This is a genomic window from Phyllobacterium sp. 628 (assembly GCF_014189505.1).
Classification (GTDB): domain Bacteria; phylum Pseudomonadota; class Alphaproteobacteria; order Rhizobiales; family Rhizobiaceae; genus Phyllobacterium.
The window spans coordinates 230,686-346,028 of record NZ_CP050302.1; the positions used below are offsets into that span (position 1 = coordinate 230,686).

108 protein-coding genes and 10 pseudogenes (2 of these 118 only partly in view) are annotated in these 115,343 nt (G+C 54.3%); 44 read left to right on the forward strand and 74 right to left on the reverse strand.

Going from position 1 to position 115,343, the window contains the following annotated elements:
* Nucleotides 1-121 carry the 3' portion of a hypothetical protein gene (locus HB779_RS21665; RefSeq protein ID WP_188346044.1) on the forward strand. It extends 125 nt beyond the left edge of the window, so the window shows 121 of its 246 coding nt (coding positions 126-246); its start codon lies off the left edge, out of view; it ends in the stop codon at nucleotides 119-121.
* Between the two features lie 722 nt (nucleotides 122-843).
* Here the strand turns inward: HB779_RS21665 and HB779_RS21670 are convergent.
* The 8 genes and pseudogenes from HB779_RS21670 to HB779_RS21705 form a co-directional block, all read right to left on the reverse strand.
* Nucleotides 844-1,410: a recombinase family protein gene (locus tag HB779_RS21670; RefSeq protein ID WP_188346045.1), complete on the reverse strand. Its 567-nt coding sequence runs from the start codon at nucleotides 1,408-1,410 to the stop codon at nucleotides 844-846.
* Between the two features lie 260 nt (nucleotides 1,411-1,670).
* Entirely contained in the window at nucleotides 1,671-2,153 is a 483-nt protein-coding gene (locus HB779_RS21675; RefSeq protein ID WP_188346046.1) for an SMI1/KNR4 family protein, read from the reverse strand.
* Between the two features lie 94 nt (nucleotides 2,154-2,247).
* Nucleotides 2,248-2,427, reverse strand: a pseudogene (locus tag HB779_RS21680) (Tn3 family transposase); the annotation flags it as partial.
* Nucleotides 2,424-2,741: a PRC-barrel domain-containing protein gene (locus HB779_RS21685; RefSeq protein ID WP_244642751.1), complete on the reverse strand. Its 318-nt coding sequence runs from the start codon at nucleotides 2,739-2,741 to the stop codon at nucleotides 2,424-2,426. The pseudogene HB779_RS21680 and the gene HB779_RS21685, both read right to left, overlap by 4 nt.
* Nucleotides 2,742-2,847: 106 nt before the next feature.
* Nucleotides 2,848-3,126 carry a DUF982 domain-containing protein gene (locus tag HB779_RS25815; protein WP_188346049.1) on the reverse strand — a complete coding sequence of 93 codons (279 nt, stop codon included), beginning with the start codon at nucleotides 3,124-3,126 and terminating at the stop codon, nucleotides 2,848-2,850.
* 189 nt (nucleotides 3,127-3,315) lie between these two features.
* Nucleotides 3,316-4,356, reverse strand: coding sequence for a sensor histidine kinase (locus tag HB779_RS21695; protein ID WP_188346050.1), 1,041 nt, complete (start codon nucleotides 4,354-4,356; stop codon nucleotides 3,316-3,318).
* On the reverse strand, nucleotides 4,356-5,798 hold the full coding sequence (locus HB779_RS21700) for an ATPase domain-containing protein (RefSeq protein WP_188346051.1): 1,443 nt from the start codon (nucleotides 5,796-5,798) through the stop codon (nucleotides 4,356-4,358). Before HB779_RS21700 ends, HB779_RS21695 begins: the two co-directional genes overlap by 1 nt.
* Nucleotides 5,799-5,959: 161 nt before the next feature.
* Nucleotides 5,960-6,328 (reverse strand): response regulator, encoded by a 369-nt coding sequence (locus HB779_RS21705; protein ID WP_188346052.1) that lies wholly within the window; start codon nucleotides 6,326-6,328, stop codon nucleotides 5,960-5,962.
* 380 nt (nucleotides 6,329-6,708) lie between these two features.
* On the opposite strand from HB779_RS21705, the gene HB779_RS25340 reads away from it, so the two are divergent.
* Nucleotides 6,709-6,951, forward strand: a complete 243-nt coding sequence (locus tag HB779_RS25340) for a hypothetical protein (RefSeq protein WP_210302636.1) — start codon at nucleotides 6,709-6,711, stop codon at nucleotides 6,949-6,951.
* A gap of 317 nt (nucleotides 6,952-7,268) precedes the next feature.
* On the opposite strand, the gene HB779_RS21710 is transcribed toward HB779_RS25340, so the two are convergent.
* The 10 genes and pseudogenes from HB779_RS21710 to HB779_RS21755 form a co-directional block, all read right to left on the reverse strand.
* On the reverse strand, nucleotides 7,269-7,874 hold the full coding sequence (locus HB779_RS21710; protein ID WP_188346053.1) for a general stress protein: 606 nt from the start codon (nucleotides 7,872-7,874) through the stop codon (nucleotides 7,269-7,271).
* Nucleotides 7,875-7,908: 34 nt separating this feature from the next.
* Nucleotides 7,909-8,229, reverse strand: coding sequence for a PepSY domain-containing protein (locus tag HB779_RS21715; protein WP_188346054.1), 321 nt, complete (start codon nucleotides 8,227-8,229; stop codon nucleotides 7,909-7,911).
* Nucleotides 8,230-8,339: 110 nt separating this feature from the next.
* On the reverse strand, nucleotides 8,340-8,591 hold the full coding sequence (locus HB779_RS21720) for a hypothetical protein (protein ID WP_188346055.1): 252 nt from the start codon (nucleotides 8,589-8,591) through the stop codon (nucleotides 8,340-8,342).
* An 842-nt stretch (nucleotides 8,592-9,433) separates the two neighbouring features.
* Nucleotides 9,434-9,685, reverse strand: a complete 252-nt coding sequence (locus tag HB779_RS21725; RefSeq protein WP_188346056.1) for a hypothetical protein — start codon at nucleotides 9,683-9,685, stop codon at nucleotides 9,434-9,436.
* A 283-nt stretch (nucleotides 9,686-9,968) separates the two neighbouring features.
* Entirely contained in the window at nucleotides 9,969-10,373 is a 405-nt protein-coding gene (locus tag HB779_RS21730; protein ID WP_188346057.1) for a host attachment protein, read from the reverse strand.
* Nucleotides 10,374-10,729: 356 nt separating this feature from the next.
* Nucleotides 10,730-10,954 (reverse strand): hypothetical protein, encoded by a 225-nt coding sequence (locus HB779_RS21735; protein ID WP_188346058.1) that lies wholly within the window; start codon nucleotides 10,952-10,954, stop codon nucleotides 10,730-10,732.
* Between the two features lie 834 nt (nucleotides 10,955-11,788).
* Nucleotides 11,789-12,427, reverse strand: coding sequence for a carbonate dehydratase (can, locus tag HB779_RS21745; RefSeq protein ID WP_188346059.1), 639 nt, complete (start codon nucleotides 12,425-12,427; stop codon nucleotides 11,789-11,791).
* 120 nt (nucleotides 12,428-12,547) lie between these two features.
* A complete protein-coding gene (locus HB779_RS25820) occupies nucleotides 12,548-13,165 on the reverse strand; it encodes an alpha/beta hydrolase family protein (RefSeq protein ID WP_371823959.1) in 618 nt (205 codons plus the stop codon).
* 63 nt (nucleotides 13,166-13,228) lie between these two features.
* A pseudogene (locus tag HB779_RS25825) lies at nucleotides 13,229-13,621 on the reverse strand (hypothetical protein); the annotation flags it as partial.
* A 101-nt stretch (nucleotides 13,622-13,722) separates the two neighbouring features.
* Nucleotides 13,723-14,073, reverse strand: a complete 351-nt coding sequence (locus HB779_RS21755) for a VOC family protein (RefSeq protein WP_244642754.1) — start codon at nucleotides 14,071-14,073, stop codon at nucleotides 13,723-13,725.
* 371 nt (nucleotides 14,074-14,444) lie between these two features.
* On the opposite strand from HB779_RS21755, the gene HB779_RS21760 reads away from it, so the two are divergent.
* The 3 genes from HB779_RS21760 (at nucleotide 14,445) to HB779_RS21770 (ending at nucleotide 16,675) form a co-directional block, all read left to right on the forward strand.
* Nucleotides 14,445-14,921 carry a DUF1801 domain-containing protein gene (locus HB779_RS21760; RefSeq protein ID WP_188346062.1) on the forward strand — a complete coding sequence of 159 codons (477 nt, stop codon included), beginning with the start codon at nucleotides 14,445-14,447 and terminating at the stop codon, nucleotides 14,919-14,921.
* Nucleotides 14,922-15,034: 113 nt separating this feature from the next.
* The gene (locus HB779_RS21765) at nucleotides 15,035-15,466 is read left to right on the forward strand and encodes a nuclear transport factor 2 family protein (RefSeq protein ID WP_188346063.1); all 432 of its coding nucleotides are present in this window, start codon (nucleotides 15,035-15,037) and stop codon (nucleotides 15,464-15,466) included.
* 243 nt (nucleotides 15,467-15,709) lie between these two features.
* Complete coding sequence (locus tag HB779_RS21770) at nucleotides 15,710-16,675, forward strand: LysR family transcriptional regulator (protein WP_256440660.1); 966 nt, start codon at nucleotides 15,710-15,712, stop codon at nucleotides 16,673-16,675.
* Here HB779_RS21770 and HB779_RS21775 read toward each other — a convergent pair.
* A complete protein-coding gene (locus HB779_RS21775) occupies nucleotides 16,626-17,354 on the reverse strand; it encodes an SDR family oxidoreductase (RefSeq protein ID WP_188346065.1) in 729 nt (242 codons plus the stop codon). The two genes, HB779_RS21770 and HB779_RS21775, sit on opposite strands and share 50 nt — an antisense overlap.
* 223 nt (nucleotides 17,355-17,577) lie before the next feature.
* Between HB779_RS21775 and HB779_RS21780 the strand changes: the two genes are divergently transcribed.
* The 5 genes and pseudogenes from HB779_RS21780 (at nucleotide 17,578) to HB779_RS21795 (ending at nucleotide 22,317) form a co-directional block, all read left to right on the forward strand.
* On the forward strand, nucleotides 17,578-19,437 hold the full coding sequence (locus tag HB779_RS21780; RefSeq protein ID WP_188346066.1) for a DUF4158 domain-containing protein: 1,860 nt from the start codon (nucleotides 17,578-17,580) through the stop codon (nucleotides 19,435-19,437).
* A 49-nt stretch (nucleotides 19,438-19,486) separates the two neighbouring features.
* Nucleotides 19,487-20,253, forward strand: a protein-coding gene (locus HB779_RS21785) for an IS5 family transposase (protein WP_371823908.1) whose coding sequence is annotated in 2 segments (ribosomal slippage) — nucleotides 19,487-19,808 and nucleotides 19,808-20,253 — 768 coding nt in all. Because the reading frame shifts where the segments join, the coding sequence is not laid out codon by codon here.
* Nucleotides 20,247-21,383: pseudogene (locus HB779_RS21790) on the forward strand (transposase); the annotation flags it as partial. The gene HB779_RS21785 and the pseudogene HB779_RS21790, both read left to right, overlap by 7 nt.
* 118 nt (nucleotides 21,384-21,501) lie before the next feature.
* Nucleotides 21,502-21,711, forward strand: a pseudogene (locus tag HB779_RS25505) (hypothetical protein); the annotation flags it as partial.
* Nucleotides 21,712-21,717: 6 nt separating this feature from the next.
* Nucleotides 21,718-22,317 carry a DedA family protein gene (locus tag HB779_RS21795; protein ID WP_188346067.1) on the forward strand — a complete coding sequence of 200 codons (600 nt, stop codon included), beginning with the start codon at nucleotides 21,718-21,720 and terminating at the stop codon, nucleotides 22,315-22,317.
* A 44-nt stretch (nucleotides 22,318-22,361) separates the two neighbouring features.
* On the opposite strand, the gene HB779_RS21800 is transcribed toward HB779_RS21795, so the two are convergent.
* The 3 genes from HB779_RS21800 to HB779_RS21810 all read right to left on the reverse strand — a co-directional run bounded on the left by HB779_RS21800 (nucleotide 22,362) and on the right by HB779_RS21810 (nucleotide 23,923).
* Nucleotides 22,362-22,682 carry a hypothetical protein gene (locus HB779_RS21800; RefSeq protein WP_188346068.1) on the reverse strand — a complete coding sequence of 107 codons (321 nt, stop codon included), beginning with the start codon at nucleotides 22,680-22,682 and terminating at the stop codon, nucleotides 22,362-22,364.
* Between the two features lie 153 nt (nucleotides 22,683-22,835).
* A complete protein-coding gene (locus HB779_RS21805) occupies nucleotides 22,836-23,627 on the reverse strand; it encodes a hypothetical protein (protein WP_188346069.1) in 792 nt (263 codons plus the stop codon).
* Between the two features lie 35 nt (nucleotides 23,628-23,662).
* Nucleotides 23,663-23,923 (reverse strand): hypothetical protein, encoded by a 261-nt coding sequence (locus HB779_RS21810; RefSeq protein ID WP_188346070.1) that lies wholly within the window; start codon nucleotides 23,921-23,923, stop codon nucleotides 23,663-23,665.
* 555 nt (nucleotides 23,924-24,478) lie between these two features.
* Between HB779_RS21810 and HB779_RS21815 the strand changes: the two genes are divergently transcribed.
* The 4 genes from HB779_RS21815 to HB779_RS21830 all read left to right on the forward strand — a co-directional run bounded on the left by HB779_RS21815 (nucleotide 24,479) and on the right by HB779_RS21830 (nucleotide 27,622).
* Nucleotides 24,479-25,156 (forward strand): winged helix-turn-helix domain-containing protein, encoded by a 678-nt coding sequence (locus tag HB779_RS21815; protein WP_188346071.1) that lies wholly within the window; start codon nucleotides 24,479-24,481, stop codon nucleotides 25,154-25,156.
* Nucleotides 25,143-26,546 (forward strand): HAMP domain-containing sensor histidine kinase, encoded by a 1,404-nt coding sequence (locus tag HB779_RS21820; protein WP_188346072.1) that lies wholly within the window; start codon nucleotides 25,143-25,145, stop codon nucleotides 26,544-26,546. Before HB779_RS21815 ends, HB779_RS21820 begins: the two co-directional genes overlap by 14 nt.
* 38 nt (nucleotides 26,547-26,584) lie before the next feature.
* The gene (locus HB779_RS21825; RefSeq protein WP_188346073.1) at nucleotides 26,585-27,184 is read left to right on the forward strand and encodes a tyrosine-protein phosphatase; all 600 of its coding nucleotides are present in this window, start codon (nucleotides 26,585-26,587) and stop codon (nucleotides 27,182-27,184) included.
* A 150-nt stretch (nucleotides 27,185-27,334) separates the two neighbouring features.
* A complete protein-coding gene (locus HB779_RS21830) occupies nucleotides 27,335-27,622 on the forward strand; it encodes a putative quinol monooxygenase (RefSeq protein ID WP_188346074.1) in 288 nt (95 codons plus the stop codon).
* 59 nt (nucleotides 27,623-27,681) lie between these two features.
* On the opposite strand, the gene HB779_RS25830 is transcribed toward HB779_RS21830, so the two are convergent.
* From HB779_RS25830 to HB779_RS21870, 9 genes and pseudogenes are all read right to left on the reverse strand, one after another.
* A complete protein-coding gene (locus HB779_RS25830) occupies nucleotides 27,682-27,918 on the reverse strand; it encodes a hypothetical protein (protein ID WP_371823944.1) in 237 nt (78 codons plus the stop codon).
* Entirely contained in the window at nucleotides 27,875-28,759 is an 885-nt protein-coding gene (locus tag HB779_RS21835; protein WP_371823945.1) for an alcohol dehydrogenase catalytic domain-containing protein, read from the reverse strand. The genes HB779_RS25830 and HB779_RS21835 overlap by 44 nt, the downstream gene beginning before the upstream one ends.
* 88 nt (nucleotides 28,760-28,847) lie before the next feature.
* Entirely contained in the window at nucleotides 28,848-29,429 is a 582-nt protein-coding gene (locus HB779_RS21840; protein WP_188346075.1) for a dienelactone hydrolase family protein, read from the reverse strand.
* A 384-nt stretch (nucleotides 29,430-29,813) separates the two neighbouring features.
* Nucleotides 29,814-30,261: pseudogene (locus HB779_RS21845) on the reverse strand (DUF411 domain-containing protein).
* Nucleotides 30,261-31,430, reverse strand: a pseudogene (locus HB779_RS21850) (efflux RND transporter permease subunit); the annotation flags it as partial. The pseudogenes HB779_RS21845 and HB779_RS21850, both read right to left, overlap by 1 nt.
* Nucleotides 31,431-31,813: 383 nt before the next feature.
* The gene (locus tag HB779_RS21855; protein WP_188346076.1) at nucleotides 31,814-32,437 is read right to left on the reverse strand and encodes an isoprenylcysteine carboxylmethyltransferase family protein; all 624 of its coding nucleotides are present in this window, start codon (nucleotides 32,435-32,437) and stop codon (nucleotides 31,814-31,816) included.
* Nucleotides 32,438-32,497: 60 nt separating this feature from the next.
* A complete protein-coding gene (locus HB779_RS21860; RefSeq protein ID WP_244642759.1) occupies nucleotides 32,498-33,307 on the reverse strand; it encodes a DUF3313 domain-containing protein in 810 nt (269 codons plus the stop codon).
* A 304-nt stretch (nucleotides 33,308-33,611) separates the two neighbouring features.
* Nucleotides 33,612-34,916: a HAMP domain-containing sensor histidine kinase gene (locus HB779_RS21865; protein ID WP_188346078.1), complete on the reverse strand. Its 1,305-nt coding sequence runs from the start codon at nucleotides 34,914-34,916 to the stop codon at nucleotides 33,612-33,614.
* Between the two features lie 26 nt (nucleotides 34,917-34,942).
* A complete protein-coding gene (locus HB779_RS21870) occupies nucleotides 34,943-35,719 on the reverse strand; it encodes a response regulator (protein WP_188346079.1) in 777 nt (258 codons plus the stop codon).
* Between the two features lie 396 nt (nucleotides 35,720-36,115).
* On the opposite strand from HB779_RS21870, the gene HB779_RS21875 reads away from it, so the two are divergent.
* Genes HB779_RS21875 through HB779_RS25835 form a run of 3 tightly spaced genes read left to right on the forward strand, consistent with a single transcriptional unit; the run spans nucleotide 36,116 to nucleotide 37,530 of the window.
* A complete protein-coding gene (locus HB779_RS21875; protein ID WP_188346080.1) occupies nucleotides 36,116-36,355 on the forward strand; it encodes a WGR domain-containing protein in 240 nt (79 codons plus the stop codon).
* Entirely contained in the window at nucleotides 36,352-37,065 is a 714-nt protein-coding gene (locus tag HB779_RS21880) for an IS6 family transposase (protein ID WP_188346081.1), read from the forward strand. The genes HB779_RS21875 and HB779_RS21880 overlap by 4 nt, the downstream gene beginning before the upstream one ends.
* Nucleotides 37,066-37,113: 48 nt before the next feature.
* Nucleotides 37,114-37,530, forward strand: coding sequence for a HAMP domain-containing sensor histidine kinase (locus tag HB779_RS25835; protein ID WP_188346082.1), 417 nt, complete (start codon nucleotides 37,114-37,116; stop codon nucleotides 37,528-37,530).
* Here HB779_RS25835 and HB779_RS21890 read toward each other — a convergent pair.
* The 5 genes from HB779_RS21890 to HB779_RS21910 form a co-directional block, all read right to left on the reverse strand.
* Nucleotides 37,464-38,177 (reverse strand): IS6 family transposase, encoded by a 714-nt coding sequence (locus tag HB779_RS21890; RefSeq protein ID WP_188346081.1) that lies wholly within the window; start codon nucleotides 38,175-38,177, stop codon nucleotides 37,464-37,466. The genes HB779_RS25835 and HB779_RS21890 overlap by 67 nt on opposite strands.
* Nucleotides 38,178-38,696: 519 nt before the next feature.
* A complete protein-coding gene (locus HB779_RS21895) occupies nucleotides 38,697-40,241 on the reverse strand; it encodes a DHA2 family efflux MFS transporter permease subunit (protein ID WP_188346083.1) in 1,545 nt (514 codons plus the stop codon).
* Nucleotides 40,238-40,729 carry an isoprenylcysteine carboxyl methyltransferase family protein gene (locus HB779_RS21900; RefSeq protein ID WP_188346084.1) on the reverse strand — a complete coding sequence of 164 codons (492 nt, stop codon included), beginning with the start codon at nucleotides 40,727-40,729 and terminating at the stop codon, nucleotides 40,238-40,240. The genes HB779_RS21895 and HB779_RS21900 overlap by 4 nt, the downstream gene beginning before the upstream one ends.
* On the reverse strand, nucleotides 40,726-41,778 hold the full coding sequence (locus HB779_RS21905) for a type III polyketide synthase (protein ID WP_188346085.1): 1,053 nt from the start codon (nucleotides 41,776-41,778) through the stop codon (nucleotides 40,726-40,728). Before HB779_RS21905 ends, HB779_RS21900 begins: the two co-directional genes overlap by 4 nt.
* A 340-nt stretch (nucleotides 41,779-42,118) precedes the next feature.
* On the reverse strand, nucleotides 42,119-42,580 hold the full coding sequence (locus HB779_RS21910; RefSeq protein ID WP_188346086.1) for a GNAT family N-acetyltransferase: 462 nt from the start codon (nucleotides 42,578-42,580) through the stop codon (nucleotides 42,119-42,121).
* Here HB779_RS21910 and HB779_RS21915 point away from each other — a divergent pair.
* On the forward strand, nucleotides 42,579-42,872 hold the full coding sequence (locus tag HB779_RS21915) for a hypothetical protein (protein ID WP_188346087.1): 294 nt from the start codon (nucleotides 42,579-42,581) through the stop codon (nucleotides 42,870-42,872). The two genes, HB779_RS21910 and HB779_RS21915, sit on opposite strands and share 2 nt — an antisense overlap.
* A gap of 114 nt (nucleotides 42,873-42,986) precedes the next feature.
* Here HB779_RS21915 and HB779_RS25840 read toward each other — a convergent pair whose 3' ends face one another.
* From HB779_RS25840 to HB779_RS21925, 3 genes are all read right to left on the reverse strand, one after another.
* Complete coding sequence (locus tag HB779_RS25840) at nucleotides 42,987-43,418, reverse strand: EamA family transporter (RefSeq protein ID WP_371823946.1); 432 nt, start codon at nucleotides 43,416-43,418, stop codon at nucleotides 42,987-42,989.
* Nucleotides 43,373-43,873: a DMT family transporter gene (locus HB779_RS25845; protein WP_371823947.1), complete on the reverse strand. Its 501-nt coding sequence runs from the start codon at nucleotides 43,871-43,873 to the stop codon at nucleotides 43,373-43,375. The genes HB779_RS25840 and HB779_RS25845 overlap by 46 nt, the downstream gene beginning before the upstream one ends.
* Nucleotides 43,874-43,945: 72 nt before the next feature.
* Complete coding sequence (locus HB779_RS21925; protein ID WP_188346088.1) at nucleotides 43,946-44,650, reverse strand: SDR family oxidoreductase; 705 nt, start codon at nucleotides 44,648-44,650, stop codon at nucleotides 43,946-43,948.
* A 117-nt stretch (nucleotides 44,651-44,767) separates the two neighbouring features.
* Here HB779_RS21925 and HB779_RS21930 point away from each other — a divergent pair, with 117 nt between their 5' ends.
* Nucleotides 44,768-45,649 carry a LysR substrate-binding domain-containing protein gene (locus tag HB779_RS21930; protein WP_188346089.1) on the forward strand — a complete coding sequence of 294 codons (882 nt, stop codon included), beginning with the start codon at nucleotides 44,768-44,770 and terminating at the stop codon, nucleotides 45,647-45,649.
* Between the two features lie 521 nt (nucleotides 45,650-46,170).
* Here the strand turns inward: HB779_RS21930 and HB779_RS21935 are convergent.
* From HB779_RS21935 to HB779_RS21945, 3 genes are all read right to left on the reverse strand, one after another.
* A complete protein-coding gene (locus HB779_RS21935; RefSeq protein WP_188346090.1) occupies nucleotides 46,171-46,890 on the reverse strand; it encodes a ribosomal protein L7/L12 in 720 nt (239 codons plus the stop codon).
* 143 nt (nucleotides 46,891-47,033) lie between these two features.
* The gene (locus tag HB779_RS21940; protein WP_188346091.1) at nucleotides 47,034-47,567 is read right to left on the reverse strand and encodes a tetratricopeptide repeat protein; all 534 of its coding nucleotides are present in this window, start codon (nucleotides 47,565-47,567) and stop codon (nucleotides 47,034-47,036) included.
* The gene (locus HB779_RS21945; RefSeq protein WP_188346092.1) at nucleotides 47,542-48,132 is read right to left on the reverse strand and encodes a hypothetical protein; all 591 of its coding nucleotides are present in this window, start codon (nucleotides 48,130-48,132) and stop codon (nucleotides 47,542-47,544) included. Before HB779_RS21945 ends, HB779_RS21940 begins: the two co-directional genes overlap by 26 nt.
* 329 nt (nucleotides 48,133-48,461) lie before the next feature.
* Here HB779_RS21945 and HB779_RS21950 point away from each other — a divergent pair, with 329 nt between their 5' ends.
* From HB779_RS21950 to HB779_RS22000, 13 genes and pseudogenes are all read left to right on the forward strand, one after another.
* Nucleotides 48,462-49,184, forward strand: coding sequence for a DUF1176 domain-containing protein (locus HB779_RS21950; RefSeq protein ID WP_188346093.1), 723 nt, complete (start codon nucleotides 48,462-48,464; stop codon nucleotides 49,182-49,184).
* A gap of 85 nt (nucleotides 49,185-49,269) precedes the next feature.
* Nucleotides 49,270-49,467, forward strand: a pseudogene (locus tag HB779_RS25850) (IS3 family transposase); the annotation flags it as partial.
* A 195-nt stretch (nucleotides 49,468-49,662) separates the two neighbouring features.
* Nucleotides 49,663-50,712, forward strand: a complete 1,050-nt coding sequence (locus tag HB779_RS21955; protein WP_188346094.1) for a cupin domain-containing protein — start codon at nucleotides 49,663-49,665, stop codon at nucleotides 50,710-50,712.
* Nucleotides 50,713-51,069: 357 nt separating this feature from the next.
* Nucleotides 51,070-52,347, forward strand: a complete 1,278-nt coding sequence (locus HB779_RS21960) for a DUF1963 domain-containing protein (protein ID WP_188346095.1) — start codon at nucleotides 51,070-51,072, stop codon at nucleotides 52,345-52,347.
* Between the two features lie 275 nt (nucleotides 52,348-52,622).
* Nucleotides 52,623-52,886 carry a hypothetical protein gene (locus HB779_RS21965; RefSeq protein WP_244642762.1) on the forward strand — a complete coding sequence of 88 codons (264 nt, stop codon included), beginning with the start codon at nucleotides 52,623-52,625 and terminating at the stop codon, nucleotides 52,884-52,886.
* 41 nt (nucleotides 52,887-52,927) lie between these two features.
* Entirely contained in the window at nucleotides 52,928-53,542 is a 615-nt protein-coding gene (locus HB779_RS21970; RefSeq protein WP_244642766.1) for a nucleotidyl transferase AbiEii/AbiGii toxin family protein, read from the forward strand.
* A gap of 133 nt (nucleotides 53,543-53,675) precedes the next feature.
* Complete coding sequence (locus tag HB779_RS21975) at nucleotides 53,676-54,944, forward strand: DNA repair exonuclease (protein ID WP_188346096.1); 1,269 nt, start codon at nucleotides 53,676-53,678, stop codon at nucleotides 54,942-54,944.
* Complete coding sequence (locus HB779_RS21980; RefSeq protein ID WP_188346097.1) at nucleotides 54,944-58,432, forward strand: AAA family ATPase; 3,489 nt, start codon at nucleotides 54,944-54,946, stop codon at nucleotides 58,430-58,432. The genes HB779_RS21975 and HB779_RS21980 overlap by 1 nt, the downstream gene beginning before the upstream one ends.
* Before the next feature lie 99 nt (nucleotides 58,433-58,531).
* A complete protein-coding gene (locus tag HB779_RS21985; RefSeq protein WP_244642768.1) occupies nucleotides 58,532-59,041 on the forward strand; it encodes an SH3 domain-containing protein in 510 nt (169 codons plus the stop codon).
* Between the two features lie 3 nt (nucleotides 59,042-59,044).
* Nucleotides 59,045-59,224, forward strand: a pseudogene (locus HB779_RS25510) (SH3 domain-containing protein); the annotation flags it as partial.
* Nucleotides 59,225-59,316: 92 nt separating this feature from the next.
* Nucleotides 59,317-60,816 carry an AAA family ATPase gene (locus HB779_RS21990; protein WP_188346098.1) on the forward strand — a complete coding sequence of 500 codons (1,500 nt, stop codon included), beginning with the start codon at nucleotides 59,317-59,319 and terminating at the stop codon, nucleotides 60,814-60,816.
* Nucleotides 60,817-60,828: 12 nt separating this feature from the next.
* Nucleotides 60,829-61,989: pseudogene (locus HB779_RS21995) on the forward strand (IS3 family transposase).
* 20 nt (nucleotides 61,990-62,009) lie between these two features.
* Nucleotides 62,010-64,409, forward strand: a complete 2,400-nt coding sequence (locus HB779_RS22000; protein WP_188346099.1) for a hypothetical protein — start codon at nucleotides 62,010-62,012, stop codon at nucleotides 64,407-64,409.
* 915 nt (nucleotides 64,410-65,324) lie between these two features.
* Here HB779_RS22000 and repC read toward each other — a convergent pair.
* From repC to HB779_RS22080, 16 genes are all read right to left on the reverse strand, one after another.
* Nucleotides 65,325-66,857 (reverse strand): plasmid replication protein RepC, encoded by a 1,533-nt coding sequence (gene repC / locus HB779_RS22005; protein WP_188346100.1) that lies wholly within the window; start codon nucleotides 66,855-66,857, stop codon nucleotides 65,325-65,327.
* 153 nt (nucleotides 66,858-67,010) lie between these two features.
* On the reverse strand, nucleotides 67,011-67,976 hold the full coding sequence (gene repB, locus HB779_RS22010) for a plasmid partitioning protein RepB (protein WP_188346101.1): 966 nt from the start codon (nucleotides 67,974-67,976) through the stop codon (nucleotides 67,011-67,013).
* A gap of 82 nt (nucleotides 67,977-68,058) precedes the next feature.
* Entirely contained in the window at nucleotides 68,059-69,258 is a 1,200-nt protein-coding gene (gene repA, locus HB779_RS22015; protein ID WP_188346102.1) for a plasmid partitioning protein RepA, read from the reverse strand.
* A 374-nt stretch (nucleotides 69,259-69,632) separates the two neighbouring features.
* Nucleotides 69,633-70,511, reverse strand: coding sequence for a GGDEF domain-containing protein (locus HB779_RS22020; protein WP_188346103.1), 879 nt, complete (start codon nucleotides 70,509-70,511; stop codon nucleotides 69,633-69,635).
* Between the two features lie 41 nt (nucleotides 70,512-70,552).
* Nucleotides 70,553-71,368, reverse strand: coding sequence for a hypothetical protein (locus HB779_RS22025; protein ID WP_188346104.1), 816 nt, complete (start codon nucleotides 71,366-71,368; stop codon nucleotides 70,553-70,555).
* Nucleotides 71,369-71,987: 619 nt separating this feature from the next.
* Nucleotides 71,988-72,107, reverse strand: coding sequence for a cytochrome bd-I oxidase subunit CydX (gene cydX, locus HB779_RS22030; protein WP_188346105.1), 120 nt, complete (start codon nucleotides 72,105-72,107; stop codon nucleotides 71,988-71,990).
* 20 nt (nucleotides 72,108-72,127) lie between these two features.
* A complete protein-coding gene (gene cydB / locus HB779_RS22035; RefSeq protein WP_188346106.1) occupies nucleotides 72,128-73,282 on the reverse strand; it encodes a cytochrome d ubiquinol oxidase subunit II in 1,155 nt (384 codons plus the stop codon).
* Nucleotides 73,283-73,288: 6 nt separating this feature from the next.
* Nucleotides 73,289-74,866: a cytochrome ubiquinol oxidase subunit I gene (locus tag HB779_RS22040; protein WP_188346107.1), complete on the reverse strand. Its 1,578-nt coding sequence runs from the start codon at nucleotides 74,864-74,866 to the stop codon at nucleotides 73,289-73,291.
* Between the two features lie 81 nt (nucleotides 74,867-74,947).
* Nucleotides 74,948-76,639 (reverse strand): amino acid ABC transporter ATP-binding/permease protein, encoded by a 1,692-nt coding sequence (locus HB779_RS22045; RefSeq protein WP_371823948.1) that lies wholly within the window; start codon nucleotides 76,637-76,639, stop codon nucleotides 74,948-74,950.
* Nucleotides 76,636-78,399, reverse strand: a complete 1,764-nt coding sequence (cydD, locus tag HB779_RS22050) for a thiol reductant ABC exporter subunit CydD (protein WP_188346109.1) — start codon at nucleotides 78,397-78,399, stop codon at nucleotides 76,636-76,638. Before cydD ends, HB779_RS22045 begins: the two co-directional genes overlap by 4 nt.
* A gap of 5 nt (nucleotides 78,400-78,404) precedes the next feature.
* On the reverse strand, nucleotides 78,405-78,977 hold the full coding sequence (locus HB779_RS22055) for a GbsR/MarR family transcriptional regulator (protein WP_188346110.1): 573 nt from the start codon (nucleotides 78,975-78,977) through the stop codon (nucleotides 78,405-78,407).
* 205 nt (nucleotides 78,978-79,182) lie between these two features.
* Nucleotides 79,183-80,010, reverse strand: coding sequence for an iron uptake system protein EfeO (gene efeO / locus HB779_RS22060; protein ID WP_188346111.1), 828 nt, complete (start codon nucleotides 80,008-80,010; stop codon nucleotides 79,183-79,185).
* A gap of 11 nt (nucleotides 80,011-80,021) precedes the next feature.
* Nucleotides 80,022-81,338, reverse strand: a complete 1,317-nt coding sequence (gene efeB, locus HB779_RS22065) for an iron uptake transporter deferrochelatase/peroxidase subunit (RefSeq protein ID WP_188346112.1) — start codon at nucleotides 81,336-81,338, stop codon at nucleotides 80,022-80,024.
* A gap of 13 nt (nucleotides 81,339-81,351) precedes the next feature.
* Nucleotides 81,352-82,542, reverse strand: a complete 1,191-nt coding sequence (gene efeO / locus HB779_RS22070) for an iron uptake system protein EfeO (RefSeq protein WP_188346113.1) — start codon at nucleotides 82,540-82,542, stop codon at nucleotides 81,352-81,354.
* 11 nt (nucleotides 82,543-82,553) lie between these two features.
* Nucleotides 82,554-83,396, reverse strand: coding sequence for an iron uptake transporter permease EfeU (efeU, locus tag HB779_RS22075; RefSeq protein WP_188346114.1), 843 nt, complete (start codon nucleotides 83,394-83,396; stop codon nucleotides 82,554-82,556).
* A 455-nt stretch (nucleotides 83,397-83,851) separates the two neighbouring features.
* A complete protein-coding gene (locus HB779_RS22080) occupies nucleotides 83,852-87,460 on the reverse strand; it encodes a hydantoinase B/oxoprolinase family protein (protein WP_188346115.1) in 3,609 nt (1,202 codons plus the stop codon).
* A 125-nt stretch (nucleotides 87,461-87,585) separates the two neighbouring features.
* Between HB779_RS22080 and HB779_RS22085 the strand changes: the two genes are divergently transcribed.
* Genes HB779_RS22085 through HB779_RS22110 form a run of 6 tightly spaced genes read left to right on the forward strand, consistent with a single transcriptional unit; the run spans nucleotide 87,586 to nucleotide 95,171 of the window.
* Nucleotides 87,586-88,173: a winged helix DNA-binding protein gene (locus HB779_RS22085; protein ID WP_188346116.1), complete on the forward strand. Its 588-nt coding sequence runs from the start codon at nucleotides 87,586-87,588 to the stop codon at nucleotides 88,171-88,173.
* An 11-nt stretch (nucleotides 88,174-88,184) separates the two neighbouring features.
* Nucleotides 88,185-90,017, forward strand: a complete 1,833-nt coding sequence (locus HB779_RS22090) for an ABC transporter ATP-binding protein (protein WP_188346117.1) — start codon at nucleotides 88,185-88,187, stop codon at nucleotides 90,015-90,017.
* A 35-nt stretch (nucleotides 90,018-90,052) separates the two neighbouring features.
* Nucleotides 90,053-91,588 (forward strand): ABC transporter substrate-binding protein, encoded by a 1,536-nt coding sequence (locus HB779_RS22095; RefSeq protein WP_188346118.1) that lies wholly within the window; start codon nucleotides 90,053-90,055, stop codon nucleotides 91,586-91,588.
* A gap of 58 nt (nucleotides 91,589-91,646) precedes the next feature.
* Nucleotides 91,647-92,570 carry an ABC transporter permease gene (locus HB779_RS22100; RefSeq protein WP_188346119.1) on the forward strand — a complete coding sequence of 308 codons (924 nt, stop codon included), beginning with the start codon at nucleotides 91,647-91,649 and terminating at the stop codon, nucleotides 92,568-92,570.
* Nucleotides 92,571-92,574: 4 nt separating this feature from the next.
* Nucleotides 92,575-93,429, forward strand: coding sequence for an ABC transporter permease (locus HB779_RS22105; protein ID WP_188346120.1), 855 nt, complete (start codon nucleotides 92,575-92,577; stop codon nucleotides 93,427-93,429).
* An 11-nt stretch (nucleotides 93,430-93,440) separates the two neighbouring features.
* The gene (locus HB779_RS22110) at nucleotides 93,441-95,171 is read left to right on the forward strand and encodes a M14 family metallopeptidase (protein ID WP_188346121.1); all 1,731 of its coding nucleotides are present in this window, start codon (nucleotides 93,441-93,443) and stop codon (nucleotides 95,169-95,171) included.
* 12 nt (nucleotides 95,172-95,183) lie between these two features.
* Here HB779_RS22110 and HB779_RS22115 read toward each other — a convergent pair whose 3' ends face one another.
* The 12 genes from HB779_RS22115 to pcaD form a co-directional block, all read right to left on the reverse strand.
* Nucleotides 95,184-96,089 (reverse strand): DMT family transporter, encoded by a 906-nt coding sequence (locus HB779_RS22115; protein ID WP_188346122.1) that lies wholly within the window; start codon nucleotides 96,087-96,089, stop codon nucleotides 95,184-95,186.
* A gap of 191 nt (nucleotides 96,090-96,280) precedes the next feature.
* On the reverse strand, nucleotides 96,281-97,081 hold the full coding sequence (locus HB779_RS22120) for an alpha/beta fold hydrolase (protein ID WP_188346123.1): 801 nt from the start codon (nucleotides 97,079-97,081) through the stop codon (nucleotides 96,281-96,283).
* 113 nt (nucleotides 97,082-97,194) lie between these two features.
* A complete protein-coding gene (locus tag HB779_RS22125) occupies nucleotides 97,195-97,914 on the reverse strand; it encodes an ABC transporter ATP-binding protein (RefSeq protein WP_188346124.1) in 720 nt (239 codons plus the stop codon).
* Nucleotides 97,895-98,659, reverse strand: a complete 765-nt coding sequence (locus HB779_RS22130; protein ID WP_188346125.1) for an ABC transporter ATP-binding protein — start codon at nucleotides 98,657-98,659, stop codon at nucleotides 97,895-97,897. Before HB779_RS22130 ends, HB779_RS22125 begins: the two co-directional genes overlap by 20 nt.
* Nucleotides 98,656-99,657 (reverse strand): branched-chain amino acid ABC transporter permease, encoded by a 1,002-nt coding sequence (locus tag HB779_RS22135; RefSeq protein WP_188346126.1) that lies wholly within the window; start codon nucleotides 99,655-99,657, stop codon nucleotides 98,656-98,658. The genes HB779_RS22130 and HB779_RS22135 overlap by 4 nt, the downstream gene beginning before the upstream one ends.
* A 1-nt stretch (nucleotide 99,658) precedes the next feature.
* Nucleotides 99,659-100,522: a branched-chain amino acid ABC transporter permease gene (locus tag HB779_RS22140; RefSeq protein WP_188346127.1), complete on the reverse strand. Its 864-nt coding sequence runs from the start codon at nucleotides 100,520-100,522 to the stop codon at nucleotides 99,659-99,661.
* 226 nt (nucleotides 100,523-100,748) lie between these two features.
* Nucleotides 100,749-101,921, reverse strand: coding sequence for an ABC transporter substrate-binding protein (locus tag HB779_RS22145; protein WP_188346128.1), 1,173 nt, complete (start codon nucleotides 101,919-101,921; stop codon nucleotides 100,749-100,751).
* A 139-nt stretch (nucleotides 101,922-102,060) separates the two neighbouring features.
* Complete coding sequence (locus HB779_RS22150; protein WP_188346129.1) at nucleotides 102,061-103,134, reverse strand: 3-carboxy-cis,cis-muconate cycloisomerase; 1,074 nt, start codon at nucleotides 103,132-103,134, stop codon at nucleotides 102,061-102,063.
* A 3-nt stretch (nucleotides 103,135-103,137) separates the two neighbouring features.
* Nucleotides 103,138-103,752, reverse strand: a complete 615-nt coding sequence (pcaG, locus tag HB779_RS22155) for a protocatechuate 3,4-dioxygenase subunit alpha (RefSeq protein ID WP_188346130.1) — start codon at nucleotides 103,750-103,752, stop codon at nucleotides 103,138-103,140.
* Nucleotides 103,752-104,492, reverse strand: a complete 741-nt coding sequence (pcaH, locus tag HB779_RS22160; protein WP_188346131.1) for a protocatechuate 3,4-dioxygenase subunit beta — start codon at nucleotides 104,490-104,492, stop codon at nucleotides 103,752-103,754. The genes pcaG and pcaH overlap by 1 nt, the downstream gene beginning before the upstream one ends.
* Nucleotides 104,493-104,504: 12 nt before the next feature.
* A complete protein-coding gene (gene pcaC / locus HB779_RS22165) occupies nucleotides 104,505-104,909 on the reverse strand; it encodes a 4-carboxymuconolactone decarboxylase (RefSeq protein ID WP_188346132.1) in 405 nt (134 codons plus the stop codon).
* Nucleotides 104,906-105,712: a 3-oxoadipate enol-lactonase gene (gene pcaD / locus HB779_RS22170; RefSeq protein WP_188346133.1), complete on the reverse strand. Its 807-nt coding sequence runs from the start codon at nucleotides 105,710-105,712 to the stop codon at nucleotides 104,906-104,908. Before pcaD ends, pcaC begins: the two co-directional genes overlap by 4 nt.
* 100 nt (nucleotides 105,713-105,812) lie before the next feature.
* Between pcaD and pcaQ the strand changes: the two genes are divergently transcribed.
* A complete protein-coding gene (gene pcaQ / locus HB779_RS22175) occupies nucleotides 105,813-106,733 on the forward strand; it encodes a pca operon transcription factor PcaQ (protein ID WP_188346134.1) in 921 nt (306 codons plus the stop codon).
* A 76-nt stretch (nucleotides 106,734-106,809) separates the two neighbouring features.
* A pseudogene (locus HB779_RS25515) lies at nucleotides 106,810-106,998 on the forward strand (glutathione S-transferase N-terminal domain-containing protein); the annotation flags it as partial.
* A gap of 420 nt (nucleotides 106,999-107,418) precedes the next feature.
* Here the strand turns inward: HB779_RS25515 and pobA are convergent.
* Nucleotides 107,419-108,591 carry a 4-hydroxybenzoate 3-monooxygenase gene (gene pobA, locus HB779_RS22185; protein WP_188346136.1) on the reverse strand — a complete coding sequence of 391 codons (1,173 nt, stop codon included), beginning with the start codon at nucleotides 108,589-108,591 and terminating at the stop codon, nucleotides 107,419-107,421.
* A 112-nt stretch (nucleotides 108,592-108,703) separates the two neighbouring features.
* On the opposite strand from pobA, the gene HB779_RS22190 reads away from it, so the two are divergent.
* Nucleotides 108,704-109,597 carry a helix-turn-helix domain-containing protein gene (locus HB779_RS22190; protein WP_188346137.1) on the forward strand — a complete coding sequence of 298 codons (894 nt, stop codon included), beginning with the start codon at nucleotides 108,704-108,706 and terminating at the stop codon, nucleotides 109,595-109,597.
* Here the strand turns inward: HB779_RS22190 and HB779_RS22195 are convergent.
* Nucleotides 109,594-110,349: an IclR family transcriptional regulator gene (locus HB779_RS22195; protein ID WP_188346138.1), complete on the reverse strand. Its 756-nt coding sequence runs from the start codon at nucleotides 110,347-110,349 to the stop codon at nucleotides 109,594-109,596. The two genes, HB779_RS22190 and HB779_RS22195, sit on opposite strands and share 4 nt — an antisense overlap.
* A 189-nt stretch (nucleotides 110,350-110,538) precedes the next feature.
* Here HB779_RS22195 and HB779_RS22200 point away from each other — a divergent pair, with 189 nt between their 5' ends.
* Genes HB779_RS22200 through pcaF form a run of 3 tightly spaced genes read left to right on the forward strand, consistent with a single transcriptional unit; the run spans nucleotide 110,539 to nucleotide 113,389 of the window.
* Nucleotides 110,539-111,399 (forward strand): CoA transferase subunit A, encoded by an 861-nt coding sequence (locus tag HB779_RS22200; RefSeq protein ID WP_188346139.1) that lies wholly within the window; start codon nucleotides 110,539-110,541, stop codon nucleotides 111,397-111,399.
* An 11-nt stretch (nucleotides 111,400-111,410) separates the two neighbouring features.
* Nucleotides 111,411-112,184 (forward strand): CoA-transferase subunit beta, encoded by a 774-nt coding sequence (locus tag HB779_RS22205; RefSeq protein WP_188346140.1) that lies wholly within the window; start codon nucleotides 111,411-111,413, stop codon nucleotides 112,182-112,184.
* A complete protein-coding gene (gene pcaF, locus HB779_RS22210) occupies nucleotides 112,184-113,389 on the forward strand; it encodes a 3-oxoadipyl-CoA thiolase (protein WP_188346141.1) in 1,206 nt (401 codons plus the stop codon). The genes HB779_RS22205 and pcaF overlap by 1 nt, the downstream gene beginning before the upstream one ends.
* On the opposite strand, the gene HB779_RS22215 is transcribed toward pcaF, so the two are convergent.
* Both HB779_RS22215 and HB779_RS22220 read right to left on the reverse strand, forming a co-directional pair.
* On the reverse strand, nucleotides 113,390-115,060 hold the full coding sequence (locus tag HB779_RS22215) for an ABC transporter ATP-binding protein (RefSeq protein WP_188346410.1): 1,671 nt from the start codon (nucleotides 115,058-115,060) through the stop codon (nucleotides 113,390-113,392).
* Between the two features lie 2 nt (nucleotides 115,061-115,062).
* Nucleotides 115,063-115,343, reverse strand: the 3' portion of a protein-coding gene (locus HB779_RS22220) for an acetamidase/formamidase family protein (protein ID WP_188346142.1). It continues 664 nt past the right edge of the window; the window shows 281 of its 945 coding nt (coding positions 665-945); its start codon lies off the right edge, out of view — the gene reads right to left on this strand; the stop codon is at nucleotides 115,063-115,065.

Genomic DNA, 115,343 nt, shown 5'->3' on the forward strand with positions numbered 1-115,343 from the left:
CGAGATACTGATGGCGCTAGCCGAAATCGTCGACAGTACGGTGATCGCGCACAATGCTAAAGCAAGAGCGGAGTTCGATGCGCAGTTGGCGAAACTGCCAAAGAAGATAAACCCGAAATGAATTTCGGATAATGGCGGCAGATTAATGTTGAGCACGCGCATGATGCTCGACCGTCGTGACGATCGGGATGAACGGGTCAGTCCCATCGCCCAGATAGCGTGGCATCAAGGAGATCAGCAACGCGGCTGATGACACCGCTGCGCCATGCTCAGGACTGAAATTACCTGTTAACGGAATTGGAGAAATGATCCGACCGCTGCAGCAATGTTTCAAGACGCTGTTGCAATCTCGTAGCCTCGAACGTCATCCGCACCATCCGAAGTGTATAGGACATCGTGCTTTTGAATGGCACCCATGCTTCCAAATCGTCCAGCAGATCATCGGACATCATGTCTTCCAAGGGTCCTGCCCCCAATTGACCAAGGGCCAACTCGTGGTCAGGTAGCCGTGCTTGGGCAATAATGGCAAGGACCCGCTTCAGCACGAAGTCGCGTGGATCATTAAGAAGGTCGGTTGACGAATGCCATTGTGTGGATCCATCAGATAGGCCTCAACATAATCTTGAGCCGTCAGGGGACACTCACCGATCGCAAGCATATCCGGCACCCAGGAGTGGTCGGAGGCTATCGAGGCAGGGGCAAATGCGCTGTCCATATTACGGTCAAACCTTTTTGATGTAGACGTGTGACACAGGAATTTATGAGGAAATTGGGACCCGTAAGGACCAGTCGGCCCGAAGCTGCGATTTTGGCCAACTCAAAGAACGGATAGCGAACGTGTAATCACGTAGAAGCTGATTCCGAAGCTTGATCTTCCAAGGCGCGGTAAACAGTCATCCTGGAAATGTTCAGGTCACGAGCAACGGCGGCTTTCGTTGCGCCAGCCGCGATTCGCCTGCGGATTTCCGCGTCATCGACATTCTTTTTCCTACCCGTGTAGATGCCGTCAGCTTTTGCCGCGTCGATGCCCGCTCGTTGCCTGTCTTTGATGAACTTGAGTTCCATGTCAGCGACCATGCCGAGGATGGTGATGACCATTCGACCCATGCTTCCGGCTGTCGTGACTTCGGGCTCAAGAATGCGGAGTGACGCGCCCTTTTCGTCAAGCTCATGAACGAGATTGAGAACGTCGCGTGTGGAACGGCCGAGCCGATCAAGTCGCAGGACCACCAGCTCGTCGCCCGCATGCAGAAACTGCATAATGGTTTCCAGCTCGGATCGCCCCTTCCGGGACGCTCCAGATCCGGTTTCTGATCGGATGATTTCGCAACCTGCGGCCTTCAGACGCTCGTTCTGAATATCGAGGTCCTGATCTGTAGTGCTGACGTGAGCATATCCGATGCGGGCCATGGCGATTCTGTAACATTAGGGTAGTTCCGATTGTGTAACGTCACTTTGATCGAAAATCCACCCTTTTGTTACATTCCAGGCCCGTCACATTAAATGTCACTTTAGGGCTTACCCAGAGGCTACATTAGGCGAAACGCTGTCGCAAAAGTCCCCCGCTTTAGGCGGACTTTTGCGACCGACATTTGCGAGGCGAACTTCAGCGTGATTTCAGTCCGCGATATTTGCGACGAAAAATCAGGATTTCCGCGACAAATCGAAGCTCATCTCTCGATCCGGAGATCGTTGAGAAATTGCGAAAAGCTCGGAGAATAGAAGAGTACAAGGCCATATTCTTCGGCCTCCTCCAACGTGTCGGGCTCACCTTCATAAGCGACCAGTTCGTGATCGAGCAGAAAAATCTGTCCGAAGCGATCCGTCCGCATGCAGACCATGATTGCATTGCCACCGGCATCCGAGCCGATTATCAGAAATCCGTCCGGGAGTGGGTAGGAAGTCGGCTTGGTGAATTCCTCGTCAATCTTGGAAAGATCATTCATGTACCGGAGCCTTAACTGTCGCTGCTCCGAATCGAGGTAGGTAATCGATGGCTGGAAGATCAAGCCTCCGCCGGAGCACTTCAAGTATTCACGCAGTTCCTTAGGAAGAGGCGAGCCGATCTTTGCTTCAAAAGAAACTAGTGCATCTTCTGAAGTCAGGTTTCCGCCTTCATTTTGGATGGTGTTTACAAATTCATCCAGCGTCATTCACTCAATCCTGTTCAAGTCCGTGTCGCAATATTCCCCACAAAAGTTAGAATTTTGCGCCCGAGTTTTGCAACGCCCATTTTCGCACCGCTGCTCAGGCAGCGATTTTGCCGAAATCTATCCGGCTGTCCAGGTCGAGATCGAACCGACCGTAGGGATTAACGTGAGCGTAGATCAGCGGCGTGAGGCCGCGATAATCTTCCGGTGCCATACGGCTGTGCCAGGCTGGTTCGGAGAGCACGGTTTGCAGCATGCGCGTGTTCACATAAGCTACTCTTCCGTTGCCGACATTGTGGCGGTCCAATTCTTGTCGTTCTCAGAATAAGAGACTTTCACCGCTGCGGGAGCCACGATGACATATTTTTCACCAAGGCCAAGGACGCCACCTGCGGATACGATGTAACCCGCCAACTTGCCTTCCGAAAGGATCAGATCCTTAATTTCGCCAATCGATTTGTTCTGACCGTCGACAATGTTCAATCCAATGAGGTTGTAGGAAAGAACGTCAGTCGGCTGCGCCGTGATAAAGGTTTCCGTGGTGGTTGCCGTGGCTGTTTGGGCGCCAGCGTTGCAAATGGGATTCCGCACTCTGACGCATAACGAATTGGATTTGGCAGTCATAGAGATTTAGCTGCCTTTGCAAAGAAAATCCAGCTTTTTTCTCACGGTTGTTCATTGGGTTTATGCGCGGAAATCATATGTTCGATCGCAGTGTCGACCAACTGCGGACCCGTTCATACACCAGGATATGGACTTCTTCGGCTGCTTCGACAAAGACGGCACGGGCCTTAAGAACAGAAGTCTTCCCCGCTATCGCGCTTCGGCAGGCGGCACAGGCCACACCGTGCTTTTCGCTACAATGCTTGAACCAATGCTCTGCCAGCAATGCAAGTGCGTGCTCTATGTTTCGCACAACTTCAATGCGACCGGTACGCGGCGATTTTACAGTGACATATTCAAACGGCTTTCCCATACATAGAAACTGTTTATAGGAAAAAGTTGTTCCATAAGACGCTGCGAAAGTTGCACTACTGCGAAGGTGAACTGCGTCAAGGAAAGGATAATGTGGGCATGGCGGCTAATGTCACCAATTGTGGACGCTTGTTTTGGCGATGCGCGAAGGTGTGCCTCCCTACAACGTGCGCAGGATGCGAGATAACCTTTAATTTTTCGGTACGACATTCGAAAGTGGCCCACTGACAACACAGCGCAATCCCTTCGGATCAAACGTTACAACAGGTCTTTCTCCAAAAACAGCTGCCAGCGCCGAGCGGATATAACGGGTACCATAACCTGTTCTGCTCGGCTCCTTCACCGGAGGCCCCCCCATCTCGATCCACTCCAATTTCAATATCGGCTGTTTAGAGGTAGAGACTTCCCAAATCACACTTATGCGTCCGGTAACCGTCGACAGCGCCCCGTACTTGATTGCGTTCGTGACAAGTTCGTGCAGGCAGAGAGCAAGTGTTGTCCCCGCCTCCCGAGTGAGTGTGAGCTCTGGACCTTCGATACGAAACCGCTTCGTTGTGTCTGCGCTATAAGGTTTCAGGGTAAGGTCCACGATCCCTCTTAAGGCGACGGTGTCGCCACCTTGTTCGAAAACAGCGGAGTGAACGTTGGCCAAAGCTCCAAGTCGTCCTTCGAAATCTGTGGTGAGAGCATCAATTGTATCTGCACCGCGACGGGTCATGCGAAATATCGATGTTACACTCGCCAGAATGTTTTTAACGCGGTGGTTCAGTTCGAAACGAAGCTCTTTCTCGCGTTCGAAGGAGTCTCTGACTTCACGTTGACGCAGACGGGCAAGAAGCGCCGATTGAATACCGCTTACGAGTTCGAGGGAAACAACGGGTCTTTGGAAAAACATTTGTCTCGCTTGCGGCCAACGCTTCTCAAGTTCGGCGCGAATGCGCGCTTGTGGTGCTCTTCGATCGAGGAGCAGAAAAATTGGCAGGTCAGACCAGTTGGGCTGCCCCGACAAATGATTTGCTACGGCATCGATGGTCTCGTTTGTGAGCGACTCGTGCGTTGCAAGGATTACACCAGGTGATTGCGACAGCATTTCCCCCAGATCATCCGTCTTGGCACAAACCCTGACGTTCATCCCGTGCTCAACCAGAAGAAGCTCAATAAAGGCTGCATCTTTCCTGTAGGGTGCCAGGACAAGCACCCAATCCAGTTCGCCATGATTGTGGCCGTCCATTACGCCTCAGGCAAGGGATTGTATGGAACCACGGTAATGCCGGAACTCTCGATCAGAAGCTCCCTGACATCAAGGTCATGCGGGCCATGGCGCTTCTTTACCACCGTTATGCTGCGCCGGAGCTTTCCTTCATGTTCGGAAATTCTGAGAAGAAGCACCGTGTCGCCCAGAAAGCTGACATCAACGTCAATCCCGACGTTTTGACCCAGCAATCCATGTTGCGCCACGATCAACATCGTCAGGACACCCGAACGCGCAAGATATTTGAGCAAGGACTGAATATCCCGCACGGCCTTTTCACGATGAGGAAGCGAATTCAAATATCCGGTGAAGCTGTCGATCACCACCACACGGGATTTTTCACGCGTAACCACGTCCTGAACAATTTTGCCAAATTCGCCAGGCGAGATCTCATTTGGATTGAAATCCAGTATGATCAGTTGGCCGTCCTTGTGAAACTGGCGCAAGTCCATGCCCAGCCCTTCGGAGCGGCGGAAAAACGTCTCGAGACGTTCCTCAAACAGAAAGAGTGCGACGCTCTCGCCGCGTTTCAACGCAGCGGTCGCATAAAGGGAGGACATCGTTGATTTGCCCGTGCCCGACTGGCCAATCACAAGCGTGGTGGTCCCAGATTCCTGTCCGCCCCCAAACATTTCGTCAAGAGCTGTGACACCCGACTTGATCAGCTGTGGCTTGACCGTTTCGGATGCCGCGCCTGGAATAATTCTCGGATAAACAATAACGCCCTGCCCCTCACGAATAGCCATATCATGATAACCATCGGCTATGGGAACGCCGCGCATTTTACTGACCTCAATCCGGCGACGCACCCCGCCATATTCCTCGAGAGATTTATCAAAGCGGATCACGCCATGGGCGATACCTTCAACCTCTTCGCCGCTGCGCTCGGCCGAACCGTTCGTCTGGGTGTCCAGAAGCAGAGCGACAACGCCGTGTGTCGCAAGAAATGTTTTGAAAGCCAACAATTCCCGGCGAAACCGCGGCGAATCGCCCGTGATCAACCGGATTTCCAAAAGTGAATCGTAAACAAGCCTGTTGGGCTTGTATTCCTCGATAGCTTTTTCGACGGCTTTTCGGGTTTCATCCAACCGAAGCTCAGTGGTTTGAAAGATTGACTGGTCTGATCCACCATTCATGGCCTCAGAGGCGGATAATTCTTCCACTCTGATACCATCCAGTTTCCATCCGTGTGACACTGCAATGGATTTGAGCTCTGCCTTTGTTTGAGATAGGCTGACGTAAAGACAGCGTTCTCCGTTTTCAATGCCGGCGAGCAGGAACTGCAGCGCAGCTGTAGTTTTACCCGACCCCGGCGCTCCTTGAAGAATATAGAAATTGGACGAGGGCAAGCCGCCGCGAAGGATTTCGTCTAATCCGCTAATTCCGGTTTTGACAACCGACGGCTTTTTGCGTGTGACCATGTCTATCGATCCACTCCTGGAAATCTAGCAAGTCGGACAGGCAGGACCGCTGAAACTGCACATGCTTCCGCTTTATATTTCCGGACTGCCCTCGTCAACATTACCATTACTCGACAATCGCCCAAAAGTGGGCGGTTGAAGGGCGAGCGTCCACCAATATGCTAATCCAATACCAACTCTCGCACGGTCTTGATGATGTGCACAGGCTGGTATGGTTTCCTGAAAAAACGACCTTGAACTGGAAGGCTGGCATCGGTCATGTGCCGGTGGCCGGAGGTGATGATAATCTTTATGGGGGGCCACCTGTCGCGAACAGCGGCTGCGAGTTTGAGACCGTCCATGCTTCCAGGCATATCGATATCAGTGAAAAGCACCTGAATGTCGGGGCTTTGATGGAGGATTGTTATTGCTTCGTCAGCATTTCCCGCTTCGAGAACCCTGAAACCGGCAGCTTCCAACGCAGAGGAGATATCCATACGAATAATCACTTCGTCTTCGACAACCAGAACTGTGATCAATTCTTCCGTCATAAGAAAACCCTTTCATGCGTAGCCATTCAAAAAGGAAGCCACTCTGCATTATCGGCAACTTAACGTAACGCGACTGCTTTCAAATCGATCCCAAGACATTAAAATCTTTAGCGAAAGGGTTCCGCGGACATGAAAAAACTCTCCGCTCTAATGGTGCGTCTCGAACTGGACAGTGCGCCAAACCGTGGAAAAGCCAGCGAAAGGTGCCGACGCTAAAAGCACGGTATAGCAATGCCGCCGTTCGAAAGGAACGAAACCCCAAGGTCGTGGTTATTGAGATAGAACAATCAAGCGAGAATGATTGGAACCTGAAATCGTGTACCAGAGGAAGGGACGCGGGCTCGCAGTTCCGATCTTTGTAGAATGGCAAGAAGATGTGGATGGCCAACCAACTGAGCCAACTAGAAGTGTTTTTCAAATGGGCATTTGGAAAGGGCAGTGTCCGTGGGTCATGCGCTTACTCGATTGGATACAACGCGGGCCTCATGCATGATCCCAAACTCATGGATGCGTCAGAAACCAACCCCTACCGGCCTCATAGCGATGACTGGTCAGACTGGCGCGCCGGTTATGAAGACGGTTGCGATGCAATTTACAATAGTGAGGCCTCGCGTTTGCTTTGATGCAGGACCACAAGGAAATGTTGGTGGCAAAAGGTATGTCAACGAATTAAGACCTTGAAACAGCGCTGGAAAAAGCAGGAGACGGCAGCACGGGCTATAATCGGTTTACTGAAGATCTATCTCGGGCTCATCGCGATGCGATGTGTTTTTCCATCAGGGTTCTGCAGATTGCCAACGATATCGCAGAACACAAGTCTTTGACTTTTTCTAAGCTGGCAAAACTTGTTGGCGAAAGCAAACCGCCTTATAATGACCCGCTCTGATCGACAAAAAGTGCCACCCGAGCATTTGTTCTCGGGTGGTTGATCAGAATTCCACTAAGGCATCAATTGGCTTGACCGGCGCAGGCGATCACGTTCCTTTGCAACATCCTCATCGGAATATTCCGGGGAATCCGCGTCGAAGCCCTCCCAACCTTCTTCCCGATAGGTTGCACGTCTGCTGGCCAGATCGACGGCGGTGGTGTCGTCATTCAATATCGCCCGAGCCGTTCCAGCCTCGTTGTCATCTACCTTGACGGAGACCAGGGTACTGCCTCGGCGAACACCTTCCGCATAAACGTGAGCGTCATCCTCATCGACGCCCTCTTTGGTCAAAGAACCAATGATCCCGCCCGTTGCGCCTCCGGCCACCGCGCCTGCAACCGCTCCAGTTGCTGTGGCAGCAAGCCAACCTGCCGCAACCACAGGGCCTACACCGGGAATTGCCAGCATTCCCAAGCCTGCAAGCAGTCCGCCTGCGCCGCCGACGACAGCGCCGATGCCGGCACCAGCTGCAGCGGCTTCGCCTGCGTTACTGTCACGGTCGTCGCCTTCGCGACCTACAATGCTGATTTTGTCGGATGAAATGCCGGCGCGCTCAAGTTCACTGACCACATCGCGGGCATCTGAGTGATTGTCGTAAAGTCCTGTTATGGTTTGCATCTGTATCTCCCTGATTTGTTGGTCTGTCGAGCGCTTATTTTGCGGCTTCGGTAATATTGCCCTGATAGTCCAACTTCACATTGACGGTCTTGCCGTCTTTGATTGCTGTTGCGCTCCAGATCCCATCATCACCTTTCGTCATTGCGGTGATGTCGGAATAACCTTTGGCTTCAATGCGTTTTTCAGCCTGCCCCTCTGTGAAGCTGTTCGCTCCCGCAACGGGCGCTGCAGGGTTCTTTGTATCCGGGGTTGCAACTGCTGGAGTTTGGGGATCGGCCGCAGGCTTTGTTGCTTCCTGGGCATAAGCTGAGGAAAGCAGTGAAAGCGCTCCGAGCGCCAGTGCGATACGTTTCATATTGACCTCCTGATTTCCTGATCCTTTGATGATCAGCTGAGGAAGTAACCGCTGGAGCGGCTCATAGTTCCGTGCATGCTCGCGCAAACATCGCCTGTCATCGAACAGGTCTACAAACCGGGCGGATTTGGAGCAGAACTCAGCAAATCAACAAAGAAAATTGTCCCGATCAACTGTTCGGTGTCGTTATAGACACGGACCACCCACCGGGTAGGATCGTTACCCTCAAGCACCTCATCGATAATCGTCTCCAGTGCGGCCCGGCGAGCTTCCGCCAGTGCTTCTTCATGATCGCGAAGTTCGATATCAGTGACTTCTTCGCGTTCGGTTTCTTCGTGAAAGACAAACCGAAACTTCGGCATGACCACTCCAATTCAAATCGGTAGGGATGAAGTTAGACGTATGTGAAAACGACCAGAGTTCAGACGACGCATACGTTTGACAATCAGGAACTAAACTCCGGTGCGAAGGTTCCGTTAAAAAGTGTTGTCCCTCATTACCGATGCGAACGCGGCAAATGAAATAAGACGCTGATTCAATCGCTCTGAATACCGGGGCTATGTTGACTGCCTCAACGGCCAGGATTGGCAAAATCCAGGATAATTCGCCGGAAATGACGCCACATACCATGGCAAGGCCGTTGGATTGGAAAGTTACCGGGCCATGCTACGACCGGTCGGAGCTAGGGCCAACAATTCAAACGACATCCTTGCATGACCTTATTTGTTTATGAGCCACTATTTCACCGAATTGCTCGAGTACCCGCCCCGGTTCCAGAACCGCGGCGGATTTGTCAAACGTCCCCGCCGCACACTCGTTTCCAACCAGGCCGAAACAGCCAGCGGAATCTTTCTGTCTGCAGTGAGCCAAGACTGTATCAGAGCAACCTCGCATTCAAGATTTTTGGCAATTTCCACACAGTCTATTCCCAGTTTTTCAAGGCAATCGGCAAGCCTGGATGGTGTCATGTTTGTGGCGCCCGGTTGGATCCCGAATAACTAGCGTTGTGGACTGATCGAGATGTAATAAGCTTCATATGGAAGTTGATATGTCAGCATGAAATGGCCGAGAGAGTTAATCCAAAGCAGGAAGTAACCGCTTCCTTTATCGCGCAGTTTTCATGGCCATCTATTTCAGACACTCACGTTAAAAACGATCCGGCGAGGGAGAAAATCTCGCTGCGGGCTGCCAGTGGCTCAAATGATTACGGCAGCACGTTGTTGCCAAAACGTTTCTGGTCATCGTATTCAAGTTTGGCTTGAAGTGTTTTCGCCTTTCGAGCTTCAATGCGGTTCATTGCCAGTTCGAGAAGAGCGGTCGCTACCTCGGTAGATTGCCATCCCGCAGCCTCGGCATCACTTGCCAAAAGGTCAAACCGATGTTGCATGTTTGTTTGGCAGTCCAGCCCTCTTTGCGGATGTCCCAACGATCGCTGCGGACCAATGATATCACTCATGCTTGTCTCCTCTATGTACCCTCGGTGTACAGCCACTAATGCCCTGTCTCAGTTCACCCAGCGGTGCAGGCGCAACTCGGATTTTATGTATTGTGTTGCACACGCCTCGAAGAATGTCTGTTGGATACGCGATATCATGCGTCTTTGGATCGTCACGCGCGTCAGGTTCAGACTTGCCCTGCTGAATTCCTTATCAAGCCGTCCCAAAAATATGGACGAGTTCCTTTTGGTGATAAAAGCTGGAACGAACCGCCAAGGCTTTTGCCCTGGCGGTTCGGCACAGTCAGGCAGAAGCAATGGATTTCTCGATGTCCTGAATGGAATGTCCGGTCAAGTCTTTTGAAATCTCACCGACCAAAATCGCTTCGAGTTCCTTGTGATAGTGTTTGCGCAATTCTCCAAGAGCTTTCGGGGCTGCTATCACCACCAAGCCCGTAATACTTCCATTCAGCACGCGCTGATTGAGCAGGCCTGCAATCCCGGCAGCGAAATTATCTTCATCAGCCTGTCCTTGGTCGGGATTTGCTGAACTGCTTTTGCGACCGCCACTGGCGTTGTTGCTGTCAGTATCAACATCAGCATCTGGAAGAGCCTTGAGCTTCGGATTGTTGTCATCACTGACATTATGAAAAAGATTGAACTTCTCGCCATCAGCAACGGCAATCGTTGCGCCTTTTGGAATCTGCATACTTGAATTTCTCCACGTCATGTCGGGCCCAATACGTCTTGAAGGCCGAAGACAGGCAACGGCATAATTGCCGGCCCGAGTAAATACAACGCGGCAAGGGCTTTTTGGATGCACTGATTTGAATGTCACCATCGGTGATGTCTGGAGGAGGATCACGGCGTTCCGATTTGGCGGAGCTTGATCAGGCCAGGCGTTTCCTGAGTTAGCACACGTCCTTCCTTACACGCACGTTATTAGCAAACGGGGTCAATGCTTTTCGAGAGTAAACCCCACGGCCGTATGGCTCGCCGCTTGGCGCCAAGCACAACGGGGAACTGGAATGGCATACGTTCGCTTGAATGAAGCTCAAACAGTTCCTATTTTGTCGGACGACATGACTTGCCCTGCATGAACGTCCATTTAAAACTCTCCTCCCGATCCGACTGGCGAATTGTGCTACGTGCACAGATTAAGGCTTCGTCGCTGCTTAAGCGGCATCCCAGGCAGCACGCCATGCGCAGCGGCTGGTGCAGACCATTTTCTTTTTGTTCGATAAAGGAATACGCGACTATCAGCTTATTGCTGCAATCGCCGCGCATCATGAACTTGTTCTGGCAAAACAATGATCCGAGCACTCACCTCATGATTTCACCCACGACGAAAAACATCTGTCGCACTGTAGTTAATCGTAAGACACCGTTTATGCCATTTCAATGGCTTGGCGTTGCAGTTAACTTGAGAATGGGCGGCAACCACGTTGCATCTTGCCTATCCCACAAAACTGAGCGCCATCAGATTTTTGTTTGATAGAAAAACTTTGAATATCATTCGTTTACTTGCGGCAATCGTCGAAGTTTGACATCTCAAAATTGCTGCTAAGTTGAGATTCTTTCCTTTCTGATCTTATCATTTAATACAACATTCGTAGCTTCGCGGCGCATTCTTACCTTTAAGTGCAACGCGATAGCCGGGCTGGCAAGGGGCGGAATGCTCTTGGGAGCCCCAGTGGTGGAGGCAGAGCAGGACCGTTCCGTCTTTGTCGATGATTTGCCCGAAGTAGTCATGGGCAGGTTTCGTGGCAGGCAGCCCAAAGAGCGACCGATACCACTCAAAGCTACGGGCAACGTCCGCGACACCAATGATTGTCCATAGCGTTTCATGGCTATTCCTTCGGCCCAACAATTCAATCAAGGCGCAGCTGCTCAGCGACATCGCCTTGATAGAACTGTTAGATTAAGCTGCCAACAAACGCCGAATCTATCACTGATCCAGCCGAAGCACGATCTGCATCTATAATTGTTCAACGGCAGGTAAACCTCACCATTATCGCTGGTGTAAAAGAGAAGTGTCGCATATATGTCAGCCCGTTAAGCATCACCAATCACTGATAGGTCATCGGATTGGCTTCGACAGGCACGCCATGACATCGAAGTCCATCATGCGCGATTTGCATTCGACGTCTTCATCGGACGTACATTCGCAACGGTGCAATTCAGATCATGCAGCAAACCGTCATTCATCCCATATATCCATCCATGGATCGAGACGTTCTGTGCCCGGTTCCATGCCGCCTGGAGAATAGGAGTGCGCGCCAGGCGCTGGACTTGGTCAACTACACAATATTCGCAGAGACGATCCAAATCCTCGTCCGTTGCTGTATTGCACGCAAATGATGAAAATCGCATTGTTGCTACGTCACGGATAGGTTGCAACCAATGATTAACCAATTCGAGGGATGTACCTTCAACGGCCGCACGAACTCCGCCGCAACCGTAATGTCCACATACAATGATATGTTTAACGGCCAACTGACTGACAGCATATTCAATCACGGATAACAGGTTCAAATCAGCTGGATGGACAAGATTTGCAACGTTTCTATGAACAAAAACCTCCCCAGGTTCAAGACCCGCGATGACATTTGCGGGCACGCGGCTGTCTGAACAGCCTATCCACAAATAATCCGGCTTTTGTAGCGCCGAGAGTTTCTGGAAATAATCAGGATCAAACCTGCGCTTTTCGAGAGACCATTCTCGATTTCTTTCGAAGAGAGTTTTAATCGAAGCAGTCGCCATCACGCTCCTCCAACCGTTGATGTTTAATGTGCTGGCAATTCGCATGTCAATTAGATGCCGCACATTTTAGCAACGGGGTTGCCCGCGCGACGAATAATTTGGTTGCACTCGGAGCGCCAGTTAATCCTGGAGTTTGCCCTGCAAAAAATCCACGGACCGTTCAGCGACGTAGTCGTGGATCTTACTTCGCTCCAATCCCTGGCGATCGACGAAAAGTTCGGGCGCTGCCTTTCGTCCGACTGCCGTTCCTTCCGGAAGAAAGGTGTAATGGCCGACGCCACCCCTCAAAATCTCATATGTACAGGCAGGTATGTTCTCGTATAGCCATCCACAGCAATCGCTCGGCGGTGCTACGGTATCTTCGTCGCCGCCGAAAATTCGAGTAGGTTTCCTGATGGCTCGAAGACTGTCTTGTGAGAAACCCAGCACCGATCGACCCGGAGCAATTGCGATCGCCTGTTGAACCCTGCTGTCAGAAAAATCGGCACGTCTTCGCTCCCAGGCAACGTGGAATACCGGATTTTGATTGAGCTTCGGCAGCTCGTCAGCAAGATTTGGAAACTCACGTGGCCCTCTGATCGGACTCTTCACCGGATTGTCTGGTTCAAACTGAGAAAAGGCGACACGCGCTCCCGCAAGCAAAAGGACCGTGTATGCGCCGGCCGAGAAGCCCGCGACGGAGGCCGTTTCATCGATCTCGACCCCAAGCTCGCTTCGCCAAGAGCGGTCGTCGAGCATGGCGGTAAGGTCACCAGCTCTCTCCCACAAGCACAGAAAACCCTCAGTACGGTAAGGCTCCGAACCAGTGTGGCCATGATGGTTCACCGCCAAGGCGACAAAGCCTCGTTGGGCCAATCGAAAACCAAGCCACCCCAATGCTGCTGCCGTAGCGCCCGTTCCATGCGACAAAAGCACGAGAGGCAAGGACTGATCGGAACGAACTGCAGTTGCGTTAGCTACTACAGGTTGTTTCCTAAACCACGACCTTTCAGCGGGAATTGCAGCACTTGAACCCTCATCTGTCGGATACCACGCTGTCCAAACAAGGGGCCGATGGCCCGTTCCATCCCAATTCGATCGCGACATATCAAAGCTGATGCCTGTTTTGAACCCAACCTTCATGGAAACCTCTGCGAAGCGGACAATGCCCGGATGAAGTCGGAAGCTTAACCGGCGACCGTGACGGTCCACCATAGCCAGAGCCGATCAGCAAGTGCCTTGATTGCTTAAAGTGTCATTTCGTAGCTTCGGGCCGGTAGGGCCAACTTAGGAGTTTCGCGACAAACAGCTCTTACCTAGACTTGCCAAATCCCGATGCGATTGCCATCCGGGTCGGTGAAAACCGCCATGCGACCGTAGCCCGGCAGTTCCCAGGGCTGCACGACGCACCGACCGCCATTCTTCTCGACCCCTGCAAGCGTGGTTTCGATGTCGTCCACCGGGAAATAGACCACCACGCCAGACGGATGGGAGCTGCCTTCGCTGGCTTGGCCGATTCCTCCGGGGATTTTCTCGTAGGTCTGCGTGAGGCCGTAGTTCAGCGGCTCCAATACATTGAAGTCCCAACCGAATACGCCTTTGTAGAACGCCCGCGACAAAGCAGCGTCCTTGGCATTTATGTCGAACCACATTGCGGGCTTGGCCATCATCTTCTCCTTGGCGCGTGATCGGGCATGTGTGGATAAGACGAACGATAATTAAGCAATCCGACTTATGCCCGAAAATTTTCCGACGAAGGTCGATGTTCGGACTCGACGTAAAGTTTGAATCGGTTCTGCGTCTGACTTGTGATCCGTCGCAGAATAGAGATTTCCCCGACGGATTGCACGCGGTAGATTCCGGGCATATCACCCATGAGGAAGCCCCACCCTTGCTTATCGGATATGCCTGTGTACCGGCCGCCGGATATCGGCTCACCGATAACGCCGACCCTATGTCTGGATGCGCAAAGTTGATCAAATGGGATTGGTTTCAACATGGCATAGTGAGTGCTCTTTAGAAAAGGCCGGAGGCTAGGATGTTCAAAGTGATCGCCTCAAACGTTGAACAATATTTTGGTTTTGACCCTCGGCGAGAGAATGATCTCCGTTCCGTCGATACACTTATCGTCGGTGCCGCGCCCAACTGGAAACGGTGGTTTGTAGCGGGAACACCCCAAGGCGAACCAGGGATGAGGATGTCAATGATCGGTTACGGCCACTTTCACTACAGCGTCAAATCATCCCGGACCCCCGTGAATTGGCCCGTTCTTGGAATGGCGTTACAGAAGAACAACATCAGCCTTTATCTCTCGGCCAGAGACGATGCCGGCCCTGTTGCGGAGCAATACGCCGAGAAACTGGGCAGAGTATCAGTTAGCAAAACAGGAGCAATTCGGTTCAGGTGCGTTGCGGATTTAGACGTGAGAGAGTTTACGAATATGCTCCACAGAGTTGAGCGGGATATGGAAAACGGAATTCTCGAACTTCGTTATGGCCGGGTTGCAGGGAACTGACGACCGTTCTTTCCATGTCCACAAAGTCTGTGGTCAATTATTTCCTCCACATTGTAGCAAATAGATTTTCCCGTTCGTCCTGCGTTGGTAAAAGCTATCAAGAGGAGAATGAAATGTCTGCCGAACAGGAAAAATTTGTCATTCAAGCCGTAATTGAAGATTGGGCAAAAGCGGTCGGTGATAAGGACGCCAAGCGTGTCCTGTCGCACCTAACCGATGATCTGGTAGAGTTCAGTCTTGCTCCACCTTTGCAATTTCAAGGTAAAAATGCCGATGATTTACGAAGCTGGTTTGATACCTGGGTCGGTCCCATCGGTAATGAGTCCCGCGATGCCAAAATCACTTGCAGTGAGAATGTCGCATTCGCACGTAGTCTCGTCAGAATGACGGGCACGAAAACCGGTGGTGAAAAAGTGGATCTGTGGTTCCGTCAAACTCTCGGTTTGATCAGGGTTAACAGCACCTGGAAAATTTGTCACACACACGCGTCGGTGCCTTTCTACATGGATGGCAGCTTCAAGGCCGCGATTGATCTGAAGCCCTGATACGCTGATTTCAAACGTGGAGGTTCTGTCGCAAATTTTGCAAAGGGCGGACAAATGGCTATTGCTGGACACACTTATGCAGCGGGTGCGGCGAATTGCTGAAATACGGATTGGCCACTGGTCAAAACTGCCGCTTACGGATCATGTGAGGGAATTCCAGTGGCTTGGCCGACCGGTGTGTGAAAAGATACTGTACAGGCAGCGCGGCGACACCATCTCCGGGTACAGTTGCCACAGTGGCACATGGGCCCATGGCTTGGAGGACGAAGGGTGCACCCCAGGTTACTAAAAACATTCCTTGCTGTCGCCAAAAGTCAGAACGTGACCCGGGTGGCCGAACAGGTCCACCTCGCCCAATCGACCGTCAGCGACCAGATTCAGGTTCTGGAAGCCGAACTGGGAGCGGAACTGTTTATTCGAACACGGCAAGGCCTGCTCCTGACGCAGGCGGGTGAGGCACTGAAATCCTACGCCGAAGACATTCTGGCACTCGTGGATGAGGCACATGCTGCTGTAGAAACAGCAGCCGCACACGTCGGCAAGAGCCTGATAATCGGGGCGTTGGAGACGATCGGGGCTGCGCGGCTGCCGCAATGGCTGGGCAACTTTCAGAACCGGCAGCCGGATGTCAATGTGCATCTGAAAATCGCCGGTAGCAACGAATTGATACAAGGGCTGGAGAATGGTGCACTTCATGCGGTGTTTTGCTTCGAAAAGGGGCCCATTGACGGGCGGCTGGCCCATCGCGTCATCTCATCCGAACCGCTCGTGCTCATCATGCCGTCCAAAGAAGCCAGCCAGGCGTTGACTGTAGACCTTGAATCTATTGCCACGCTTCGCTTCATAGCAACTGAACGTGGATGCATCTATCGGCACATGATGGATAATGCATTTGCCAAGGCTGGCATCAGGCCGCCGACGATTGCCGCCGAAGTTGGAAGCATCGCTGCAATCGGTCGTCTTGTCGCCGCCGGCGTCGGTAGCGCCCTTGTTCCCCGTCTCGCAGTGGAAGACATGCTCGATCGCGGAAACATTGCCGAACTCCCCTGGCCCGGCACGAGCAATACGGCATCGCTTGTCCTGATCTGGCGCCGCCGTCGCGTTCTGTCGCCACCATTGAGGAGATTTCTGGTGGCAGCGGAGGAACTGGCGACGCCATTCAGATCAGGCGATGGCCTCCCTCTACATGCAGAACAGTCCCTGTTGTGAACGTGCTGCCCATAAGAAAGGTGATTGCCTCGGCGATATCGCTGGCTTGCCCTATCCTGCCGACCGGCAAGCGCCTTGCCATCGCCTCGAGGGTCTCGTCTTTCTTGTCGCCGGCGACAAAGGTCCAGATTGGCGTGTCAACCCACCCCGGCGAGACGGCATTGACCCTTAACGGGGCGAGTTCCACTGCTAGGGCGCGAACCAACCCTTCCAGCGCGGCGTTGATCGTCGCGACGACCGATCCACGCGGCAATGGACGATAGGCGGCGATACCAGATGTCAGCGTAATGGAACCGGAAGGCTCGAGGTTTAACGCTCCATGCTTTGCAAGCAGGAGCGGGCCGAAAATCTTGCTTTCCACCGCGCGCTGGGCCGCCTTAAGATCGAGCGCGGGCAACAGTTCATAAGAACCCTGTATATCGGCTGCGGTACAAACGATATGGTTCAACGGGCCGACCTGCCCGAACAGCCCGGCGACCTGGTCCTCCTTGGTGATATCCGCCGCGATCATTTCCAATCGGGAATGGGAATGAAGGCTCTCTCGTGCGCGGTTCAGTTTTTCTTCGTTGCGCCCGACGATGATGACCTCAGCGCCATTGTCGAGACAGCGCTTTGCCACCGCCAGCCCCATTCCCGAATTGCCGCCGACGATGAGAACCCGTGAATTTGTGTCCGCCATGTTGCTTTCCTTGTTTCATCCAGTGTTGAACCCGGAGGCAGATTTCTCAGACCTGAGACGCATTCGCAAACGGAAGAAAGCGATAGACCCATCGGAAACTCCGATGATGCTATGGCAGGAGCGACGCGCACAATTCTTGCTTGGCCTAACCGGCCCGAACGTGCGATTTTGGCCATTTGAAAGAACAGATACAGTACACTGTGTGCATTGACATGTTTCGGTCGTGTTGATTGAGGTTCCACGCCTATTTTGTTGGAGTGGATTTATGAGTTTGAATATTTCTATTGCGGACTTGGCCAGGGATTGGAGCCTCTCTTTTTCTGATCTGGATTTTGTAAATGCCAGGTCGATTGCAACGCGACTGGGATTGTCAGTTCAGTTAAAATTCTTTGCATCCCGTGGTTATTTCATCGAGAAGATAAGTGACGTGCCAGACGATGCTGTGAATTATCTCGCCGAGCAGCTTGGCGGTGCGAGAAGTGCATTGTCGGCGGATGATTTTTCGAGCCGTTCCGGTCGCCGACACATCTCGGAAATTCTGAAATACCTCGGATTTCGTCGCATGACACGTGATGACCGGGACGTGCTGTCGTCCTTCATAGCTTCCGAGCTGTGCCCGAAAGGCCTGCAAATCGGGTCGATGATTGAGCAAGCGTTCTTGTGGTGCCGAGATCGAAAGATATTTGAACCCTCACGTCAGGAATTGAACCGCCTTGCGCGCACGGAGCGCCAAAGATTCCTCGACACGTTTCTCGGCAGTGTCGTTGCTAGGCTTGCACCTGAAACAATTGCGATGATGAAAAGTTCGCTGGAAGACGCTGATGGCCCGCGTGGCTACAACACGATGAATGCCAGCGCCGGTCAGGTGTCCTTGGATAATTTTCTCGCGGTGACGGAACGGCTTGCCTTCATCCAATCGCTGAAACTGCCACGAAGTATGCTCCTTGTGCCAGGCAAGGGTTGGATTGATCAGATCGTGCGCCGGGTTGGCGGCGAAAGAGCTTCTGAAATGCGCCGCCATGCGCCCGCACGTCAACTTGGGCTCTACGCCGTGTTCCTGATGGCACGGGAGGCGCAGATCACCGATACGATCATCGACCTTCTGGTGGAGACAGTTCATAAGATTACGACGCGCTCGAAGCGCAAAGTTGTTGCCGGCATTGCTCGCGACATTGAGAAGGTCTACGGCAAGGAACGGCTTCTCGTTGATATCGCTACTGCCGCAATCGATGAGCCATCAGGCCGCGTATGTGATGTGATTTTTCCGGTAGCTGGCCAGGCAAAGCTTGCAGCCGTTATAAAGGAATACCGGGCCAAAGGAGCACTCGACCGGCGGATCTACGAAGTGATGCGCGGATCCTACGCCAGTCATTATCGCCGGATGTTACCGAAACTGCTGTCGGTGCTGGAGTTCCGCTCGAACAATACGGCATGGCGGCCGGTTCTGAATGCATTGGAGTGGATCAAGCGCACGCTCGATGACGGCAGTCGTTTTGTACCACCTTTCGGTGTTCCTGTTGACGACGTCATTCCGGCAAAATGGCGCAGCTCAGTCATCGATGAGAAGGGGCGGATCAACCGTATCAGTTACGAATTGTGTGTCCTCAGCCAATTGCGCGATTGCATCCGCGCCAAGGAAATCTGGGTTGTCGGCGCCGACCGTTATCGCAACCCAGACGATGATCTACCGCGAGATTTCGACGATAAACGTGCTTCGTATTACTCGGCGCTCAACCTGACACAGGATGCCCGTACATTCACGGCAATCATCAAGGCCGAAATGGAGCGGGAACTGCGTTTGCTTAATGCCGAGATGCCGCACAACAGGCATGTACGGATCATCGATCAAGGTGAAAATCGCATATCAATTACGCCGTTTCAGCCCGTGCCGGAGCCACATGGTCTTGTATCGGTAAAAGCAGAGATTGGCCGGCGCTGGCCAATGACGGAGTTACTGGATGTATTGAAAGAGACCGCGCTCGACACAGGCTTTCTGTCCGCCTTTGAAACATCTGCATCGCGCGTTGCACTTCAACAGGATAAACTAGGACGTGTTGACAAAGAGGGTTTTCAAATCACGTAGGTTTTGATTCAAGGTAGCTTTCACGGAGGTTATCTTGATCCGAGGTTTGATGAGCGATGAGGAATGGGCCTGCCTGGAACCATTTGTGATTGAACGAGGCGCTCGCAGTGGGCGACGACCAAGAGATCACCGGCTTGTTCTGGATGGGGTATTTTGGATCGCACGGACAGGTGTCGCTTGGCGCGACTTGCATGAACACTTTGGCAAATGGTCATCAGTTTACCGCCAGTTCCGGCGCTGGACACTGTCGGGCTTGTGGGATGTGCTGCTTGAGGCCTTTAACGAAAGTGGTGACGGTAATCCCAGCCTGCAAATGATCGACAGCACAATCATCCGGGCACATCATTGTTCAGCCGGCGCTAAAGGGGGACTCCGCGTCAGGGTCTTGGCCGCTCAAAAGGTGGCTTTACGACCAAAATCCATCTCCGTATCAATGCGATGGGCCTGCCCATAGCCTTCACACTGACTAGCGGAGAAGTCTCGGACTTCAAGGGATACATGCCCGTTATGGACGCCGACGGACCCGCGCCAAAGGTGCTACTGGCTGACAAGGGTTACGATGCCGATTTTATTCGTCAGGACATGGAAAAGCGCGGTGGTATCGCCTTGGTGCCGACCAAACGCAACAGGCTCGTCCAGCTTCCCATCGATACCGCTATCTATGCCCTGCGCAACATGGTCGAACGTTGCTTCAACAAGTTGAAAAACGCTCGAAGGCTTGCAACCCGATACGACAAAACCGCCGACAGTTATCTCGGCTTCGTCCACATCGTCTCAATCCGCCTGTGGATGCGCCACTTTGTCAACGCCTCCTAGATCAGCGATTGATCCTGTGTCTTTACGGACATGGCACCAATGCCGGACTCAAGCGCATAGCGACCGGATGCAAGGATGTCAGCTATGATGAGCTGCAGCATGTGGACAGGCGCTTTATTCATGCGGCAGCGTTGAAAGATGCATGTGCTCGCGTTGCCAATGCAACGCTTGCTATCCGCAACACAGCTATCTGGGGCGATACCGGCACGGCCTGCGCATCGGATTCCAAGAAATTCGGGGCATGGGACAGGAATATGATGACGGAGTGGCATGCCCGATACGGCGGGCGCGGCGTGATGATCTACTGGCATATTGAAAAGGGAGCAACGTGCATTTATTCGCAACTGAAACGCTGCTCATCATCCGAAGTTGCTTCGATGATAACTGGCGTGCTGCGCCATTGCACCGACATGGATATCCAGCGTCAATATGTTGACAGTCACGGTCAGAGCGCGGTTGGCTTTGCTTTCAGCTACCTTCTTGGGTTTGATCTTGCGCCACGCTTAAAGGCCATAGCCCGACAGAAACTGGCATTGCCGTCGTTGGAATTGCGCAAGGAGTTATCTAACCTCTCGCCTATCCTTTCCGGCGTGATTGCCTGGGACGACATTGAGCAGCAATATGACGAGATGGTGAAATACGCGGCGGCAATGCAGAGCAGAACTGCAGATCCGGAAGCCATCTTAAGCCGTTTCGCCCGGGCAGAAGTGATGCACCCGACCTACAAAGGACTGAGCGAACTTGGCCGGGCTATCAAAACGATCTTCCTGTGCCGGTACCTGCGCCATGAAGCATTTCGCCGTGAAATCAACGAAGGATTGAACGTGGTGGAGAACTGGAACAGTGCCAATGGGTTTGTTTTCTTTGGCAAAGGCAGTGAATTTTCGACCAACAATGTTGAAGATCAGGAAATATCGGTACTGGCGCTGCATTTGTTGCAGGCATCTCTCGTCTACGTAAACACGCGAATGCTTCAATCGGTTCTGATCGAGCCAAAATGGTCCGAGCGGCTCACCCAGGACGATTATCGCGGCCTGACACCGCTAATCTATTCTCATGTCAATCCGTATGGAAAATTTGAGCTTGATCTGAACAACCGGATCGAGATCGAGCAAAAAGCCGCGGCATGACTATGCTCGATATAGAGTGAAAATTGTAAACCTGGTGGCGATGTACGATCCAATAACGGGTGGGTTCGCCGTCTGTTCTTTCAAATGGCCAAAATCGCACGCTCGGGCCGGTTAGGCCGTGAAGGGTATTCTCCGTGGCGCATTCAAATATCTGCGGCCCGGTGGATCATTTTACCAGATCACTTATGGCCCACGTTGTCCGGTTTCCCCTGATATCCTTGATCATCTGCATCTGGAGACCCGATTTGTCGGCCGCACCATGCGGAATGTTCCGCCGGCATCCGTTTATCGGATCAACCGTGCCTCCAATCTTTCAGCGACAGAGTGAATTCACATGGATACCTTTAACTGGTTTTCCCCTTTGCTCGGTTACGGCTTCTGCGGTGTCATATGTCTCGCCGTACTGGAAAAATTTGTTCCACTTTTTCCTTCCTATCTGCTTTTGATGCTGCTTGGCATGACCATCCTCGATATTCAGGGGCTTGGTTTCACGATCCTTGCCACGACGACAGGGTCGGTTATCGGCGCGATGTGCTGGTATTGCATCGGTAAATCTTTGGGTGCAGACCGTGTCGCCGGTGCAGTAGACCGATATGGGAGATATCTATTCGTCAGTCCCCAGTTCTATTCCCGTCTGACGGGTGCCTACCGGCGTAATCATTTCTGGGTGACACTCACCGGGCAAATGATACCCGCGGTCCGTATCTATCTTGCGCTTCCGGCGGGTATTCTCCGGCTTGATTTTCTGACTTTCAGTCTCGCTACTTTTGCCGGCAGTCTGCTTTGGAATGCTCCGTTCCTTTGCCTTGGATATACTATCCGTGCTTCGCACTATGATCCGGTCGAAGTGGGTTTATGGGCCGCTTTATGTCTCGTGGGCGCGGAAGGGTTGATCGCAGCCTCTCTTACAATCTACAAGCGGGCCAATACGTGATGTTTTGGTGGAGGCAGGTGGCAGATGTACTTCGCTACAGCTGTCTACGAACTTGTGGATTCCACCAACCTGGGTTGTCCATAGACGCGTCTCAGCACCATAGCGGAAAGTAGTCCCATATCGACAACGCCCAAAACAATGAGGACCTGTATCTGAATCCCGGCAAAATATTCCGAAATCCAGAAAATATAGCCAAGAAACATAATCGCCATGAAAACTGTACGTTCGACGGACAAGCCCAGGTGGTGGATCCCGAGAACAGCCGCTATCCCGACAAGAGTGGCTGATACGCCGATCACCAATGGCAATAGCTCGCTTCCTATCTGTTGAATTTCAACCTGCATGAGAAAAAATAGCTCCGCCATGATTATGATTCCCCGGTCCGTAAACTGCCTGTGTTGCAGTGGAATTACGCACTGACATCCGCAACATTATTTGTCCGTCGTCCCGGCGGGACGAAGCAAAGATTTCGTGCCACCAGCCAATTCAAAACGCTGCGGCGCGAACGTACCGCCGGATCAGCTCGAGCTACGTCTCAACACTGAGTAATTCTTATCCCGGGACATGACTGTCATGTAGACGACGATTGCTACGATACAGCTGAGGAAAATCAGGCTCGTGATGACTGTCCCAAATCCCAGTCCGCCATATTCAAGCGGCTGTGCAAGAAAGTCGCCGAGTGACGCCCCCAGGGGACGTGTGAAGATATAAGCGAGCCAAAATGCCCACACGCCATCGAGATTGAGGAAATAATAACACGCAGCCACAGCCGCGATGATGCCGCCAAAGATAAGACCCGTCGTTATAAAACCAAAACCGAATGTTTCCGCGACGAGATCGCCAGCTGATGTACCCAAGGCGAACGTAAACAGGATTGCCAACCAATAGAACGTCTCGCGCCTCGCCGTGAAAATCGAATGAATTGAAAGCGTCTTTTCACTCGCATACCAAAGAGCAAAAATGGCAATCAACAGGTCGCTGAAAATCGTCGTTGTGATCTGGAGTGACACGTGGAAATTATCAACGAGATTATCCGTAATGAGCGTGCCGACGACACTGATAAGCACTACAGCTGTCCAATAGGCCCAGGGTACGTATTTCTTCTGACGAAACTGGGTAATAAGTGCGACCACAAGAATGGCGCCCATAATTAAAGAGGTAACAGACAAGCCGAGACCAAGGTTGACTGCCAGGTAATCGGCAGCTGTCTCGCCCATCGTCACGGCCAGTAATTTTATTATCCAGAAATCAATCTTGACCTCAGGTACCCTGTTTGAGGGCCCGGGGACACCTTGTATGGACACGCTCATCGCCTTGGATCCTTATATGAATGGATGGGATGGAATTATTTGCCCATGATCTTCAAGGCCTGCTGAAAGAATTCGTCAGCCCGCTTGTCGTCGTCAGCGTTACAACGTTCAACGCCCTTGGCTTCAAGCTGAGCAACCGTCGCCTTGTCAGCATCCGAAAGTGTCGCGGATGATTTGGCGGCACGGACGTCTTTCAGCATGTCTTCACAAGGCACAGGACTTGCGGCGAACCCTTGCGATGCCGCCAGGCCCGACGACAGAACGAGGAACGAAATAAAGATGACGGATTTCTTCATTGGATTGAGCTCCTGATTTCATTAGCCAAGAAAGATGGGCTGACATAGAGACGGCTGACAAAAATGTTCTGTTCATCCGCAGGCCCGTTTTTATGTACTGCTCAATACGGGAGCCTTGCCAAAACAATACAGTTTCGTAAGGATCGCCTCGCACCGTGTCCCGACGAGGGGAGAAGGTGTCTCGCGTCAACCTGGCATCGTCAAAAACGAGAGCGCCAGAGCAGCAAGCAATACTGCGCTGATAAACAATGCCGGGTATTTTTCCAGATATCTGTTCAATTGCATTCTCCTTCATTGATCAGGTTTCACGAGGGAGAGATTGAACTCGAGATCTTACGGGTAATTGCCCGGCTGTTTACGGTTTTGTAAAAATGAGTGACCCGCTCGCTTTCTTACGAAATGGTAAGCTAGCGGCAAGGTCTCCGTTAAGCTGTTTCTATAATGAAATTCGAGTTTGATGATACTATGGGGCGTCCTCGTGGGAGGTACTTTGCGTACATCACCCTACTTTGGCTGGATATCATGAGAGCTCAGACTGGCTTCGATCGGATAAACATGCGGATACTGATCATAGAAGATGACCAACAAACGTCTGAATATATCGCGAAAGGTTTTTCCGAAGCGGGCCACAATGCCGAAGTCATTACCGAAGGCAGAAATGCGCTTTCGCACGCTGCCGGAGAGGAATACGACGTTCTCATTGTCGACAGGATGCTTCCCGGCCTCGATGGCTTGTCAATCGTCAAGGCATTGCGGGCTGCCGGCATCAAAACGCCAGTCCTGTTTTTGACTTCAGTCGGAGGGCTTGATGACCGCGTCGAAGGTCTTGAAGCAGGCGGTGACGATTATCTCGTCAAGCCGTTTGCCTTTTCTGAGCTGGCAGCACGGGTGAATGCTTTGCACCGGCGTCCGCCTTTTCAAAGCGAAACCAATGTTATATCAGTCGCCGATCTGGAGGTTGACCTGATCCGCCGAACTGTGCGGCGCAGCGGCAAGATAATTGATCTGCAACCGCGCGAATTCCGGTTGCTGGAAGTTTTGGTTCGTAATGAAGGCCGTGTCCTGACACGGACCATGTTACTTGAGCGTGTATGGGATTTTCATTTTGACCCAAAGACAAGCGTTGTCGAAACGCACATCAGCCGTCTGCGAACCAAGATAGACAAGCCTTTCCCGATCCAGCTGCTGCATACTGTCCGAAACACCGGCTATAGCCTGCATGCGCCACATTGATCTTTTCAAAAGCACCCCCTTCCGGCTGGCGATCATTTTTGCCATGCTTTTTATCGTTTCATTTCTTGTCGCCGGGATAGTCACATATCAACTGCTGAAGCGGGAATTGGCGGATCGCCTCGATCAATCCATTCAGGATACCTATTCGGTTCTGACTGCATCCTATGGTGATGGAGATGTCACGGATCTTTCGGACAACGTTAAGAGTCACGTGCTCTCCACCTTGGAAGACAACCGCGTTTTTCTGCTGCAATCGAAGTCCGGAGAGCGATTGTCGGGAAACATTGTCAAGGCAGACGTTCCGCCCGGCTGGTCGACTGCTGATGGTGCAAAACTTGGAATAGCCAGTAATTTTCGCTATCGCGTCTATTCCAGTTACGTCGATCAACAACCTTTGATCGTCGGAATCAGTTTCGAGGAAAACGATGAATATCTCAGGATCGTCTTTGTAAGTTTTGCCTGGTCAACCCTCATGGTTCTCGCGCTGGCTACGGCCGGAGGCATAATCCTCGCCTCGCGGGTGCAGAAACGGCTGGAGACTGTGGCATCAACCATGCGTGACGTCGGCTCGGGCAAGCTGGACATTCGTATTCCACTCGTCGGCAATGGCGATGATATCGACAGACTGTCAGGACAGGTCAACGACGCATTGGACCGCCTCGCTTCGCTCGTGGAAGGAATGCGCCAGGTCAGTGCAGACATCGCTCACGATCTCAAGACGCCATTGAACAGACTGTCTTTGACAATCAGCCAAGCCATCGACAAAGCGGATAATGGTGCCAATGTCAGCGCCGAGCTGCTGCGAGCGCAAGAAGAAAGCGGCCATATCAATGCAACCTTTGATGCTCTTCTCAGGATAGCCCAGATCGAAGCAGGATCGAGACGATCCCGCTTTTCCCGAGTTAACCTCAGTGAGTGCCTTGAGACGATCATGGATGTGTACTCCGATGTGGCCGAAGACCGTAAACAGGAACTCTTCCTGAGCCAGTCTGCGCATGACCCCATGCAGTTAGTTGGTGACCGGGAACTGCTCATTCAGCTTTTTGTCAATCTCGTCGAGAACTCGATAAGGCACTCCCCGGAAGGGTCGATAATCCGCATCAACGCAACCAGCACAGAAAAGACCGTTATGATTGAAATCGCGGACAATGGCCCCGGCATTCCGGCTGAAGAGCGCGGAAAAGTATTTCAGCGGCTTTATCGTCTTGATAAAAGCCGCACGACACCAGGCACAGGATTGGGCTTGAGCCTGGTCAAGGCAATCGCTGATCTTCACCGTGCAAAAATTACACTTGATGACAATCATCCCGGACTTCGGGTCCTGCTTGAGTTTCCGACAGCACCGCCTCATGAAGCAGGCGATCAGTCCGCTGCTTTCCTACAAACTTGACCAAGCCCTTCCAACCTTATGCTGGAAACAAACAGACCATGAACAACACGATCAAAACTAACCAACCCCGCATATGGCGGATCGTCACTCTAAGGGCTTTGGCTTCAATGCTGGCACTCGTGCTTGTCATCGGTGGATATTACGGAGTGATGCGGCTTCAAGGTAACTTTCATACAACCATAAGCGGTGAGCTCTACAGATCAGCCCAACCAACTCCTGCTCAAATCGCATTCTACCAAAAATCATACGGGATCAGGACGATCATAAATTTGCGGGGTGAGAATACTGGTAGAGATTGGTATGACAAAGAAGTCGGGGCAGCAAAAGCGCTTGGTGTCACTCACATCAATTTCCGCATGTCGTCCCGCCAAATATTGTCGCAGAATGACGCGGCTACACTGCTAGCCCTTATGAGGGACGCTGAGAAACCAATCCTGATTCATTGTGAGGGAGGCGCTGACCGTACCGGTTTGGCGGCGGCCCTGTACGTCGCTGCGCTAGCTCATGGCAATGAAGATCTCGCAGAATCCCAGATGTCATTCAGGTTTGGCCATTTCTCCGTTTCAATAAATCCAGCCTTCGCCATGGATGCAACGTTCGAAGAGCTTGAACCATGGCTTGGCTTTCCAAATTCGTAAAATGACGTCAGGGAGTTTGACACCCTCATGGCATCCGATTTGGCCAGTCCGATCACGGGTTCCATCGTAAAGGCAACATGTGGAGAGATTGCGGACTAGATATTTCTCTCTCAGGCTGAAACAAAACCTGCAGTCTATGGAGAAGAAAACATGCTGATAATTGCTGGACATTTCAAAGTTCCGCCTACAAGACGGCAGGCTTTCGTCGATGCGCACGCCGATTTGGTAGAACGGGCCCGCGCCTATCCAGGTTGCCTAGACCTGTCGATCAGTGAAGATCCTTTCGATCAGTCACGCGTCAACATGGTGGAATTGTGGGAATCCGAAGCCGTTCTGAATGCCTGGAGGAAAATCTCGAATCCACCCAAAACGGGTATAGAGCTCCAAGATGAGCACGTGCAAAAACATCTCATCAGTCACTCAGGGCCTCCGTTTTGAGATGACTGGAGCGGAATAGGAGACTAGGTCTCGTGTCTGAATGCCATATGCTGTAGCAACTACCAGTGACGAATTACCACACATTCGAGATTGCTGGCTTTCGCTGCCGCTTCCATGGCTTCCGGCACCGCATCAAACGGGAAGATTTTGGGTGTGATGGGATTGAGATCAAGCTGGCCGGTACGCAGCAGATTGAGCAATTTGAGATGAGCGTCGACCTCGTACATGAAGTTACCAATGATCTCGAGGCCATTAAGCATGACCTGCATGTAGTTGATGGGAACAGGTGTGGTCATACTGCCCATGAGCACAATGCGACCCTTTCGTCTTAGACCTCCCGAGCGCGGCCAGTGTTGCATTGGGGTCACTCGCCTGACCCACCATGTCAAAAGCCATGTCGGCACCGCCGTTGGATGCTATCCGCAAAACTTCTGCATCCTCCTCTACATCACCAGTGAGTTGAATGGTCGATAGTGCGGGCCGGCCTGCTGCATATGCCAACGCTGCCAGTGATTTGGCGTTGCGGCCGGCCGCAACCACTTTGCCAGCGCCCATCGCCAAGGCGACGAGGACCGCGGCGGTTCCATAGGAGCCAGTGGCTCCGGTGATGACAATAGTTTCGCCAGCCGCCAGACGGCCGCGGGAAAGACCACCAAATGGAATGACACATCGACTGAAAACGGCCAGCATTTCCGCCGTGACATGATCCAATCCATCAACCGGCGTTACCGCGGTAACGGGAAACAGAGCATATTCAGCCATTGTACCATTTGGCCAGTCCGCCTGTACCACGTCACTTTTGCCGCCGAAACTGGTGATGCCGATGAGGGTCTGTGCCTTGTCAGCGACGTTTTCCGCTGCCACCAAATGCGAAGAGAGGATGACCCTTTGTCCGGGTTTCAAATGCCAGACGTCGCGACCGACAGCCTCAATTACTCCAACCCCATTGCCACCCGGTGTAAAAGCACCGGGTGGCAAACGATAGGAGGGAAGCTTTCCCTCCACATAGTCCTTCAGATAGGACATGAGCGAAGAAGCTTCGACACGTACAAGTACGCTGCCCGGACGCACCTCCGGCATTGCTATGTGATTCAATTTGAGATCGTTACTGAAGCCTTCAATCTGCCAAGCTTTCATTCTCATCTCTCCTGAATGTTCTCAGAGCAGGTGATATCGCTATGTCCGCGGGGACTGAGCATTTATCAAGCCAAGACGCCGGCCTGGATCAGACGCGATCCAGGAACTCAAGCACTCGGGTGGTGAGTAGTGCGGTCGCATCTGCGTCGTACGACGGGAGCGAGCTATCGGCGAAGTAATGCTGATCGCCGGGGTACAGGAAAAGCTCCGCATCCTCGACCTTCTCCACGATCTCGCGTGCGGCGTCAATGTCCCCCTCGCCGACGAAGATTGGGTCATTGTCCATACCGTGGATCTGGACCGCGACGCCGTCCGGCCAGGGCCCAAAGGCCCATTCGCCACTGATCGGCAGGCAAGAGTAGAAGAGCAGGGCTCCGCGGGCTCCGGGCCGTGTCTGTGCAAGTTTCTGCGCAGGCAGCACACCGAACGAGAACCCGGCGTAGACGAGCTCGGGCGACATTTCGTCAGCGAGGCGGACGCCGCGCTCTCGCATTTCGTCCACTCCGATTTCACCAATGTACGCAAGACCCTCGTCGATACTCTGAAACGTGCGTCCGTTAAAAAGGTCCGGGGTGTGCACAATGTAACCGTGAGCCCGCAAATCGTCGGCAAATGCGCGCACACCCTGGGTCAGCCCCTGAGCGTGATGGAAGAGCAATACCTCAGTCATACAGGCCTCCGGGGTGAATGATGGGGCGAACGTTCAGATAATGCTCATAAAGATAACGTTTTCTCGTCGGCGTAGGAACTCGCACTCTCCCAAATAACTCATTGCGGCGACGACAACAACTGTTCCAAAATGGGGTTCTAAGCCCGAAACCGCGGAATTTTTAAACCTGTGTAATATCAGCACATTAGTGGCCACACGAACATCGCCAATAACCTAAGCTCTCAGCCGAAAAATATAATATCCCTGCACAACAAGCTAGAAATGTCTCAATGTCGCTTGGACGCAACCAACTGCGCGCGGCAAATTGTTACAAAAGCTCGGTCCATTTACCCAAATAGATCATATACCGGATGACTTGAGACGGATTGCCGCGTCATTACCACGCTAACATATTGTTTCCGCTTGCATATAAATATTCCGCGGTTTCGGGCTTAACCCCGCGTGTTGTCCCCGATCCGGCCCTTTGGCGACTGCAAAAACATCATAGCTTGCTGTTGGATCACTACCCATCCCGAGTGATCCTGCGGGCATGCCTGGAACCGCCAGCCCGGCGATGTCAGGCTTTTCCGCGAGAAGTTTCCTTAACGCTTCCAACGGCACGTGACCCTGCCGGAACACCAAAGCGTTTCTTGATGCCCGGCAGGTCGTCTGTGTTCACACGTTCGACCGCAAAACCCTCAACCTCCATGGACTTGGACCAAAGGTTGCAGCATCCACAGTTTGGGTCCTTGTAAACGGTCATCGATAACTGTGCTGCAGCTTTGGACCTGCCAGCCGTCAGGGCAACAAAAGTTGCCCCAATGCCTGCGCATATGAATTCACGTCGCTTCATCAATGTGTACCTCCAGCTTGCGGGTTCATTGTCGCTGATATCGGCAATGTGCCTGTGTCATTGGTTTCAATCGCGCCTGACGCTCGCAAATTCCATCCTTTAACGATGCCATAGACGGCAGGAATGAAAATGAGCGTCAGCAACGTCGACGAAATCATGCCGCCGATCATCGGCACGGCAATGCGCTGCATGACTTCCGATCCGGTTCCTGTGCTCCACAGGATGGGCAGAAGCCCCGCCATGATGGCGACGACCGTCATCATTTTTGGCCGGACACGTTCAACCGCACCCATCATGATAGCCTCGTTGAGATCGGCGCGCGTGAACTCCCCGCCACTGGCCGCCCGTCTTGCCCGGACTTCATTCAAAGCCTGATCGAGGTAGATCAACATGATCACACCCGTCTCTGCGGCCACGCCTGCCAGCGCGATGAACCCTACCGCGACGGCAACGGAGGTGTTGAAGCCGAGCCACCACATCAGCCATATACCGCCGACCAGGGCAAACGGCAGAGACAGCATGACGATCAAGGTCTCGGTCAGCGCCTTGAAGTTGAGGTAGAGCAGCAGGAAGATGATCGCCAGTGTCAATGGAACCACGATCTTCAGCTTGGCTTTGGCCCGTTCGAGGTACTCAAACTGACCGCTACAGGCGACGGAATATCCCGCCGGCAATTTGACTTGATCCGCCACAGCCTGCTTGGCCTCATGAACGTAGCCGCCAAGATCGCGTCCGGTAATGTCGACAAAGATGTAGACCACCAACTGGCCGTTTTCCGTGCGGATGGACGTTGCACCACGGGTCAATTCGACCTTGGCAACTTCACCGAGTGGAACGGTTCCTCCGCCTGGCAAGGCAATCTGTACATCGCGGGCGATGGCTTGCGGATCACTACGCTGCGAGCGGGGATAACGAATGGTCACAACGTAGCGCTCCCGACCTTCTACCGTCTGAGTGATTTGCTCGGCACCAAGGGCCATAGAGATGACATCCTGCACATTCTGGATCGAAAGGCCGTAGCGTCCGAGCGCCATCCTGTCCGGCACTATATCAAGAAAATATCCGCCGATGACCCGCTCGGCATAGGCGCTTGATGTTCCAGGCACCGTTTTGAGCACCTGCTCGATCTGTCTGGCGACACCTTCCATTTGAGCAAGGTCCGTGCCGTATGGGAGCCTGCGGTGGAGAGAACTAGAGCGCACGAAAAAGTTAATAACGGCGGAATGCCGATACCCCACTCAAATTAGGCAGAAGCAGCCTTCTAATGTAATAAGTGATAATAAGTTGACGGATTACATAGTGGCCCTCGAACATTAAACGGGCCTGCATAATTTCGATGGTAATCTCATCCTATAAACGGCCGGTCTAGCACATCTTCTCAGCTTTGAGACGCTACTGTACATCTTGCCCGTTTAATGTTCGGCGGCCATTGTTGGAGCCCTTATGGCCGGCACGTGGGGACAAATCGTTCATCACGACCCTTTGCTAGATAACCAATAATGAAGGGAGAGCCGCCGTCTATTCATCTTTGAACGACGCGTTCCGGCATGCATCAAAAAACAGGATAGATATCCGGCATCAGCTTCTGGCTTCGCAGATATTCTGTCAGTTCGACCAAGGGTATAACGCTGAGGAAAAAGATGCCGTCCTTGAAGGTTGCACCGAGTGCCTTCGGATGAAACAGGGTACTCTCGCTTTCAACGTAAATGTTGAAATTGGGCAAGAAAAATGGAACGCGACGCGCATATTCATCATACTTTAACCCGAACTTGGATCGAAGAAACTCTGCCTCTCGCCGGGCGGTAAAATAGAGAATTGCGTAGGCCAGTGCCCCCAAAACAAAGGCAAGCATCAGGCTGCCAAACAACAGTCCAATGGCAACCGCTCCCAATACCGAAAAGAGATAAAGCGGATTGCGGGTTACCGAATACGCGCCTGAGGTGACAAGAACAACGTTTTTGTTTCCACCCGCATAAAGTATCGACCACAGACGTCCAAACACGCACACCAGGAGCAGCAGCAGACCAAAAAGTTTCAAACACTCTCGTACAACAGACCCTTCAATCCAAATTGGGTAGGTGCCAACGAATAGGGGAATGAGAGCGACACAGATCAACTGCACAACCCGCAATCGAAGGCGTTGATTAAAGGGTTTGATACTGCGATGCAAAGACACGCGCGAATTCCTTCGTCTTAGATTGTTGGTCAATGACATCGCTAAAAATGCCTGATACGGTTACTGCGATACGACCTGATCGTTCTGCATTTTGCCCGATTTGTCGGTCCAAGAGGGTGGCGCGCCGAGCTTGGAACCAACGGCACCCATGAGGCCCGGAGCTCGACCGAAAGTCTCGCAAGCGGCGTATTTCGGCTTGCCGCCGAGCATCGAATTCATTTTTTGTCCGGAAGGCAATGCAATTTGCATGCCTGATGGTTCTTTGCCTGTGGCAATCATCCGGGAGAAGTAGTTGCCAAAATTGGATGCCAGACTATAGGCGTCGCCCACATCCGAAACCCGGGCATTATTGGTGATCGAGTTCGCTCCTTTGGACCAAACTACGGCCGCACGTTGCGCTCCGTTAAAATCAGTTGCCTCCGCTTCCACTGCAAGCCCGCCGAGCCCGACCGGAAGACGGGGAATGCCGACAGGTAGGACGGCACTGCTACCGAGTGAAACAGCGGTCGATACGCCTGCAATTGCCTTGTTTGTCGGGACGATATCTGTGACCACCGTACGCACGGTCAAATCTGCTGGCTGGTTTAATCCCACCACTTGGTACTTGTCGCTCAGCGCAACACAGACGGCCCGATCCAAGGCATTTGCGACCAAAGCGCGGTCTTCAGCACGGTTGACACGCGACGATACGCCGAACGCAAATGTCGTGGGCACGATCTTGACTGTTCGCGTGCCGGCAAGGCTTGGACCGTCCACGAAAGTGCGGGATTTGGTGAACTTCCCTTTTGCAGCGCCAAGGCGGTCATAGGATGTGAGTGTTCCGGCCTCCTTCAATGGAACGGACGTACAACCGCCAATAGCCAAGGCCATAGGCAAAGCCAGGAAAGCAAGCTTATGCCTCTGACGACCAACCGAGATAAAAGATGCTCCCTTAACACACACCCCCCACCTATCGATGGACAGTTCTGGCAACCTTGGTGTTGCGAATTGAAGGAACAATGACATTTTAGTGAAACTCCTGGCCGAGGTTGCATGCTAACGGGCGCAATTGTGCCCTGATCGTGCGTTGTTTATTCACGAAACCGCGTTTTCTTGTGTTTTTAAATGTTAAGTTAGTTTTCGCGAATGAAGCGAAAAAGTGGCAGAGCACTTGATCTTGAGAACTGTTTCATGATTATGCCGCTCCACTTTGGCTATCCGGAACATCATCGAGCGCACGGATCGTAAGTCTCGCAATAAGACCGTGTGGCTTGCGGTCAAGAAGACTGAGGCCTCCGCGGTGATGCTTTGCAACACCGTTCGCTATGGGCAGGCCAAGCCCAAAGCCGCCCCTTGTCATTGCGGGACGAGCTGAATCGGCCTTAAAGAAAGTTTCCAGTGCCCTCTTCTTCAAGTCGTCCGATAGTCCCGGCCCATCGTCACAAACATCAATGAGCACTTCGTTTGCCGTATCTCCTTGGTACAGGATAACATCAACGTGCTTGCCGTAACGTGACGCATTGTCAAGAAGATTGGTTATTGCACGGGAAAGAAGACGAGGTTTGCACGTAAGCGGCAATCGGGGCGGACCGCTGAATGATACTGAAAGCCCTGTATCGGAAAAGTCCGTTACCAGTGTCTGAAGCAGACTTGTAAGGTCGGCCTTGCTCGTAACATCAGCGGTTGGACTCATATTCGTCAAGTATACCATCGCATCGCCAATCATATTGGAGAGCATGTCGATATCACGCAACATCCTGCGTTGAAGTTCGGGGTCTGTGCAGCACTCCGCCTTCATTCGCAAACGCGTAAGCGGCGTCCTGAGATCGTGGCCAAGCGCTCGCAGCATGTTGGCGCGGGTGTTTACCATGCCGCGTATTCTTACCCTCATGGCATTGAGTGAGTCACTCAGGCTTTGAATCTCATCAACGTTTCCGGAGGAAAAGGCTTCCATATCGGTGTCCTGAAGACTGACACGCTGCGCCATCTCGGTAAACCGAGTGAGTGGACGCGTTATCCTGTGACTGATGTAGAGGGACAGAGCAAGCACAGGAAATGCCAAGGCCAGAAACTGTAAGAGATCAAGCAGAAAGTCGTGGCTCAAAGGAGGAATGTTTTGAGGAACCCTGGGGCTGAAAGTCAGCACACGGTTCTCGTTTACCTGAAGCGCCAAAATCCTGGTGTCGTCCGTCAACTCGGTCAATGCACTGACAAGATTTGTGCGGACGGATATCACGCGTTCTGTTGTGCTGGCCACGGAATTGAGGTTGGCCAGCTTTACGGAAAGTCCGGCTTGAGATGCCGCAGCAAGTATGATCGCCTGATCCGAGTCGGTCGAGGCACTCCTAATCTGGTCCACAACCATGAGCAGCCGGCCTGCAGTGAAGTTAGCCCATTCCCTCTGAGTGTGCCTGACGTCGATGAATGACTGCATGAAGGCAAGAAAAGCTGCAAGAACGATAATAGGCAGGGATGAAAGCAGAAAAATCTGCTTCGTCATCGATGACGAAATGAAGGCTCTCACCACTATAGTTTCTCGACTTCCGGAGTGAATAGATAGCCACCAAGACGAACAGTCTTGATGAAAGTTGGCTCTCGTCCTGGTTCGATTTTTTGGCGGACGCGGCTGATGTGCACGTCAATGCTACGGTGTACCGGACCCGCCGTGCCCGCATGGGTAAGCGCAAGTATCTCCTTGCGTGTAAGAACTTTGCCGGGGTTGTTGCAAAAGACAATCAGTACATCCAACTCAGCAGTGGTCATGGAAACTTCAACACCCTCCGGATCGCGTAATTGCCGCTTGGCGAGATCGAGCCGCCAGCCAGCGAATGCCAGCGTCACTGTTTGGTCTGTAGCCTGAGTGCCGTAAGACGACCGACGCAACAGTCCCTTTACGCGGGCAAGCAGTTCTCTCGAACTGAAAGGCTTGGTTACATAGTCGTCGGCACCCAATTCAATCCCAAGGATGCGATCAATCTCCTCACCAAGAGCCGTCAGCATCAAAATGGGAATTGTCATTGACGCACGTAGCCGTCTGCAGATGCTGAAGCCGTCTTCGCCGGGGAGCATTGCGTCCAGAATAATGAGATCAAAGCGTGTTTTGCCCAGCCGTTGATCCAGTTCCCGGCCCGAGATGACGGACGTGGCAGCAAAACCTGCACCCGTTAGCAAGGCGACAAGCATCTTGGCAATCTCCGGATCGTCCTCAACTACGAGAACGTGCGCTAAGGAGACATTAGTCGATACCTGTTCTGACAAAAGTTTCTTCCAATTTTCATTGGCGTGTACGAGCGTATTAATCATAGCACATTCTCGGCCCCGCTCATTCGCCCCGTCTAATCGCGTCTGATGATTTGGACCTCTTATCTCTGACAGTAGAATAATTTGCGTTTTTTAATGTTAAGAAATGTTTCCAGACTTGGTTCGCCCATTAAAGGCCTAGAACAGCTCTATGGATTGTTTGCTACTCGAACTGGCGCATCCGCCTGACTGAAAGGCACTTCTGATCGTCACTAAAGGGAACTTATGAGGATGACACCAAAACATGCAGCAATAACTCGTTTGTACAAATAGGGAAGTGAACAGAAAACGATCCCTCTGAATTGCCGACCGTCGCCTTACTAAGGTGTTCTTTCATCAAAGATATGAATCGCTCGAACCATATCGATTCAAATTAGTCATTGGACGACTGGCTCGGAAATGACGATCCTTTGGATCGTGTCGGACAGGTCTACATCATTCCATGTCACGCGTTGTGATCCTGATCGCAACATGGCGCGGTTTTATAGTCTGACGATACAGGAAACACTGTTTGGCGAGGTGTCGCTTATACGAAGTTGGGGGCGGATTGGGACTAAAGGACAACAGAAAGTCGATACATTTCCCGGGCATCGTAACCTTAACTTGGCGGTAAATTTGTACGGCGACAATGCGGGATGACCAACGTTGCCACGTCGCTTTATCATCGCCACCGTTTTCCAGCCGAGATTATTGCCGAGGCGGTCTGGTTGTATTTCCGCTTTCCATTGAGCTTTCGCATGGTGGAGGACATGCTGGCTTACAAAGGGATCATCGTCTCCCACAAGACGGTGCGCGAATGGGCAGAAAAGTTCGGTCGGCAATATGCCACTTTGATCCGCCGTCGCACCCCGCGTCTTGGTGATAAGTGGCACCTCGATGAAGCCGTCATCACGATTAAAGGCGAGCGGCATTATTTATGGCGTGCCGTGGATCAGAATGGCTTCGTGCTTGAGGTTCTTGTCCAGAAGCGCCGGGATACCAGAGCTGCCAAACGTTTCATCCGGAAACTCTTGACCGGCCAAGGTGCTGCACCACGCGTCATGGTCACCGATAAACTCCGATCATACGCAGCTGCCCATCGCATCATTGGCCTCACCGTCTGTGATCATCGCCGGCATAAGGGTTTAAACAACCGGGCCGAGAATTCCCATCAGCCGCTACGACGACGTGAACGGGTTATGAAGCGTTTTAAGTCAGCGCGCCATCTACAACGCTTCGCATCCATTCACGACCCGATTTACAACCTTCATCACTTTCCGCGCAATCAATTCAGCTCTGCCAACTACCGGGATCTACGCCAGGCTGCCGCCAGCGTATGGCGTGAAATCACATGCCCGCAAGCCGCCTGAAAAAGCGCATAAAGGTCGAACTCTGTCCGTGGCCAAGTTAAGGTTACGGTGCCGAACGGTGAACTGCAGGTTTTGGCAATTGAGAGCCTTTTGCGCGATGCTTTGCGCAACCTGATTGAAAATGCTGTGAAACACACGACTGACGGTGTTTGCATAACTGTCAGTATCCGTTCGAACGGCGTTGTGACCGTGACCGATGACGAGCGAATCCGACAACGAAAAGCAGTGGAACCAGCTACTCAAAGCAATACCAAAGGCATTGGCCTGGAAATAGTCAAACGCATTGCCGAATTGCATGGGGCTCATTTCCAATTGGTCCGCTCAGAGCACGGAACGCGGGCAAAGGGCACCGTAACCTTAACTTGGCCACGGACAGAGTTCGACCTTTATGCGCTTTTTCAGGCGGCTTGCGGGCATGTGATTTCACGCCATACGCTGGCGGCAGCCTGGCGTAGATCCCGGTAGTTGGCAGAGCTGAATTGATTGCGCGGAAAGTGATGAAGGTTGTAAATCGGGTCGTGAATGGATGCGAAGCGTTGTAGATGGCGCGCTGACTTAAAACGCTTCATAACCCGTTCACGTCGTCGTAGCGGCTGATGGGAATTCTCGGCCCGGTTGTTTAAACCCTTATGCCGGCGATGATCACAGACGGTGAGGCCAATGATGCGATGGGCAGCTGCGTATGATCGGAGTTTATCGGTGACCATGACGCGTGGTGCAGCACCTTGGCCGGTCAAGAGTTTCCGGATGAAACGTTTGGCAGCTCTGGTATCCCGGCGCTTCTGGACAAGAACCTCAAGCACGAAGCCATTCTGATCCACGGCACGCCATAAATAATGCCGCTCGCCTTTAATCGTGATGACGGCTTCATCGAGGTGCCACTTATCACCAAGACGCGGGGTGCGACGGCGGATCAAAGTGGCATATTGCCGACCGAACTTTTCTGCCCATTCGCGCACCGTCTTGTGGGAGACGATGATCCCTTTGTAAGCCAGCATGTCCTCCACCATGCGAAAGCTCAATGGAAAGCGGAAATACAACCAGACCGCCTCGGCAATAATCTCGGCTGGAAAACGGTGGCGATGATAAAGCGACGTGGCAACGTTGGTCATCCCGCATTGTCGCCGTACAAATTTACCGCCAAGTTAAGGTTACGATGCCGGGCAAAGTTCACCTTCCAGTCAATCTAACGTCTCCGCTTGCCTCGCACATCAATTCATATTCTTGCTATTCGACAAACCCGGCATCGATTTTGTGCAAATCACATTCTGAAGAATGATCTTATCTCGGATAATGAAAGCTATAAAATCTATATTGATCAACAATAATTCTTGTGGCTCAATGAGCATACGATATCTGGTATGGCATATTGTACTCCAAGAGAACTTCATGCGGAAAGAACGTTTTGATCAGAAAATAGAATATGAACCATACCTCACACCAGTATGGCCATTCGTTTTTATCTTTGTATTACTTGCTCCGATCATATTATACGCTGGCCGGGTGTTTAAATAGGCATCCAGCGATATGCACATTTTCTCTTAATCTATGAGCAGCACATCATCAGCTCCCGGTGTAATTTGCACGAGACCCAGATTGGGCGAGTTGAACTCGGAGCAGAACCTTCAGAGCTAACGATGGGATTGGGTAGTCACGCGGACAGCAAAGATTATAATCAGCAAAGGCACTAGTGTGATGAGTGCAATCATCGCCCAGGCGTCATTGATTGCAACAGTCATTGCTGCTTTCGCCACTGCACTTAGAATACCCTCGCCCGCCGCATTAAGTGGATGTTGCATGCTAGCAAGCGACCCGCTGGATGCACCCACAAATTCTTCCGTTTTTGCATCCTTCGCCAAGAGGCCATTTGCGATTTCTACCCCATGGGTCGTCGATCCTGTGTAGATAACCGTGTCAATTAACGCCAATCCGATTGCTCCGCCAAGATTACGCATAAGATTGAACAGGCCACTCGCGTCAGGAATACGCAGAGCTTCCAGGTTTCCCAACGCAAGCCGCGTGGGTGGAAGCAGGCAAAACATGATTGCCAATCCGCGTATAACTTGTGGCCAGAACATTTCCGCTGCATCGGTTTGAGGCGTTTGAAACGCGCTGAACCCAAGGCCGACAGCAAACAGCATGAATCCAAAAGTTGACAATATGCGGGCTTCAACACGTTGTTCCAGTATGACCGCAACAGGTGCGATTACCAGTTGCACAACGCCCGTTACGAGCATCATTTTTCCGATGTCCAATGCATTGTGTCCCCTGACAAACGCCAGAAACACGGGCATCAAATAAACCGATCCGAACAGCCCAAATCCCAATACAAAGCTCAACATGCAGCCGATGGCAAAGTTGCGATCCCTGAAGTTTTTAAGATCAACGAGAGGTACGGCTGAGCACCAAGTTCTGCGGCAAAATCCACCCAGACTAATTATACTGAAGACAATAAGTCCAATGACCACCGCACTTGTCCATCCACGGTGGGGAGCTTCTTTCAGAGCAAGCTCCAAGGCGGCTAATCCCAGAGCCATCATGGCAAGCGAGGCAAAATCCAATGATCTGATCTGGCCGAGTTGCATTGGCTCGCGCACCAGCAATATGTAGCCAAGTATTGCAGCCACCAGCCCGGGCGCAAGATTGATCAGAAAGAGCCAATGCCAGGAATATGTATCGGTTATCCACCCGCCTATGATTGGTCCGACTGTTGGGGCCATGACGGCGACCACTCCCGCTATGGTTGTGGCAATCCCCTGTCGACGTTCAGGAAAGAGCAGAAATACCGCGGAGAACACCAATGGGATCAGCGTGCCGCCGGAGAAACCTTGGAGAACGCGCCAGCACAGTAATGTAGCAAAACTGTCGCTTTGCGCACAGCCGAGAGACGCTGCCGTAAAGCAAAGTGTGCCCAGAACGAACAGCAACCGCATGCTGAGCAAACGAGTAAGAAACCCGGTCAATGGTATCGCCACCACTTCGGCAATCAAATAAGCTGTCTGTATCCAGCTCATTTGGTCCGGATCAATTTTCAACGCTGCTTGAATGGTTGGCAGGGATGTCGCCACGATCTGCACGTCGAGGATAGCCATGAACATGCCGATACACATGGCAAAGAAGCCCAACCAGGTCGCAAGGCCAGGCAAGGTAGCATCTGCACCATCTGTGCCCGTCATCGCAACTCCGACAGCGCAGAATTCTCCTCACGAATTCGAATCGTCAAGACCAAGGCATTAAGGATGGAGAATATTACAGAATACCACACAAGCCCAAAGCACAATGGAAAGACCGCAATCTCGCCAATGACGACCACATAATTTGGATGAGAGACAAACCGGTAAGGTCCGTTTTTCACCAAAGGTATTCCTGGCACTACGATAATACGCGTTGTCCAGCGCTTTCCGAGCGTCGCAAGAACCCATACCCGCAGTAACTGAAGCAGCGCAAATATGGCAAGCCAAACAGGAACTATCGGCTTATCCCACGCAACGTACCAAAGCCCTGCAAGCCAGGCCGTGTGCAACACAACGATCAGGATGTAGTGCCGCGGCGCTACTTCGTAAGCACCTTGTTGCAAAAGAGCCTTGGTATTTTTCTTTGCAATGTATAGCTCCCCCAACCGCTCAAGTGTCACAAACGCCAGGAGTGCCAGAGACGCAATCATGCAGCAGACTTTAGCGACACGCAGCTGACGCTGAAACCGGGGCCCATCGCGGTAAGAAGAGTTCGAGATGGAAGGCCAGCCTTGATAACCCTATCAAGGACAAAAAGCGCGGTAGGAGCGGACATGTTGCCGTATTCAGACAGCACATCGCGTTCGTGATTTAGACTGCCTTGATCCAGCGAAAGAGCACTTTCCAGTGCAGCCACAACCTTGGTTCCACCCGGATGGCAGGCAAATCTGTCTATGTCAGCAAGTGCAAGGCCGGACCGGTCCAATATCCCGCTTATTGCAGGTGCAATTCGCTCTTCCGCAAATGGCGGTATGGCTCTGTCAAAAATGACGCCGAAGCCTTCCCTATCAACACTCCAGCCCATGATATCAAGAGTATCCGGCCAGATATGCTGACCAGACATTTCCACGGCTGCCATGCCTTCCTCCGCTACTTTGAGGATACAGGCTGAGGCACCGTCCCCAAACAAAGCTGTTGCCACAATATTTGCCTTTGTCAGCTGGTCCAGCCGAAATGCCAGTGTGCAGAGTTCAACCGCTACCAGCAGAACAACAGTCCCGGGACGTGATGCTGCCAGGCGCGATGCAATGGAAAATCCGGAAACGCCACCGGCACAACCCAAACCGAAGACAGGTACACGTTCAATACTGTCCCGAAACCCCATCTTCTGCGACACACGGGCCTCAATGCTAGGTGTGGCAATACCCGTCGATGAAACGGTGACGACAGTGTCTACGTCTTCAGCCCGAATGCCCGCACGTTCCAAAGCATCCCTTGCAGCGGAAACAAACAGATCGCAAGCGCCTTCGATGTAGGCAGTATTCCTTTCAGGCCATCCCAAGGGCTCCAGATACCATTCGAGTGGGCGAATTGCGTAACGGGTACGAATGCCCGAACTTTCGAACACCTTCGCCAGACGATCAAAGTCTTTATATCGTGATGAAAATGCATGATGTGCCGTGGCGGCGGCGTCCCGTTGAGTAATTCTATGCGCGGGAACGGCGGTTCCAATTGAAATCAATTTGACCGGCTGGGACATCGACACTCCTTAATAGCTTTCGCTTCGGACTGTCGGTTCTTCACAAATCCCGCGAATATTCAGTCACTGCCAAGAGTAACGATACCTTTGAGTATAAAGTTCCGCAAACGGCCTAAGACCAGCATCCGACAGAGCGAGAGATCAATTGACGAGATACTGTTGAGTTGCGCCAACGATTGACCCACTTTCCATTTGCCATTGAAAAACTCGATGCCGCAGTTCTATGCCTTTCACCTGCCATGACGGTCATGAGAGCGTATGATTTGCAACAGATCTTGTCATTGCCCAAGGGTCTGCCCGGTTTTGCGGCTCCTGCCCCGTTCAACCCAGCGCCGTGCCTTCAAGAGGCCTGGAGGTTCTTGGCCATTTCAGTTGTTCTGATCCAACCATCGCTTTCATAGAGTGCCCTGCCGGCATTTGTTGCATGCAGGATGATATAGTCGATCCCGCGTGACAGGAACTCGATCTCAGCGGCTTTCATTAAAGCGCGAGCAATGCCTCTTCCACGATAAGCTGGGTCAACGAAGACATTCAGAACATAGCCGCGCTTTGAAGCCAACGGATGAGCGGGGTGTGGAGGCCAGTCAATTTCCATCATTCCTACTCCGCCAATCGAATGACCATTCTCTTCCGCGAAGAACCCGAAATAAGTGCCCTTGGCCAAGTGCTCCATAAGCCATTGCCGAAACGGTGCAGCCATAGTGGTCAATACATCCGGAGAGCGACCAGCCTCCAGGAACATGCTTTCCCGGTGCTGGCAAATCATATCAAGGTCGGTCAAAACTATAGAGCGGATAATCATGACAGAAGCCTTGCATAATGATTTGCGAACTTTGAATGGAATAGCGCTTTCTTATCCAAGGAGATATCGAGACATGTTTAATTATTTGGTGACCCTAACAAGATTACCGCAAGCAATAAAAACTGCGCCGCCACAAACCGTCGGTGATGAGAAAACGATTGGTTGTTGGCAAAGCCAGAGTACAAATCTTCCGTCAGAAAATAACAACTTTTGGGTCATTCCCATCAGAGAAAAAAGCCGGCAATCGTTCATCCAGATGTTTGACGCAGCGATGTACAAATGGCTGCCTTGAGTAGGTTCGAACCGAAACAAGCCGCTTAGTTGCATAAAAGGATCATGCGGCTACGGCTCAGCGGCTCAACGTAAACAACCCCAATCTAATCGCATGCCGTTACTGTCCCCAGGTTCATATTCTGGCCGGCTGCACTGATGTCAGAGGATCATCTGGCGATGGCGGAACTGGCCTGCGTTTTCCAGCCTGAATCAAAACGACACCACCGAATATCAATGCCAGAGGGACCAATTCCCAGACCGTAACCTCCTCGCCAACACATGCGCCGATGATGATGGCGACAACTGGTGCAATATAGGTTGCGCCGGATGCCTTCACGGGTCCGAGCTTTGCAATAATGAAGTAGTAGATTAGAAACGTGCCGCCCGTACCCACCATCCCAAGGCCAATTATGGCGCCGAACGTTGCATGCAAGGATGTCGTCACGTTGTCGATTCCGCTGAAGTCTGTAACGAGCAGAAGTGTGAGTACGGCAAGTCCGCACTGCCATGTCGCCAGTGTCAACGGAGGCAGGTTGAGCGGAGAAAGGAACTTACGCGCATACATAGAGTGCCATGCAGAGAAATACCGGAAGTGCCGTCCCAAGGGCGGGCACTGAGGGCGATGCCGACAAATCCGAGCGCAACTCCCATAGCCATTTGCCTTGTAGGTCGTTCTTCTCGAAGAAACAGCAAGGTTGCAAGGAAAGTGAACAGAGGTATCGATCCACTCAGCATGCCAGCAACGCTTGTCGGAAGCAGCGCAGTACCCGCAACGAAACCATAGTAATAAAGCGTTGTCGCCAACAGCGACATGATGATGAAATGCGGCAGGTGTTCTAGTTGCGCGCGGCTAATGACCTTCGCTTTCCACGCCATCAATGCCAACGGCAGGAAACCGAAGAGCACGCGGATGAAAACGACCTGCATGGGGGAAATTAGCGCCGTCGCCCATTTCATATAGATGAAATTGGTACCCCAGATGAGGCCGAGTGTGACAAGTGCTGCATAAGCGCGAAACATGGCTTGCTCTTTCCTGGCATGCAAAAAGTCGCGCCCATGCGGGAGGACCTCCAAATAGCAGGTGCTGGTAGATCAGACTGAACGCATCAGGCCGCCATCGACCTTGATGCTTTGTCCGGTGATATAACTGGCCGCATCGGATGCCAGAAAGGCGATAGTTGCTGCCACCTCTGCGCTCGTTCCATAACGGCCCATTGGTACGCCGACACTGCGCTCCTGTACTTCCGGCAAGCTGTCGATCCAGCCCGGCAATACATTGTTGATCCGAATGCCTTCGGCTGCATAAGTATCCGCATAAATCTTTGTGAAAGCAGCAAGGCCGGCGCGAAAAACGGCGGACGTCGGAAACATCGGTGTCGGCTCAAACACCCACGCAGTCGATATATTGACAATCGAACCGGATCCTTGAGCCTGCATGATCGGAGTTACCAGCCGTGCCGCACGAACAACGTTCAGGAGGTATGTGTCCATACCTAAGTACCACTGTTCGTCAGTGATCTCGTTGATCTGCGCACGAGGACCATGCCCGGCGCTGTTGACCAGCACATCGATGCGGCCCCAGCTCTCGACCGTCGTATCGACGAGCCGTTTGATGTCATCATTGTTCTGGTTCGAACCTGTGATGCCGATGCCGCCCAATTCCTTTGCCAGCGCTTCGCCCTTGCCGGACGACGAAAGGATCGACACCTTGTACCCGTCGGCCGCAAGACGTTTTGCCGCCTCCGCACCCATGCCGCTACCGCCAGCCGTAACTACAGCTACCTTTTCTACTGACATCACCATCATTCCCTTCAAAAACTCACACCAATTGCTCAACCATTGGGCCTAATGTATCATCTGATTTGCCGGATACCGAACCAGTTATCCTCAAATTTGACAGTAGAAAAACTATCGATGGCGAACCTAATCGGGAAACTTCCACCTTTGAATGGCCTAAGAGCCTTCGAAGTCTCGGCTCGGCATCTGAACTTTAGGCTGGCGGCAGAGGAGCTGGGAGTGACGCAAGGTGCTGTTGCCCAGCACGTTCGTGGACTTGAAGCCGAACTGGGGATAGCCCTCTTTGAACGCCTACCGAAATCACTTGCGCTAACAGGAGAAGGACGAGCTTATATTGCAGACATCCGCAGAGCGTTTGAACTGATCGCAAACGCCACCACCAAGCTGAGGCCGCAGCCCGTTAAGCTGACCGTCAGCACCACACCGACTTTTGCGTCAAAGTGGCTGATACCCCGTCTGCCCGATTTCAGAGCCAAGCACCCCGATCTCGATCTTCATATTCTTGCAACAGATCGAATCTCGAGCTTCCAGTCAGACGGTGTCGATCTTGCGATCCGCTATGGACACCCTCCATTTGGCACAGCGCTTGCCGCGGAGCTTCTATTCAATCAGGAGATCATTCCCGTTTGTAACCCTTCACTTATTGCCATCGGCGCTGAGCCCCATGGCGGGAAGGCACTGTCGCAGTACACGCTCCTTCACGATACCCATAACTTCTGGCCGGAATACATCGACAGGTTTCTTGGATTCAGCGACCCCGCATTGTTTCGCAGTATCAGTTTCTCGCAGACCTCACATGCGATCGAAGCTGCGATAGCGGGCCAGGGCATCGCGATGGCAACGCTTGCATTCGTCTCTGCGGATATCCGGGCAGGCAGACTTAGACAGGTGTTCGACGGCATCCTCCGTGCCCAAAGCGGCTTCTATTGCGTGCGACCGCGATATCGCAAGTCAGACGCAGTCGACAAACTGCAGGATTGGATGACGAGCCAACCTTGAAAAGCTCACGACTGAAATACCTGAGAAGGCAATTTATGGACTGTTCGTTATCTCGCTGAAAATTCCAGAACCGGTTTTATGGAACTACGCGAGCATATCCAGTATTTATCCGGTCGAAAGCTTTACCAAGATCGTCAGCAAGGTAATAGCGAGGACGACGCAGTCAACGCCAATGGGATCAGCTGCGACGCTCGAGAGTCGTTTTATGATAAGTCTTTTCTGTGATCTGGCGGCAAGTGCGGCACTTGGTACGCCGGTGTAATTCATGCGATCAGTTCAATGGAGAGGGCCAACCATGCCTCCGCAAACGTGATTGCCATCGCAGCTTCGGGCCTTAACTGGCAATTGCGCAAAACAACCTGTTCTGAGCTTCAGATACGGGCGCTCGCATTCGCCAATCAATCGCTGACACACCTTAGCCGGCCGAGTGAGCCGAATCTATAACTTCTAAACGGACGAGTTGTCCTGAAACTCACCAAGCCCCTTGAAGCACATGAATCCGTTGACTGTAGCGCGTGTTATCATTTAGCTCGGAATTCGACCGTCGCGCCCACAGCTTCAAGTTGATCCTTCAACCGGCGCAATTGCAGTCTCACGCCGCTTCCGGCTTCGAATTGAGGCGCTTCGGCGAGTGCCAGTGTATCTTTCAACGACAATCCACGACTTTTGCTGACTATCTGGATAACTTTGAGCTTCTGGGAGCCCACGTCGGTCACAACCAAGTCGCCTCTCTCGAAATCGGCCTCGCAGTAGTCGCCGACATCAGGCGACACATCCTTGGAATTTGCGGCCTGGCGACATTCATCGAGAACGTTTTGCCAGTAGCTATTCGGAGCGTCGGTTTCGTCAATGATAATGCGCTCGAATTGGAAGATATCCGTCTTCGCCTCCGCCAGTGCCTCCAGCAGGCGGCCAAATGCCACGAGGCTCGGCGATATTCGAATCGCGTCCCACCGTCCAGCACCATGGGCTGCCGTATAGACTGGATAGCCGTCTTCAAGCTCCGCAGTGTCAATAAAAACGGGATCATCCAATCCAGTCATTGCGATGACATACCATCCAGATTTCCAACCACCGTCAATTTCAGAAACAAGGCTTTCGCCAGTACTGCCATGCCTGCGGAAGCCAATCTGAAAATCATCAAGGTGCTCAAATTCCGCATAGTGCGAGGGCAAAAGCGGATTGCCATCAATAATGCTGTTGGCAAGAAAGTCTCGAATGCTTTCATCAAACAGATTCATACGCCGGCCGGTCCTCATGTAGGGTCTCGTGGATGATCTGAGCAGTTTTGGACCAGCGGAGACCAGTGTTAAACGGGGGCTATGAGAAACCAACTCCGCAAGACGCCCGAGCAAACTCCTTCATGTTTGTAGACTGAATGGAATTAGTTCGCATCATGAAGCTTCTGATACCACTTCATGGCTTCACTCTCGCTTTTGGGCACGCCTTCACCGTTGAGATACATATCACCCAGAGCGTTAAGCGCTGCAGGAATATTCTGGTCAGCAGCTTTGTGGTACCAGCGCAATGCTTCGTCCTTGTTTTGGGGCACCCCATCACCGTTGCGATACATAGCTCCCAGGTATGACTGAGCTCTGCCGTAACCGAGCTCCGCGGCCCGTCGGTACCACTTTGCAGCTTCAGCATGATCTTTCGGAACACCCTCCCCCAAAAGATACAAATCTCCAATACCAAACATCGCCACGACATCCCCTGTATGCGCTTGGGTTTTCCAAAGCTGCATTGCAGCCTTGTAGTCGCCATTTGCATAGGCATCCTGCGCATTGTCTGCCTTGGCAAATGTCGTGGTGAACACACTTGCGGCACTAATGAACAATCCGAGAAGAATAATGCGAATGCTCATTGGAAGGAAATGGTTACCTCTGAGCATTCTATCTAAAGGCATCGCACCGCTCATGCCCAAGCCCGGTTTGGTAGAAGCCGTCCATGCTGGCGCTCGAAAGCACACAAATCATAAGAGCACGTTTCCCGTCAACATACTCACCATCCAGTACCGTGATATAAGTAGGAACATTACCGTTGGTGACCAGGAAATTTCCTGGATTAGCCGAGGTAAACTCGGTTGCATTCTCAACACGGTAGATATCAGCTTTGTCCATGGCTTTTGTGAAGGACGGCGCAAGTTTCGCAGGCAGCTTATGAGCGTCGAACTTCCCAACTCGGCTCAATTCCAACCTGCCCTTGAACGCACGATACTTCAAAAATGACGGCCCAATCGTCACTTCCATTCCGACTGTCTTGCCATTGTCTGAACGGGGGATTGCTTTCAGATGAATACTTTTTGTTACTCTCTCGGGTCGAATTCCTGACAAATCGGCACCAAAGCAAGCCGTTGAAAGCGACCCGAATGCGAGGATCACGGCAAAAAACATCACGCTCGGATGCGGAAATCTCCTCGGGATGAACCACTTCCACTTGCCACTGCATATCAATAACCCGGCGTAGTTGATCCGTGATCCCAAGGCAAAGTCTCCTGATTTGATTCTACCAATCCACATAACATTGGATTACTGAACCTCCAATCTTTAGACCATCGCGCAAAGACACGGCCAACAAACCCGAGAACGTCCCAAATCCGAGCACCTTGCGACCAATGTGCTGAGTTTCCATACGAACCAACACATTTTTCCATCCGCGAATTGCCCTATGCACCAAACATAATTTAAGGCTCAATAAGAGCATCGTCTCGTTTAAGTGAGCCAGCGCAGGAAGACTAAGGGGCCAATTTTTATCGGAAACGAACACCAATCGGCCATTACATGCGAAAATGATCACTATGAGGTTAGAGGCTTTGTTTAAATATTCCGGCAATGTGCGAAGGTGTTTCACACTGTTGTGTTTGATCGGGCTAGTGCTGGCTGGCGGGAGCCCCGCAGCTTCTGGTCAAAGCCGAAATGCAATAGACATCGCAAAAGACGAATGTAATTTCATCGCAGCTGACGACAGCCATCGGTTTATCTACGAGAAGAATTGCGCAGAGACACTAAGCCGGTTTCCGGTGGATCGATGGGTGAACTCCTGTGGCTATTGGGGTTTGACTGAAGAGCAGCGCAAAACTCCAACGCTATTAAGCGTGCTGCAATCGACAGTGGAGAGCTCAGATCCTCCAGCTTTTCATTTTTTTGGGGATGCTCGCTTCATATTGGAAATTCCCTGCAACCAAGGGGCCTATAACAGATCGAGCCTATTTTTCGGCTACGACGAAAGCACATTTCCAGCCACTGTGAGACTGATGCATTTTCCTCGACCGGACGGGAAACTCCGTGACGAGATTTTTGCTCGCGGTGTCGATGCCCGAAAGCGTGTCATCGTTGAATATGCTAAAGCGCGCGGAATGGGCGATGCAGGGCATTATGCCCGCTATGCTGTCGAGCCAGAAAAATTCAAAGTCGTATTGTTGGAGGATATCAGCAAGGCCGATTGGGATGGCAGAGATGTGTTTCAATGGCTAGGTGACTTCGATGCCAGGCCTGTTGGCAAGACTTGGATTCAGTTGTACCCGACCAAGAAATAGGCCAACTTCGCCAATGTGTTGATTTCCACTGAGAACTGACCCGGGGGGGTGCGGACGAAAACCTGGACTATCAAGGAGGTAGTTCATGTATTCCTATGAAGAAAAGATCCGGGCAGTTGATCTCTACATCAAGCTTGGCAAACGTATCAAGGCGACGACTCGTCAGCGGGGTTACCCAACCAAGAATGCATTGAGCGGCTGGTATCGGGAATAAGAGCAATGTCTCGATTTGCGTGTAGGCTGTGCGGTGCGAGCCCCAAAGCATTCGCAGGCACAGGGTCAAATTCAACATGCCATTGCAATCCTTGATCGTTCACCGGCCTGACGTTAACTGCCTTTATATTTGAAAGAAATCGGGACCGGCTGGTAAAACGCGCTGATCATTGCATCATGACCGTCTATCCATTCTTGTTGTTCGGATATTATGGGCTAGAGTTAGGACATCTTGTGGATTGTCTACTTCACCCAGGAGTGCGATATGCCCTCACCTGCGCATCAGACCTCTCTTTCAAACGGACGTGTCGTCCATCAATCAGATCTTGGTAGCGTCACTCAAGTCAACGCTGATGATCTTTCGATCATGAAGGGTCTTTCGATCAAGCAGTTGACCCTGGCGCCAAATTCGATCCGCGCACCACATTGGCACGCCAATTGCGTTGAGCTTGGCTATTGTCTTGCCGGTGAGGCTCTCGTGACAATCCTTGGTACAGGGGATTTTCATTCTGTCTTTACGATTAGCGCAGGGCAGATGTTCCACATTCCTTCCGGAGCATTGCATTGTATCGAGAACATCGGCACTGAACAGGCAGACTTTGTCTTAGCCTTCAGGCACGAGCGCCCAGAGGATTTTTCGCTCCAGGGAACTTTCGGCGCGATGACCGATGCGTCGCTCGGCAATGCCTATGGTTTGCCTGCATCCGCTTTCACGCAGATCGCAAAGACGACTGAAGGTGCCTATCTGGTCCGACGCGAAGGGCCACCGGTCGTGCCGGACGAAGCTCGACGCGAAGCTGCGCACAAGTTCGATATCGAGGCACAGCCCGCGATGATACACCCCAGCTATGGCACCGCTCGTCTGGGGCGGGCGCAGTTCTGGCCTGCCCTGACTGATATCGCCATGTATTCGTTGCTGATCACCACGGACGGTATGCGTGAGCCGCATTGGCATCCCGAAACAGCAGAAATGGGATATGTCCATTCCGGCCGCGCGCGTATGACAATTCTCAACCCCGACGCTACCACCCATACCTGGGATCTTGGACCTGGCGATGTCTATTTCATCCCACGCGCATATCCTCACCACATCGAGGTGCTCGGCGAGGAGGAAATCCATTTCCTGATATTCTTCGACCAACCGATGCCAGAGGACATCGGAATCCGCATAATTCCTGCCGCACTCGCACCGGCAGTGATGGCCGCCACACTTGGCGTGTCAACGCATAGCTTGCCGAACTTTCCACACGTAATAGCTGATCCCTTGATCGTCGGTCGGGTCAATCCCCAAAGTTTGGAGCCAAAGGCTGGTTAATAGGAATAGTTGCCTGCGCATAAAGGTCCGCTGCCCAGCGCGTGATCCAATACGCGCCGGAATTGGGGCTATTTGATTGTGAGATGTGCCTTTGAGGCTATGGCATAGCAAACGGCGCGGGCATGGTCCTGCCTTCCTTTGTAAATGCCGATAGTAGCCAGTTTCGACTAAGTTGGATTATAGACAAAACTCCGCCTGTCGGCGAGCATCATCGCCTGATCAAGAATCCCAGTCGATCCTTACCGAGTGCGAAAACCACCAATCCATGTTATGTGCCTGCGGCTTGCCAGACATACTCATTCCAGATTAGCGTGAAACAAGCAGGCCTTGGCAATTCACATGCGATGAAGGACGACCATGTCCCGGAGCTCCCGCGTTACACTTCAAGCAATTGCTGTTGCCTTCGCACTGCTCGCAAATCCACAAGCGCCGATGGCAGCCAATAAGGACAATGTCATGCCCCTGCCGACAACCCGTGTCGAGCTTTCGGAGCGTTTGGTGCGTGGTGGACTTTCTCTTCCTGCCATCCAAACCATAGTTGCTGCATCGCGCGACGCCCTGGTACTTGAAACCACGCTGACGGAGGACGCCAAAGTTCCGCTAGGGGCAAGCAAGTTTGGCGGACATCCGGATTTGCCGAAGGAAATACCTTGGGCTGTTCGATCCGCATACGAAGGTGCAGAGCAACTTGCTCGACAGTACGAAGAAGAAGCTGCAAACCTTTATGCGGATTCTGGTCTGTTGGCACCGTGGTTACCCGAGCAAGATGGGAAAGCCCTGATTGTCGCGCGAAAGCAGCTGAAGGACGACGCTATGGCTGGCACTCTCAAGATCATGAAGGACGCTGGCATCGATACGGATGCACTTGATCTGGGAAACTTGCCAGCTGCCAATCCCGACGAGATCGCAGCGGAGGCCAGGGAACTGCGTGCGAAGGCGAAGGCCGTGACAAAACCATTTCCGCTGACATTTATCGCCCAAATTGATCTTGCGGCGCTTTCAAGGGAACCCGGCTTTGATCCCGCTCTACCGAAAACGGGGCGACTTCTGCTTTTTTATGATCTTCCAATCCTGCCAGCTGACTTTGAGCCTCGCTCCAAAGCAGGCTGGCAATTGATTTATGACGAAACCCCTGTTTCTCAGCTGCAGCGCGTTGCACCCCCGAAAGAACTGCTCGACCTTATCCCATCCACACAGCTCCGGTCAGCTGCAGTTAAAACCTCCTCCGTAGTAACCACCGTGCCAACTGGTGATGCTGGCTTTGACGCTTTGCAAGGGATAGCGAAGGAAGATACCGCGCTCTACCACAATTGGTTGTTCACACTTGGATGGCCTACTGACAACCAAGGTCACAATCATCAGCTTGGCGGCTGGCCGCGTGCGATACAGTCCGGGATGCAATCCCGCAGTCAGCTTGCCGCCAACGGAATCGATGCCGGCACTGGTGATGCCTACCAAAGTGAAGCAGCGAAGCGATTAATAGTCGACGCAAAAGCTTGGCATCTTGTGGTGCAGATCGGTACGGATGAAGCGATAGGCTACACCCTTCCCGGCTCGATCAACGTGCTCGTGCGTGAGGAAGATCTTGCTATGCGCCGCTTTGACCGGGCGTGGATAGTCTACGAGCAAGATTGAGACGACGTCTGGAGCTGTGGCCAGGTCAACCTCTCGAGGTACGAAAAAAGGAATTGGCTGCCAAGCTCCGTGCAGAAAACACTGACCTTCGCAAGCGGCTCGGTCTCGATTAAGCTAAGCTGGTAGCCCTAAAACTGGGCCGCCATGCCCTGCGTCGAGGCTGTCTTCCGCGTCTGAATTTTGCGCAGGCAATATATCCACTTTTGTGCTTTATTTCAGCTGGTTGTTGATTATACAGCAGCGCTGACTTATATTCCGTCGTAGGAATGGTGACTATGATGATGAATTCGGCATTGATCTTAACGACCGTGAATGCGCCGTACAGCAAACAGCTTGACGCGCAAACGCTCGTTTATTGCCTGAAAAATCAAGAAGCTGCCAAAGCGGTGCCTGGACATATGTCCACCTTCTTCGGAGAGGTCAATCCTCTTCTGCAGAAAGCTTTTGCACATAATAATGGCGTTTCCCAAACACAGTTGATTTCGGCTGCCAAGGCTTTTGCAAGCTATTCCGGCGAGTCTTATCCGCTCGCTGCGTGAGTATCCCCAAACATCAGTCTGATTGGAAGCGGTTGTTTCGGATGGCTTGCAGCCTTATCCGGCAGGTGAACGCCGATCATCAGATTATTGAAGGTTGGAGCTTCGGCGGCGGAACAGCCATGATGATACAAATTGATCATCGTGAAAGTCACGATGTCGATATCTTTCTGCCAGACCCGCAATTTCTGTCTTACCTCGATCCTCAAAAGCAAAATTTTGAATTTGAAGTCGTGCCCCACGATTATGGTGGTGATGGTACCGGTTTCCTCAAAATCGCATTTGCTGATGGTGAGATCGACTTCATTGTCGGGCCTGCAATGACTGAGGCACCTACAATCGCCCGAGAGATAGAAAACGAAATTGTACTCCTGGAAACCGTTCCGGAAATCATCACCAAGAAAATCTACTACCGCGGCTCAAGCATCAAGCCCAGAGACATCTTTGATATTGCCGCAGCTGGGGAAACGGATGCCAACTCAATCATTTCAGCGCTTCGCTCTTATCCTAAACAAGTCGAACAAACGCTCGCAACGATAGACAAGCTCAATCCCGAGTTTGTCTACGCAACAATCCAGCAGCTGATGCTTCGTGACCACTGTCGGAACATCGCCACAACGGCTATTGATCGGGCCAAAGAAATCTTGCGTGCTGTATAGGCCTGCCTGTATCCGGGGCCAATGGCAACCATCCACTGGAAAACTCCCCTTCCCGGCCTTGGCGCACGTGACGCACAGATTGTGACGTGCGATGGTCTGCAACCTGATTGGTTGCCGGACATTTTAAGGGTTCATGCCGTTTCGTTTCATCCATACCGCTGACATCCATCTGGATTCGCCGCTGCGATCATTGTCGCTGCGCGATCCTGATCTTGGTTTGCTGATCGGCGACGCCACGCGGCAGGCACTTGTTGCGATCGTCGACCTTTGCCTCGAAGAACAGGTCAATGCATTGGTGATTGCCGGCGATCTTTATGACGGCGATCAGACCTCCATGAAAACCGCCCGATTTCTGGCAACGCAGATGCAGCGGCTGCATGAGGCCGGCATCAGCGTCTATACGATCCGCGGCAATCATGATGCCCTGTCAAAGATCACGCAGGAACTGGTGCTGCCGCCTTCGATAAAGATCTTTGGTGCGAGAGCCGAGGCGATCGAGCTGCAGCATGGCGGTCTTGCCATTGCCATGCATGGTTTGAGTTTTGGCAAACCGCAGGCGCCGGAAAGTCTGCTGCCAAAATTCAAACAGCCTGTGGCGGGTGCCGTCAATATCGGGATCATGCATACCAGCCTTGCCGGAGCTCCTGGCCACGATGCTTACGCTCCATGCAATGTGGCAGACCTACATACATCCGGATTTGACTATTGGGCACTCGGCCATATCCATCTGCGCTCGCAGCATGTCGGTGCAAAGACAGTAATCATGCCCGGCATGCCGCAAGGCCGGGACATCAATGAAGCTGGCGAGAAGTCCGTATCGCTTGTCACTGTTGGTGATGACAGATCAATCAGCGTTGAAGAGCGTCTGACCAGCATTGCCCAGTTCGAACGCCTGACGGTTGATGTGACGACTGCGCGGGAATGGCGGGATGTGATCACTGCCATTGAAACAGCATTGGCCGGGCAGCGCGACAAAACCAGATCGGACCATCTCGTCGGCAGGTTAAAACTGACCGGCAACACGACGCTGGCATGGCAGCTGCGCCGTGATGCCGACCTGTTGCAGGCAGAGGCTGAACAGCGCGCTCAAGGTATTGGCCGTACCTGGGTGGAAAAGATCGAACTCGCTGTGCGTCCACTTGACGAGACAGCGACTGCCACGACCGCAGATCCCCTGGTTGAACTTGGGCACCTGATGCATGCCGATGTCATGACCTCGCACGGGTTTCGCGAGGATGTGCGCCAGATGATCAAGGACCTGCTGGATGATCTGCCACCGGAAAGCCGGAAATTTGCCGGCAATTCCGAAGTCGAGTTTGAAACATTCATCGATGAGTTGATGACACAGAGCGGCGATGACATTATCGCGCGGCTTAAATCTCCTGGCCGGGAGACGCAGTGATGCGGCTGCGCAAGCTTGACCTTACCCGCTATGGCAAGTTCACCGATTACAGCCTCGATTTTGGTGAGGCCGTCGCCGGTTCACCTGATCTGCATATTGTCTATGGATTGAACGAGGCCGGGAAATCGACCGCCTTCGCCGCCTATCTTGATTTCCTCTTCGGCATTGAAGAACGCAGCAAGTACGCCTTTTTGCATCCCTATACGGCCATGCAGATCGGGGCGACGCTGCAGTTTGACGGACAGACCCATCAGCTGATCCGCAGCAAGGTCAGAACAGGCTCGTTGCAGGATGAGCGTGGTCAACCGGTCAATGAGGCTTTGCTTGGGACACCGCTTGCCGGCATTGGCCGTGAAGCCTACCGCACCATGTTCTCGCTCGATGAACAATCATTGAAGGACGGCGGCAATGCTATCATCCAGAGCAAGGGTGATCTTGGAGAACTTCTGTTTTCTGCCAGTGCAGGCCTTGCTGATCTCAGCCAGACATTGGCGGCAACGGCTGAGGAAGCCAGCCTCATTCACAAGAAGCGCGGACGCAACACGCAAGTTGCCGAGCTGAAGCAAAAGCTCGCCGATCTTAAAGCACAGCGGGATGCAATCGATACATTTGCTTCCGCCTATGCAAACCTTGTGACCACAGGCGATCAGGCACAATCAGCCTATGACGCGGCAATGGCGGAGCTTGGCAAAACAAGAACAAGCCTTGGCGACGTCTCACGCATTATACATGCCCTCCCCTTGGCCGGTGAGCATTCGCGCCTCAAAGGTCAGCTTGCTGATTTTGCCGACCTGCCGCGGCCGCCCTCCGAATGGGCGGCAGAACTGCCGCAATTGACGAAAGACCAGACGCGGATACAGACGCAGATCGACGGAACGCAGAGAGAATTCGCCAGGCTGCAATCCGAGATTGATGCGATCGAGATTGATGATCAGCTCCAGTCTGTCGCCGCGCGCATTCTGGCACTTGAGGATGGCCGCGCACGCTATCGCACAGCTGAAGAGGATCTGCCGAAACGCCGGATCTCGCTTGGTGAACAGAACAGCGCTGTTGCAGGTCTTCTGAAATCACTGGGGCAGGATGGCAACCGGACACCGGAGGCACTTGTTCTTCCCGCTGCACTTATCGGAGAATTGCGCAGTCTGATCGAGACACGCTCTGGCATTGACGCCACGCTGCACACGACTTCGCGTGAACTCGCCAAAGCAAAACAATTGCTGGAACGCATTGAATTAGAAAACGCGGACAGCGCATCACGCGGCAAGGTGCTCGGCAAAGAGGATGCGCGTTCCATCGAGACGGCACTTGGTTCCTTGCAGCGCAGTGACCATCAGGCACGTCTGCGTGTGGCCGAGCGGGATCGCGGGCAGCTTTCCCGCAACTACGACGCGCTTCTAACCAGCCTGCATCCATGGATAGGGGACGGAGCAGCGTTGCTTGCCTTTGATCTGCCGGAACCTCGCCGGATCGAAGCCTGGCGCAGTGAAGCCCTGCTGATTGAAAAGCGTATCCGGGAGCACAAGGACAGCATTCGCAAGTCTGGCACGGAAGAAGCGAGTACACGGGCGCATATTGAAGCAATCCAGGCGGCAGTCGGGCACATCGATGATGTCGAAGCACAGCGATCGCGTGAAGCGCGCACGCGTGCCTGGGAGCAACATCTGAACCAACTCGATCTTGAAACAGCCAAGGCGTTCGAAGAGAAGATGCGAGTGCATGATGATCTGAGCGAGACACGCCTCGCACGATCACGCGATCTGGCCGAACTGCGTCAGGCGGCACAGACCGCATCGGTAAGTGCCGCATCCATTCAGCGTGAAAAGGAATTGCTGGCCGATGCATCAGATGAGCTCTTACAGCTACACACCCGCATCCGTGCCGCCGTCTCCAACGCCATTGAATTGCCTGAGAACGCAACAATCGAGGATTGGCTGTCACGGCTTGAGCGCTGGAATGCCAGCCGCAAGGAAGCCCTCGCCGCATGGAATGCGCTTCGTGAGGTGGATGAAGATATCCGTCAAGCAAAGTCCGAGCTTGATCATGAAGTCTCGGTCCTTGTGACTGCAATGGGCGCTACATCTATTGATGGCATTGAAACCATGTCACCACCGGCGTTGATGCAGACTGCGAGCGCGTTTCTGTCAGAAGCGATCAGTGCCCGCAGCGCAGCGGAAAATACCGTTGCAAATCTCGCCAAACAAAAGCGGGAAATTTCCGAGCGCCAGGAGGATTTTGAGCGGGCTGATGCACAGGCAAAAAAATGGGACAGCCATTGGAACGAGGCCCTCTCCAAAACCTGGTTCGGCGCCACCACATCAGAAGTGCCGCAGGTACGCGAGATCCTGAACAGCCTTGCTGATCTTCCCGCCGCCCTGCGAGAGCGTGATCAACTGGCGCAGCGCATCGCCACCATGGAGAATAATCAGATTGTCTTCGGTAAAGAAGTGGCTGGCATTTTCGAAGTGCTTGGCGAGACCTTTGACCCCGCACAGGCCCAGCAGGAAGCCGAAACTCTAACAAAGCGATATCAGGCCAGCCAGAGTGCCCAAAACATCCACGCCATGAAACTGGATGAACACGAGCGTCTCGCAGACATCAGCCGCAAGCTCAAACAGGAACTTGCCGTGCATGAAGCGCGCAAGAGTGAACTGACTGCCTTCTTCGATGTCGAGACATTAACTGAGGTCAGTGCCAAACTGGAACAGGCTGCAGATAAAGCCCGGCTTGAACGCCGTCTTGCCGGCATCGCCGATCAGATCGCGGATGAATTGCGCGTGGTGACTTTCCCTGAGGCAGAAGCCCTGCTTACCGAAGTCAACGTCGCCGAGATTGAACAACAGGCAGCAGAACTCTCAGCCCGGTCGTCTGATCTGGAAGAACAAAGCCGTGTGCTCTTCGCCGATCTCACTTTAGCCAGGAAAAAGCTTGAGCAGGTGGGTGGAGATGATGCTGTGGCGAGGATCGAAGCACAGCGGCGCACGATCTTCCTCGAAATCGAAGAACTTGCACAAAAATACCTTCGCCTTAAAACCGGTGCGCTTGCCGCCGAAAATGCCTTGCACCTCTATCGCGACAAACACCGCTCCTCGATGATGAACCGGGCATCGGACGCCTTTCGTCTGATTACCCGCGGCGAGTATTCGGGTCTTGCTGCCAAGCCGGAAAAGGACAAGGAAATCCTGATCGGCGTTTCCAAAAGCGGCGCCTCGAAAATGTCCGACGCCATGTCAACCGGTACACAGTTTCAGCTCTATCTTGCACTGCGTCTTGCCGGCTACCAGGAGTTCGCCGAAGTCAGGCCATCCGTACCCTTCATTGCCGATGACATCATGGAGACCTTTGATGAGCCGCGCTCGGAAGAGGTGTTTCGTCTGATGAGCGAAATGGCGTCCATCGGCCAGGTCATTTACCTCACCCACCACAGGCACCTTTGCGAGATCGCGCAGAAGGTTCTGCCAAGTGTGCGAATACATGAGCTGAACGCTTAGGATCTCTCCCTACGCATAATACAAACTACTTCCTACAAAATGGCCTCTTGAACTCGGTTGAACTTCAGTTGAAGTTGCAACCTGTGGTGGGGGCACTTCATGCGGCGGTTTCTGTTCTGGGCAGTGATTATCGTGGCCGGCATTTCCTGGCTGGGTTCGCACAAGAAGGATGTGCAACCCACTGCGTCATCGCTCACTCAGCCCTCCTCACTCACGTCGCCGGTCACGAACACACCATCATCAACACCCGCCCCGGAAATTCCCACTGCTCCCAACGGAGCGGATACAGTGCGATCCAAAATAAAGACAGCCCTCGGAAAAACTGTATTCGTGCGCGGCAAAGCTGCGGCTCTGCGTGCAGGCCCTGGCAAGAGTTTTGCGATCATTGACCGATACGATAACGGCCGTGAAGTCACCCTTCTGGACACCCAAGCCGACTGGTCGCAGATCAGGGACAATCTTACACAAAAAGTGGGCTGGATTTCAGCAAAGCTTCTCAGCGAGACAAAGCCCGATGAGGTGCTGAAACGGGAAACATCTCAGAAGCCAGAGCCTCTGCCAAAGCCCAAAATTGAAATTCCCAAAATCAATGACACCACCATCATCTAGAGCATCATCGCTCAATCCATCGCGGTCTATCCCGGCTCCTGTCCCTGTCCGTACAACACCGATCGCGGCGGGCGAAGATGCGGCAAGCGCAGCGCCTACAATCGCGGTGGCGGGTATGCTCCTGTGTGTTTTCCGGAAGATGTAACGAAGGATATGATTTCAACCTTTCGGAAGCGGTCGTGACAACATGATGTTAACTTGCGCCCCGACCTCATCGACTCCTGACAGCGACGAACCAGAACAGATTATAACGCACCCAAATTATAGGAGCTAAAATGGCACTTTCTCTATTTGAGGCGAAGAAACAGCTCCTTTCCGGCGAGGTCCTTTCCTGGCCGAAGTTCGGAGAGAATAAAGCGGGATCAACGCAATTATCTACGCCCGCGGCTCGGCGCCTGTTTCAATATTTACTGACTTGCGACCAAGTGAAGGTTGCTGAGGGAAGCGAGAGCCTATTCGACGGGCTCGTTTCGGCATGGGAGAATATAGACTTGGACCCAGCAGCTGATAAAACCCTAAGTGGTCCCGTCTCGACAACAGGACCGTGGCGCCTTGCACGAATTGAAAGCTCTGGTTTTGGGGGGCTCAACATGATTGGGGGGCCGAACTTGGACATACCTTTCGACGGTCAAAATTGGTGCCTTGAAGGTCAGAATGGTTCAGGTAAGACATCCCTTGTAAGTGCTATTATCTGGGCATTGACTGGCTATCGCTGCCGAGACCAAGATGGACTTGTCTTTGAGCGCGGCCATCGCGGACCTGTCTATGATGACTCTGGGGCTCGCATTGGCGACTGGCCAGCAATTGTTGCATATCCTTCAAACTCAGTCCAGCTGTCCGGTCCCGCCGCAACCTGGGTTCGACTTACATTTCAAGATCCGGAAGGAAACAGCACTCACGCTTATCGTAAGCTCATATCCGCGCCTAATGAAGAACCGATGATAGAGGTAGAGATTTCTTCCGATCTACTCGTCTCGCCCCACCTGTTTGAGGTTGGGTTACTCATGCCAGCGCGGCTCAGTCGAATAGGATTTGGCGAGAAGAGCCAGACCATTTATGAGGCGGTGAAATTACTAACTGGTCTAGACCAGATCGCAGCCATTGCTGAGGGAGCGAGCAGCATTACTCATAAAGCCAAGCGGTTTCTGAAATACTCTGTCGATAAGGGTGCTCCCGCACTAGAGACTAAAATAGCGCTACTTCTCGACCGCGCTAGCGAGGAGGCAAAAAAGGCAGAATTCGAGCTCAAGATTGCAGGTAACCGCCGGGACAAAAACTACTCACAGGAGCTTCGCAATATCGCCCAACGGGGATCTGAGCAGGCAGCTACCCATCTGGGCGTGTTGACTTCAGATATCACTGACACAATTGATATCAACGAGGGTGCTGACAGGGCGGCAATCAGACAAGCAGTAAGCATTGCACGCGGTATTCTGCAAGATAGTTCCAAGGGCGTTTCAATCTTTGATGCTTGGAAAGCAATGTGGTCAGCATATGACGATGCTGGCTTCCAAACCATCCCCAACTTAATCTCGCATACGCGACAAAAGCTAGCCGAGGCAATTTCCTGGGACGAGCGTCAGAGCAAAGACTACAAGCTGCGCCTCAAAGCTCTTGCTTCACAGTTTTTCGAACCGAGCACGCACGAGCATAATGAGGCGGATTGCCCTTTGTGCGAAAGTAAGCTCTCGGGCGAGAAGCGCCAAGCACTGGCAAACGAGTGGCCTGCCCCCTTGAAAGTGGTCCTTTATGAAGTATGGCTTTTGAGCCGATAAAGGATATTGAGAATGCCAAGCAAACGACACAAGCCCGAAGAGATTGTCATGAAACTGCGTCAGGTAGATGTTCTAAGTTCGCAGGGGGAAGTCGATGGCAGAAGCCATTCGATCGATAGGTGTGACGGAAGTAACATATTACCGGTGGCGGGCCGAATACGGCGGCTTGAAGGGTGATCAGGTCAAGCGGCTGAAAGAACTGGAAGCGGAGAATGCGCGTCTTCGGCGGGCTGTTTCGGATCTGACGCTGGACAAGATGATCCTTGCTGAGGCCGCAAAGGGAAACTTTTAAGCCCCGCACGCCGCCGTGCCTGTGTGGAGCATGTGGTTGAGGAATTTGACGTGTCCGAACGACGGGCATGCCGGGTTCTTGGCCAGCATCGATCCACACAGCGCAAGCTCTTGAAAACACCGGACGATGAAGCGGCACTGACCGCCGACATCATTGCACTTGCTCTCCAATATGGCCGCTACGGATATCGCCGCATCACAGCGATGCTGCATCGTGCGGGTTGGGTGGTGAATGTGAAACGGGTTGAGCGGATATGGCGGCGTGAGGGGCTCAAAGTTCCACACAGACAACCCAAGCGCACACGTTTATGGCTGAATGAGAGTTCGTGCATCCGGCTTCGACCGGAATACCCCAACCATGTCTGGTCCTATGACTTTGTTGAGGCTCGCACGCACAATGGAAGGAAAATCCGTATGCTCAATGTGATCGACGAATTCACACGGGAATGTATTGCCATCAGGGTGGACAGAAAGTTGAAGGCGACGGATGTCATCGACGTTCTGTCTGATCTGTTTATCCTGCGCGGCATTCCTGGTCACATCCGGTCCGACAATGGCCCTGAATTCATCGCCAAGGCCTTGAGAGAGTGGATTGCTGCCGTCGGTGCCAAAACCGCCTACATCATGCCGGGTAGTCCATGGGAGAACGGCTATTGTGAGAGTTTCAATTCAAAGCTTCGGGATGAACTGCTCAACGGAGAAATCTTCTACACACTTAAGGAGGCACAAATCGTCATCGAGAATTGGCGACGGCATTACAATACTATCCGACCCCACTCATCCTTGGGTTACAGATCACCTGCTCCCGTGGCTATTGTCTGGCCGTCTCAAAATGGGCCAGCCTCAACGCCAGTGATGGCAATCAGACCAAGTCTGCACTAACATTAAACCCGGATCGCCTCATGGGGGCAGGCCACGAGCTTAAAGCCCTAAAAACAGCATCGAACGAAGCAGAACGGAAGATTGCAGATGTCTGCGCCGAACTTGAAAAGAACATTCGCGGCAAGATTCCAGTCGTGCTTAACGGGCATTTCACTCTACTAGCAGCAATGCAGCCGAAAGATGCGTTTTTCGACGCGGCAAAGTCCGTATTCGTGAATGTAGCTCCCTTTACGACAGTTCTGACGGGAATGGCAACGTTCGCATCAACGACCGCAGAAAACCTCGCTCAAGAATTACCGGTATTTACCTACACGTCTAGCGATGTGCAGGATTCCGGGCCCGCCGTTGCTGAGCAACTGAATAAGTACATCCATGAAACCGAACGCCTTGTGGCATTGGTTGAATGGTGGAATTCGCATCGCCAATTCTTCGCAGCAGGTTGGAAGGAGCTAATTGGCGTTAAATCTAAGGATGGTGATTATCCGGCAGAAAGCCTTGAGGGCAAACTGGCAACGCTTGAAGCGGCGCTCGAAAAAGCCACGCCGTTAGATAATCTTGCGAAGGCACTGAATGACGTTGCAACAGAGGCCGATAAGTGGCTCCCAATTTATGAGAAACAATGTGTGCGTGAAGCGGTGGCTGTCGCGCTAGAGCCATTGAAGGAACTTCGGCAGTTGGTGGCGACTGAGACCGCGAGCTCTAGATCCTCGCTTTCTGGCCGTATCAAAAAGATACTTGAGCGAATTCACTTTCGAGAGCGCCTATCCTTTCAGGATGCGGCCCTTGAAAAGAAAACCGTCCAGATTGCGGCAAGTTTCGACCATGGATTTCGTATAGATGCGTCAGTTGTTGCTAATAGCTCTTGGCTTCGAGCAATCCTTTGGGCCTTCGTGCTAGCATTGCGCGAGCAAGCCATCGAAGACACTGGGATCAACCCTTTTCCGATCATGTTGTTTGATGATCCACAAGTGACTTTTGACCCGCGAAACAAGCGCAAGTGGGCAGAAGAGATTGCACGGCTGGGAAATACTGATCCTGCACACCCCACTGGGGCACAGGTTTTGTTGATTACGCACGAGCGACAATTCTTTCAAATGCTGGTTAACTCGGAGAAGTTAAACGGTAAGCAAGGCCTTGTTGTGCGCCTATGCGAGAGTTCGAAAGTTGCCACTGTCATTTATGGCGACAGCCTTGCGCGCGCCTATCAAGGAGCGATTGATTCGAACGAAGATGAGCAGGGCCATACCTACGTTTTAAAAGTCAGAACGTATTGCGAAGATCTACTGAAAATTATGCTCCGTGCCGAGGGACCTGAAATTTCTGGAATGTCTCTTGAAGCCCTCATGAGCGTTTTGAAATTACGACAGGAGGGTAGTGTACCACCGTTCTCCAATCCGTCGTTCAAGAACCTCCTCAACACGATCGGAGGTGGAGCTGGCGGAAAACCCATGCAATGGATAAACGAGTCTCACCATAAGTTGGATGGTACTATTGGCGTAGCCCAAGCGATGGATGTGAATGTGTTCTGGGAGACAAAGGTACAGTCTCTGCTTCACACCTGCTTCAAGATCTTCATAGAGTATGAAGCCCATGTGGGAGAGCCCCGGCTGTTCGCGTGGATGGACAACATTGTCGAACTTCCCACGAGCAACGCAGCGCATATAAAAACGCTACAGTTTCAGCACACAGGAGTGGCCGCAGCAGCTAAAACCGACGGTAGAGCAGGAGATGGACTCATCATGATTTCTGACCTTTCCCAAGCTCAGAAGCTTACTCTATATAATCACGATGCGTACCAGTTGTCAGCGGGCACACTTGATCCCGTGGCTGATATTGGTGATGTGATCATCGTCAGCAATTATGCGAAGATTCATGAACGAAGTCTTGTAGTCACCTCCTTCGAACATCAGTTACTTGCTCGGCGCTACAACGAAACAGAGATACATCCACACATTGCGGTGTTAACCGGGCAATCTATCGATCCGACTGCCCTTGTTCAGCCCGTTATCGCACCAAAAGAACGAATCCTAATGCGCAAAGTCGTGGGTACACTGTTTGCCAAAAACAAACTCCCCTTACCTCCCAAGGACGACAATGTTGAGTTTATCGCATTGCCGGACTTTCTAGTTATCCAGTCGATGCTCCAAGATGCAAAGCTATTTCAAGTCGAAGGAAGAAGCGCAGAGCCAATTGCATTAAACGGTCAGTACATTATCACCCAACAATTCAATACGGCAAATGTGACTGCCTCACAGTTAGATGGTCGGATGGTTATTGCTGTCGATGAGAGCGGTGCTCGCTACTTCAAGCGTCTTCGTTGCCAACAATCAATCATAGTCCTAGAGAGTATCAATGCTGATGGTGTACAGCACCTGCACAATTACTCAGTCTTGACGGGACCTTTGGCCTACCCAAAATGATTGGTTTGATGGAGGTTGTCGGAATTCTTTTTGAATTGCCTTAATCAGAAAATGTGGCTTCTGACTAAGCATTTCAATTCGCATAACATATTATGATTGTTCAGTTTTTTGGCCATTTTGAAGCTGATTTCTGGCTAACGGCTTCAATTTTCTGATTAAGCATTTCAATTCACTAAATCATTGAAAGAATTATGAAATTACTGATTTATGGCGCCGTGATCTGCTGACGTTTCGGGTATATTTGCAATAATATGGGATCGGCAAATATGATAGCTTCAGTTCCGAGAAACCCATTATTCTGCAAAGGCTTACGCCATGCTGACGCGCCGAAAATTGAAACGCTTAACCAGAAATCAGCACCCAATTTCTGGTTAACCGTTTCAAATTGAAGTCGTTAGTCAGAAGCCACATGAGTTAAGGAGGCCTCAAACTTCGTTCAATTCTACTGGTCTATAAAACCTAGCTAGATTGCCGACTTCGCCGACCCGAAGTTTGAGGGCATTAACCCGCTGTTTACGTTAATATTTTGCTCTACACAGTACTTATTTAGCAATTAGCTTCAGCTTAGGGGACTATAAAATCAAGAAGTCGAACGCGGATACGCAGGGGTTGCCGTCAGAACTACAATCAACCTGTAGTGCGTACCTCAGTCATCCAGACGCCCGTATTTCGGTCATTTTTTGACCATAGAGATGCTCACCCACTTATTATCGGCGTTTTCAAATGATCGTTTTCTGGTGACGTCTGATTCTGCATAAAACAGATGTTTGGAACTGAAATTGGCTTTGCCAGTCGATGGTCTACCACTTTGTTTGACTGTTTCATCGCCGTATTTCCAGCATGTAAGTTACATTGTGCTCGATCCACTGTCGGTTTACAGCGAACTACCACCTGCATACATACAGTGCATCGGGATCACGACTTCCTCTCCTCGTTCTGCGGCGAGCCGACCACTCTGACATGGTTTCCATTGGCTCTGAGTTGAGCAAGAAGCATTGGCCAGACGGAGAATTCGCCCTTAGCGGCCTTGTCGGTGAGGGAGCGCAGGTAGCCACCGGCGGAATTGATGTGTCCGGCACGCTGCAGAATGCAGGCAATGGCAATCGCGGCGTTTTCCTGACCGAGAATAGTGCAGGCTTCCTCATAGGCAGAGGGACTGACACCGAGCATGGAGCGCACGACAATGGCGGCCCCCATCAGTTCCGACCAGCTGGAAAGACCGTTCTTGGCATAGGCAGCAATATCGGGGCAGGCCTGGCGGACAAGTCCCAGCGGAACGGGTTTGGCATCAAAGGCTGAGACAGAGGCACCAAGTGCGGCCAGATTGATGCTGCGGCCGGAAAGATCGGTGCGCAGGTCCGATATGTCATCATCGCCGTTCAAACCGGACGGATCAGACGGTGCATTCAACCCGCCAGCCATGGCACGGCCACCAGTAAGACCGCCCTGCCCTGCACCGGCAGCGTTCCGGTCCAGCTTGTCCGCGGTGTGCTGCACATCATGCCCGGGTGTGCTTTCAGGCTGCCCGGTTATTCCCTTACTGTCGCTGGTTTGTCCAAGCGCATCTGGTTGTGAGGTTGGTTCGGTGTTTCGGCCTTGGTCTTTTCTAAAGCCAGGTTCAAGATCAGAAGTGGATTTGGTGTTTGAATTTTGTTTGTGGCGCTCAAAATGAGACTCTTTGGCGCTTGTTTGTTGTAAATTCAGCTTATCCTGCAACAACTTGGAGATCTCAAGTTGGATGCATTCAAGGCCGTCAATGACAGGCTCCAGATCGTCCGCCGTTGCCTGACGCGGAAGTGCATCAATCACACCCCTGAATGCCGTGTGGTGGCTGTTCCAGTCGATGTGCGGCATTTCCTCAAAGCCAAGCTCGATCAGCTTGATGATATCGCGGCGCAGCAGCGTCACCCGCTCCTTCATCAGTTTCAGCTGCAATCTTGCCGAGCGCACCTCTTCTGCCATGGCTTCAAACTCTGAGGCACGCACCACCAGAGGTGCCAGCGAGAACCCGAACGCTTCGCCGCCCTCCCCTGCCCCGGTCGCACCTGCCGCCCCGGTTCGGGCCTTGCGGGCATAGCGTTTGCCATTGGGGCTGTCTTTGCGGAAGATCAAACCGGTTTCCACCAGTGCACTCAAATGCCGGCGCAGCGTTGCCGGCGCCATGCCGTGCGAGCGCAGCGACAATTGCACATTGGATGGAAACACCACCAGGCCATTAGCCTCGGTGAGCTCGCTCTGCGGATAGAACGTCAAAAGTGCATTGAGCACCACCAGCGCCCGGTCGGATATCCCGATCAGCGCCCGTGCTTCGCACAGCGAGCGAAACAGTTTCCATTTATCAACAGCGGCCTCCGGATCGACCTCTCTGGCCTGGACCTGCGTTGCCAGCATGCCAAGCGACAGCGATCGCCGCCCAAAGGGCGTCGTGAATGCATTCCCGGTCTGCATGTCTCCTACCTTTCAATCAGGCAAAAGAAACCCGCTCGCCAAAACGACGCCAAACACTCTTGACACTGATTCCCGGAAATGCGATTCTCTGATTGCTACATCTATGAGAAGGGCTTCCGCGACGGCAACGTTCGGGAGCTTTTTCTTTTGCGGTTAATCTCCTGTTTTTCTTACTGTTTCCGATTCCCCGAACGCTCGATAGAGTTCGTCAAGGTTATCAGCAATATATGCACCGAAACGCGAAGCATTTTTAGCTTTCAACGCTAGGGTAAAACTCTTTCCTGTGTCCTTCATCTCTGCACTGAGCAATTTGTCCTTCGCAGACCAAGTTTTTGCCTTTGGAGTACTCGTTTTCTGAGTGGGCTTCTTCGCTCTATTCAAAAAATCAAAAAGCCGGATAAACCGCTCATCGCTTTCGCCAACGTTAAAGCCGTCAGAATGAACAAACTCATCCGCTTTGGCCTTGCCACCGGGTTGCTCGAAAAACTTCGATAATTGCCACCATCTATCGCGGCCGGTGGCTTTTGCAGCACCAACGGCAAGCACGATATGTTCAGGAATATGCGTCGATACGGACTGCATCTTGGAAAAGGTTGTAGGATCAAGCGCCAAGGCCGATTTGATGACAGCCTGATCGTAACCAAGATCGCTCAAACGCTTCGCAAAGAATGTCCGCTCAATGAAGGAAAGGTTTTGCCGGGCCGCATTTTCCTGACCTTGAGCGATAACATGATCCTGGTCAGCCATGGGCTTGACGACAGCGCGAACGAGCTTACCGAGTTGTCGGGCAACCTTAACGCGGCGGTGACCAAAGACGATCTGGTAACGCCCAGTTGCCGTGGGATGTGGCCGCACGAGAATAGGAGAGTCCTGCCCTCTCGTTTCAATGGCGGTCAGGAGCTCTTGGAACGGTGCATCATCTTCATCAATGCGATCAGAAACAAAGGAGCCATCGATAAGCGCAGGGTCCAGCTCAACAACGCTGCCCTTTGCCAGTTCCTCAAATGAACTCTTGATCGAACGTGATGCACCGGTAACGACATAGGAGAGCGCGTCATTGCGCTCCGGCTTCATAGGCGCCGGGTTCATCACGCTGCTGAAAATATCCTTGCGGGCCATCTAACTCCGTCCACTCTCAATCATGCATTTGATTTTCTTGATAAAAACCAGCGTTTTTACCGCAGTAAACTGTGTTGCCATCTCACCGTCCCCATGCACGATGAACAAGCGATGCAATTTCCGAATTAACCGCATCCAATGATTCAATCGCCCGTTCATAGGTTGTGCGGGTGAAACTGTTCTTCTCGACCTCATAAAGCGTCTGTTTGGTCAATCCCGCGTCGGAAACGGCGGTGGATTTCAGCATCGGATTGGCAAGGATTTCCTCGGCCAGCATCGATTGCATGAAACCAACCATTTGCGCCTGTGGAATATCTGTGGGTTCATAGCGGGTAATGAGATAGCGGAACCAATCCAGCTCCACTTTCGCACCGGCTTGTTTGACAGTCTTCAGAATGCCACCGAGCATCAAAAGAAACTGCGACATCGACATCAAATCGAGCATCTGCGGATGAACGGTAATAAGAACGGATGTGGCAGCAGACATGGCCGTCAAGGTCAGATAGCCCAATTGCGGCGGACAATCGATCACCACCACATCATAACGATCATCCACGGCTTCGAGCGCGCCAGCTATGCGCGTAAAAAATTGCCTGCCTTCGCGTGATGCCTTATCCTGCATGGCCAGCGGCGTGTCATACTCGTATTCCTGCAGCTCAAGATTAGCCGGGATAATGTCGAGACCAGGAAAATTGGTTGACAGAATGACATCGGTAATTGGCTTGCGCTCTTCATCGTACCGGATGGACTCATAGAGTGACAAATTTCTGTCCAGCTCCGGCTGAAAGCCGTGCAATGCAGAAAGAGAAGCCTGCGGATCAAGATCAATTGCAAGAACCCGGTGTCCTGTCAGCGCGAGATATTGCGCCAGATGAGCTGCCGTCGTGGTCTTGCCGGAACCACCCTTGAAGTTAACAACTGCGATAACCTGCAGCTTGTCGCCAGCCTTGCGATGCGGAACGTATTTTTTCACTTCCGTCCGGCCATTGCGATCAAGGTAATGACGCAGTTCCAGCATTTGCTCGGCAGTGTAGGAGCGGCGGCCGGACGACGCTTGTGCCGGTTCTGGGCCCTTCCCTTCCAAGTGCAGCCGCTTGAGATTGTTTTGCGTAACGCCAAGATAATGCGCCACTTCAGCCATGGAAAATTGGCGCAACGTCTTCTTGGCGTTCGGCGGAAATTTTTCCATCCGAAGCTGATTCAAGCGGCGTGATATCTCTGCACCCTGATCGAGGATCTTGTCATCAAACTCAAACTTGGGCAGAGGCATGGCGAAATTCATCGAGAGCAAAACCTCTAATAGCGCTTTTTCTAAGCATTTCCTTAAAGAAGCGCTATTAAGCTCCGATTCTCAAGTGCCGGCAAGAAATTTTAGGTTAACAAATGGTTAACGGAACTTGGCAAACCAATATAGCAATACTTGCCCAACTGCGCCGCTTGCTATTTGCCAAAAACAGAACATCACTCATCACATCACCTATATGTTTGATTTGGTTGGTATATTTCGACATATTTACCGCAGTAAAGTTTAACGACAAGGTTTTATGCATGGAATCCACCGCTATCCCAGGCAAACTGTAACTTAGCTTTAAGCCAAAGTTATCCCATGATTGTTTAACCGGATAGTCTCGGATTAACCGTTCTCAGCCCCGTAAATCAGCCATCCGAGGCGAATCGCACGCGATTTCGTCCTTCCGACTTAGCGCGGTACAGCGCGACATCAGCTGCCTTGATCAAACGTGGCAATTCAGCCTCGCCGAGGGGACCCGAAGCCACACCAAAACTGGCTGTCATGCTGAGCCGAACATCGTTGCCAATCAGAATTTCATGCCGCTGCAATGCCAATCTTATCCGACGGGCACGCATCACCGTATCTGCCAACAGATCCCCCGATGACAGGATAGCAAACTCTTCGCCACCAAATCTGGCAATGACATCTGCCGGACGCAACATGGAGCGTATGAGATCAGCTACCTCTTTCAAGACGCGATCTCCCGCCTGGTGGCCGTAAGTATCATTAACCTGCTTGAAGTAATCGATATCAAGAAGGATAAGACAGGCACGCTCTGGCTCCTCCTCATTGTTCTGCGGGCTCCGGCCGATGAGATCCAGGGTTCTTCGGTTGAAAAGGCCCGTTAGCCCGTCAGTCTCCGCTTGTTCCCTCAGTTTATCGGTTAAAACTGCCCGTTCCTGCAATTTGCCACGAAGTGTTTGGATGGCATCGAACAGGTGCCGCATTTCACCAGTGTAGTGCTGGCTTTGAGTGGCCGGTACCAGCCGATCCCGTGCAAGGCCGATAACCTCTTCCCGTGCGTACAGCAAAGGTGACAGTACGGACCTGTGGACCATGCGGACAAGGCTGATTAACGTAAGAAGAATTGCCATTGTTATCGCTATGACCATAAACAGTGTATTCAGGGCGCGGTCCCGGGCCAGAATGAGTTCATCGATTGTCACGTTCAAGAACTCTGTACGCAAACTCTCCAGCGGTCGAAGTGTCTTAACAAAACGCGCCGTAAACTCCTCTGCATTCATTGAATAGCCGCCGGAATTTCTGCCCTCCACTATGAGCGTGTCTACGATTCCCAGCCCATCGCCAAAAAAAATATCCGCTCAATTTCCTCGCGTTTGCCTGAAAGACGGGGATCGCTTCGAAAAAGGGCATCCTGCCCGCCAATCAATCGCCAAAGCTCGTTGATACGCCCCCGTGTTCTACTGCTTTCAATGAAATTCTTTCGATCCAGCGGATGGCCTGTGGCTATGGGCGCCATAATCTGCGACGCAATGCGCCCGCCATATTCCCTGAGATCACTCAGCATGTGCCCGGTCAGTACTGAAGCCGCGATACCACCGTCGGTATCGACAAGCTCATTGACGTTCCAAGCCACAACAGACTGGTAATCATCAACGACCGCCAGCATTCCCTCAATACCTTGTTGCACATCCTCCAAGCGCTTTTCATTGACTGCGAGATTGTCTACACGATCGACTTCCGCCCTGGCATATTTAAGCCGGAAACGAACACTCTCGATGTAACGCAAGGGGATAGGATGCTCGGGATCGTCCAAATCTGCGGTAGCGGGCCGTGCAATCACATTCAGAGCGGCATCGCTTGCCGCCCGAAATTCCGCAAGGCGCTGCAATGCGGCAGTTGATGGAGCACCGATACTTCCCATGACGACATTGGATGGACCACGTTCGGCCGAAATTCGGTTTGCAGCATCCAATACCAACCGAAAGCGTTCCACATGGGCAAGGTTTTGCCGTGCTAGCCAGTAGTCGCCATACGACGGCGCTATGACGCTCGCAGCAAGCACGGCTGTGCAAACAACCGCCATGCCTGCACCGGTCCAGAGTTTCCAGTACAGGCTACGCCCGGTTTGACGTGACAAGCTCGCTTCGGTTGACGAAGGGGAGGGCGTTCCAGGAGATTTCCCGGAACGGGTGGGGCGAAGTGAAATCAATCGAAACTATCCTAGAGCAAATTTTGTTTATTCGAAGCCAGTTCTGTTTCTCGGATGGCGAGGCAATCCACGCGGAAGGTAGCAAGGCCGATGTTTACCCATCGGACGAAGCTGCCTGACAAAGTGGGTGTCCGCCAGCCGGAAACCCGAAGGGCCGGGTGAATTTGGGCCAATTCCTGCGGGCTTTGACTTCACCCGATGGGTAAACATCGGTCTTGTCAAACCCCTTGACCTTGCCCACAAATTCCCTCCGGCAGAACGGCTCCGAATAAGCAAAACTTGCTCTAGCACCATAGGTCGCACCAGCAGCTTTCAACTGCTTGCAAGACTGTACTTCGTCCCCTCTGAAGTCTGTGTCCAATCCGGATCACATGTTCTCTTAGTTCAATCCTATGAACGGTTTGAAATAAGATATCAATAGGCCATAAAAGCTAGGCAAAATGCCGACGATCGCCGATCAAGTACGATTGTTATAAATTCGAACTCAAATGCTGCAGAAGCAATGAAATCGCACCGATTTCTCCGGTGCGATTTCACTGTTAAGCGCTTACTTTTCAGCGTCTGCCTTGCGGCTCGCGTCATCCTCAACCAATTCGTACCACATCGCATTGAGCACCGCAAAAGCCGCTGCAAACGGCAATCCCAAAAGCCAGGCGAAATACCACATATCATTGCTCCTTCATCGAACTAGTAAGCATGGCCGCTCTTGTTGCTGACAGTCGTCTCGTCAACCTTGCCCCACAGTACCCGGTAGACCCATGTCGTATAGGCAACGATCAGCGGAATGAAGATTGCGCTGACCACCAGCATAATGAACAATGTCAGATGACTGGATGACGAATCCCATACGGTAAGGCTTGATCGGGCATCAATCGACGAAGGCAGGATGAAAGGAAACATCGAGAGGCCCACCGTCGCGATGATGCCAAAGATCGACAGCGCGCTTGATAGCATTGTCGCAATTTCGCGCTTTGCCCGAAATCCGAGCAGGGCAGCAGCGGCGCCAAGAAAACCAAATACCGGAGCAGCCAGCATCCAGCTGTGCGCATTAAAATTGGCAAACCAGGCATTCTTGTCCTGCACCACTGTTTTCAGCAGCGGATTTGACGGTCCGGCCGGATCAATCACACTGGTGATGCGATAGCCGTCAAAACTCAACCACAACACAAGCCCTGCCAAGGCAAAGAGGACAATCGTAAGGGGAGCTGCAATGCTGCCAAACCGCCGGGCGCGCTCGGCGACGATACCCGACGCCTTGAGTTGCAGCCAGGCACTGCCATGCATAACCAGCATAGAGACCGATAGAAGCCCACACAGAAGCGCGAAGGGATTGAGCAGGCCAAAGAAGGACCCTTCGTAGAAAATGCGCAGGTCGCCGTTAAAACGGAAAGGAACGCCCTGCAATACATTGCCAAGCGCCACGCCGAAGATCAGCGACGGCACGAAGCCTCCAACAAACAGTGCCCAATCCCATGCTGAACGCCAAACCCTGCTCTCGCGTTTGGAGCGATATTTGAAGGCAACCGGCCGCACAATGAGGGCTGCCAGAATGATGAACATCGCCAGATAGAACCCTGAAAAGGATACAGCATAAAGCGGCGGCCATGCGGCAAAGATTGCGCCACCCCCAACGATAAGCCACACTTGGTTGCCTTCCCATATGGGACCAATTGTGTTGATAGCGATACGGCGTTCCATATCTGTCCGTGCTACGAAAGGCAGCAAGGTACCGATGCCCAGATCAAATCCGTCAGTGACGGCAAATCCAATCAGAAGCACACCGAGCAGAACCCACCAAATCAGCCGCAACGTTTCGTAGTCAATGAATTGATGCAAAATCATGATTGTTTACTCCGCCGGTACAATGTGAGGGGAAATCAGGGTTGCTTCCGGTTCAGTGTCCGGTTCCGGCCCCTTGCGGATCGCACGCAGCATCAACCCCATCTCGATGATGAAGAGCACGGTATAGATCACCACAAATCCGGCGATAGTGATGAGAAGCGATGTTGCGCCAAGATTGGAGACCGCAGCGGCCGTTGGCAACACGCCCTCAATGATCCAGGGCTGACGTCCGAACTCCGCGACAATCCAGCCAAGTTCCGCAGCGATCCAGGGGAGGGGGATCGCAAGGACGGCAATACGCAAGAGCCATGGATAGGTGTCCAACTGCCGGCGCACCGACAAAATGAAGAACGTCATCGTGAGTAGGATGAAGAACATGCCTAACCCAACCATGATGCGGAATGACCAGAAAAGCGTCGGTACATGCGGAACAGTATCCCACGCCGCTTTTGCGATCTGCGCCTCGGTGGCTTGACGTGGATCATCCACATAGCGTTTGAGGAGCAGGGCGTAGCCAAGATCAGCCCCGTTATCTTCAAACGTGGTGCGTATATCAGGGGAAACCGTAACGGTACTGCCAGCCTCGCGAATCTTCTGGAGCGCGTCGTAAGCAAGCAAACCCTGCCTTATCCGCTTCTCGGCATGCACAACCAGATCTTCGATGCCGGGGATGACGGTGGTCAGCGACCGCGTGCCGATCAGGCCCATGACCCATGGAATATGCACAGCATAATGGGTTTCACGTGCCTCCTGATCTGGAAAACCAAAGGCCGTGAAAGCCGCCGGGGCCGGTTCGGTCTTCCACATGGCTTCGATAGAAGCGAGTTTCATTTTCTGATGCTCGGTCGATAGATAGCCGCTCTCATCACCCAGAACGACAACCGAGAGTGATGCAGCAAGTCCGAATGACGCTGCGACCGTCATCGACCGTTTGGCGAGGGCTGTGTGACGGCCTTTAAGCACATACCATGCCGATACGCCGAGAACGAAGATTGATGCCGTTACGTAACCGGCGGAAACGGTGTGAACAAACTTGGCCTGGGCCACTGGATTGAACAAAACCGCAAAGAAATCAGTGACTTCCATCCGCATCGTCTGCGGATTGAATGCTGATCCAACCGGGTTCTGCATCCAGCCATTGGCGATCAATATCCACAGAGCAGAGAAGTTTGAGCCAATCGCAACGGCCCATGTTGCGGCCAGATGCCCGACTTTGGAAAGTTTGTCCCAACCAAAGAAAAAGAGGCCAACAAAGGTGGCTTCCAGAAAGAATGCCATCAACCCTTCAATGGCTAGCGGCGCTCCGAAAATATCGCCCACATATTGACTGTAGTAGCTCCAGTTCATACCGAACTGGAATTCCATGACGATACCCGTGGCAACACCGAGCGCAAAATTGATGCCGAACAGCGTACCCCAGAACTTGGTCATCTGCCGCCAGATTGCCCGGCCGCTCATGACATAGACCGTTTCCATGATGGCAAGCAGCACCGAGAGGCCAAGCGTTAACGGCACGAAGAGAAAATGATAAAGCGCCGTTATCGCAAATTGCAGACGCGAAAGCGCAACAATGTCGAGTTCCATTTGCATTTGCCGGGCTACAAGTCCGGCCCCCTGTTGTTCAGCATCGCCAGCGGCAAATGCTGAGTGAATGAGACTACGGCCTTAGTCCGGCCGCAGTGCCAAAAGTGCGGCGTCAAACATCGGTTCGCCGCGGCGTATCGAGGCAATAATGCGCCCCTGTTTCAAGATCAGCAGCCGGTCAGTTATCTCGGCCTCCCGCCGGTTATGGGTAGCGATGATAACGGAACGCCCGTCCATATGCTGCGTCAGGCGACACAGGACATCCCGTGCGGTCTCGCCATCAAGACCCTCCGTGGGTTCATCCAGCAGCCAAAGCTTTGTGTTACGTAACAAAAGACGCGCAAGGGAGAGACGGCGCGCCTGACCGCCAGAAAGGCCTTGTCCGCCTTCGCCAAGCCGCGCGTCCAGTCCGCGAGCCATTGTTTCGGCATGGTCGGCCAGTCCCGCAATCGCCAGCGCACCCCAAAGATGGTCATCATCGGCATCCGGAGCGGCAAGTTTGAGATTGTCGCGCAGACTGTCCTGAAAGAGTTCGGTTTTTTGCGTGAGCAGTGTAGCGGTCGCACATGCAGCGTTTCCATGTGTTGGTGTCAAATCGCCCGCGATCAACGCAAGCAATGTCGATTTACCGGCACCACTGGGACCAATCAGAGCGATGCGTTCGCCGTCAGCCATAGACAGAGATATGTCGTGCAGGGAAGCAGCGCTCGTCCCGCGATGGGACGCGGTGATGTTTTCAAGCTGAACAACAAATCCCTCCGGGGGAGGGGAGGGGAGAGCAGGGGGGGGGGCAGTTACGAGACGTGGTCCAATGCGCCTCGCACTGAGGACCGTACGGGCCAATTCCAATGCACCGCGCCGCAAACCCGCAAAAGGCTCGAGAGCCGCCAGGGCAATCAACAATCCAAACGCCGCAACAGGAGCACCAATCGCACCAGCTTGAGCGAGAACAGCCACGCCGACGAGCGTACCTGCCAGCAGAACTGCCGAAGCGATACCAAAACCGGCTGTAACTGCCATTTCGGTACGATTCAACGCATCGTCGGCTTGGGCCAACCGGTCATCGGCGGCCTTGATTGTTTCGCGCTGCGCCCAAATACGCCCAGCCATGATTAATTCAGTCTGGCCGGACACCAGATCAATCACGCGGGAGCGCAACGCCTCCAATGCGTGCGTGCGGCGGCGGGATGCGCCGGTTGAGAAGCGCGCGGCAAGAACGGGAATTCCAAAACCAGTAAGCAACAGCCAGCTTCCGGCCATCAGACCCAGCAAGGGGTGCATCAGACCTAGCGCAACGCTGACAACCAGAGCCGAACACAGTGCGACAGCAGCGGGCACCAGTACCCGCAGATACAAGGAATCCAGCGCATCGATATCGGCGGTGAGCCGGAACAAAAGCTTGGCTGGACGGCGTAAAAGCGATTGCGCCCCGTCAGGCATTGCCCAGCCGCGGAAAAGCTTCTCACGCAACGCTGCCAAAACACCCAAAGTGGCATCGTGAGTCGTCAACCGCTCGCCATAGCGGGCGGCGGTGCGGGCCAATGCCAAAAACCTTATCCCGGCAGACGGAGCGAAAACATCGAATGCGAAGGCTGCAGCGGATGAAAGCCCGGCAATTGCCGTCGCCGTAATAAACCATCCCGATAATCCAAGCAGGGCGACACCGGCCAAAACTGTCGCGGCTGCCAGAAGAGCACCGGTCAAAAGAGTGTAGCGCCGTTCTGCAAGAAAAAGCTGAATAATGGGCTGGAAATCGCACCGGAGAGTCATCACACACTCTCCTTTGAAAAATCGGACCGTAAATCGATAATGCGGTGCGCTCGGGCTGCCAATGCGGGATCATGAGTCGCGATAACCAGTGTTTTGCCGAGTGCCAAAGTGAAAAGCCTACCCGCTATATCGCGTGCGGTTTCGCTATCGAGGTGCGCAGTTGGTTCATCAGCCAGAATGAGCGAGGCATCAGGATCAGCCGCCGCACGGGCAAGCGCCAGCCGCAGCGCTTCACCGCCGGAAAGACCGGAACCGCCTTCGCCAATCGACGCTTTACCACGGGCGTTGGCAACATTTTCCAGTGCCGCCTGCTTGAGGGCAGATGCGACAGCTCCGGCGTTGACATGCGGGTGGCCCAAGGAAACATTTGCGGCAACAGTTCCGGCGAAGATATGCGACCGCTGACCAATCCAAGCAATCTTGTTGCGCTGTTTGAAAGCCGCAGCAGATGTCATCGATTGACCGGCAATGGTTATTCTGCCGTTTTCAATGGGCGCCAAGCCAGCAATGAGCGCCAGAAGCGTGGACTTGCCGGATCCGCTTGGTCCAAGCAATGCAACATGCTCCCCAGCGGAAATGTCGAGATCAAGGTCCTCAAAGATCGGTAAGTCATTGCCGGCGTAGCGAAAAGTCAGGCCTCGGATATGGATAGCCGATGCATCTGCGGCTTCCGGAATAGTTCTAAGCTCTTGTTTTTCCCTGTGTTGCTGACCGGGTAACTGCATACCGTCATTGGCAAGCTGGCGCAGAGCGTCCAGTGCCGCTTCTCCGGCGGCGCGATCATGCCAGACAGAAGAGAGTTCGCGTAGGGGCTCAAAAAAGGCAGGCGCGAGCAAAAGGATGAATAATCCCTCGTTGAGGGTCAGACGGCCGGACCATGTGCCAAAATCAAGCTGCCCAAGCAGATGAAAACCCACATAAACCGCGACCATGGCAACGCCGAGTGCTGCAAAAAGCTCAAGAACGGCCGAGGATAAAAAGGCAATACGCAAGACTGCCATCGTGCGTGTTCGCAAGGATTCGGCATCCGCCCTCAATCGCCGGGCGGTGAGATCAACTGCGTCCAGCGAACGGATCGTTGCCAGACCACGCAAACGATCCAACAGAAAAGCATTCATACTGCCCATTTCAACAAGCTGCGCCTCGCTTGCCGCCTTGGCGCGCCACCCGATGAGCGCCATGAAAATCGGGATCAGCGGTGCCGCGATGAGCAGAACGATAGCCACCGCCCATGAAAGGGAGAGAACACACAGCAAGATGGCAAGTGGAATGACCGTGGCTTTCAGCCGCGCAGGACGGAAGCGTGCAAGATATGGCACAACGGCCTCTGCCTGTTCGGTCAATATGCTCGCGGCTTCCCCGGACGCAGTGCGGCTGGGATCGAGCGGTGAACGGTTGGCGAGGGCTGCAACGCTTTGCTCCCGCAAGGCAGAAAGAGTTGTACGCGCGGCACCAAAGGCCATTCGGTTACCGGCAGCGTCTACCAAGGCCCGCATAACCCCGATGGCAAGTACGCCGAATGCCAGCCAGAGAATATCGGCTATTCCATTACCAGCAGCGATATACCCGACGGCGATACTCAGCAGTCCAGCTTGCGGGAGCCAGAGCAACGCGGCACCAATCTGGACAAAAGCCGCTGCTCTTCTCGGCAACTCCTGTTTCTTTTTCGCTGTGTTTTCAGTCCCTTGCGCAGACACATCAGCCGCTACGGCAGATTCTTCCGCGCGAAGGGCAATGGGAGCACAGACAGCATCAGCTGACATAACATTCAAGCCTTATCCGCATTGCGCTTGGAGCGCCCAAGCGAGATAATCTTGTCCTTCGCCTCAAGTAAACGCGTCACCTTCGCGCCAAGCGTCAGCAAAGTGGCCAAACGGTCCGTTTCGAGCTTCTTGACGTCATCATACCACGTTGTCAGCTGTTCGATCAGCCCATGCATCTCGGCCATACGCGCTTGCGCGTGGCGTTCCGCATCGCTCGCGGGCTGTTGCATCAGAATTTCGCGCAGAACAGAGAGGGTTGGGTCCACTTCGCGCTTCTTCCGCTCTTCGGCGAGTGTGCGCAGTATCTGCCAGACATCATCTGGCGTCGTGAAAAAATCCCGGCGATCATCGGGCAGATGCTTGAGCAATACAAGGTTCCAGGCCTGAAGCTCGCGCAGGCTCATTGAAACGTTGGACCGGGAAATGCCAAGCGAGTCGACGATCTGATCCGCATTCAGCGGTTCAGGAGAGACGTAGAGCAATGCGTAAATCTGCCCGACGGTGCGATTGATGCCCCAACGGCTACCCATCTCGCCAAAGTGCAGTACGAAAGATTGAACGAGCGGAGGAAGATTCATCAGACATTCCCGATATAACAGTTATTTCAGTAATTACTGAAATAACGATATTCCATGGAAGGATGGGATGCAAGCGATGCCGAATGGTCAATTGGCCGCAGACCATTTCTCGACACAAATTCTTTGTTATTCAAATGCTTAAAAACAAAAAAGCCCGGCTTTTGGCAGCCGGGCCTTTCAAACTTTAGTTCCGCTAAAATTGAGGTTAGTTCAATCCGAGCTTGCCGCGCAGTGTCGAGAGGTCTTCAGCCAGCGTGTTCACGGCTGCGGCCAATACCGTACGATCATCGTCAGTCAGCTTGTCATACAACTCGTACCCTTCAGCTGTCTTGTACTTCGACAATGTCTTGTCGACAGTGTCGAAATTACCGGAAACCTTGGTAACGAAAGCTGCATCATCCTTTTCGATCAGCGGGCGAACCAGATCGAAAATTTTGCGCGAGCCGTCGAAGTTTGCCTTGAAGTCCCACAGATCCGTGTGGCTATAGCGATCTTCTTCACCGGAAATCTTGGTTGCGGCGACCTCTTCCATCAATGCAGCGGCACCACCAACAACCTTTTCCGGAGGGAATGTCAGCTCTGTAATACGCTTGTGGAGTTCAACAACATCTGCCTGCAGCTTATCGGCAAATTCATTCAATCCTTCCGTGCTGTTCTGGCTGAAAAGACCATATTCAAGGCGATGAAAACCAGTGAACCCTGGATCTTTCTCAGCCTTTTCATGATCGTCAGCACGGGAATCGATCGAACCATCAAGATCGCTGAACAGTTCGGCAACTGGTTCAACGATTTCGTAGTTCATACGGGTCGGAGCATAAAGTTTCTTGGCTTTTTCGAGATCGCCGGCCTTGATGGCATCTGTGAAGGCCTTGGTTTCTGTAACCAGTTTTTCCAGGTTCTCACCGATAAAAATCTTGTATTCAGCGATCGGGCCAACGAGGTCGAGCGGCGATACTTCAGCATTCGCGGCACGCGGCGCAATGACCGCCGTAACGGCGAAAACACTGGCTGCAAGGTAGGCTCTGAGTTTCATGGATAGCTCCTTCAGGATTTGCTGTTTGTTGGAGTGTGGCCGGCTGCTTCCAGTAAGGTTCGGCCGAGAAAATCGTTGGCATCGACAACGCCGGGCAAGGTGAAGAAGAATCCACCGCCGATCGGCTTGATATATTCTTCCAGCGGCTCGCCATTCAGCTTGGTTTGAACGGCAATGAAACCCTTTTCCAAATCCGCTTGATAGCAAATGAACAAAAGGCCTTGTTCAAGCTGACCGGACTTGCTCACGCCGTTCGAATAATTGAAGGGGCGGCGCAGGATCAGATTGGCTTCTGCGGCCTCGGTGCGGTTGTTTGCAAGCCTGATATGGGCGTCAAGCGGCGTTACTGTGCCCTCAGGGTCTTTCGGGTAATCCGGCACCTGTGTTTCGTGATGTCCGCCAAATGGCGCACCGGTTGGCTTGAGGCGTCCGATAATACGCTCCTGTTCGCCAAGCGGCGTACGGTCCCACCGCTCGACAAAATTACGGATAATGCGCACGGCCTGATATGTCCCGTTACGCGCCCACACCGGTTCATCGCCAATGCCTTGCACCCAGACAATTCGATCCATCAAAGCAGTGCTGCTTGCATCCGGGTTGGCTGAGCCATCGCGAAAGCCAAGGAAATTGCGGGCGCTTTGGTGCGTACCGTCAGGGCTGCGCGGCAAAACGGGGACAGAACCTTCCTGTTTCCAGCGCAAAACCATCAAATCCGGCAGGTTTTTCAAGATATCGCGCAGGGCATGAATATTGGTGTCCGGCGTATTGGACGAGATCTGCAAAGACAAATCCCCGTAGCAGAGAGACTGGTCAAGCGCGTCATTCGTAAAGGCCTTCATGCGCGAAAGCCGTGCCGGTTTGTGCGGCAACAGCCAGTCACGCTGATCAAAGAACGATGCACCGAGTGAAACGGTCATCGTCAGATTATCCGGCAGTACGATGGGACCGAGAATACCGTTATCTGCGGGCGGCAGCTTGTCATCCAGGGCAGGGGGCGTGCCGCCCTTCATCAGAAAGGCAATGCGTTCCGAGAGTGTACGGAACAGCCGTTCGACGTCTGCAGGCGTATTGGCAAGCACCCGGAACGACGCAATCATGCCTGCAGCGGGGCGAGGGGTCACGATACCAGACTGATATTGGCCATGGAACGGCTGCTGCTCCAGCATCTTGTCGCTGAGCGGCGCATCTGTGACCTGTTCGCCATTGTTTTCAGCAGCTTGTGCACCGCTCATTCCGGCAGCCAGAGCGGCACCGCCTGCCGCTCCGACTCCGAGCAGTAGGCTGCGGCGACTGGTGATGAAAGCTTTTGTGTTTGTTTCTTCCGTCATGATCAAATCCCGTCTATTCGAGCCCGACAGCCGCATTGAGCTTGCCAATGGAATCGGCCAGCGCCTGCATCTGTGCAGCGAGTGCCTTGCGGCTATCAGCATTCACATTGTCATAAGGCGGGAAACCAACGGGTCCGCGCAGCGCTTTCAGCGCGCCATCGACGGCGGCGATCCGCGTCTCAATATCAGCCATGACAGCAGGCGAGCCTTGCGCCACTACTGGCTTCATCAGTGCCATCATGCGCGAAACACCGGCAATATTGGCTTCAAAATCAAGCAGATCAGACTTTGCATAGTGATCTTCACCCGCCGCAATCCGTGTGCTGGCAATCGTATTGATAAGGCGGGCTGCACCGCTGGCAATCTGGTCCGGCGGGATGCGTAACGACCGCACGCGATCTTTCAGCGCTGTCACGTCAGCCAGCAGCTTGGCAGAAACGGGCGTCAGACCGTCTAGGTTCGCGGTGGAATACAAGCCATACTCAATGCGGTGGAAACCGGTAAAACCGGCATCCGCCTCACGCTTCTCCAGATAATCGGCAACGGGATCGATGGCATTGTGCAGATCAGCGAAGCGATCCGCGATCGGTTCCATCTGCATATAGGGCAGACGAGCCTTCTGATAAGCCTCGCGCGCCTTGTCGATGTCGCCAGCCTTGATTGCATCGTCCAGCGCCTGAACACCTTTTACGAGGGCGCTCGACTGCGTTGCAAGAAACACCTGATATTCGGCCAAAGGCCCAACGAAGGCCACAAGCGCCGGGCGAGCAGCGGCGGCAGAAGCTTCTGCAGACGGCATAACAGTCAGGCTTCCGCGCGGGCTGGTGAGAAGCCCACAGGTGATTTCATATTTACCGGGATTGAGTTTGGCAGTGAGCGTCTGGGTGAAGCCCGGGACGATATTCTCCCGTTCTTCCAATACCATAACACCATCGAGGATTTCCCATTCAAGGGCGCGATCAGACTTGTTGACGATGTTGAACGTGGTACGTCCTGCCGGAACGGTCAATGTATTCGGATCGCATTTTCCTTCGCTGATAGTCACCACGATGGCGCCGTTCGCTGCGCCGGTCCTGACTTTGGTCGAAGCGTAATAAAACGCTGCGCCGCCTGCGAGCACCAATAGTACAGCACCGGCAATGCCGAACTTCATCAGCTTTTGTGAGGGCGGACGGGGAGCGGAGTTCCCGGTGGCTTGCGACATGGAGGAAACTTTCAATGAGTGGGGCGGGATGCGGCAACAGCATTTTGGCGCTGTGGCATCGGACGCAGAAAGAAGGAAAGACTAATGGTGAGGAACCCGACATAGGCGATAATTTCGCCCAGCGTCGGCATATCCTGATATCCGAACATGCCTGAAAGCAGCGTGCCGAAAGCACTGCTGACCGGCAAAACATCACTAATATCAAAGACTACGGTCTGCAGACTGTTCCAGACACCGGCTTCGTGCAGATGGCGCAGCGAGCCTGCGAGGATGCCGGCAGCGACAACAAGAATGAACAATCCGGTCCAATAAAAGAAGCGTTTCAGATTGAGACGCACGCCGCCGGCATAGATGCCATAACCCAGACACACCGAAACAATGATGCCAAGCAGGGCACCGAGCGGCGCATCGGAATTGGCGCTCTGCTGAAATATGGCAAGCAGGAAGAATACGGATTCGAGACCTTCGCGAGCCACCGCAAAGAACACCATACCGACCAGAGCAAGGCCCTGACCGGAAGAATGGGCCAATGCACCGTCGATAGAAGAATGCAATTCGGATTTGATCGAACGCGCGGCCCGGCGCATCCAAAACACCATAGAACACAAGACGATAACGGCAACGAAGCCAACAATCGCTTCAAAAAATTCCTGCGCTTTTTGTGGAAACTCCGCACTGATAAGCTGCAACCCTGCGCCGACAAACAGCGAAAGAGCTACGGCCAGCAGAATTCCAACCCACACGGCGGGCATCCATGCGCCACGGCCGGTCTGCTTCAAATAACTCGCAACAATGCCAACAATCAGCGCGGCTTCAATACCCTCGCGCAGCATGATCAAAAATGGAACAAGCATTAAAATAAATCCTCGACGCTGCCAGCCCTAATGTTGAGCCGCACAGCGGCCAGTCATAAACCGGCGCGAAAAACGAAGCAATAACAATATATTAGAAGAATTCTAAGAAGCAGAGATGCGGAATTTCTACAATCTTTTCCGTATGTTGAGTGGTTTAGTATAGTATTTTGCGACATGAAATCTGGAGATTTCAGGGATCGGCGAAATCAAGTTTGCTGGAAAACATGAAGTTGGCAGACAGGTTTACCGAGGCGCTGTCTCCATGTACCCCCGGTTTCGTGGCGTGGGAACAGTGTCAAAACGGCTATTCGCAGATACACGAAGACAGCGATTTACACATTTTCGCCACATTCTAAGGGGCCTTGCCCCATTCTTGCCTCAATGTCAGGTGGTTTTCCGCCGGTCCGGAGCGCCTCACTGCATTCATTTGCAGAGGCGCTCCACCGGTTGCGTCATTATTGCGGCTTGCCGTAACCGCCGCCAGTCGGCGTGACGATGATGAAGGCTTCACCTGCGTCCAGAACCGTATGCGCGCATCCGCCCAGCGGCTCGACCGTGCCATCTTTCCGGCGGACGGAATTGGCACCGGTCTGACCCGGCTCGCCGCCATCCAACCCGAACGGTGCAACACGGCGATGACCGGAGAGGATAGCGAAGTCGAGTTTCTCCTGCGCCCGTATCGTCCGCTTGGTTCCGTTGCCTGCAGACCATTTACCCTTGCCGCCGGAATCCGGACGGATGTGGAAATCTTCCAGCACCACCGGAAAACGCGTTTCCAGAATTTCCGGATCGGTCAGCCGGGAATTGGTCATGTGCGTATGGATGGCATCGGCACCATTGTAACCCGGACCCGCCGGAGCACCGGAACAGATGGTCTCGTAATACTGATACTGATCATTACCGAAAGTCAGGTTGTTCATCGTTCCCTGCGCCGCAGCCTGTGCACCGACAGCGCCAAACAGACAATTGGTCACCGCCTGACTGACTTCGACATTTCCCGCCACAACCGCAGCGGGATATTCCGGCGAAAGCATGGTGCCGTCAGGCACTATGATATGAATAGGCCGCAAGCAGCCGGCATTCATCGGAATGTCGCTTTGTACCAGCGTACGGAAGACATAGAGAACAGCGGCGCGGGTGACCGGACGCGGCGCGTTGAAATTGTCGGCGCGCTGTGCCGACGTGCCGGTGAAATCCACCGTCACTTCGCGGGCGATCTTGTCGACGGATATGTTGACGACAATGCTGCAACCCTGATCCATCTCGTAAGTAAAGCTGCCATCCTGCAACTGGTCGAGCACGCGGCGCACGCTCTCGGCCGCATTGTCCTGCACATGGCCCATATAGGCCTCGACGACATCCTCGCCGAAATGCCGGATCATCTTGCGCAGCTCGGCAACGCCCTTTTCATTGGCGGCAACCTGCGCTTTCAGATCGTTGACATTCTGCAGCAGTGTGCGCACGGGATAACGCGCGCCGGTCAACAACGCCGCCAGCTCATCCTCACAGAAGCGGCCACGATCGAGCAGCTTGAAATTGTCGATATAGACGCCTTCTTCCTCGATATTGGTCGCAAGCGGTGACATGGAACCCGGCGCGATGCCGCCAATATCCGCGTGGTGACCACGACTTGCCACCCAGAAACGGATTACCTTGCCCGCATCGTCAAAGACAGGGGTGCAAACGGTCAGATCCGGCAGATGCGTGCCGCCATTATAGGGCGCATTGATCAGGAAGACGTCGCCCGGATGAATAATTGGATTTTCGCGGATCGCAGCGGCAACGGACGCATCCATGGAACCAAGATGCACCGGCATGTGCGGAGCGTTGGCGACAAGATTGCCTTCCGCATCAAAGACCGCACAGGAGAAATCCAGCCGTTCTTTGATGTTGACGGAATAGGCGGTGTTTTGCAGCGTCACACCCATCTGTTCGGCAATGGACATGAAGAGATTGTTGAAAATCTCCAGCATTACCGGATCGGCGCGGGTGCCAATAGCCGAACGGTCGGGAAGTGCCTTGATGCGCTTCAGAACGATATGGTTCTTCGCCGTCAGTTCAGCCTGCCAGCCATCCTCGATAACGATCGTCTGGTTTGGCTCGATGATGATGGCAGGACCGGCCAGACGCTGACCGGGTTGCATCGCATCGCGCAGCACCACTGCTGCATCGTGCGCGGTGCCCTGTGAATAGAACCGGTTCTGCCGAACGGCTTCGGGTCTGCCGGTTGCAGTTGCATCAACGATTGCTTCCGCCTGACCGGCACCGCCACCAACCGTTTCCACCTCAACCGCGTCGATCACCAATGCCTTGTTCTCGGCAACGAAACCAAAGCGGCGCTTGTGCAGAACCTCGAACTCGCGGCGCAGACGGGCGATGCTGTCGTGAGACGGGAACGCTGCCTCGACAGCCAGCACTGTATCGGTTCCGGCATAGCGGATATGAGCGCGAACGAAAGTTGTTGTCTCGCCTTCGGCAATGCCTTGCGCCTTGAGTTCCGCAAGACATTCCTGCTGAAGTTCGGCGCCGAGGACAGCAAGCGGGGCCGGGGCGCTGTCATCGAGCGCTATGCCCAGCGCCTTCTGCCGCGTGGCACGGATATCGGCGAGACCCATACCATAAGCCGACAAAAGACCGGACATGGGATGAACGAGAATGCTTTTCATACCCAGCGCATCGGCTACCAGACAGGCGTGCTGTCCACCTGCACCGCCGAAGCAACTCAGGGCATAGCGTGTCACGTCATAGCCGCGCTGGACAGAAATTTTCTTGATCGCCTCAACCATATTGGCAACGGCAATGCGGATGAAGCCATCGGCCACATCTTCAGGGCTGCGGCCATCGCCGATCTGTGCGGCCAATTCAGCAAAACGGGTGCGAACGACATCGACGTCCAGCGCTTCGTTCTGGTTCGGGCCAAAGATCGGCGGGAAGAACTCCGGCATCAGCTTGCCAACCATGACATTGGCATCGGTGACCGCAAGCGGGCCGCCATTGCGATAACAGGCGGGACCCGGATTGGCTCCGGCAGAATCCGGCCCGACGCGGAAACGCCCGGCGTCGAAATGCAGGATCGAACCGCCACCAGCCGCGACCGTATGGATCAGCATCATCGGAGCACGTACGCGCACGCCAGCCACTTCGGTTTCAAAGGCGCGCTCATACTCGCCGTCGAAATGCGCTACATCGGTGGACGTGCCGCCCATGTCGAAGCCGATAACGTTGGGAAATCCGGCTTCTTCACCAGTACGGGCGAGACCGACGACACCGCCAGCCGGGCCGGACAGGATGGCATCCTTGCCCTGAAACATATCGGCGGCGGTCAGGCCACCGGACGACATCATGAACATGACCCGGGCACCGGTGCGCTCGATATCAAGCTCCGCCGAAACCTGTGCCACATAGCGGCGCAGAACCGGGGAAAGGTAGGCATCGATCACGGTCGTATCGCCGCGACCAACCAGTTTGATCAGCGGCGAAACTTCGTGGCTCACCGAGACCTGCGTGAAGCCAATCTCGCGGGCGATGACAGCCATAGCCGCCTCGTGCTCGGGAAATTTGTAGGCATGCATGAAAACGATGGCGAGCGCGTCATAACCTTCGTCTTTCAGTGCCTGCAAAGCGGTGCGGGCCTGTACAGGATCGAAAGGAATTTCGACGGTTCCATCGGCAAGTACACGCTCACTGATCTCGACTACCTGATCATACAGGGCTTCCGGCTTGATGATCTCGGTGGCAAAAATATTCTTGCGCTCCTGATAACCAATGCGCAGCGCATCGCGAAATCCCCGGGTCGTCACAAGCGCCAGACGTTCGCCCTTGCGCTCCAGCAGCGCATTGGTGGCAACCGTCGTGCCCATGCGCACTTCGCCGATAAGGCCGGAGGGAATGGCTTGCCCGGATGTCAGCCCAAGATGCTGGCGAATGCCATGTACGGCCGCATCCTTATAGGCATCGGGATTTTCCGACAGCACTTTGCGGGCATGCAGCACGCCCTGCGGGTCACGCCCGATAACATCGGTAAAGGTGCCGCCGCGGTCCACCCAGAAATCCCAGCTTCCCATGCTAAACCGCTCCCTCTCAACTGGACTGCCACATTTGTAAGCATGCCCATTTAATAGACTATATCGTCATTGACAATATGTCGATAAAATGATGATATAAATTCGTCAAGGCGGAGGCAAGAAGAATGACGGCGGGGCCGAAAGATAACAGCACGGCGGATATTGAGCAGTTTGCAACGGCATTGCCGAAGCACCTCAAACCTGTCTCTTCCATCGGGCCGATCGTGTCGTCAGCACATCTGGCCGAGGGCGGATCACCTGGACTTTCCGAAGTCGAATACGGAATGATTCTCGCTTCCCACGCTTTTTCCCGCTGGATGGTGCGCTGCATGGCAGCCGCCGGATTGCCGGGCCTCTCGGCGACTGAAATTCTGATCCTGCATTCCGTCCGCCATCGCGGCCGCGAAAAGAAGCTCGCCGATATCTGTCTCGTTCTCGATATCGAAGACACGCATGTGGCGACCTATGCCATCCGCAAGCTGGAAGCCGCTGGACTGGTCACCACAGGCAAAGCCGCCAAGGAAAAGACCATCAAGATCACCAGCAAGGGCGCTGAGGCCTGCACACGCTATGCGCAAATCCGGGAGCGGCTGTTCGTAGCGTCAACCATCAACGCACGGCCTGCCGAAGACACGCTTTCGGAAATTGCTGCCGTGCTGCGATTTCTCTCCGGCGCCTATGATCAGGCGGCCCGCGCTGCTACGACACTTTAAGGGATAGTTGCGTGACCGATACTGTTACTGCCCCGCTTTTGGCCGTGAACAATCTTTCCGTTGAATTTGGTTCATCACGGGTTGTGGAAAATCTGAGCTTTTCCGTCGAGGCAGGGCGTACGCTTGCCATTGTTGGCGAGTCCGGATCGGGCAAGTCGGTCACCTCGCTTTCCGTGATGCGACTGGCCGATATGATGGGCGGGCAGTTTCCTACGGGTCAGGTTCTGTTTGAAAGCCGCAAGGGCCGGATTGATCTGACCACAGCCACACAGAAAACCATGCGCGGCATTCGTGGCAAGGAGATCGCCATGATCTTCCAGGAGCCGATGACATCACTCAATCCGGTTTTCACCATAGGCGACCAGATTGCCGAAGTGCTCGTCCTGCATGAGGGCATGACCAAGACAGCGGCACTGGCCGAGGCCAAGCGGCTGCTCGACATGGTGCGCCTGCCCGACGCAGCCGATCTGCTGGGACGTTATCCGCATCAGCTTTCCGGCGGCATGCGCCAGCGGGTAATGATTGCCATGGCACTGGCGTGCCGGCCAAAATTGTTGATTGCTGACGAGCCGACCACAGCGCTCGATGTAACCATTCAGGCGCAGATCCTCACTATTATCCGCGAATTGCAGACCGAACTTGGCATGGCCGTGATCTTCATTACCCATGACATGGGCGTTGTCGCCGAAATGGCTGACGATGTGGTTGTGATGTGGAAGGGCAGGAAAGTCGAGGAGGGCCCGGTTGCCGATATTTTTGCCAAGCCGCAGCATCCCTATACCCAGACACTGCTCGCCGCCGTGCCGAAACTTGGCAGCATGACCGGAGAGGCCTTTCCCAAGCGCCTGCCGCTGACGGTCATGGATGGTGACACGCCCCGCCTTGTCGGCGGGGAGCATATTCAAAACACGGCACGATATGGTCTGCCGCCGGTTCTTTCGGTGCGCGATCTCGTCGCCCGCTTCAATATCAAGAAGGGCATTTTCGGCGGCGTCACCCACAAAGTGCATGCCGTGGAGAAAGTGTCGTTCGATATTCATCCGGGCGAGACACTGGCGCTGGTAGGCGAATCCGGTTCCGGCAAATCCACCATCGGGCGGACAATCCAACAGCTGCAGAAAGAAACCTCCGGGACCATTTTGTTTGACGGGCGGCCGGTTTCTTCGATGAGCCGCACCGAGCAGCAGAAGCTGCGGCAAGAAATCCAGTACATTTTCCAGGACCCGTTTGCATCGCTTGATCCGAGCAAGACCGTGGGTTTTTCCATTGCCGAGCCGATCCGCACCCATAGGCTGATCGACGGCAGCAAGCCGATCCAGAAACGCGTCGATGAATTGCTGGAGCGGGTGGGGCTGACCAGCGCCCATGCCAGCCGCTATCCGCACGAATTTTCCGGCGGCCAGCGCCAGCGCGTCTGCATTGCCCGGGCGCTTGCTTCCAATCCTAAACTGATCATTGCCGATGAGGCTCTGTCGGCGCTCGATGTATCCATTCAGGCGCAAATCCTCAACCTGTTCATGGAATTGCAGGAGCAACAGGGGCTCGCCTATCTCTTCATCAGCCATGACATGGCCGTGGTGGAAAAAATGAGCCACCGGGTTGCCGTGCTTTATCTCGGCCAAGTGGTGGAACTCGGCACGCGCCAGCAAATCTTCGAGACACCGGCGCATCCCTATACGCAGCGGCTCTTGTCTGCCGTGCCGGTGGCGGACCCCGCACGTGCGCGCAACCGCGCCATGCTGGAAGGTGAAATTCCCAGCCCTATTCGCCGGGTGGGGGATGAACCCGAAATATTCAAGCGGACAGAAATCGCGCCCGGCCACTTTGTGGCGAGTGCAGCCTGAATCAATCGTCTGATTATAATGAGGAGAACATAAGAATGATAAGAACACCACGGGGAATACATGCGGCGCTGCTGGCGCTGGGTCTGGCCGGGACGGCCTTTATAACGGCACCGGCTTTTGCCGCGGGCACGCTCACAGTCTCATCACCGCAGGATCCGGGCAGCTGGGATCCGATCGACACATTTCTGGTCAACTGGGCTTCGGTTGCCACCAACATCTATGATGGCCTGACCTATCGCGGTCCTGATCTCAAACTGGTACCCGGCCTTGCCACCGCATGGGAAGAGCTCGACGCTGGCAAGCGCATCCGCTTCACCCTGCGTGAAGGCGTGAAATTCCATGATGGCGAACCGTTCAATGCGGAAGCCGTGAAATTTACTTTTGACCGCCTGCTGGGCGACGAAGGCAAGAAGGGACCGCAGCGTTCCAACTATGCCGCTATCGACAAGGTCGAAATCATCGATGCCAAGACCGTTGACTTCTTCCTGAAAGCGCCGGACCCGGTGCTTCTGACCAAGCTGGCCGGTTATGGTGCGATGATTGTGCCGCCGAAATATATCCAGGAAAAGGGCGATGATTATTTCAACGCCCATCCGGTTGGCACCGGCCCGTTCAAGGTCACGTCCTACGAGCCAAAGATCGCCATCAAGATGGAGGCCTTTGCCGATCATTGGGGCGGCGCACCGAAACTGTCCAACCTTGAATACCGCTTCATTGCCGAACCGGCGACTGCTGTTGCCGAATTGCAGGCCGGACGTGTCGATCTGGTTATCCCGCCGACCATCCCCGTCGGCATGATCCCGACCATTCAGGCCGATCCAAAGCTGGAAGTGATGAGCACGGCCGGACCGACAGTCTATGCGCTGCGCTTCAACACCAAGAGCGGCCCGACAGCGGATGAACGCGTGCGCAAGGCGCTTATCCTCGGCATCGACCGCAACGCCATCATCCAGTCGATCCTCGGCGGGCAGGCGGCACCGATTGCCAGCTTCCAGGGAGCATTGTCCTTTGGCAACGATCCTGACATGAAGCCGCTACCCTATGATCCCGAACAGGCGAAAGCCCTGCTGAAGCAAGCCGGTATTGCGGCAGGCACCACGCTTCAGATCGATGTGCGGGGCAATGACTCGACCTTCAATGAAGTGTCGCAGGCCATTGCCAGCTATCTGCAGATCATCGGCATCAACGCAACGATCAAGCCCTATGAAGTCAATGTGCTGCTCAACGATATCATCCCTGCCGGGAAGACCGGTGCGATGTTCGAACAGGCATGGGGCGGCTGGACACTGGATTACGACAACACCGCCTATTCCATGTACCACACCGGGGAAAAGTGGAACCCGTATGACAGCGATCCCAAGCTTGATGAAATGCTGGAATCGCAGCGCTCGCTGACCGACCGGGCCAAGCGCGAGGAAATCCTCAAATCCATCGCCCGCTATACGGCGGACCGGGCACTCGAAATCCCGCTTTACAACTACAACGCGATTTTCGGCGTGAGCAAACGCGTGAAGAATTTCACGCCCGTTCCCGACAGCCGTCTGCGGCTGACGGATGTCACTGTCGAGTAATTGACAAGGCCTGCCGCCTCACACGGGCGGCGGGCCATACATTTTGAAGGAACAAGACGTGGCTGGCTTTTTGATCAAACGTTTTTTGCAGGCGATATTCGTCGTCATTGTCGTGACGCTGATCGTGGCATTTGCCATCCGGCTCACCGGCGATCCGGCGCTGATGCTGACGCAAGGCGCAGGCAGTGTCACCGAAGAAGATCTGGTGCGCATCCGCGAAGGACTTGGCCTTAATCAGCCATTCCTGACACAGTATCTCCAATTCATCAAAGGCTTGTTCACACTGGATTTCGGCCGCAGTTTCCTTGGCGGTACCCAGGTTTCCACACTCATCGCGGCCGCATTGCCAGCCACACTGCTGCTCGCCTTCTCCTCGCTGATCGTTTCCATTGCCATCTCCATTCCGCTCGGCATCAAGGCTGCGACCTCGCGCGGCAAGTGGCCGGACCAGCTAATCCGCATACTGTCGCTCATTGGCCTGTCCTTCCCGAATTTCTGGCTGGCACTGATGCTGGTGCTGCTCTTTGCCATCAATCTGAAATGGCTGCCGCCAAGCGGCATGAGCGGCTTTTCCAGCTTCATCATGCCCGCAGTGACCATGGGTATCATCCTCACTGCCACCAATGTGCGCCTCGTGCGCACAGCGATGCTGGAAACGCTGAATTCGCAATATATCATGGTCGCCCGCGCCAAGGGCCTCAGCGAAAATGTCGTCCTCTACAAGCATGCGCTGCGCAATTGCGCCATTCCACTGATCACCTATTTCGGCCTGCAGTTCGGCGGCCTGCTCGGCGGTATCGTCGTGGTCGAGCGCGTGTTCAACTGGCCGGGCCTCGGTACACTTGCCTTTGATGCGGTCGGCGCACGCGATTATCCGGTGCTGCTGGCTGTCATCACCGTGCTGTCGCTGCTGATCATCGGCGTCAACCTTCTCGTCGACATTGCCTATGGCCTTGTCGATCCCCGTATCCGGACGGAGTGAGCCCATGTCTGCCGCTGCCACCACACCCCGTTTCGCCCGTTTCCGCAATCTCGAGTTCCTCATCGGTGCGCTGCTTGCAGGCGGCATGTGCCTTGCGGTCATCTTCTCCGGCGTGCTCTTTCCGGGCGGTGCGGAAAAGATCGACCTGATGGCGCGGCTGCTCCCGCCCTTCACCAAATGGGCACATCCCTTCGGCACCGATCCGCTCGGCCGCGATGTGCTGGCGCGGGTGATTACCGGCGGCAAGATTTCGCTGCAGGTGGGTTTCATCTCCGTTGCAGGCGCCGTCGTCATCGGCGTGGTGATGGGGCTCATATCCGGCTATTATCGCGGTTTCTGGGACATGATCGTCATGCGCTTTGCCGATGTGCAGCTGGCCATGCCCTTCATCCTGCTCGCCATCACCTTCATCGCCATTGCCGGCGGTGGCCTCACCAACATGATCATTCTCCTGATCGTCTCGCAATGGGTGCAATATGCCAGACTGGTGCGCGGCTCTGTTCTGTCGCTGCGTGATCGCGAGTTCATCCTGTCGGCCCGCGCCATTGGAGTGAAAGATTATCGCATCCTGTTCCAGCATCTGCTGCCGAACCTGATCGGTCCGGTGATCGTGCTGATGACGCTCAATGTTGCCACCAACATCCTGCTTGAAAGCAGCCTGACCTTTCTTGGCCTCGGCGTTGATCCGCTGATCCCGAGCTGGGGCGGCATGCTGGCCGATGGCCGCACCTACCTGCAAAATGCCTGGTGGGTCAGCGTCTTCCCTGGCCTTGCCATTCTTCTCACCGTGCTCGGCCTGAACCTTCTGGGTGATTGGCTGCGCGACAGCCTCGACCCCACCGGCAGAACCTCCCGATAGTGAATTTGACCATGACAGTGCTTTATGATGGCGGTTTCGACCGCACCCTCGACCAGATCCTTGCAACCTATGGCAAGGAGACCGCGCGCGGCACCCGGTTTGAAGCCTGGCTGTTCGATGATGCGCCAAGCCGCCGCGCAACTGAGGAAAAGCTGGCAGCCTTTGGTGTTACGGCGCGCCTGCACAGCGCCTATAAGCCACTTTTGCATTTCTTCCTCGAAGAGATCGATATAGCGGCGCTGAAAAGCATCATTGTTGCCTATCCGGTGCACGAGGCCTGCCCGCAGAACCGCTTCCTGCTTGAGACCTATCCGCTCGCCGCGCAGACCGGCACTGCCGAATTGCGCTTTGAGACCGGCAGCAGTGCACCCTTCACCTATGATGTGGCGCTCACCTACCGGGATGGCAGCAAGGCCGAACACAAGGTCTTTGCACCCAACCGCAGCCATACGGACTTTATCGGCGAAACGCTGATCTCGCCCACCGGATGGATCAAGCTGAACGGCGCACTCGAAGGCACGCGCCTCGAAACCGACTATGAAGCGCTGTTCGAAACCGCGATGCGCACCATCACAAGTTATGACTGGGGCAACAGCGAACCCTATTTCGATGAGCTGAATATCCGCGCAACATTTGCCATCGCTGACCGGAAATTGCCGGTTGGTGAGGAGATCATCAGCCTGCGCGAAGCCCTGCACGAGGATTTTTACTTCTCGCTGCTCGAAGTGTTCCAGAAAAAGTCGGGCCGCCCGCTGGGTGATCGCGGCCTGCAGCCGGGTCAGATCATCCCCGAAATTCTCGAGCGCGACGGCGCGCCGACACTGACAATCGAAACGCGCGACCTCAACGCATCGGAAACAACGGGGGCAATCCAACCGCTGGCCACAGCCCGCGAACCGATCTTCGCCGCACAGGTGCAGGCGGAACTTGCCAGCATTCGCGGCGAGACTTTCGAGGCGCAGTCACGCGCCGGGCGGACAGTCCAGGCCCGCTATGTCAAAGGCACCGATGCTGCTGTCATGATCAGTGGTGGGCAGCACCCGAACGAGACGACGGGCATCGTTGGTGCATTGCGTGCGGCGCAGGTTCTCAGCCAGCGCCCCGGCGCGCATTTCACCATTTCACCGCTGGAAAACCCGGATGGTTATGCGCTGCATCAACGCTTACGCGCCGACAACCCTGAACACATGCACCATGCGGCGCGCTATACAGCGCTTGGTGATGATCTGGAATACCGTACCGGCACGACATTGTATGAAAAGGCCATCCGCTTTGAGGCACAGCGCCTGAGCGGTGCGCAGCTGCATATCAACCTGCATGGCTATCCCGCGCATGAATGGACGCGGCCGCTGTCCGGCTATGTGCCGCGCGGCTTTGCCATGTGGACGCTGCCAAAAGGTTTTTTCCTTATCATGCGTTATCAGAATGGCTGGGCGGTACAGGCCAATCACCTTATCGACGCCGTGACCAAACGACTGGCGGCGGTGCCGGGGCTGGTTGATTTCAACACGGTGCAGATCGGCCTTTACGAAACCCATGCGGGCGAAACAGGCTTTCGCATCATCAACGGCTTTCCCTGCATGATCTCGGTTGATGACAGGCACGATGTACCGCTGACACTGATCACCGAATATCCTGATGAGACCATTTATGACGCGGCCTTCATCAAAGGCCACACGGCACAGATGGAAACGGTCCTCGCTGCCTATGAGGCATTTCAGGCCATTGAAATGGTGGCCTGACGGGAAAGCGTATCAGTGCTGGGTTTGCCCGCTCAGACTGATTGCCATGACCGCAATGATAGTGACAGCGGTCCCGACCAATTGAACGGGGGTCATCACCTCGTCCAGAAACACGAAGGCGATGCCCAAACCAAAAACCGGTGTGAGATTGAGAAAACTGCCGGCGATATTAGCGCTGATGCAGCCGAGGGCGCGCATATAAAGCGAGAAGCCTAGTGCATATTGGATGATTCCAGACACCAGAACGAGCGTCCATATTTTCGCCGACTGGGGCATTGCGATCCCACCCGGTGACAAAAGCCATTCAGCCGGGAGCAAGATCAAGGCAAAGACGAGTGCCACAGTCTGTTGCCATGCGACGATAACGATGGGACTGGTTTTCAGCGCAATGCGCGACGATAAGACGACGTAAATGGCGGCAACGGCTGTTGCCAGGAACATAAGGGTAATGCCCAGGATTCCATTGCCTGCGGCCTCGCCCGAATTCAACAGGCCCAGCGCAATGATCAAGCCAGCGAGGGCAACGACGGATAAAATGAGGAAACGGCCGGTTGGCACCACACGCAGAATGACGACAGATACCACCACGATCATAATTGCTTCCGATGATTGGATAAGAGTAGCCGCTCCTGCTTTCATATCCGTCAAGCCAATCAGACCAAACAGATAGGCGAGACCGGGTTCCAGCACGCCTAGCCATGCATAGCGGGCGATCTCTTGCCAGCTCCCGGATGATACGCGTTGCACGCGGACGACAAGCCACAACACCACGACACTGCCAGCCAATTGTAAAACCAGCAGAGAGACCGGCGGCACATCAGCCAAAGCAGATTTCGACATAACGGTCGCCGTTCCCCAGCAGAGAGCTGCCAAGATCGCGGTGCTAATTCCGACCTGAAAACTCGAGAGACCTTTCACGGTCGTTTCCTTTATTAAATCTGTCCGGTCAGAGGGCAGTGAGCGCTAACTCAAGTAAGCACGTGCCGCTGCTCGGTAAAACAAAACTAAAATATCTTACGCTTGCCGAAATGGTGACAAGACGTCATTGCAAATGCGAATGTTGTTTAGCACGAAAAGTGCGGTGGGTATGTGAGGCTATAGTCTTGGACTCAAGCCAACCCGTCCAGAAAACTCAGCACCGTATCATTGAACAAGTCCGGCCGTTGCAGTGGGGCGAAGTGGCTGACACCGGGAAGGGTGATTAACTCCGCTCCCGGAATGCTGCGGGCGAGATAGGCAGCGTGTTCGGGTTTGATAAACTCGTCATGCTCGCCAAGGACGATCGCTACGGGAACACGGATCTTGGCAAGATCGTCAGCGGTATAGTTGGGCTCGGTCTTCATCATCAAACCAACCGCAGCAAGAAATTCCTCGAAACGATCCGGCGTCGCCGATAGCGCGGCATAATCCTTCACATGCCTGCCGAAACACCGGTCGAGCAATGGACTTGGCTCTACTTCCCGCGTGCCGCTCGGGTCCATATTGCAGGCAAAAAAGAAGACACCGGCAATCCGGGCAGGGGCCTGACTGGCAAGAACCAGCGCAATACACGCGCCATCGCTCCAGCCGACAATTGCCGCTTTTTCGATTGCCAGCGCATCCATGACAGCGAGAACGTCCGTCGCCATCAGATGATAGGTATAGGGCTGCGCATCGCGGGTGCTGCGGCCATGGCCACGGCTATCGATGACGATCACACGGCGGCCTGCACTGACCAGCGCCGGAACCTGATAACCCCAATTGCCGCTGTGGCCGAGCCCGCCATGCAGCAGGATGACAGGATCACCCGAACCATAGGTGGAATACCAGATGCGGACGCCGTTATTCTCGATATAGCCCTGATCGTTTGCAACCGGCAGTGGCGCAGCGCCCTCGGCTTCGAAGGTCTTCAATTCATCATCGAATTGCATGCTGTTCTGATCCTCCCGATCCGGACGCCACCATGGGCCCCGTCTGATTCCATGGCAGCCGGATAGGAGCTTGTCCAGATTGAGGGTCTAAATGTAATATAAAACCGGAGGCTTCAGTGGGCGAGGCTGGAAACGCCGAGCAGTTGATCCACCGTTTCCTGATCCTTTGCCAGCTCTGCGGATGAGCCATCCCAGACAATACGGCCACGCTCGAGGATGATGACGCGTTCGGCAAATTCGAGCGCACTCTGAATGCGCTGTTCGACCAGCAGGATCGTCATTTCGCCTGATGAGGCGAGGCGCGTAAACGCCGCCATCAGTTCTTCGCAGATCACAGGAGCAAGGCCTTCGAGCGGCTCGTCCAGTAAGAGCAGGGACGGTCGGCCAAGGATGGTGCGCGCCGTCGAAAGCATCTGCTGCTCGCCGCCGGACAGCTTTGCGCCGGAATTGGCACGGCGCTCATAAAGACGCGGAAACATATCGTAGGCTTCCTGCAAGGCGCTGCGCGGCCTGCCTTTGAGCCCGACAAACAGATTTTCCTCCACCGTCAGCGACGGGAAGATGGCACGGGATTGCGGCACGAAGCCGAGACCGCTCCAGGCGCGGGATGCGCTGTCCATGGCGGTGAGGTCATGCCCGCCGAGCTTGATCGTGCCGTCATAGCGCTTGGTCTGTCCGGCAAGCGTCGCAAAAAGCGTGGTCTTGCCAACGCCGTTGCGGCCAAGTACGGCAACGCGCGAACCCGCCTCGGCTGTAAACGAGATGTTTTCGATGACCCGTGTCGGACCGTAGCCCGCGCTGAGGTTTTCAACGTCAAGCCGCGCTGCTGGCATGGACATAGCTCCCTAGATAGGCTTCGCGCACGCGTGGATCTTCGGTCACAGCCTGCGGCGAGCCGTCAAAGATGATCTCACCTGCAGCGAGCACGATGACCCGTTTGGCAAAACGGAAGACCAGATCCATATCGTGTTCGATCATCAGCACAGCGAGATCATCCGGCAATTGCGCCAGCGCATTTTCGATGAGGAACGTATCACTGTGCGGCACACCGGCCGCCGGTTCGTCGAGCAGCAGCACCTTTGGCCGTAACGCCAGAGCCAGCGCGATTTCGAGTAAGCGCTGCTGGCCATAGGCGATCTCGCCGACAGGCACAGTTGCCAGTGCGCTGAGATTGAGGGTTTCAAGAATATTGCGCATTTCGCGCATTACCTGCGGCATGGCACGGAAGCTTCCAGCCATGCGCCCGGACCTTCCTTCGCGCTGCAGAATGGCGAGGCCAATATGCTCCTCCGGTGTCATCTCCGAAAACAGGCGGGTAACCTGAAACGACCGCACCAGCCCGGCGCGCACGCGGCGCATCGGGTTGAAACGGGATATATCTTCACCGCCCATCAGAACGCGGCCGGAATTGGGCTGCAGATGCCCGGTGACCAGATTGACGAAGGTGGTCTTGCCAGCTCCGTTCGGGCCGATCAGTGCAATGCGGTCGCCTTTGGCCATGCTGAGGGAAACGTCGCGGGTGACTTCCAGACCGCCAAAGGATTTCTTCAGCCGCTCGACGGCAAAGACCGCACTCATGGGCCGCTCCTTGTGAGACGCTGGCTCAGGGTAACGGCGGTGCCGTAAAGGCCTTTCGGGGCAAACAGCACGACGGCAATCAGCAGCGCGCCGACAATGGTCAGCCAGTGGAACGGGTTGGCGGCGGAGACGACGTGTTCGAACCACATGAAAACGATGGTTCCGACAAAGGCGCCATAGAGCGAACCCGCACCGCCAAGCACCAGCATGACCAGCGCTTCGGCCGAATTGGTGAAGCTCAGGCTGTCGAGACCAACGACCTGGGTGGAGACTGCGTTGAGCGCACCACCGATACCCGCGACGGCACCGGAAATTACATACATCTTGATGAGGCTCGCCTTGACCGAAGCGCCCATCGCGCTGATGCGGACAGGATCCTGACGGATGCCGCGGCAGAGCATGCCGAAGGGCGAGCGCACCAGAATGCGCAGCAGCACGAACACCAGCACCAGAAGGACAATGCCGAAGCCATAGGCTGTGCGGCCCCAGAGATCGAATTCAAACAGTCCGAATACCGGATCGGGGGCAATGCCCGAGAGGCCGTCGCTGCCGCCGGTATAAGTGGATGCCTTGTTGGCAGCTTCATGAAAGAGATGGATGACCGCAATGGACAGAACCAGTTGGGCAAGGCCATGACCGCGCAGGATGACGACGCCTGAGACAAGACCGGCCACAGCCCCGGCGATCGCGCCGATGGCAACCATGCTGAGCGGCTCGGTGATGCCGAAGGTGACAGCAGCAATGCCAGCGGCATAGGCGCCTGCGCCGAAGAGGGCGGCATGGCCGAGCGTTGCAACGCCGCAATAGCCCGTGACGAGATCCAGCGACAATACCAGGAGCATGATCGCGATGATGCGTGTGAGCAAAGCGAGATTATCCGGGAACAGGAAGTAACCGGCGATGGCAGCCGCAAGGATAACGGCAACACCGATCAGATCGCGCTGCCACGGTCTTGCTGCCTGGATTGGCTGGAGGGCGGCGATGTCGGGCGCGCTCATATCATTTCGCCCTTCCGAGCAGGCCGCGCGGGAACACCCAGACAATGGCGATCACCGCAAGATAGAAGAAGAACTCGCCATATTCAGGCACGAGATAGCGGCCAGTCGTATCGATGGCGCCAAGCAGCAGGCAGGCAATGAGCGCGCCGGGTATCGAACCGGCACCGCCGACCGAGACGACGACGAGAAACGTCACCATATAGCGCAGCGCATAATAGGGTTCGACCGGCAGCAGCTCCGCGCCGATGACCCCGCCGAATGCGGCAAGGCCGACAGCCAGCGCAAAGCTCGCGGCATAGACGATGCGGGTGCGCACGCCGAGTGAAGCGGCCATGGCGGTATTATCGACCGAGGCGCGCAGCTTGACGCCAAACGAGGTACGCTCGATCAGGAACCACAGGCCGAGTGCCACAACAACGCCGCAGGCAATGGCAAAGAGCTTGTGCGCGGCAATGGTGCGGAAGCCGAGATCAACCGGGCCTTGCAGTCCGGCGGGCAGGGGAATGGTCTTCAGCGTCGGACCAAAAACATAATTGGCAAGACCGATGACGCAGAAAGTGATGCCGATGGTCATCAGCACCTGCGTCAGTTCCGGCGCACCATAGATGCGCCGGTATAAAAACCGCTCCAGCGGAATGGCGATGATAATAGTGCCGATAACGGCAAGAATGATGGCAAAGCCATAGCCAAGACCAAGATCACGCGCTGCATATGAAGCGATGTAGCCGCCGATCATGGCGAAAGCGCCATGGGCGAGGTTGACCACCCGCATCAGACCCATGGTGACGGAAAGCCCGATGGAGATGATGAACAGCACCATCCCATAGGCAAGTGCATCAACACCAATGCTGAAGAAAACCTGCATCAGATTGTCCTGATCACGGAGGAGCGGTCATCACCCCCCTCTGCCCTGTCGGGCATCTCCCCCACAAGGGGGGAGATCACATTGGCATAAAGGCCTTTGCACAACCGGCAATATTTCAAATTTCGCTGAGACAGGAATGCAGGCTGATCTCCCCCTTGTGGGGGAGATGCCCGACAGGGCAGAGGGGGTGATTGCATCCAACAAACGCACCGCTATCACCTCGAACCTATTTGGCTGCAGCAAGACCGGGATCAGGCTGCTTTTCAAAGGTTTTGATTTCCTTGTTGTAATAGGTGCCGTCGGCGGCCTTGGCCACTTCGCGCAGATAGATATTCTGGGTGATATGCCGGGTTTCCGGATCAATCGACACAGGGCCGCGCGGGCTTTCCCACGCCAGTCCCTTGACCGCATCAACCGCCTTCTTGGCGTCCTGTTTGCCGCCGGTTGCCTCGATCATCTTGTAGATGACATGCATACCGTCATAGGCACCGACCGACGGGAAGGACAGTTCGGCGGGATTGCCAATGGCCTTTTGCGCTGCGGCGACGAAGGCCTTGTTCTCAGGCGAGTCATGCGCAATGGCATAATGGAAGGTGGTGAGAATGCCGAGCGCCGCATCGCCAAGCGCGGGCAGATCGGATTCCTGGGTCAGATCACCGGGCGCGAGAAACTGCACGCCCGCTTCCTTCAGGCCGTTCTCATTGTAAGCCTTGACGAAACCAAGGGTTGTCGGTCCTGAGGGCAGGAAGGCAAAGACCGCCTGCGCGCCGGAATTGCGCACGCGCTGCATGACCGGGCTGAAATCATTGGTCGAAAGCGGCATGCGGATGGATTCGACGACCTTGCCGCCGTCCTTTTCAAAGGTGGACTTGAAGGCATTTTCCGCGTCGACACCCGGGCCATAATCGCTGACGACAGTGATGGCTTTCTCAACGCCGCGTTCCCGCGCAATCTTCGCCATTGGCGCTGACGTCTGCCATGTAGTGAAGGATGTGCGCACCACATAGGGGCTCTTGGTGACAATGGCCGAAGTCGCGGCGTTCATCACCACGAGCGGCACATTGGCCTGCTGCAACAGCGGCGTGACGGCCATGGCATCGGGGGTGAAATAGAAGCCGGCCAGATATTGCACATGCTCCTTCACCACGAGTTCCTGCGCCAGCGCCTTTGACTGGGCCGGATCCGCCTGCGGCACGTCGCGATAAAGGATTTCGACAGTGTCATTACCGATCTTGTTGCCATGAGTGGCGATATAGGCGTCGATACCTGCCTTGAAGTTCTTGCCCTGAATGGCGAACGGACCCGAGAACGGTCCGACCACGCCGATTTTGATGACATCGGCATAGGCAGCGCCGCCGAGCAGAATGGCTGCCGCTGCAGCCAGAATAAGCTTTTTCATAGTTCCTCCCTTATCTCCCAAATCCCGCTTGCAGATCAGACCGGTCTCCTCGTCTGGTCTGTGCGGAATATTTCGTTCACTGTCTCATACCGGTTGGTAATGTAAAATGAAAATTATGCGCCATTGCATAATCCCTAAGTTATGATTTTGCGGAAACATCGCTGTTTCCCAACTGTTCGATCGAAACCAGCAGATGGGCGGCTGTGCGCAAGGCTGTTGCGGCCGCGGTCACCATGGATGGCAGGATCAGCCATTCGAGCGTCCAGGCGGAACCGGAGCGTTCCTGCTCATGCACCAGCGCCTGATGCATGCCGGAAAGCTGCGCCGCGTTGTAACGGGCAAGCGTGACAAGCAGTTCGGCCTGAACCGGATTTTGCTTGTGCGGCATGGCTGATGAACCGCCGCCACCACTCAAGTGTATCTCATTGCCGCCCTGCGCCAGCAGAGCGATATCCTGCCCCGTTTTGCCGAGGCTGCCGGTGATCAGCGATAGCAGTCCAGCAAATTCGGCAATGCGATCACGCTGACTGTGCCATTGCGGCGCATCGTGGAGACCGAGCTTGGCAGCCAGTCGCTGGCGCACGGCCTCCGCCTTGCCGCCGAGCTTTTCCAGCGTACCGGCTGCCCCGCCGAACTGGATAATCGGGAAAGAGAGCGCGAATGTTTTCATCCGCTGCCGGTCGCGCAGTAATGGGGCACGCCATGCCTCGATCCGGTCATGCGCGGTAATCGGAATAGCCGCCTGCATGCGGGTATGACCCATCAGCACATTCCCGCCAAAAGCCGTATCGAGCCTGTCGAGCGCAACGACGATATCCGCCAGACCACTCTCTATATAATTAAGCACCGATTTAAGCCGGATCATCAGACTGCTGTCGATGACATCCTGACTGGTCGCGCCGAAATGCAGGGCATAGCGATGGTCAGTTGCAACCAGACCGCGCAACTGCCGGACCAGTTCCGGCACAACAACACCGTCGCGCGCTGTGCCTGCCTTCAGCGCAGCCATGTCAGGTTTAAAATTTTGACAGGCAACAGCAATTGCCTTTGCCGCTTCGCCGGCAATCAACCCCTCATCAGCCTCAGCCTGTGCCAATGCCGTCTCGAAATCCAGCATGGCGGCAATATCAACACTGGCCGAGAACCAGTCTGTTGCCGCCTCGCTGCCGAGAAGGCCAGACAGAAACGGGTGATCGAAGGGGGAAATACTCATCGCTCAGATATCGAAGAATACAGTTTCCTTCTCTCCCTGCAAATGGATGTCGAAATGATAGGTCGAACCATCCTTGCGGGCGAGAAGGGTTGGAACACGGTTGCGGTGCTCGATACGCTGCAGCACGGGGTCTTCCGCATTGGCCGCTTCTTCGTCAGCGAAATAAAGCCGCGTCTGCAGGCCGATATTGATACCGCGTGCCACGATCCACAAGGTCACATGCGGCGCCATCAGGCGGCCATCCCTGTATGGCACACGGCCAGGCTTGATGGTCTCGAAGACATATTCGCCGCTTTCCATATCCGTCGGGCAACGGCCCCAGCCGGTGAAATTGCCATCGGCAGTGCCGCGCATTTCGGCTGGACTGTTGTAAAGCCCCTTGGCATCGGCCTGCCAAATCTCAACGAGAGCATCGCGCAGCACTGTACCTGTGCCGTCGAAAATATGCCCGCGCAAGGTGATGCGCTCGCCCAGCGTCTTGTCATTGGTCATGGCAATGCCGAGGTCCGTCGCATAGACGCCTGATATCCCCGAGAAATTCGGCGTGCAGCCTATATGGACATAGGGACCGGCTGTCTGGGACGGTGTTTCCTTGAGGTAGCCCAGAGACTGAACCATCAATTGCCCTCCAGACGGTTCTCGAACAGGGTCGAGCGGCGGCCGCGCAACACGATATCGAACTTGTAGGCGCGGGCATCCATGGGGATGGTGTTATGGCGGTCAAGCGCGGCAATCAGCTGTTCGATGGCAGCTTTGTCGGGAATGGATTTGACGATGGGACACTGCCAGATCATCGGATCGCCTTCGAAATACATCTGGGTGATCAGCCGCTGGGCAAAGCCATGGCCGAAGACCGAAAAGTGGATATGGGCCGGCCGCCAGTCATTGACGCCGTTCGGCCATGGATAGGCACCCGGCTTGACGGTGCGGAAACGGTAATAGCCGTCCTCATCGGTGATGGTGCGGCCACAGCCGCCGAAATTGGGATCCAGCGCCGCTACATAACCTTCGCGCCTGTGCCGGTAACGTCCGCCCGCATTGGCTTGCCAGAATTCCAGCAGCGCACCGCCAACCCCGACGCCGCGCTCGTCCACCACCCGGCCATGCACGATGATGCGCTGGCCAATGGCGCTTTCGCCCGGCTTGGCAAAATTATGGATCAGGTCGTCGTCAAGCTCGCCCAGCAGCGCATGACCGAACACAGGACCGGTGATTTCCGACAGCGTGTTGTCCAATGACAGCAAGGCGCGCTGCGGCGAGCGCACGACGCTGGTCTTGTAATCGGGCGTATATGCTGGCGGATGCCACTGCCGGTCCCGCTGGAAGAATGCACCGGTTTCCGGTTTTCTGTTGGACATTGCTGCCTCCCGTCACGCTGCCTGTTCGGCTTCCAGCTCTTTATAAGTTTGTTTGGCCAGCTTGATGGCATGATTAGCCGCCGGCACACCCGCATAGATTGCAACGTGCAGCAGCGCTTCGCAAATATCTTCCTGTGTCGCACCCGTATTGGCGGTGGCACGGATATGCATGGTCAGTTCATCATCCTGACCAAGCGCGGCCAGAAGCGCGATGGTGACAATGGAACGTTCCCGCTTGGTCCAGGCAGGCCGCGACCAGACATGGCCCCAAGCCGCCTCGGTAATCAGTTCCTGAAACGGCTGATCGAATGCGGTCTTGGTGGTTTCAACCCGGTTCACATGTTCCTCGCCCAACACGACCCGGCGCGTCGCCATGCCTTGCAGATACCGGGGCGAAGGGGATACCGCATCGGTCATAATTGTCCTCCAAGCTTGAATTCGTCGATAAAGGCCCGCATCACTGCCACCAGCATTTCCGGCTGTTCGACACAGGGAATATGGGCCGCATCCTTGATGACTTCATAGCGCGCCCGTGGAATGAGCTTTGCCAGTTCCTGCACCAGATCCGGAGGCGTTGAGCCATCTTGATCGCCGACAATGCAGATAGCGGGGACGGTGATGCGTTTGGCCGCTTCGGTGAAATCCGCATCGCGCAGCGCCGCACAGGTGCCGGTATAACCCTCGACCGGCTGGCGCACGAGCATGTTGCGATAACCGGTCAGATCATTGCTGCGCTCACTATGAAATGCCGGGGTGAACCAGCGCGCCAGAATGGTTTCGACAATGGAGCTGATGCCGTCCTTGCTGATCGCATCGATCCGCGCATTCCAGAATTCGTCTGTGCCGATCTTGTGCGCGGTGTCACACAGGATCAACGCCTTTACCAGTTCCGGCCGCGTTGCATAAAGCCCCTGCGCCACCAGCCCGCCGACAGAAAGGCCACAAATGATGGCATCTTTGACCGAAAGATAATCCAAGAGCCCGGCAAGGTCGCCGGTATGGTCGTCAATGGAATAGGGAGGGGTGCCGAGGTCCGACAGGCCGTGGCCGCGCATGTCATAGGTGATGATGGCAAATTCACCGGCCAGACGCACAATCACGTCACGCCAGATGCGGAAATCGGTTCCGAGCGAATTGGCGAAGACCAGAACAGGCTTGCCTGCCGGACCGCCAATCAACTGATAATGCAGCGTGACGCCATTGATATGAGCGAATTGCACCGAAAACCTCCCGAGGTGTTGAGATCACAATGGATTATGCATTTGGTTTGGTAAAATGATATCTTGGCCCATTCGCTTAACCCGGGGGTTATGAAAGCGCATGATCGACAGCCGTATCAAATTCCGCCATTTGCAGACCTTCCTTGAAGTTGCCCGTCAGAAAAGCGTGATGAAGGCAGCCGCGATTCTTCATATCAGTCAACCCGCGGTGACCAAAACCATTCGTGAGATGGAAGAGGTGCTCGGCGTTGCCATGTTCGAGCGGGATGGGCGCGGCATCCGTATCACCCGTTTTGGTGAAGTGTTTTTGCGCTATGCGGGGGCGGCAATCACAGCACTGCGGCAGGGCATTGATTCCGTCACCAATGAGCAGTCCGGCGAGGGCATACCCATCCGCGTCGGCGCTTTGCCGACGGTTTCCACCCGCATCATGCCGCAGGCGATCAGCCTGTTCCTGCAGGAAAAAACGCAAAGCCGCCTGAAGATCGTCACCGGCGAAAACGCGGTGCTGCTCGAACAGTTGCGGCTGGGCGATCTGGACCTCGTGGTCGGGCGGCTGGCGGCGCCGGAGAAGATGACTGGTTTTTCCTTCGAGCACCTTTATTCGGAACAGGTGGTGTTTGCGGTGAGTGCCAGACATCCGCTGCTGAATGCCCGCGAGGATATTTTCAACCGTCTGGCCGAATTTCCGGTGCTGATGCCGACGCGCGCCTCGATCATCCGGCCCTTCGTCGACCGCTTTCTCATTGCCAATGGCGTCGCCAAGCTGCCGCATCAGATCGAGACGGTGTCCGATGCTTTCGGCCGTGCCTTTGTCCGCGCGCACCATGCGGTATGGATTATTTCGGCGGGTGTGGTGGCGGGTGATGTCAGCGACGGTGCGCTGGCGCTGCTGCCCATCGATACGACCGAGACCAAGGGGCCGGTGGGCCTGACAACCCGCGCCGACGCGACGCCGTCCCTGCCGCTGATGATCCTGATGCAGACCATCCGCGAGGCGGCAGGCGGGGTGAAGGCGTAAACGTGTAAATGAATTTATAGCGCGAGCGCCAAATAGCGTAATCTCGATCACCTCAACCACCGGCAGGCAGAATAGAATGAGCTTGAAAATATGGGGACGGCGCAACTCGTTTAACGTGCAGAAGGTCATGTGGCTGGTTGGCGAGCTCGACATTGCACACACGCATATTCCGGCAGGCGGCAGTTTCGGCCAGCTCAACGAACCGGCGTTTCTGACTATGAACCCGCATGGCCGCGTGCCGGTCATTGATGATGCCGGGACGATCTTTACGGGCGAGTGGATTTTTAACCGCTTGCCTGCTCCGGGCGAACACCAGCCAGCCGATAATATTCCGTTATGCACCGATCAAGATTTGCTCTGGCCTGTTCTGCAGTCGCGATATCAAAACTAATGTAATTTTTAGGTGAGCCTTCCGGTCCGGCGTACGTATCGGGGCGGAGCATAAGGGAAACAAAAAGCGATTTCTCGTCCAAACCCTTTTTTATCCGCCATTGAAACAATGAATGCGACGATTGCCCGGTCAACTCCCGAGTTTCAAAAACCACTTCACCTAACGACGAACCGAGAGTTTTTGATTGAGCAAGAATTTTTTTTAGTGGTCCCCACATACACAAATTCCCCGTTGCATTTCGAAAGATGATGCATTCGGACTGATGCAAAAACAACCGTAATTCAATCTATCGTTTTATAAAGGCAGCCCGACATAATTCTCCGCCAGCGCCATGGAAGCGGCGCGGGAATGGGTGAGGTAATCAAGTTCGGCTTCCTGTATTTTCTGGCCAAATTCATCCGCATCGGGGAAGCGGTGCATCAGCATGGTCATCGACCAGGAGAAACGGACGGCTTTCCACACACGCAGCAAGGCGCGGCGGGAATAATCATCAAGACCGGCCATGCTGCGATCCGCATAATAATCGCGCAGGCCTTCGAACAGATAATGCACGTCGCTTGCTGCAAGGTTGAGACCCTTGGCGCCAGTCGGCGGCACAATATGCGCAGCATCACCCGCCAGAAACAGCCGCCCAAAGCGCATGGGTTCGGCAACAAAAGAGCGAAGGGGAGCGATGGACTTTTCGAAGGAAAGACCGGTTGTGACCGCAGCTGCATCTTCTTCCGGCAGCCTGCGGCGCAACTCATCCCAGAAGCGGTCATCAGACCAAGCCTCGATCTTATCGTCGAGCGGACACTGCACATAATAGCGGCTGCGGGTCATTGAGCGCATGGAGCACAGGGCAAAGCCGCGTGGATGATTGGCATAGATCAGCTCATGCGCCACCGGCGGCACTTCGGCGAGAACACCGAGCCAGCCAAAGGGGTAGGTGCGCTCGAACGTCCGGATGGATTTTTCCGGCACGGAGCGGCGGCTGACGCCGTGGAAACCATCGCAACCGGCAATGAAATCGCAATCGATGCGGCTTGTCTTGCCATCTTTTTCATAGGTGACAAACGGCCTCTCGCCATCGAAATCATGGATGGCGACATTCTCCGCCGCGTGGATAGCCGCCGCGCCGCTTGCCTCGCGCGCATGCATGAGATCGCGGGTCATCTCCGTCTGACCATAAACGGTGACGCGCTTGCCGCCGGTGAGATCAAACAGATCAATGCGATGATTGCGGCCGTCAAAGGCCAGCGAAAAACCGTTATGCGGCAGGCCTTCCGCATGCAGCCTTGCACTGGCACCCGCCTGATCAAGCAGGCGGACTGTGCCTTCCTCCAGCACACCGGCGCGGACACGGCCAAGAATATAGTCCTTGCTGGCGCGGTCGATGATGACATTGTCGATGCCAGCACGGGTCAGGAGTTGACCGAGCAGCAGCCCGGCAGGACCGGAGCCGATAATGGCGACGTGTGTACGCAATGATGCCTCCCAGCATGTAAATTCTGAATAAGGCTATCGACAACCTCTTTTTGAACAATGGACTTATTGGCCAAAAAACAGGACAATCTGAACATGGGAGATGGAGGAGCCAATGCGGGGAACGGTACCAACCTATGATCTCTACGGGGAAAATCATCCGAAACGGCCGGATTTCTGGCTGCATTGGGAGACGATCGCCTCAAGAAGCCAGTTGCACAATTGGGAAATCAGGACACACCGGCACGAGGCCTTTTTCCAGATTTTGTACTTTCGCGGCGGAACCGGCGATGCGATCTTCGGTACGGAAAGTCATGCGATCCGCCCGCCCGTGATGATTGCGGTGCCGCCGCTATACGAACATGGCTTCCGCTTTTCCCGCGATATGGACGGCATCGTGATCACCATGCTTGCTTCGCGTCTCGGTGCGGCAGGACGCGCTTTTGCCAATACCGGGCTGGCGGAATGGCTGGCAGAGCCGCGCCTGATCGCGCTGCAATCTGACCATGCGGATGCGGGCTTCCTTATGCAAAGCCTCGAACGGCTGTGCGCTGAACTGACATCGGGCAGTGTCTTCCATGACGATCTGGTGGAGGCACATCTGAAAACCATCGTGCTGCTGGCCGCACGCATGTCCGTACCGGAATTGGCAGACGATGGCGACGGCGGCAGGGCGGGTTCACGGCTGAAACTGTTGCAGACTCTTGTGCACCGGCATTTCCGCGAGCACCACCCGGCCGAATTTTATGCCGGTCATCTCGGTCTGTCGGCAACGCATCTCAACCGTATCGTCAAAGCGGCGACGGGCCAGAGCACCAATGGGCTTATCGCGGGCCGTCTGATCGATCAGGCAAAACGCGATCTGGTGTTCACATCGGCAAGCGTCAAACAGGTTGCCTATGATCTCGGGTTCGCCGATCCGGCCTATTTCACCCGCTTCTTCACCAAGGAAACTGGCCGGACCCCGCGACAATACCGCTCGGAACAAAGCGCACGACTGGCGGTCTAGACCAGGACTGCCGCAATAGTGTCGCGGGTGGATTGCATAACCGGTAGGTATTGTTCGATCATTTCGGCGATGGTCACACGTGGTGCCTGCGCTCCGACATTGATGGCGGCGATCGTGGCACCGCGCATGTTGCGCACGGGAACCGCGATAGAGCAGAGACCGATTTCCAGCTCCTGATCGATAACCGCATAGCCTTGCGCCCGTACGCGCTGCACTTCTTCCATGAGATCGGCGACGGAGGTTTTCGTGCGCGGCGTATTTGCCGGGCGGTTGCTGGCTTCAAGGATGCGACGCGCATCGTCATCGTTCATCGCTGCCAGCAGAACCCGGCCCATGGACGAGCAATAAGCAGGCAGGCGGCTACCGGGATTGAGATTGATCGACATGACACGCTTGTGCGAGGCGCGGGCGATATAGACGATCTCATTACCGTCAAGCACCGAGGCGGAAGCGCTTTCGCCGGTCTTTTCCGAGAGTTGATCGAGGAATGGCTGCAGCAGCCGGGGCAGGGGTGTCGATGACAGGTAGGAATGACCAAGCCGCAGAATGCGCGGCGTCAAAGTAAAAAACTTGCCGTCATAATCCGCATAGCCAAGCTGGGTAAGGGTAAGCAGGCAGCGCCGCGCTGTGGCACGTTCAAGCCCCGTCATCCGCGCAATATCGGTGATCGACAGGCGGGCATTAACCGCATCAAACGCTTCGATAACCGCAAGCCCTTTGGCAAAGCCACTGATGAAATCCGTCTCGCGCATGCCAATCGCCCTCAATTACAGCACTTTCCTGCACACGTTGTGCGGTATACGAACAAATGTCAAATAACGCACAAATTGCATTGACGCTATGGCGCCAGCGGGATTACGCCTGAGAGCAACAGATGCAGGTAACGTTGCCCGATATTCTCAAGCGGATAATTCGGCAGCGACAAAAGCAGGGAGAGAGACGTGGCAAAAATCTGTACGCTTGCTGAAGCAATTGAAGACAATGTCCGGGATGGCGACACGCTTGCCATGGAGGGCTTTACCCACCTTATTCCCTATGCGGCGGGGCACGAGATTATCCGCCAGGACCGCAAGGAGCTGTTCCTTGTGCGCATGACACCTGACCTCATCTATGACCAGTTGATCGGTGTGGGCGCAGCGCGCGGCATGAAGTTTTCCTGGGGCGGCAATCCGGGTGTGGGTTCGCTGCACCGGTTCCGCGATGCGGTGGAAAATCAGTGGCCGCGTCCGCTCGACATTGAGGAACATTCGCACGCCGCCATGGCCAATGCCTATGAGGCCGGGGCTGCCAATCTGCCTTTCGCGGTGTTGCGCGGCTATATCGGAGCCGACCTTGCCAAGGTCAATCCGAACATCAAGTCGGTCACCTGTCCGTTCACCGGCGAGGTGCTGGCGGCGGTTCCGTCTATCCGCCCCGATGTGTCGATCATCCACGCGCAGCGGGCCGACCGTAAAGGCAACGTGCTGATCGAGGGCATTTCGGGCGTGCAGAAGGAAGCGGTGCTTGCCGCCAAACGCTCGATTGTGACGGTCGAGGAAATTGTTGACGAGCTGAACCCGCCTTCGCCTAATGCGGTGGTGTTGCCGACATGGGCGATTTCCGCCGTGGTGCATGTGCCGGGCGGGGCGTTTCCATCCTATGCTCAAGGCTATTATTCGCGTTCCTATGCTTTCTATATCGCATGGGACAAGATCGCCCGTGACCGCGACAGCTTCACCGCATGGATCAAGGAGAATGTCCTTGCCGGCAAGCCTGAAGATTTTGCCCGCCATGCCGTCCGGCCTGCGGCGAATGCAGCGTGAGGAGCGGTAGCATGAGCGAGACTTTCACCCCGACCGAAATGATGACCATTGCTGCAGCGCGCGCGTTGACCAATGACGATGTCTGCTTTGTCGGCATCGGCGCGCCGTCGGCTGCGTGCAACGTGGCGCGGCTCACCCACGCACCGGATATCACATTGATCTATGAAAGCGGCACGATCGGCACCAAGCCGGATGTGCTGCCGCTGTCAATCGGCGATGGCGAGCTGTGCGATACGGCATTGTTCACGGTTTCAGTACCAGAGATGTTCCGCTACTGGCTGCAGGGCGGACGCATCACCACCGGTTTTCTCGGCGGGGCGCAGATCGACCGTTTTGCCAATCTCAACACCACTGTTGTTGGCCCCTACGATACGCCGAAAGTGCGCCTGCCCGGCGGCGGCGGTGCACCGGAAATTGCCAGCAATTGCGGCCAGATATTCATCACCATGGCGCTGACCAATCGCGGTTTTGTCGATCATCTGGATTTCATCACGTCGATGGGCCATGGCGAGGGTGGCGACCACCGCGCCCGGCTTGGCATGACGACCAAGGGCCCGACCCGCGTGGTCACGGACCTGTGCATTTTCGAGCCCGATCCCGTCACCAAGGAACTGACCGTCGTGTCGCTCCACAAAGGCGTGACGCGGGAACAGATCGAAGAGAATTGCGGCTGGCCCGTCCGGTTTGCTAAGGAGACCACGGAAACGCCAGTCCCCACCGAAACCGAACTTTCCGTGTTGCGCGATATCAATGCCCGCACGAAAAAAGCCCATGAGGCCGCCTGATGTCTGAAGCCTATATTTGCGACTATATCCGCACGCCCATTGGCCGCTTTGGTGGAGCTTTGTCGCCCGTCCGCACCGATGATCTTGGCGCCATTCCGCTGAAAGCGCTGATGGAGCGCAACGCCGCCGTTGACTGGGAAGCCATCGACGAAGTGATCTTCGGCTGCGCCAATCAGGCAGGTGAGGACAACCGCAACGTGGCGCGCATGTCTTTGTTGCTGGCGGGTTTGCCGGTGACGGTGCCGGGCACGACGATGAACCGGCTGTGTGGTTCAGGCATGGATGCGGTGATCACCGCCGCCCGCGCCATCAAGGCGGGAGAAATCGAGATCGCCATTGCCGGCGGCGTTGAATCCATGTCGCGCGCGCCGTTCGTTTTGCCCAAGGCGGAAGGGGCATTTTCGCGCCATGCGGAAATTCACGACACCACCATCGGCTGGCGCTTCGTCAATCCGCTGATGCAGCAGCAATACGGCATCGAATCCATGCCGGAAACCGGCGAGAATGTCGCCGAGGATTATCATGTCTCGCGTGCGGATCAGGACGCGTTCGCGGTGCGCTCGCAGCAGAAGGCTGGAGTTGCAATGGAGAATGGGCGTCTTGCCCGTGAGATCACGCCAGTTGTCATTCCACAGCGCAAAGGCGATCCGGTGATTGTTGATCGCGACGAGCATCCGCGCCCGCAGACAACGCTGGAGCAGCTGGCAAAACTGCCAACGCCATTCCGTAAAGGTGGATCGGTGACTGCGGGCAATGCCTCGGGGGTCAATGACGGCGCGGCCGCCTTGATTATCGCATCGGAAGCAGCGGCAACGAAATATGGCCTGACACCCATCGCCCGCATCCTTGGCGGCGCAACCGCCGGGGTGCCGCCGCGCATTATGGGCATTGGCCCGATTGCCGCCACGCAAAAACTCTGCGCCCGGCTCGGCCTTGAGCCAAAAGATTTCGGCGTGGTCGAACTCAATGAGGCCTTTGCCTCGCAGGGTCTTGCCACCTTGCGCGCGCTTGGCATCGCCGATGATGCGGACTACGTGAATGCCAATGGCGGCGCGATTGCTCTCGGCCATCCCCTGGGGATGTCCGGCGCGCGCATCACCGGAACGGCGGCGCTGGAGCTTGGTGTTCGCGGTGCCAGACATGCCCTCGCCACCATGTGCATCGGCGTCGGCCAAGGTATCGCGGTTGCGCTGGAACGCGTCTGATCAGGCGATGTGCCGGGCCCGGGGATCCGGAATCGGCACTGCCGCCATCAAGGCTTTCGTATAGGGATCCTGCGGATTTTCAAACACGGCGCGCCTTGACCCCATTTCGACAATTCGGCCCGCACGCATGACCGCTACATTGTGCGACATGCGCTCGACCACCGCCATGTCGTGCGAGATGAAGAGATAGGCAAGGCCCATCGTCTCCTGCAGTTCCAGCATCAGATCAAGCACCCGGGCCCGCACCGAAACATCAAGCGCGGCCACACTTTCATCCGCTACAATCAGCTTCGGCTGCAGAGCAAGGGCGCGTGCAATGCAGATGCGCTGACGCTGCCCACCGGAAAATTCGTGCGGATAGCGCGTGGCCGCATCGGCCTGCAGGCCGACACGCCGCAGCAATTCGGCCACCCAGTCGTCCCGTTCGCTTCTCCCGCCAAGGCCGTGAATGATCAAGGGTTCGGCAATGGCCGCACCCACTGCCATGCGCGGATCAAGTGAAGCGTAGGGATCCTGAAAAATCATCTGAGCCGAGCGCCGCACCGGCTGCATCTGGCGGGCACTCAAACCAGCAATATTCTGGCCGTCAATCACCACATCGCCGGTAAAGGGAATAAGCCCGAGCACCGCCTTGCCCGTCGTGGATTTGCCGGAACCGCTTTCGCCAACAAGCCCCAGCGTCTCGCCGGGGCACAGTTCAAACGACACATCGCTGACGGCGGCAATCGGCGGCTTGCCCTTGAAGAGCCAGCGCGCCGGGCTGCCATAGGTTACACTGAGATTATGCACATGCAGGATCGGCGTGGGCGATACGGGAACGATGGGTGCGGCGGTTACACTGACGCGCGGCGGTGCATCGGTTCCGGCATGGGCACCCAGACGCGGCACGGCGGCGAGCAATTCCTGCGTATAGGGCTGTTGCGGCTTCTCGAAGATCGACAGGACATTGCCCTGTTCGACGATGCGGCCATTCTGCATGACGGCAACACGGTCGGCCATTTCGGCAACAACGCCCATATCGTGGGTGATGAGGATGATTGACGCGCCGAACTCCTGCTTCAGCTCGCGCATCAGTTTGAGGATTTGCGCCTGCACGGTCACATCCAGAGCCGTTGTCGGCTCGTCGGCGATCAGCACTTTCGGACGGCATGACAACGCCATGGCAATCATGACGCGCTGGCGCATGCCACCGGAAAGTTCATGCGGATATTGCGCGAGGCGCCGCGCCGGTTCGCTGATATGCACCGCATCCAGCATCTGGCGGGCGATTGTCTCTGGCGTGCCACCTTCTGAGCCTTGATGCTCGCGGATGGCCTCGGTCAGCTGCGCGCCGATGGACATGACAGGATTGAGCGAGGTCATCGGCTCCTGAAACACCATGGCGACGTCGCCGCCGCGCACGCTGCGCATGGCACGATTGGACAATGCCACCAGATCCTTGCCGCTAAGATCGATGCTGCCGGAAGCAACCTGCAACGAAGCCTTCGGCAATAGCCCCATGATGGAGAGCGAGGTGACCGATTTGCCCGAACCGGACTCCCCGGCAATACACAGCGTTTCACCAAGATTGAGATCGAAGCTGATATCGTCAAGCACCCGCCGCCGTCCCTCGGGCGTGCGGGCATCGACGCAGAGATTGCGGACCGTCAGGACCGGTTTTGGGGCAGGCATTGTCACGCGAACACGATCCTCGGGAAGTAGAAGGATACAACCCAGTTTGGCGCATCGACGATTTCGCTGATGCGCAGGTCGCCGCAGACTGAGCAAAGCAGATAGGCATCGATGGAACTCATGCCATGCTCTTCGCCCAGCAGATCAATCATCCGCATCAGCGCTTCGCGCGCGCCGGTCATCAGATCAGGGCCAATGCCTGTCGTCACCTCATAACCTGCACCATCGAGATGGCGGGTGACCGGCTCTGTGGTGGTGAAGCGCGGGCTTTTCAGCCGGGCGT

Excerpts from the sequence above, each read along its gene's own strand:
- HB779_RS21710 (WP_188346053.1), bottom strand. The coding sequence starts at position 7,874 with ATGCAAACCATAACAGGACTTTACGACAATCACTCAGATGCCCGCGAT.
- HB779_RS21815 (WP_188346071.1), top strand. The coding sequence starts at position 24,479 with ATGCGGATACTGATCATAGAAGATGACCAACAAACGTCTGAATATATC.
- HB779_RS22145 (WP_188346128.1), bottom strand. The coding sequence starts at position 101,921 with ATGAAAAAGCTTATTCTGGCTGCAGCGGCAGCCATTCTGCTCGGCGGC.
- HB779_RS21960 (WP_188346095.1), top strand. The coding sequence starts at position 51,070 with ATGTCCCGGAGCTCCCGCGTTACACTTCAAGCAATTGCTGTTGCCTTC.
- HB779_RS22120 (WP_188346123.1), bottom strand. The coding sequence starts at position 97,081 with ATGCAATTCGATGATGAATTGAAGACCTTCGAAGCCGAGGGCGCTGCG.
- HB779_RS21875 (WP_188346080.1), top strand. The coding sequence starts at position 36,116 with ATGACGATCCTTTGGATCGTGTCGGACAGGTCTACATCATTCCATGTC.
- HB779_RS21755 (WP_244642754.1), bottom strand. The coding sequence starts at position 14,073 with ATGGCCAAGCCCGCAATGTGGTTCGACATAAATGCCAAGGACGCTGCT.
- efeO (WP_188346111.1), bottom strand. The coding sequence starts at position 80,010 with ATGAAACTCAGAGCCTACCTTGCAGCCAGTGTTTTCGCCGTTACGGCG.
- efeU (WP_188346114.1), bottom strand. The coding sequence starts at position 83,396 with ATGCTTGTTCCATTTTTGATCATGCTGCGCGAGGGTATTGAAGCCGCG.
- HB779_RS21715 (WP_188346054.1), bottom strand. The coding sequence starts at position 8,229 with ATGAAACGTATCGCACTGGCGCTCGGAGCGCTTTCACTGCTTTCCTCA.
- HB779_RS22215 (WP_188346410.1), bottom strand. The coding sequence starts at position 115,060 with ATGCCTGCCCCAAAACCGGTCCTGACGGTCCGCAATCTCTGCGTCGAT.
- HB779_RS22125 (WP_188346124.1), bottom strand. The coding sequence starts at position 97,914 with ATGCCAGCAGCGCGGCTTGACGTTGAAAACCTCAGCGCGGGCTACGGT.
- repC (WP_188346100.1), bottom strand. The coding sequence starts at position 66,857 with ATGCAGACCGGGAATGCATTCACGACGCCCTTTGGGCGGCGATCGCTG.
- HB779_RS21880 (WP_188346081.1), top strand. The coding sequence starts at position 36,352 with ATGACCAACGTTGCCACGTCGCTTTATCATCGCCACCGTTTTCCAGCC.
- HB779_RS21985 (WP_244642768.1), top strand. The coding sequence starts at position 58,532 with ATGCGGCGGTTTCTGTTCTGGGCAGTGATTATCGTGGCCGGCATTTCC.
- HB779_RS25840 (WP_371823946.1), bottom strand. The coding sequence starts at position 43,418 with ATGTATGCGCGTAAGTTCCTTTCTCCGCTCAACCTGCCTCCGTTGACA.
- cydD (WP_188346109.1), bottom strand. The coding sequence starts at position 78,399 with ATGTCAGCTGATGCTGTCTGTGCTCCCATTGCCCTTCGCGCGGAAGAA.
- HB779_RS22140 (WP_188346127.1), bottom strand. The coding sequence starts at position 100,522 with ATGCAGGTTTTCTTCAGCATTGGTGTTGATGCACTTGCCTATGGGATG.
- HB779_RS21840 (WP_188346075.1), bottom strand. The coding sequence starts at position 29,429 with ATGACTGAGGTATTGCTCTTCCATCACGCTCAGGGGCTGACCCAGGGT.
- HB779_RS21770 (WP_256440660.1), top strand. The coding sequence starts at position 15,710 with ATGGGCCCATGGCTTGGAGGACGAAGGGTGCACCCCAGGTTACTAAAA.
- cydX (WP_188346105.1), bottom strand. The coding sequence starts at position 72,107 with ATGTGGTATTTCGCCTGGCTTTTGGGATTGCCGTTTGCAGCGGCTTTT.
- HB779_RS25340 (WP_210302636.1), top strand. The coding sequence starts at position 6,709 with ATGGCCAACCAACTGAGCCAACTAGAAGTGTTTTTCAAATGGGCATTT.
- HB779_RS22085 (WP_188346116.1), top strand. The coding sequence starts at position 87,586 with ATGACGGCGGGGCCGAAAGATAACAGCACGGCGGATATTGAGCAGTTT.
- HB779_RS21895 (WP_188346083.1), bottom strand. The coding sequence starts at position 40,241 with ATGACGGGCACAGATGGTGCAGATGCTACCTTGCCTGGCCTTGCGACC.
- HB779_RS21705 (WP_188346052.1), bottom strand. The coding sequence starts at position 6,328 with ATGACGGAAGAATTGATCACAGTTCTGGTTGTCGAAGACGAAGTGATT.
- HB779_RS22105 (WP_188346120.1), top strand. The coding sequence starts at position 92,575 with ATGTCTGCCGCTGCCACCACACCCCGTTTCGCCCGTTTCCGCAATCTC.
- repA (WP_188346102.1), bottom strand. The coding sequence starts at position 69,258 with ATGAATTTCGCCATGCCTCTGCCCAAGTTTGAGTTTGATGACAAGATC.
- HB779_RS21810 (WP_188346070.1), bottom strand. The coding sequence starts at position 23,923 with ATGAAGAAATCCGTCATCTTTATTTCGTTCCTCGTTCTGTCGTCGGGC.
- HB779_RS21930 (WP_188346089.1), top strand. The coding sequence starts at position 44,768 with ATGGCGAACCTAATCGGGAAACTTCCACCTTTGAATGGCCTAAGAGCC.
- pcaC (WP_188346132.1), bottom strand. The coding sequence starts at position 104,909 with ATGACCGATGCGGTATCCCCTTCGCCCCGGTATCTGCAAGGCATGGCG.
- HB779_RS21670 (WP_188346045.1), bottom strand. The coding sequence starts at position 1,410 with ATGGCCCGCATCGGATATGCTCACGTCAGCACTACAGATCAGGACCTC.
- HB779_RS21805 (WP_188346069.1), bottom strand. The coding sequence starts at position 23,627 with ATGAGCGTGTCCATACAAGGTGTCCCCGGGCCCTCAAACAGGGTACCT.
- HB779_RS21980 (WP_188346097.1), top strand. The coding sequence starts at position 54,944 with ATGCGGCTGCGCAAGCTTGACCTTACCCGCTATGGCAAGTTCACCGAT.
- HB779_RS22190 (WP_188346137.1), top strand. The coding sequence starts at position 108,704 with ATGCGGGGAACGGTACCAACCTATGATCTCTACGGGGAAAATCATCCG.
- HB779_RS21720 (WP_188346055.1), bottom strand. The coding sequence starts at position 8,591 with ATGCCGAAGTTTCGGTTTGTCTTTCACGAAGAAACCGAACGCGAAGAA.
- cydB (WP_188346106.1), bottom strand. The coding sequence starts at position 73,282 with ATGATTTTGCATCAATTCATTGACTACGAAACGTTGCGGCTGATTTGG.
- HB779_RS21870 (WP_188346079.1), bottom strand. The coding sequence starts at position 35,719 with ATGATTAATACGCTCGTACACGCCAATGAAAATTGGAAGAAACTTTTG.
- HB779_RS21910 (WP_188346086.1), bottom strand. The coding sequence starts at position 42,580 with ATGATTATCCGCTCTATAGTTTTGACCGACCTTGATATGATTTGCCAG.
- efeO (WP_188346113.1), bottom strand. The coding sequence starts at position 82,542 with ATGTCGCAAGCCACCGGGAACTCCGCTCCCCGTCCGCCCTCACAAAAG.
- HB779_RS21965 (WP_244642762.1), top strand. The coding sequence starts at position 52,623 with ATGATGATGAATTCGGCATTGATCTTAACGACCGTGAATGCGCCGTAC.
- HB779_RS21915 (WP_188346087.1), top strand. The coding sequence starts at position 42,579 with ATGACAGAAGCCTTGCATAATGATTTGCGAACTTTGAATGGAATAGCG.
- HB779_RS22040 (WP_188346107.1), bottom strand. The coding sequence starts at position 74,866 with ATGGAACTCGACATTGTTGCGCTTTCGCGTCTGCAATTTGCGATAACG.
- HB779_RS21970 (WP_244642766.1), top strand. The coding sequence starts at position 52,928 with ATGGCTTGCAGCCTTATCCGGCAGGTGAACGCCGATCATCAGATTATT.
- HB779_RS21975 (WP_188346096.1), top strand. The coding sequence starts at position 53,676 with ATGCCGTTTCGTTTCATCCATACCGCTGACATCCATCTGGATTCGCCG.
- repB (WP_188346101.1), bottom strand. The coding sequence starts at position 67,976 with ATGGCCCGCAAGGATATTTTCAGCAGCGTGATGAACCCGGCGCCTATG.
- HB779_RS21825 (WP_188346073.1), top strand. The coding sequence starts at position 26,585 with ATGAACAACACGATCAAAACTAACCAACCCCGCATATGGCGGATCGTC.
- HB779_RS21890 (WP_188346081.1), bottom strand. The coding sequence starts at position 38,177 with ATGACCAACGTTGCCACGTCGCTTTATCATCGCCACCGTTTTCCAGCC.
- efeB (WP_188346112.1), bottom strand. The coding sequence starts at position 81,338 with ATGACGGAAGAAACAAACACAAAAGCTTTCATCACCAGTCGCCGCAGC.
- HB779_RS21765 (WP_188346063.1), top strand. The coding sequence starts at position 15,035 with ATGTCTGCCGAACAGGAAAAATTTGTCATTCAAGCCGTAATTGAAGAT.
- HB779_RS21860 (WP_244642759.1), bottom strand. The coding sequence starts at position 33,307 with ATGGCCTTGGCTATTGGCGGTTGTACGTCCGTTCCATTGAAGGAGGCC.
- HB779_RS21830 (WP_188346074.1), top strand. The coding sequence starts at position 27,335 with ATGCTGATAATTGCTGGACATTTCAAAGTTCCGCCTACAAGACGGCAG.
- HB779_RS22055 (WP_188346110.1), bottom strand. The coding sequence starts at position 78,977 with ATGAATCTTCCTCCGCTCGTTCAATCTTTCGTACTGCACTTTGGCGAG.
- HB779_RS21925 (WP_188346088.1), bottom strand. The coding sequence starts at position 44,650 with ATGTCAGTAGAAAAGGTAGCTGTAGTTACGGCTGGCGGTAGCGGCATG.
- HB779_RS25815 (WP_188346049.1), bottom strand. The coding sequence starts at position 3,126 with ATGGGAAAGCCGTTTGAATATGTCACTGTAAAATCGCCGCGTACCGGT.
- can (WP_188346059.1), bottom strand. The coding sequence starts at position 12,427 with ATGGCGACTGCTTCGATTAAAACTCTCTTCGAAAGAAATCGAGAATGG.
- HB779_RS21760 (WP_188346062.1), top strand. The coding sequence starts at position 14,445 with ATGTTCAAAGTGATCGCCTCAAACGTTGAACAATATTTTGGTTTTGAC.
- HB779_RS22080 (WP_188346115.1), bottom strand. The coding sequence starts at position 87,460 with ATGGGAAGCTGGGATTTCTGGGTGGACCGCGGCGGCACCTTTACCGAT.
- HB779_RS21695 (WP_188346050.1), bottom strand. The coding sequence starts at position 4,356 with ATGGACGGCCACAATCATGGCGAACTGGATTGGGTGCTTGTCCTGGCA.
- HB779_RS21700 (WP_188346051.1), bottom strand. The coding sequence starts at position 5,798 with ATGGTCACACGCAAAAAGCCGTCGGTTGTCAAAACCGGAATTAGCGGA.
- HB779_RS21725 (WP_188346056.1), bottom strand. The coding sequence starts at position 9,685 with ATGAGTGATATCATTGGTCCGCAGCGATCGTTGGGACATCCGCAAAGA.
- HB779_RS22130 (WP_188346125.1), bottom strand. The coding sequence starts at position 98,659 with ATGAGTGCGGTCTTTGCCGTCGAGCGGCTGAAGAAATCCTTTGGCGGT.
- pcaQ (WP_188346134.1), top strand. The coding sequence starts at position 105,813 with ATGATCGACAGCCGTATCAAATTCCGCCATTTGCAGACCTTCCTTGAA.
- HB779_RS21955 (WP_188346094.1), top strand. The coding sequence starts at position 49,663 with ATGCCCTCACCTGCGCATCAGACCTCTCTTTCAAACGGACGTGTCGTC.
- HB779_RS21795 (WP_188346067.1), top strand. The coding sequence starts at position 21,718 with ATGGATACCTTTAACTGGTTTTCCCCTTTGCTCGGTTACGGCTTCTGC.
- HB779_RS22195 (WP_188346138.1), bottom strand. The coding sequence starts at position 110,349 with ATGCGCGAGACGGATTTCATCAGTGGCTTTGCCAAAGGGCTTGCGGTT.
- HB779_RS22000 (WP_188346099.1), top strand. The coding sequence starts at position 62,010 with ATGGGGGCAGGCCACGAGCTTAAAGCCCTAAAAACAGCATCGAACGAA.
- HB779_RS21835 (WP_371823945.1), bottom strand. The coding sequence starts at position 28,759 with ATGAAAGCTTGGCAGATTGAAGGCTTCAGTAACGATCTCAAATTGAAT.
- pcaG (WP_188346130.1), bottom strand. The coding sequence starts at position 103,752 with ATGGTTCAGTCTCTGGGCTACCTCAAGGAAACACCGTCCCAGACAGCC.
- HB779_RS21675 (WP_188346046.1), bottom strand. The coding sequence starts at position 2,153 with ATGACGCTGGATGAATTTGTAAACACCATCCAAAATGAAGGCGGAAAC.
- HB779_RS21820 (WP_188346072.1), top strand. The coding sequence starts at position 25,143 with ATGCGCCACATTGATCTTTTCAAAAGCACCCCCTTCCGGCTGGCGATC.
- HB779_RS21865 (WP_188346078.1), bottom strand. The coding sequence starts at position 34,916 with ATGACGAAGCAGATTTTTCTGCTTTCATCCCTGCCTATTATCGTTCTT.
- pcaH (WP_188346131.1), bottom strand. The coding sequence starts at position 104,492 with ATGTCCAACAGAAAACCGGAAACCGGTGCATTCTTCCAGCGGGACCGG.
- pcaF (WP_188346141.1), top strand. The coding sequence starts at position 112,184 with ATGTCTGAAGCCTATATTTGCGACTATATCCGCACGCCCATTGGCCGC.
- HB779_RS21990 (WP_188346098.1), top strand. The coding sequence starts at position 59,317 with ATGGCACTTTCTCTATTTGAGGCGAAGAAACAGCTCCTTTCCGGCGAG.
- HB779_RS22135 (WP_188346126.1), bottom strand. The coding sequence starts at position 99,657 with ATGAGCGCGCCCGACATCGCCGCCCTCCAGCCAATCCAGGCAGCAAGA.
- HB779_RS22110 (WP_188346121.1), top strand. The coding sequence starts at position 93,441 with ATGACAGTGCTTTATGATGGCGGTTTCGACCGCACCCTCGACCAGATC.
- HB779_RS22020 (WP_188346103.1), bottom strand. The coding sequence starts at position 70,511 with ATGAATGCAGAGGAGTTTACGGCGCGTTTTGTTAAGACACTTCGACCG.
- HB779_RS21935 (WP_188346090.1), bottom strand. The coding sequence starts at position 46,890 with ATGAATCTGTTTGATGAAAGCATTCGAGACTTTCTTGCCAACAGCATT.
- HB779_RS21905 (WP_188346085.1), bottom strand. The coding sequence starts at position 41,778 with ATGTCCCAGCCGGTCAAATTGATTTCAATTGGAACCGCCGTTCCCGCG.
- HB779_RS25845 (WP_371823947.1), bottom strand. The coding sequence starts at position 43,873 with ATGTTTCGCGCTTATGCAGCACTTGTCACACTCGGCCTCATCTGGGGT.
- HB779_RS25830 (WP_371823944.1), bottom strand. The coding sequence starts at position 27,918 with ATGACCACACCTGTTCCCATCAACTACATGCAGGTCATGCTTAATGGC.
- HB779_RS21735 (WP_188346058.1), bottom strand. The coding sequence starts at position 10,954 with ATGATGCGCGGCGATTGCAGCAATAAGCTGATAGTCGCGTATTCCTTT.
- HB779_RS21940 (WP_188346091.1), bottom strand. The coding sequence starts at position 47,567 with ATGAGCGGTGCGATGCCTTTAGATAGAATGCTCAGAGGTAACCATTTC.
- HB779_RS22150 (WP_188346129.1), bottom strand. The coding sequence starts at position 103,134 with ATGAGTATTTCCCCCTTCGATCACCCGTTTCTGTCTGGCCTTCTCGGC.
- HB779_RS21730 (WP_188346057.1), bottom strand. The coding sequence starts at position 10,373 with ATGCAGATTCCAAAAGGCGCAACGATTGCCGTTGCTGATGGCGAGAAG.
- HB779_RS22095 (WP_188346118.1), top strand. The coding sequence starts at position 90,053 with ATGATAAGAACACCACGGGGAATACATGCGGCGCTGCTGGCGCTGGGT.
- HB779_RS21775 (WP_188346065.1), bottom strand. The coding sequence starts at position 17,354 with ATGGCGGACACAAATTCACGGGTTCTCATCGTCGGCGGCAATTCGGGA.
- HB779_RS22205 (WP_188346140.1), top strand. The coding sequence starts at position 111,411 with ATGAGCGAGACTTTCACCCCGACCGAAATGATGACCATTGCTGCAGCG.
- HB779_RS21800 (WP_188346068.1), bottom strand. The coding sequence starts at position 22,682 with ATGGCGGAGCTATTTTTTCTCATGCAGGTTGAAATTCAACAGATAGGA.
- HB779_RS21900 (WP_188346084.1), bottom strand. The coding sequence starts at position 40,729 with ATGATTGCGTCTCTGGCACTCCTGGCGTTTGTGACACTTGAGCGGTTG.
- HB779_RS25820 (WP_371823959.1), bottom strand. The coding sequence starts at position 13,165 with ATGCTCGACGACCGCTCTTGGCGAAGCGAGCTTGGGGTCGAGATCGAT.